This is a genomic window from Desulfosediminicola sp. (assembly GCF_048381775.1).
Lineage (GTDB): Bacteria > Desulfobacterota > Desulfobulbia > Desulfobulbales > Desulfocapsaceae > Desulfopila > Desulfopila ganghwensis.
In genome coordinates this window covers 115343-230685 of the sequence record NZ_JBLXGE010000004.1, presented here as the reverse complement: position 1 = coordinate 230685, position 115343 = coordinate 115343, and the positions used below count along the sequence as shown (strand labels likewise).

The 115343-nt window shown below is 47.8% G+C and carries 93 protein-coding genes, 3 pseudogenes and 1 riboswitch (1 of these 97 cut by a window edge); of the genes and pseudogenes, 55 read left to right on the top strand and 41 right to left on the bottom strand.

Annotation, left to right across the window (positions count from 1 at the left end; all coding sequences use genetic code 11):
* From coxB to ACN5NT_RS08610, 7 genes are all read right to left on the bottom strand, one after another.
* On the bottom strand, positions 1-567 hold the 5' portion of the coding sequence (gene coxB, locus ACN5NT_RS08640) for a cytochrome c oxidase subunit II (protein ID WP_419175161.1). Its footprint begins 30 nt before the window's first position; only the first 567 of its 597 coding nucleotides appear in the window; it begins with the start codon at positions 565-567; the stop codon falls past the left edge of the window.
* 12 nt (positions 568-579) lie between these two features.
* Positions 580-870: a cytochrome C oxidase subunit IV family protein gene (locus ACN5NT_RS08635; RefSeq protein WP_419175160.1), complete on the bottom strand. Its 291-nt coding sequence runs from the start codon at positions 868-870 to the stop codon at positions 580-582.
* A gap of 27 nt (positions 871-897) precedes the next feature.
* Entirely contained in the window at positions 898-1494 is a 597-nt protein-coding gene (locus ACN5NT_RS08630) for a cytochrome c oxidase subunit 3 family protein (RefSeq protein WP_419175159.1), read from the bottom strand.
* A gap of 17 nt (positions 1495-1511) precedes the next feature.
* Positions 1512-3161, bottom strand: coding sequence for a cytochrome c oxidase subunit I (locus ACN5NT_RS08625; protein ID WP_419175158.1), 1650 nt, complete (start codon positions 3159-3161; stop codon positions 1512-1514).
* 36 nt (positions 3162-3197) lie between these two features.
* Positions 3198-4016, bottom strand: a complete 819-nt coding sequence (locus ACN5NT_RS08620) for an SCO family protein (protein WP_419175157.1) — start codon at positions 4014-4016, stop codon at positions 3198-3200.
* Between the two features lie 19 nt (positions 4017-4035).
* Positions 4036-4575, bottom strand: coding sequence for a DOMON domain-containing protein (locus ACN5NT_RS08615; protein ID WP_419175156.1), 540 nt, complete (start codon positions 4573-4575; stop codon positions 4036-4038).
* 315 nt (positions 4576-4890) lie between these two features.
* Positions 4891-6012, bottom strand: coding sequence for an NAD(P)/FAD-dependent oxidoreductase (locus ACN5NT_RS08610; protein ID WP_419175155.1), 1122 nt, complete (start codon positions 6010-6012; stop codon positions 4891-4893).
* A 310-nt stretch (positions 6013-6322) separates the two neighbouring features.
* Here ACN5NT_RS08610 and ACN5NT_RS08605 point away from each other — a divergent pair, with 310 nt between their 5' ends.
* Positions 6323-6697, top strand: coding sequence for a desulfoferrodoxin (locus ACN5NT_RS08605; RefSeq protein WP_419175154.1), 375 nt, complete (start codon positions 6323-6325; stop codon positions 6695-6697).
* 244 nt (positions 6698-6941) lie between these two features.
* Complete coding sequence (locus ACN5NT_RS08600) at positions 6942-8324, top strand: class II fumarate hydratase (RefSeq protein ID WP_419175153.1); 1383 nt, start codon at positions 6942-6944, stop codon at positions 8322-8324.
* Positions 8325-8330: 6 nt separating this feature from the next.
* Here the strand turns inward: ACN5NT_RS08600 and ACN5NT_RS08595 are convergent, their stop codons facing one another.
* The 3 genes from ACN5NT_RS08595 to ACN5NT_RS08585 all read right to left on the bottom strand — a co-directional run bounded on the left by ACN5NT_RS08595 (position 8331) and on the right by ACN5NT_RS08585 (position 12686).
* On the bottom strand, positions 8331-10625 hold the full coding sequence (locus ACN5NT_RS08595) for a glycosyltransferase (RefSeq protein ID WP_419175152.1): 2295 nt from the start codon (positions 10623-10625) through the stop codon (positions 8331-8333).
* Between the two features lie 302 nt (positions 10626-10927).
* Positions 10928-11635, bottom strand: coding sequence for an N-acyl homoserine lactonase family protein (locus ACN5NT_RS08590; RefSeq protein ID WP_136795941.1), 708 nt, complete (start codon positions 11633-11635; stop codon positions 10928-10930).
* A gap of 139 nt (positions 11636-11774) precedes the next feature.
* Positions 11775-12686: a PfkB family carbohydrate kinase gene (locus tag ACN5NT_RS08585; RefSeq protein ID WP_419175151.1), complete on the bottom strand. Its 912-nt coding sequence runs from the start codon at positions 12684-12686 to the stop codon at positions 11775-11777.
* 214 nt (positions 12687-12900) lie between these two features.
* Between ACN5NT_RS08585 and ACN5NT_RS08580 the strand changes: the two genes are divergently transcribed.
* The 6 genes from ACN5NT_RS08580 (at position 12901) to ACN5NT_RS08555 (ending at position 20238) form a co-directional block, all read left to right on the top strand.
* Positions 12901-14235: a multiheme c-type cytochrome gene (locus ACN5NT_RS08580; RefSeq protein ID WP_136795943.1), complete on the top strand. Its 1335-nt coding sequence runs from the start codon at positions 12901-12903 to the stop codon at positions 14233-14235.
* Between the two features lie 189 nt (positions 14236-14424).
* On the top strand, positions 14425-14880 hold the full coding sequence (locus ACN5NT_RS08575) for an Lrp/AsnC family transcriptional regulator (protein WP_176360048.1): 456 nt from the start codon (positions 14425-14427) through the stop codon (positions 14878-14880).
* A 43-nt stretch (positions 14881-14923) separates the two neighbouring features.
* The gene (locus ACN5NT_RS08570; RefSeq protein WP_419175150.1) at positions 14924-16183 is read left to right on the top strand and encodes a diaminopimelate decarboxylase; all 1260 of its coding nucleotides are present in this window, start codon (positions 14924-14926) and stop codon (positions 16181-16183) included.
* Between the two features lie 268 nt (positions 16184-16451).
* Entirely contained in the window at positions 16452-18143 is a 1692-nt protein-coding gene (locus tag ACN5NT_RS08565) for a L,D-transpeptidase family protein (protein ID WP_419175149.1), read from the top strand.
* A gap of 38 nt (positions 18144-18181) precedes the next feature.
* Positions 18182-18739 (top strand): YcbK family protein, encoded by a 558-nt coding sequence (locus tag ACN5NT_RS08560; protein ID WP_419175148.1) that lies wholly within the window; start codon positions 18182-18184, stop codon positions 18737-18739.
* A 38-nt stretch (positions 18740-18777) separates the two neighbouring features.
* Entirely contained in the window at positions 18778-20238 is a 1461-nt protein-coding gene (locus tag ACN5NT_RS08555; RefSeq protein WP_419175147.1) for an exodeoxyribonuclease III, read from the top strand.
* A gap of 173 nt (positions 20239-20411) precedes the next feature.
* Here ACN5NT_RS08555 and mutY read toward each other — a convergent pair whose 3' ends face one another.
* Positions 20412-21524: an A/G-specific adenine glycosylase gene (mutY, locus tag ACN5NT_RS08550; RefSeq protein WP_419175146.1), complete on the bottom strand. Its 1113-nt coding sequence runs from the start codon at positions 21522-21524 to the stop codon at positions 20412-20414.
* A gap of 950 nt (positions 21525-22474) precedes the next feature.
* On the opposite strand from mutY, the gene ACN5NT_RS08545 reads away from it, so the two are divergent.
* From ACN5NT_RS08545 to ACN5NT_RS08510, 8 genes are all read left to right on the top strand, one after another.
* Positions 22475-24637, top strand: a complete 2163-nt coding sequence (locus tag ACN5NT_RS08545) for a methyl-accepting chemotaxis protein (protein ID WP_419175145.1) — start codon at positions 22475-22477, stop codon at positions 24635-24637.
* A 73-nt stretch (positions 24638-24710) separates the two neighbouring features.
* Positions 24711-25880, top strand: a complete 1170-nt coding sequence (locus ACN5NT_RS08540; RefSeq protein WP_419175144.1) for an ABC transporter substrate-binding protein — start codon at positions 24711-24713, stop codon at positions 25878-25880.
* Between the two features lie 347 nt (positions 25881-26227).
* Positions 26228-27397, top strand: a complete 1170-nt coding sequence (locus tag ACN5NT_RS08535) for an ABC transporter substrate-binding protein (RefSeq protein ID WP_419175143.1) — start codon at positions 26228-26230, stop codon at positions 27395-27397.
* A 192-nt stretch (positions 27398-27589) separates the two neighbouring features.
* The gene (locus ACN5NT_RS08530; protein WP_419175142.1) at positions 27590-29437 is read left to right on the top strand and encodes a response regulator; all 1848 of its coding nucleotides are present in this window, start codon (positions 27590-27592) and stop codon (positions 29435-29437) included.
* Positions 29438-29476: 39 nt separating this feature from the next.
* Entirely contained in the window at positions 29477-30031 is a 555-nt protein-coding gene (locus tag ACN5NT_RS08525) for a chemotaxis protein CheW (RefSeq protein ID WP_136795953.1), read from the top strand.
* Positions 30032-30117: 86 nt separating this feature from the next.
* Positions 30118-34173, top strand: coding sequence for an Hpt domain-containing protein (locus ACN5NT_RS08520; protein WP_419175141.1), 4056 nt, complete (start codon positions 30118-30120; stop codon positions 34171-34173).
* Positions 34174-34205: 32 nt separating this feature from the next.
* Positions 34206-34694 (top strand): hypothetical protein, encoded by a 489-nt coding sequence (locus ACN5NT_RS08515; protein WP_419175140.1) that lies wholly within the window; start codon positions 34206-34208, stop codon positions 34692-34694.
* A gap of 188 nt (positions 34695-34882) precedes the next feature.
* Positions 34883-35248, top strand: coding sequence for a response regulator (locus ACN5NT_RS08510; protein ID WP_136795956.1), 366 nt, complete (start codon positions 34883-34885; stop codon positions 35246-35248).
* Positions 35249-35410: 162 nt separating this feature from the next.
* On the opposite strand, the gene ACN5NT_RS08505 is transcribed toward ACN5NT_RS08510, so the two are convergent.
* Positions 35411-36478, bottom strand: coding sequence for an iron-containing alcohol dehydrogenase family protein (locus tag ACN5NT_RS08505; protein ID WP_136795957.1), 1068 nt, complete (start codon positions 36476-36478; stop codon positions 35411-35413).
* Between the two features lie 326 nt (positions 36479-36804).
* Between ACN5NT_RS08505 and ACN5NT_RS08500 the strand changes: the two genes are divergently transcribed.
* Positions 36805-38118, top strand: coding sequence for a hypothetical protein (locus ACN5NT_RS08500; protein ID WP_419175139.1), 1314 nt, complete (start codon positions 36805-36807; stop codon positions 38116-38118).
* A gap of 20 nt (positions 38119-38138) precedes the next feature.
* Here ACN5NT_RS08500 and ACN5NT_RS08495 read toward each other — a convergent pair whose 3' ends face one another.
* Positions 38139-39836: a bifunctional sulfate adenylyltransferase/adenylylsulfate kinase gene (locus ACN5NT_RS08495; protein ID WP_419175138.1), complete on the bottom strand. Its 1698-nt coding sequence runs from the start codon at positions 39834-39836 to the stop codon at positions 38139-38141.
* 375 nt (positions 39837-40211) lie between these two features.
* On the opposite strand from ACN5NT_RS08495, the gene hgcA reads away from it, so the two are divergent.
* Both hgcA and hgcB read left to right on the top strand, forming a co-directional pair.
* On the top strand, positions 40212-41384 hold the full coding sequence (gene hgcA, locus ACN5NT_RS08490) for a mercury methylation corrinoid protein HgcA (RefSeq protein WP_419175137.1): 1173 nt from the start codon (positions 40212-40214) through the stop codon (positions 41382-41384).
* A gap of 28 nt (positions 41385-41412) precedes the next feature.
* On the top strand, positions 41413-41706 hold the full coding sequence (gene hgcB, locus ACN5NT_RS08485; RefSeq protein WP_136795961.1) for a mercury methylation ferredoxin HgcB: 294 nt from the start codon (positions 41413-41415) through the stop codon (positions 41704-41706).
* A gap of 25 nt (positions 41707-41731) precedes the next feature.
* On the opposite strand, the gene ACN5NT_RS08480 is transcribed toward hgcB, so the two are convergent.
* Complete coding sequence (locus ACN5NT_RS08480) at positions 41732-42568, bottom strand: alpha/beta hydrolase (protein WP_419175136.1); 837 nt, start codon at positions 42566-42568, stop codon at positions 41732-41734.
* A gap of 214 nt (positions 42569-42782) precedes the next feature.
* On the opposite strand from ACN5NT_RS08480, the gene ACN5NT_RS08475 reads away from it, so the two are divergent.
* From ACN5NT_RS08475 to ACN5NT_RS08415, 13 genes are all read left to right on the top strand, one after another.
* On the top strand, positions 42783-43175 hold the full coding sequence (locus ACN5NT_RS08475; RefSeq protein WP_136795963.1) for a YkgJ family cysteine cluster protein: 393 nt from the start codon (positions 42783-42785) through the stop codon (positions 43173-43175).
* Positions 43176-43253: 78 nt separating this feature from the next.
* Positions 43254-43424 (top strand): hypothetical protein, encoded by a 171-nt coding sequence (locus tag ACN5NT_RS08470; RefSeq protein ID WP_153305537.1) that lies wholly within the window; start codon positions 43254-43256, stop codon positions 43422-43424.
* Positions 43425-43474: 50 nt separating this feature from the next.
* Positions 43475-43975, top strand: coding sequence for a signal peptidase II (locus tag ACN5NT_RS08465; protein WP_419175135.1), 501 nt, complete (start codon positions 43475-43477; stop codon positions 43973-43975).
* Positions 43976-44077: 102 nt separating this feature from the next.
* The gene (locus tag ACN5NT_RS08460; RefSeq protein ID WP_136795965.1) at positions 44078-44524 is read left to right on the top strand and encodes a superoxide dismutase [Ni]; all 447 of its coding nucleotides are present in this window, start codon (positions 44078-44080) and stop codon (positions 44522-44524) included.
* Between the two features lie 22 nt (positions 44525-44546).
* Entirely contained in the window at positions 44547-45764 is a 1218-nt protein-coding gene (locus ACN5NT_RS08455) for a PQQ-dependent sugar dehydrogenase (protein WP_419175134.1), read from the top strand.
* Positions 45765-45944: 180 nt separating this feature from the next.
* Positions 45945-48050, top strand: a complete 2106-nt coding sequence (ovoA, locus tag ACN5NT_RS08450) for a 5-histidylcysteine sulfoxide synthase (RefSeq protein WP_419175133.1) — start codon at positions 45945-45947, stop codon at positions 48048-48050.
* 423 nt (positions 48051-48473) lie between these two features.
* A complete protein-coding gene (locus tag ACN5NT_RS08445; protein WP_419175132.1) occupies positions 48474-49481 on the top strand; it encodes an asparaginase in 1008 nt (335 codons plus the stop codon).
* Positions 49482-49731: 250 nt separating this feature from the next.
* The gene (locus ACN5NT_RS08440) at positions 49732-50538 is read left to right on the top strand and encodes a (Fe-S)-binding protein (protein ID WP_419175131.1); all 807 of its coding nucleotides are present in this window, start codon (positions 49732-49734) and stop codon (positions 50536-50538) included.
* Positions 50535-51980: a LutB/LldF family L-lactate oxidation iron-sulfur protein gene (locus tag ACN5NT_RS08435; protein ID WP_419175130.1), complete on the top strand. Its 1446-nt coding sequence runs from the start codon at positions 50535-50537 to the stop codon at positions 51978-51980. The genes ACN5NT_RS08440 and ACN5NT_RS08435 overlap by 4 nt, the downstream gene beginning before the upstream one ends.
* Positions 51977-52726 (top strand): LutC/YkgG family protein, encoded by a 750-nt coding sequence (locus tag ACN5NT_RS08430; protein ID WP_419175129.1) that lies wholly within the window; start codon positions 51977-51979, stop codon positions 52724-52726. The genes ACN5NT_RS08435 and ACN5NT_RS08430 overlap by 4 nt, the downstream gene beginning before the upstream one ends.
* 323 nt (positions 52727-53049) lie before the next feature.
* Complete coding sequence (locus ACN5NT_RS08425) at positions 53050-53991, top strand: cation diffusion facilitator family transporter (protein ID WP_419175128.1); 942 nt, start codon at positions 53050-53052, stop codon at positions 53989-53991.
* A gap of 398 nt (positions 53992-54389) precedes the next feature.
* Positions 54390-54980, top strand: a complete 591-nt coding sequence (locus ACN5NT_RS08420) for a rhodanese-like domain-containing protein (protein ID WP_419175127.1) — start codon at positions 54390-54392, stop codon at positions 54978-54980.
* A 72-nt stretch (positions 54981-55052) separates the two neighbouring features.
* Entirely contained in the window at positions 55053-55751 is a 699-nt protein-coding gene (locus ACN5NT_RS08415) for a rhodanese-like domain-containing protein (RefSeq protein WP_419175126.1), read from the top strand.
* A gap of 125 nt (positions 55752-55876) precedes the next feature.
* Here ACN5NT_RS08415 and folD read toward each other — a convergent pair whose 3' ends face one another.
* Positions 55877-56770, bottom strand: a complete 894-nt coding sequence (folD, locus tag ACN5NT_RS08410; protein ID WP_136795974.1) for a bifunctional methylenetetrahydrofolate dehydrogenase/methenyltetrahydrofolate cyclohydrolase FolD — start codon at positions 56768-56770, stop codon at positions 55877-55879.
* Between the two features lie 117 nt (positions 56771-56887).
* A complete protein-coding gene (locus tag ACN5NT_RS08405; protein ID WP_136795975.1) occupies positions 56888-58663 on the bottom strand; it encodes a formate--tetrahydrofolate ligase in 1776 nt (591 codons plus the stop codon).
* A gap of 606 nt (positions 58664-59269) precedes the next feature.
* Between ACN5NT_RS08405 and ACN5NT_RS08400 the strand changes: the two genes are divergently transcribed.
* Together ACN5NT_RS08400 and ACN5NT_RS08395 are read left to right on the top strand one after the other, a co-directional pair.
* Positions 59270-59464: a CooT family nickel-binding protein gene (locus ACN5NT_RS08400; protein WP_136795976.1), complete on the top strand. Its 195-nt coding sequence runs from the start codon at positions 59270-59272 to the stop codon at positions 59462-59464.
* 193 nt (positions 59465-59657) lie between these two features.
* Complete coding sequence (locus ACN5NT_RS08395; protein ID WP_419175125.1) at positions 59658-59909, top strand: hypothetical protein; 252 nt, start codon at positions 59658-59660, stop codon at positions 59907-59909.
* Positions 59910-60034: 125 nt separating this feature from the next.
* Here ACN5NT_RS08395 and ACN5NT_RS08390 read toward each other — a convergent pair whose 3' ends face one another.
* The 4 genes from ACN5NT_RS08390 to ACN5NT_RS08375 form a co-directional block, all read right to left on the bottom strand.
* Positions 60035-60967: a methylenetetrahydrofolate reductase gene (locus tag ACN5NT_RS08390; RefSeq protein ID WP_136795978.1), complete on the bottom strand. Its 933-nt coding sequence runs from the start codon at positions 60965-60967 to the stop codon at positions 60035-60037.
* A gap of 2 nt (positions 60968-60969) precedes the next feature.
* Positions 60970-61632, bottom strand: a complete 663-nt coding sequence (locus ACN5NT_RS08385; protein WP_419175124.1) for a methylenetetrahydrofolate reductase C-terminal domain-containing protein — start codon at positions 61630-61632, stop codon at positions 60970-60972.
* A gap of 103 nt (positions 61633-61735) precedes the next feature.
* Positions 61736-62209, bottom strand: a complete 474-nt coding sequence (locus tag ACN5NT_RS08380) for a hydrogenase iron-sulfur subunit (RefSeq protein WP_419175258.1) — start codon at positions 62207-62209, stop codon at positions 61736-61738.
* A gap of 81 nt (positions 62210-62290) precedes the next feature.
* Positions 62291-65326 (bottom strand): FAD-dependent oxidoreductase, encoded by a 3036-nt coding sequence (locus tag ACN5NT_RS08375; RefSeq protein ID WP_419175123.1) that lies wholly within the window; start codon positions 65324-65326, stop codon positions 62291-62293.
* Positions 65327-65913: 587 nt separating this feature from the next.
* Here ACN5NT_RS08375 and ACN5NT_RS08370 point away from each other — a divergent pair.
* Positions 65914-67422: a response regulator gene (locus tag ACN5NT_RS08370; protein ID WP_419175122.1), complete on the top strand. Its 1509-nt coding sequence runs from the start codon at positions 65914-65916 to the stop codon at positions 67420-67422.
* 6 nt (positions 67423-67428) lie between these two features.
* Here ACN5NT_RS08370 and ACN5NT_RS08365 read toward each other — a convergent pair whose 3' ends face one another.
* The 5 genes from ACN5NT_RS08365 to ACN5NT_RS08345 all read right to left on the bottom strand — a co-directional run bounded on the left by ACN5NT_RS08365 (position 67429) and on the right by ACN5NT_RS08345 (position 71619).
* The gene (locus ACN5NT_RS08365; RefSeq protein ID WP_419175121.1) at positions 67429-68226 is read right to left on the bottom strand and encodes a DUF3786 domain-containing protein; all 798 of its coding nucleotides are present in this window, start codon (positions 68224-68226) and stop codon (positions 67429-67431) included.
* A 78-nt stretch (positions 68227-68304) separates the two neighbouring features.
* Positions 68305-68688 (bottom strand): VOC family protein, encoded by a 384-nt coding sequence (locus ACN5NT_RS08360; RefSeq protein ID WP_419175120.1) that lies wholly within the window; start codon positions 68686-68688, stop codon positions 68305-68307.
* A gap of 317 nt (positions 68689-69005) precedes the next feature.
* The gene (locus ACN5NT_RS08355; RefSeq protein WP_419175119.1) at positions 69006-70292 is read right to left on the bottom strand and encodes a citrate synthase; all 1287 of its coding nucleotides are present in this window, start codon (positions 70290-70292) and stop codon (positions 69006-69008) included.
* A gap of 218 nt (positions 70293-70510) precedes the next feature.
* Complete coding sequence (gene dfsP / locus ACN5NT_RS08350; protein WP_419175118.1) at positions 70511-71218, bottom strand: DUF166 family (seleno)protein DfsP; 708 nt, start codon at positions 71216-71218, stop codon at positions 70511-70513.
* An 11-nt stretch (positions 71219-71229) separates the two neighbouring features.
* Complete coding sequence (locus ACN5NT_RS08345; protein WP_419175117.1) at positions 71230-71619, bottom strand: hypothetical protein; 390 nt, start codon at positions 71617-71619, stop codon at positions 71230-71232.
* A gap of 741 nt (positions 71620-72360) precedes the next feature.
* Between ACN5NT_RS08345 and ACN5NT_RS08340 the strand changes: the two genes are divergently transcribed.
* From ACN5NT_RS08340 to fdhF, 9 genes are all read left to right on the top strand, one after another.
* Positions 72361-73677 (top strand): (Fe-S)-binding protein, encoded by a 1317-nt coding sequence (locus tag ACN5NT_RS08340; RefSeq protein WP_419175116.1) that lies wholly within the window; start codon positions 72361-72363, stop codon positions 73675-73677.
* Between the two features lie 116 nt (positions 73678-73793).
* Positions 73794-74918 (top strand): (Fe-S)-binding protein, encoded by a 1125-nt coding sequence (locus tag ACN5NT_RS08335; protein ID WP_136795987.1) that lies wholly within the window; start codon positions 73794-73796, stop codon positions 74916-74918.
* Position 74919: 1 nt separating this feature from the next.
* Positions 74920-77973, top strand: coding sequence for an FAD-dependent oxidoreductase (locus ACN5NT_RS08330; protein WP_419175115.1), 3054 nt, complete (start codon positions 74920-74922; stop codon positions 77971-77973).
* A 21-nt stretch (positions 77974-77994) separates the two neighbouring features.
* Complete coding sequence (locus ACN5NT_RS08325) at positions 77995-78414, top strand: hydrogenase iron-sulfur subunit (protein WP_176360047.1); 420 nt, start codon at positions 77995-77997, stop codon at positions 78412-78414.
* A gap of 196 nt (positions 78415-78610) precedes the next feature.
* A complete protein-coding gene (locus tag ACN5NT_RS08320) occupies positions 78611-80143 on the top strand; it encodes a 4Fe-4S binding protein (protein ID WP_419175114.1) in 1533 nt (510 codons plus the stop codon).
* A 17-nt stretch (positions 80144-80160) separates the two neighbouring features.
* Positions 80161-81834, top strand: a complete 1674-nt coding sequence (locus ACN5NT_RS08315; protein WP_136795993.1) for a CoB--CoM heterodisulfide reductase iron-sulfur subunit A family protein — start codon at positions 80161-80163, stop codon at positions 81832-81834.
* A 153-nt stretch (positions 81835-81987) separates the two neighbouring features.
* The gene (locus ACN5NT_RS08310) at positions 81988-82443 is read left to right on the top strand and encodes a hydrogenase iron-sulfur subunit (protein ID WP_267313990.1); all 456 of its coding nucleotides are present in this window, start codon (positions 81988-81990) and stop codon (positions 82441-82443) included.
* A gap of 4 nt (positions 82444-82447) precedes the next feature.
* Positions 82448-83239: a 4Fe-4S binding protein gene (locus ACN5NT_RS08305; RefSeq protein ID WP_419175113.1), complete on the top strand. Its 792-nt coding sequence runs from the start codon at positions 82448-82450 to the stop codon at positions 83237-83239.
* An 81-nt stretch (positions 83240-83320) separates the two neighbouring features.
* Positions 83321-85360: a formate dehydrogenase subunit alpha gene (gene fdhF / locus ACN5NT_RS08300; protein WP_136795997.1), complete on the top strand. Its 2040-nt coding sequence runs from the start codon at positions 83321-83323 to the stop codon at positions 85358-85360.
* A 161-nt stretch (positions 85361-85521) separates the two neighbouring features.
* Here the strand turns inward: fdhF and gshAB are convergent, their stop codons facing one another.
* The 11 genes and pseudogenes from gshAB to ACN5NT_RS08245 all read right to left on the bottom strand — a co-directional run bounded on the left by gshAB (position 85522) and on the right by ACN5NT_RS08245 (position 96601).
* The gene (gshAB, locus tag ACN5NT_RS08295) at positions 85522-87789 is read right to left on the bottom strand and encodes a bifunctional glutamate--cysteine ligase GshA/glutathione synthetase GshB (RefSeq protein ID WP_419175112.1); all 2268 of its coding nucleotides are present in this window, start codon (positions 87787-87789) and stop codon (positions 85522-85524) included.
* Positions 87790-87820: 31 nt separating this feature from the next.
* Positions 87821-89173, bottom strand: coding sequence for an MATE family efflux transporter (locus tag ACN5NT_RS08290; RefSeq protein WP_419175111.1), 1353 nt, complete (start codon positions 89171-89173; stop codon positions 87821-87823).
* A 530-nt stretch (positions 89174-89703) separates the two neighbouring features.
* On the bottom strand, positions 89704-90075 hold the full coding sequence (locus tag ACN5NT_RS08285; protein WP_419175110.1) for a multicopper oxidase domain-containing protein: 372 nt from the start codon (positions 90073-90075) through the stop codon (positions 89704-89706).
* A gap of 63 nt (positions 90076-90138) precedes the next feature.
* Positions 90139-90237: riboswitch (cyclic di-GMP riboswitch) on the bottom strand.
* 411 nt (positions 90238-90648) lie between these two features.
* A pseudogene (locus ACN5NT_RS08280) lies at positions 90649-90906 on the bottom strand (DUF504 domain-containing protein).
* A gap of 107 nt (positions 90907-91013) precedes the next feature.
* Positions 91014-91160 (bottom strand): transposase, encoded by a 147-nt coding sequence (locus ACN5NT_RS08275; protein WP_419175257.1) that lies wholly within the window; start codon positions 91158-91160, stop codon positions 91014-91016.
* A complete protein-coding gene (locus ACN5NT_RS08270; RefSeq protein ID WP_419175109.1) occupies positions 91157-91417 on the bottom strand; it encodes a transposase in 261 nt (86 codons plus the stop codon). The genes ACN5NT_RS08275 and ACN5NT_RS08270 overlap by 4 nt, the downstream gene beginning before the upstream one ends.
* Positions 91418-91536: 119 nt before the next feature.
* Positions 91537-91770 (bottom strand): annotated as a pseudogene (locus ACN5NT_RS08265) (transposase); the annotation flags it as partial.
* 226 nt (positions 91771-91996) lie between these two features.
* The gene (locus ACN5NT_RS08260; protein ID WP_419175108.1) at positions 91997-92518 is read right to left on the bottom strand and encodes a hypothetical protein; all 522 of its coding nucleotides are present in this window, start codon (positions 92516-92518) and stop codon (positions 91997-91999) included.
* Between the two features lie 1305 nt (positions 92519-93823).
* Entirely contained in the window at positions 93824-94459 is a 636-nt protein-coding gene (locus ACN5NT_RS08255; protein WP_419175107.1) for a class I SAM-dependent methyltransferase, read from the bottom strand.
* 100 nt (positions 94460-94559) lie between these two features.
* Positions 94560-94952 (bottom strand): hypothetical protein, encoded by a 393-nt coding sequence (locus ACN5NT_RS08250; protein ID WP_419175106.1) that lies wholly within the window; start codon positions 94950-94952, stop codon positions 94560-94562.
* A gap of 1208 nt (positions 94953-96160) precedes the next feature.
* The gene (locus ACN5NT_RS08245; protein WP_419175105.1) at positions 96161-96601 is read right to left on the bottom strand and encodes an energy transducer TonB; all 441 of its coding nucleotides are present in this window, start codon (positions 96599-96601) and stop codon (positions 96161-96163) included.
* A gap of 1528 nt (positions 96602-98129) precedes the next feature.
* Here ACN5NT_RS08245 and ACN5NT_RS08240 point away from each other — a divergent pair.
* The 10 genes and pseudogenes from ACN5NT_RS08240 (at position 98130) to ACN5NT_RS08195 (ending at position 110266) form a co-directional block, all read left to right on the top strand.
* The gene (locus tag ACN5NT_RS08240) at positions 98130-99005 is read left to right on the top strand and encodes a hypothetical protein (RefSeq protein WP_419175104.1); all 876 of its coding nucleotides are present in this window, start codon (positions 98130-98132) and stop codon (positions 99003-99005) included.
* Positions 99006-99022: 17 nt separating this feature from the next.
* Positions 99023-100651 (top strand): ATP-binding protein, encoded by a 1629-nt coding sequence (locus ACN5NT_RS08235; RefSeq protein ID WP_419175103.1) that lies wholly within the window; start codon positions 99023-99025, stop codon positions 100649-100651.
* On the top strand, positions 100623-101186 hold the full coding sequence (locus ACN5NT_RS08230; protein ID WP_136797820.1) for a 4Fe-4S dicluster domain-containing protein: 564 nt from the start codon (positions 100623-100625) through the stop codon (positions 101184-101186). Before ACN5NT_RS08235 ends, ACN5NT_RS08230 begins: the two co-directional genes overlap by 29 nt.
* Positions 101183-102085 (top strand): CoB--CoM heterodisulfide reductase iron-sulfur subunit B family protein, encoded by a 903-nt coding sequence (locus tag ACN5NT_RS08225; RefSeq protein WP_419175102.1) that lies wholly within the window; start codon positions 101183-101185, stop codon positions 102083-102085. The genes ACN5NT_RS08230 and ACN5NT_RS08225 overlap by 4 nt, the downstream gene beginning before the upstream one ends.
* Positions 102086-102198: 113 nt before the next feature.
* Positions 102199-105675 (top strand): annotated as a pseudogene (locus tag ACN5NT_RS08220) (4Fe-4S binding protein); the annotation flags it as partial.
* A 134-nt stretch (positions 105676-105809) separates the two neighbouring features.
* The gene (locus tag ACN5NT_RS08215; RefSeq protein ID WP_419175101.1) at positions 105810-106322 is read left to right on the top strand and encodes a hydrogenase iron-sulfur subunit; all 513 of its coding nucleotides are present in this window, start codon (positions 105810-105812) and stop codon (positions 106320-106322) included.
* 3 nt (positions 106323-106325) lie between these two features.
* On the top strand, positions 106326-106994 hold the full coding sequence (locus tag ACN5NT_RS08210; RefSeq protein WP_136797824.1) for a methylenetetrahydrofolate reductase C-terminal domain-containing protein: 669 nt from the start codon (positions 106326-106328) through the stop codon (positions 106992-106994).
* Positions 106991-107917 (top strand): methylenetetrahydrofolate reductase, encoded by a 927-nt coding sequence (locus ACN5NT_RS08205; RefSeq protein WP_136797825.1) that lies wholly within the window; start codon positions 106991-106993, stop codon positions 107915-107917. The genes ACN5NT_RS08210 and ACN5NT_RS08205 overlap by 4 nt, the downstream gene beginning before the upstream one ends.
* 232 nt (positions 107918-108149) lie before the next feature.
* Positions 108150-108536 carry a response regulator gene (locus ACN5NT_RS08200; protein WP_136797826.1) on the top strand — a complete coding sequence of 129 codons (387 nt, stop codon included), beginning with the start codon at positions 108150-108152 and terminating at the stop codon, positions 108534-108536.
* A gap of 215 nt (positions 108537-108751) precedes the next feature.
* A complete protein-coding gene (locus ACN5NT_RS08195; protein ID WP_419175100.1) occupies positions 108752-110266 on the top strand; it encodes a response regulator in 1515 nt (504 codons plus the stop codon).
* Between the two features lie 47 nt (positions 110267-110313).
* Here the strand turns inward: ACN5NT_RS08195 and ACN5NT_RS08190 are convergent, their stop codons facing one another.
* From ACN5NT_RS08190 to ACN5NT_RS08180, 3 genes are all read right to left on the bottom strand, one after another.
* On the bottom strand, positions 110314-110850 hold the full coding sequence (locus ACN5NT_RS08190; RefSeq protein WP_167495784.1) for a DUF2062 domain-containing protein: 537 nt from the start codon (positions 110848-110850) through the stop codon (positions 110314-110316).
* A gap of 157 nt (positions 110851-111007) precedes the next feature.
* Positions 111008-111796 carry a deoxyribonuclease V gene (gene nfi / locus ACN5NT_RS08185; RefSeq protein ID WP_419175099.1) on the bottom strand — a complete coding sequence of 263 codons (789 nt, stop codon included), beginning with the start codon at positions 111794-111796 and terminating at the stop codon, positions 111008-111010.
* 310 nt (positions 111797-112106) lie between these two features.
* On the bottom strand, positions 112107-112253 hold the full coding sequence (locus ACN5NT_RS08180; RefSeq protein WP_419175098.1) for a hypothetical protein: 147 nt from the start codon (positions 112251-112253) through the stop codon (positions 112107-112109).
* 285 nt (positions 112254-112538) lie between these two features.
* On the opposite strand from ACN5NT_RS08180, the gene ACN5NT_RS08175 reads away from it, so the two are divergent.
* Complete coding sequence (locus ACN5NT_RS08175) at positions 112539-114221, top strand: AMP-binding protein (protein WP_136797829.1); 1683 nt, start codon at positions 112539-112541, stop codon at positions 114219-114221.
* Between the two features lie 25 nt (positions 114222-114246).
* Here the strand turns inward: ACN5NT_RS08175 and ACN5NT_RS08170 are convergent, their stop codons facing one another.
* Both ACN5NT_RS08170 and ACN5NT_RS08165 read right to left on the bottom strand, forming a co-directional pair.
* On the bottom strand, positions 114247-114723 hold the full coding sequence (locus ACN5NT_RS08170; protein WP_419175097.1) for a hypothetical protein: 477 nt from the start codon (positions 114721-114723) through the stop codon (positions 114247-114249).
* 168 nt (positions 114724-114891) lie between these two features.
* Positions 114892-115224 (bottom strand): cupin domain-containing protein, encoded by a 333-nt coding sequence (locus tag ACN5NT_RS08165; protein ID WP_167495785.1) that lies wholly within the window; start codon positions 115222-115224, stop codon positions 114892-114894.
* Positions 115225-115343: the final 119 nt, after the last annotated feature.

The following is a 115343-nucleotide window of genomic DNA, read 5'->3' as shown; positions in this document are numbered from 1 at the left end:
ATACTCTTCTTCGGGAACTATCTTCAACTTTGCCACCATGGCCGAATGTTCCGTGCCACAATATTCAGTACAGAGAATATCATACTCACCAAGAACATCCGCATTGAACCAGACATAGTTCTCCATGCCCTTCACAGCATCCACCTTGACACGAAATGCCGGGATATAAAAACTATGGAGAACATCTATTGAAGTTATATTCAACTTAATGGGTTGTCCCAGGGGGACAACCAGGATGTTTTCCGTTTCTTTGTCATTTTCATATAGAAAAATCCAGGAATATTGCTGTCCAAGCACTTCTATTTCGATTGCGTTCTCTGGAACAGCACGCAATCCAATGTAGGATTGCCAGCCGATATAAAACATCGAGAGGGCTATAAAGGTTGGAATCACAGTCCAGGCAATTTCCAAAGGTACGTTGTCTCGTATATCTTGCGGCACCGGATGTATACTCCGCCGATAGCGTATAACAAAGTAGATCATCGTCGCGGTTATACCAACCAGCATGACTGCTGAAATACCAAGAATGTACCAGAGTGCCTGGTCAACACCTTTTCCCGGAATCATAATGGTCTCCACTTAATATCTGAACGCCACATCCCAAAAAGTGAACGTTATCATTATAGCTAAAAAAATAACCGCGCTAACAAAAGACCAGATTATGACCGGCCCTTCATATTTAAGGTGCATGAAAAAGAGCAGCACCAGAGTTGCTTTGGTGGAGGCAATGCCAATTGCCACAGGCACGTTGAAAAAACCGAGATCAATGTATGAGACCCAGATGGTCACCAGCGTGAGCACTAACAGACAACCCAGAACCGCGGCCAGCTTGCCATAACTCAGAATATGGTGTGTTCCATGCTCACCCATTACACTCCTCCATATCGTTGCCTTCCTTTACAGCACCAGATAAAACAACGGGAAAACAAAAATCCAGATCAGATCGACAAGATGCCAGTACAGACCAGAGTTATCGAGCATGGCTATTCGCTGGGGGGTAATGATATCTTTTGCAACCATCACCAAACTGATGGCAAGCAGCACCATACCGATTATCACATGCAGTCCATGCAGGCCGGTTATTACGTAATAGAGTCCGAAGAAAATATTTATCCCCGGTTCCCCTTCTACCAATTTTTCCGAATTCGGGTAAATACCATGGTGGAATTTGGCGCCCCATTCAAAATACTTGTTCACAAGAAAGATGAACCCGCAAAAAAGAGAAAAGGAAAGCAGGCCAATAGTGAGTTTTTTTCTACCAAGCTGCAGAGCGGTAATGGATGACGCCACCGTAAAACTTGAAATCAGCAGGACGATAGTATTGGCAGAACCAAAGAGACGATTCAATTCCTTACCACCTTCCACGAAAAATTCCGGATAGCGGTAAAAGTAGACTGCGTAGAGCACAAACAAGCCACCGAAAAGGATGATCTCAGAGTAGAGAAAGATCCACATGCCCACCTTTATTCCAGTAGTATCGTATCTGGTTGACATGACCTCTCCTTGTTTGTTTAATCTGCTGCGCTTTCAGGTCCAGGTGCGTCCTCTTCCCGCTTGAGGATCTCACTAAAATCGTACGGGTAGGACTTTACCCTCGGTTTATCGACAAAATTCAACAGTGGTGGTGGCGATGGTACCGACCATTCGAGGGTTGGGCCACCCCACGGGTCTGCTGGAGCAGGAACCCGCTTTCTAAAACTGATTATCAGGTTATAGAGCATGAGGGCAAAACCGAATACCATCACATAGCCACCGATCCCCGCCACAAAATTTCCGCCCTCGTATTGAGGCAGATAGTCATAGTAGCGGCGCGGCATTCCCTGCAACCCAAGAACCAACATGGGCATATAGTGGAACATGAAACCTACACAGGCGAAGGTCATGCCGATATACGCTTTTTTAAAGTCATACATAATGCCGAACATCTTTGGCCACCAGTAATGCAATGCTGCATAAAAGGCGAAGCCGGTTCCGCCAAACATCACAAAGTGAAAATGAGCCACTACGAAGTAGGTATCATGGACATGGATGTCCGGACCGGCAGCACCAAGCACCAACCCGGTCAGTCCGCCCACACTGAAGAGATAGATGAACATCAGCGACATCAACAGCGGCGGACTCATCTCAATCGCCCCCTTATACATGGTGGACACCCAGGAAAACACTTTAACCGCCGAAGGGACCGCCACCAGGAACGTGAGCAGGGAAAAGACAAAGACTGAGACATCACTCATGCCGCTGGTGTACATATGGTGGGCCCAAACCAATGACCCGGCAATCGCGATGGCCATTGAAGAACCGGCAATCGCCTTATAGCCGAATATCGCCTTTCTTGAAAAAACCGGGATTATCTCCGAGATCACTCCCATGCCCGGCAGAATCATGATATAGACCGCAGGGTGGGAATACATCCAGAACAGATGCTGATACAGGATAGGGTCTCCACCCTTATCCGGCTCAAATAATCCTACGCCGAGGAGTCGCTCTATTACCACCAGCACCAGGGTAATGGAGATCACCGGCGTAGCCAGGATCTGCACCCAGGCTGTGGCATACAGCGACCAGGTAAAGAGTGGAATCTGCATCCAGCCCATGGCCTTATCCCGCATTCGGTGCACGGTTGTCACGAAGTTCAGACCGGTGAGCATGGAAGACATGCCGAGAATAAAGGCAGCGCTCACCGTAAGTGTGACGTTTCGCTCAGTAGATACGCTGAATGGTACATAGAAGGTCCAGCCTGTATCGGCAAACCCCTGCCCGGTAAAGAGCGACAATACCGCCAGCACTCCGCCAAACATATACAGATACCAGGAAAAGAGGTTGAGCCTGGGAAAAAACACATCGTCTGTCCCGATCTGGATTGGCAGAAAAAAATTACCGAAGATCGCTGGAATTGCCGGAATGATGAAGAGAAAAATCATAATGACACCATGCAGGGTAAACATGGCGTTATACATATCCGCGTCCATCAGGGTTTTCCCCTGGGACATCAATTCTGTCCGTATCAACAGCCCGACAATCATGGCCAATGAGAACCAGAACAGCACCGCCCACATATACATCAGCCCCAATCTTTTATGGTCGTGGGTCAAAAGCCAGGCTTTGATGCCGGTAAGATGAGATGGTGAAGGGGTTTCGAAAAATGATGCTACTTGAGTCATGGTTGCACACCAAGGTTGCAATTCTGGGAATACCGTTTACCTCGCCCGTCCTCCGCCGCGCCTTCGTTTTTTACGGTAATAGATGGAAACGCCTACGAGAACTACCGCAAAAAATATCAGGACCGCCACTTTCACGTTCTGATAAATCGCTCTCTTGCCGCTGGTGTCATAATTAAAACAAAATTCCAGAAACCGACGTACCGAGAGGATGGGAATACCCTCCCGGGCACTAGATATTGCAATATCTATGTCGCCGGAAATAAATGAGCCATACACATAACGGATAATTTTACCGTCCGCTGCCACAGCAATCATCGCCGAAGGATGCACAAAAGTTTCATCATCTATGCGCTTGAACCTGAATCCCAGCGAATCTGTAACACGCTTAATCTCTTCAGCTGAGCCGGTGAGGAAAGACCACTCCTCAGCCGGAAAACCATCAAAGGTAAGCTTGAGGTAATTCCGCTTCGCCTGCGACGCTATCTCTGGTGTTTCCGTATGACTGAAGCTGAGGGCAATAGCTTTATAGTCATCACCGGGATCAAAACTCAGGCGATTCATGGCCACAGCCATATTTGCCAGGTTTACGCTGCAGGAACTCGGGCAGTAAAAGTAAATCGGCAGGATCAGTGTTGGCCGATCTATAATTTCTCCGAGCGTTACTTCCTTTCCGTGCTCATCTAAAAATTTTGCATCGAGCGGGATGTATTCTCCACGCTTTTCCGTAACCCATTCACGATTGATGTCACGGGGAAGCTCGCTGACTTCATCCTGCTCTGCTGTCGCTGCCGCTACAAACGGCAGCGACAGCAGCTGCAGGATAACAGCAAGGTATAGTACACCTGAACGGACCATAGCAAGAAGTATCGAAAGACTACTTCACCTCACCGCTACCGAGGTTAACGGTCATAACTTCACGATACTTATGCTTGGCTCTGAAGCTATCGCGTCCTCCTCCATACGCCAGGAGCAACAAGGTATCTGCGTTGGGATCTATAACCCCGTCTTTCTCGTCACCTGAGTTCAGCGGGATGACGAACTCGATGGTGGTCATGCCTCCTTCCTCAGTACCGCCGACTACCTTTACGTTTTCGGTGCCGCCCACCTTGTCATCAGCCTTGTGGCCTGTGGCGGTAACTCCGAACTCATCGACAATCGTTACCTTGCCATCTTTGACGTAACCAAGAACGTAATTGGCATCTTTCATTTTAGCTGAAGGATTGAACCCTACCCCAACCCAGCCTTCAGTCTTGGCACTCACCTGCCCGGCAAGATTGTCACCATCAATTTTCCATGAAAAGGATATGTTTTTTGCCTCAACAGTGTGATCGTATTCCGCAGCTACAGCTTGCGAACCAAAAATGACAGCTAAAGACATTCCTGCTATTAAGATGTTCCATAAGCGGTTGCGCATCAGAATTCCTCCTTTTCTACTATCAAAGATGTATAATTCTTTTACCTTTAACGTTCGGTCAAACTGGCGAAAAAGTCAAACATAATCCTATCTTCATGAGGTTAGCCAATAGTCCCGGGCTCTCCATGCAGCCTACCTCATCGTGCCCCCTGACAAATAGATAAGTCGAGCTTATGGGACGTTCCGGCAACAGCTGCTATTTTCGTTATGTCAAAAAACACCTGATTATCTCTAAAACACTACAAGACACTGCTAGGAGCATGCAAGACACTGCAGCATAATTGTCAGTTCCTTCACGCGATAAGCCATAAATCATCAGCTGAATCGACGGATAAACTTACGATCGATATAGTCCTTAATTCGAAATGCCAGGCTGCCTTTTATGAATAGTGCCCGTTTCTGCAAGACCCCATACCCCTTACCAAGATTGAAGATCAGCATATAATCGCCACCGGGAGAGAATTCCCTCAATGGTTTATCCTCCAGGCTCGCCAGCAGGTTATGGTACAATATTGGATTTTGGCGAACAGCATAAACGCCAACCTTATCAAGGGGTGAAGGTTCAAAATAGATACAATCGCCACCACCAAATATTTCCGGATGTTCCGGCGATTGCAGATATGAATTGACCAACAGGCCACCTGCAGGCCCTGTTTTCAAGCCGGATTCATCGAAAACTGCGGAAGGTTTCACTCCCTGTGCATACAGAACCATATCCTGTTCAAATTCGTTACCAAGACAACTCACCACCGCTCCGGGCTTGATACGTACCACAGGCTCACGTAAACGTATTGTAACGCCCTGATTTTGAAGATACTCACGACAAACTTTCTGAACCTTTTCTGAAAACTTCGTCATAAACCCGCCACGACAAAAGACAGTCACTTCCGGCTTTTGCAAACTGTATCGTTCTGCTGCTTGCATCAGGTTTCCGGAAATTTCTGCAGCCGATGGGCCACCTCCTATCACGACTATTTTCAGGGCTTTATCTTTACCGTTTCTGCCGAAATAGTCTCGTGCTGCCAGCAAACTCTCGATGGGTTTCGAACTAAATATACCCTCTATTCTATCAGATTCAGACTCGAACTCCCGAATAACCGTGCTGCCAAGGTTGCATGACAAAACATCATAGGAAACAGTTTGGCCCGATTGTAAATGCACTATTTTGTGGTCAGGGTCAATTCGAACAACACTGTCTGAGAGAAAAAGGCCTCCCCGCTCTTCGACCGTCTGCTGACTCTTGAAGGAAATCTGCTCCGGATGATAGCTACCACCCAGCATTCCCGGCCCCATCCCAGAGTAATAATGAATTGGTGACGGTCCGATTACGGTTACCCTGTGACCGCGTTCAGTGATTGTCCGAATGTTTTTAAGGGTAACCATATGAGCATGGCCCGCCCCTGCAAGTACTAAGTGCTTCCCATTTTCATTCATCATGCACTCCGTACAACAGTTATCTCTTTCATTCGAGATGCAGTTCCAAAAATACAGCATCATTTCAGGCAGGAATACTGCCAGAATAGCACAATCCTTCAGAGGCGAAAAGTATGCTTTCAGAGTAGGTTACACTGAATATTTGATACAAGCGCCTGTTTTTTATAATACCTCAACGTCACTGATATTCAGGGACTTTTGAAGTGCTCGCCCGATTTGCCAAGAATACAATTGGACACCTCAGCCACTTTCTGTATACTTTATGGTGTTGCGTAGTTATCAAAGATTTCTCTCTTAATTGGAGGACTATATCATGCCTGAAAGACTCGAAGTGTACAAATGTGATTTATGTGGAAATATTGTGGAAATGCTTAATGGCGGCGGTTCCAATCTGGTTTGTTGTGGTCAGGACATGGACCTGATGACCGAAAACACCACCGATGCAGCTGTTGAGAAGCATGTTCCAGCTCTTGAGAAAAAAACTGATGGCTGGCAGGTAAACGTCGGTTCTGTCGATCATCCAATGACTGATGCCCATTTCATCGAGTGGATTGAACTGATTGACAATGGCACTGTTTACCGGGAATTCCTCGCACCTGGCGACAAACCTGCAGCATTCTTCCCTGTTCAGGCAGATGAGGTTACCGTACGCGCCTACTGCAATCTCCATGGGCTCTGGAAAGCGTAGTCACCACCATCCCACAGGCCAATCAGTCACCACCGATTAAAGGTGGCATGCCGAAAGCCATAACCACCGGCGTGCCACCTTTTTATTGTGATTTCATAGCAATGAAATCTACCATCTATTGACACTACTCCTCCTCCTCAATAGTTTGATATCATGTATCAGGCTACAAAATTCTGGTGATGCATATGCGACGCAGATCACCAACGTATCAACACGTGAATGCGCTACAACAGGAGGGCATCATATGAACGACAGCGGAAAACGTACAGAGCGTGACAGTATGGGTCCTGTAGAAATAGCCGAAGATGCTCTCTACGGGCCCCAGACCCAGCGGGCCATAAATAATTTCACAATTTCCTCTCTGGTCATGCCCTGGCAGTTCCTGTCAACCGTAATCCTTGTTAAAAAAATCGCAGCCATTACCAACATGGAACTTGGCCTGCTTGATCAGGATCAGGGGCACGCAATCGTCAATAGTTGTCTCAAGCTCCTCAAAGGTGGATTACGCGATCACTTTCCCGTTCCAATCTATCAGACCGGGTCCGGCACCAGTACCAACATGAATGTGAATGAAGTCATCGCCCGCCTGGCCACTCTTGAAGGGGCCGAAATAGATGCCAACGACCATGTCAACCTCGGGCAATCGAGCAACGATGTCATTCCAACCGCCATCCATGTCTCCACAGCCGTCGGTATTACTTCACAATTGATACCCGCACTGGATACATTGATCGAAACCATCAGAGTACGTGGCAGAGAACACCATGACGTGGTGAAAACCGGCAGAACCCACCTGATGGACGCCCTGCCGATTCGCCTGCAAGCCGAATTCGAGGCCTGGGCCATCCAACTGGAAGAGTGCTGTGAGCGTTTCAACGATGGACTCGCCAGAATTACCAGACTCCCGCTTGGCGGCACAGCCATCGGCAGCGGTGTAAACTGCCATCCGGATTTCAAGGCAATTGCAATCTCAAAACTGTCCCAGGAGACCGGCGTGGAATTCAGCTCCGCTGCATCAGCCTACAAGGGATTAAGCAGCATGGACAGCGCAGTTGAAATTTCAGGCCATTGCAAAACCACGGCAACCTGTCTGTTCAAGATCGCCAACGATTTAAGATTGATGAATTCCGGACCTCTCTCCGGAATAGGCGAAATCCAGCTCCCCGCATTGCAACCAGGTTCATCCATCATGCCCGCCAAGGTCAACCCGGTCATTCCTGAAGCGGTATGCATGGCGGCGGCTCAGGTTATTGGTTATGACACCGCTATAACTATCTGCTCACAATCTGGTAATTTTCAACTCAATACCATGATGCCCCTTATAGGAGCAAACCTTCTTGGTGCGATAGAGCTGATATCGGGAAGCTGTCATTGCCTGGCTGATAAAGCGATCAGAGACATGACAATTGATACAGAGCGAGCCAGTGCAGCTTTAGAAAAAAACCCGATTTTGGTCACAGCGCTCAACCCGGAGATAGGTTATCTTCGTGCCGCCGAGCTCGCCAAGCTCGCGGTGAAAGAGGGACGAACCATACTGGAAGTCGCCAGGGATCATACTGATCTGCCGGAAGAACTCCTGCAGGAATTATTGAATCCGGAAAACATGGCGGACGGAGGTAAAAAATAGAAACTGCTACAACACCATCAAATGCAACCCCGCACCATAAATAAGCAGCATCATGCAGACTGTAGGCCACCAGCAGCGCCGAAGAATTGCTGTTACGCGCTCTTTTTCAACCGAAGTTGAGTCAAGCTGCTCTCTACCACGACTCACCGGCTCGCTGTCACCACCAGACAGGCCTACAGATCCTGGGTGTTGTGAAAGTTCCGAAGTACCATAATCCCCCCTGAATGCCATCAGGGCAGCGATTGTCGGCATCAATCCCCCCCAGACTAAACCCCAGGCACAGAGAATGTTTTTTTCAAACAGACCAGGGACAAGAAACAACAAAAACGGCACTCCAAAAAATGCTATCAGGAATAACCTGTGACGGTCTGCACGCTCTCCTTCCAGGCGCTGCTCTCGAATACCAGCTTTCAAAAACAACCAAGCCCAGACAACGCCCGCCGCAAGTACTGTCGGCGTAAGCAAGATGACCGGCAGCAACCACGCACTGCTGAGCACGCCCCCCAATAACGATTCCACCCACACGGGTCCGCTGTAGACCTCTCTGGTCGAAACATCTACAGCCAACCTCCCCCCCTTAATGATAATAGCTGGCAGAAATGTCAGCAGCATCGCCGCCAGGCCCAAATACGGCTCAGTTAGGGATAGCAGCAACTTCCCTCTTGTAATTGAGTAGCACAGATAAACCAACACTCCAGCGATCATCACGCTCAGCCGCACATCAAGCTGCAATCCCGCGCCAATAATAATGCCCGCCAAAATCCAGGCGTTCCTGGCCCCGGTTACAATCGCCCGGTAAATCAGATAGAGAGCCGCACACCAGATAAGTGTGAGAACTGCTTCATTGGTTACAAAGAAACCGGCTGCAAAAAAGAACGGTACTATGGAAAACAGCAAAACAAGAGCAAACGCAACCTGCCGATCATACATATCCCTGGCCAGACTGAAGATAAAACCGAGGGTCATGAGCCACAACAACCAAACGCCCAACCGAAATCCAAGAAGCAATTCAGGGAAATTCGGCATTCCAAGAGCACCTAACAACGCTGGTGCAGGGAGAAGTGCTGCAGGTGCATCGACTTGAACCTGTGTAATCAGTTGGTAATAGTATTGCTCTTCGGGTAATAACTCCATACCGCCGATATACGCCAGTCGCAACAGCATAAGGTAGAATACAACGCCCAGTCCGTAGTAGGTCCTGAGTTGTCTCCCACTAATTCTTCGCTTTTTTAGGGAATGTACCCAGAAAATTATTCCTGAATAAGCACCCAAGAAACTCAGCAGGCCAAAATAAAATACAAATGCTGTGGTAAGTTCTCCATTTATTCTCAACGAAGTCGCAACAACCCCGCTCCGCAAAAAGAGTGTCAGCAAACAGACACAAGCCGTGCCGATAAAATACCAGTTAAGCAGTCCGGAGACCTCGCGAATATCATTTCGGGCAAGAGTTTTTACACCGAGCACACCTCCCAGGGCGGCGGCCGGGAGAAAACTGAGACAATGGGCCCACCCCGCCGCTATGCCATAATGCAAAAAAGCCGTAAAGAGTGCGCTATCGGTTACTACTACAGTAAGAAATACCGGAAAAAGCCATTTAAACCCACCCGGTAACAGGCTGATGCCGACCAGCATTGCCAACTGCTTAATATAGTCCGTCACCACCCCTGTGCTCAGTTTGGATTGTCCCCAACGCCTGTCACTGAATGCTATGGGAACTTCATGTACTCTCACGTCATCCTCCGCCGTTGCCAGTAACTCCAAACCAATCTTAAAGCCACATACCTCGTCCTCAATTTTTGCAAGGCGCTCCCGCCGCACGGCGATAAAACCAGACAGCGGATCTTTAATATGCGTAAACATCCTTGCCGGTAAGGTCGCAAGTCTGGATATAATTTTTCTTTTGACCGGCCAGTCGGGAGTTGACCCGCCCCGCACATACCTGCTGCCAACAACCATATCCGCCCTGCCACTCATTAACGGCTCAAGTAGACCAGGTATAACTTCGGGAGGGTGACTCAAATCTGCATCCATCACAATCAGGAAATCATGCTTTGCTGCCCTGGCCCCGGAGATGACCGCGGCAGCCAATCCTTTCCCCTGCTCATTTTCAACCAACCTCACTTCAGCCTTATTCTGCCAGAGCTCAATGACCTCTCTGGTCATGTCTACAGAAGCCCCATCGGAGAAAACAATCTCAAAAGCAAAATCATATGGCGCAAGTGCGGTATGAATCCGCTCCAATAGGGGATCTATATTCTCGGCTTCATTAAGCGTCGGGATAATTATGGAAACACCTTCCATAGAAGCACCAACGTAAAGTATTCGGTTTAAAGATGGAAATACTTGGATTACATCAAATGAACTATCTGTTTTCAATAGTAAAAAACGCGAACATCGCGAATCTGCACAGAGGGAAATTGGGGAGATTCACCAACACCTCCCCCGTACCTGATATCCTATCACGCTTATCTGGATGTTTGACAACAAATTCAGAGAGTGGGCAACAATTATTGAATGTCAGGCACCGAAATAGGCATCGGCGTTGTCGCCAAAAAGCCACGATGCCCGACATGGTAGTTGAACAACTTGCTATTACTACATATTCAGGATATCTTTTTCAGGCTTAGCTCATGCATCGGTAGAATGGTTGCCGCTATCGCCTTAATCCTCTGAATAGAATCCCAGGCTTCCACCGCATTGAGGTGTACACCAGGGCATACTGCCGGACCATTATCAGGAAAGTTTTGGTTATTACAGCAAAATCCCGTTATCACAGCATCACCAACCGCAGTAGAGATACGGACTGAAAGACAGCCGACAGTGTGACCCGGTGAGAATATCACAGTGATTCCCGGGACGATCTCCTGCCCATCCACCGCATCCTGAAATTCTGTATTTTCAATAAAGTATTCATCGTAACGATGGTCGAGTGGATGGGGAGATTTACAAAACGCAACCTCGTCCGGATGAGCGTAGAACGTCGCTTTGGTAAAGAGTGCATTATTGCCGCAATGGTCATCGTGAAGATGAGTATTGATGACTATGTCGATATCATCAACAGACAATCCCTCGGCTTTAAGACAGTCGGCGAGCGTTTCAGGAGTCAGGCCGGTTTCTTCAGTAAAACCTGCCGGAGGGAAGAGTTCGTTTTCATCCAGACCTGTATCCACCAGAATATTATGTCCATTGCCCTGCACCAGAAATGCCCATATGGGCAACCATATACGCTTTCCATACCCTTGCTGGTAGGTCATGATTCCCTGATCAGGATTACGCACACCTGTCAACAGAGGGGTTATCGAATAGGTCATCTCTCATCCTCGTTCATTCGTAATTACTGACAGCTCTCTCAGTCATTGCCTGTTCGCAGGCAAAGCCCGATGTGGAGCACGATACGCTATCATCATACAGCCACTCAATTTTCCCTCAAGAAATTTTTTTGACCGGCAATCAGTCGAGTTTCCCCTTTTCATGAATCCATTGGCGTGTTCCACGGTACCTGCAGGATAGCGTCGCTACCCTGGATGCACTGGCCAGCGCCTGGTAGAAATCACCATCACCAAGGTAATGGCAAAATGCCCCGTGAAGTATATCTCCTGCGCCTAGGGTATCAACGACCTCTGTTTCAATAATCGCTATCTCCATATACTTCTCCTGCCATACCTTAATGGCAGCATCTCCGCCTGAGACAGCAATATTGGGTATGCCAATACATTTCAGATAGGCAACCACTGACTCAGTATCGCCACAGCCTGGAGGATAAAAATCACCCGAGCAGATGGCATAATCAATATACGGCAGAATATCACGCAGTCCTTCTTTCCAGCTACCACCATCCAGGACCGTTTTCAGACCAAGGGATTTCGCTCGTCGAACACAGGCCAGAGCAGCTTCATGATAATGCCCGTCGAGCATCAACAGATCCGCACCCGCCAGCAGTTGCGAATAGTCCTGGTTAGCGAGCAACCGGCTCGAGTCGGGGCGGGTATAGACAACACAGCGATCACCGTTCGATTCATCAACTATAATCGAGGAGACTATCGGCAAATCTTCCGGCCTCGCGGTATGGTCGATAACTTCAACCCCATGGTCCTCTAAGTCCTGACGGGCCAGACCTGCTAGCGGCTGCTGTCCCAGTCCGGTAACGAGTATTGCCTCAGCACCTAAAGCTGAGCAGGTCACCGCTGCGTTTGCAGCAGGCCCGCCGGCAAAAAAGAGTTGGGTATCCGCCCGTACCTTTTCGTTACTGGATGGATATCTTTTCAGGTAATGAATTATATCAAGGGTAGTCAGTCCCAAAAATACACATTTCATTATGTCGTTGCCCCCCTTTTCCCGGTTCTTCTGTTGTACTGAACCCACACCATACTCATGTTACAGCCGTGGTTCGCGATACTGCTTTATGCTGGTATCACCTCATCAATTCATTTACAATTTACACAATGCAGTCAATAGAGTCAGGATACATACCTCAATTTATCCAGAAATTTCAGCAATGCCTGCAACGCATTCCAGGTTCTCTTTCGACCATGCCCGCTCCATTTTACTTTAATCCATAAATTTGATGGAGGTATAGATGAGAAAGCTGATTAACACCTGTTTCGTTACAGCCGCTGCACTGTGTTTTGGTTTTGTTTCACTGGGCTTTGCGCAGGAGGAGACAGACTGTGTAAGCTGCCATGCAAAAGACAACCCCGGTCTTTACCAACAATGGCTCAATTCAAAACATGGCAAGAATGACATAGGTTGTCTTGATTGCCATGGTGCTGCAAAGGATGACCAGGACGGTTTTGAGCACAACGGGGCTGTTGTTGCCACGATGGTCACTCCCCATGACTGTGGCCGGTGTCATGAAGAGCAAATGGAGCAGGCAACCAAATCCCACCACGCCAAAGCCGGTGAAATACTGGAGTCTTCCGACGCATATCTGGCGCATGTTGCAGGCGGTCATCCCATCGCCATTGTCGGCTGTGAATCATGTCATGGCGCCAAGGTAATTGTAGATGAATCACTTTCCAATAAACTCTCCCCCTTAACCTGGCCCAATTCAGGGATTGGCAGAATCAACCCTGACGGTTCTAAGGGAAGTTGCAACGCCTGTCATTCACGCCACTCCTTTTCCGCTGCCCAGGCGCGCCAACCGGAAAACTGCGGTAAATGCCATCTGGGACCGGATCACCCGCAAAAAGAAATCTTTGAAGAATCAAAACATGGTATCGCCTACTATTCATTCAAAGATACCATGAACCTGGATAATGATACCTGGATTGTTGGTCAGGATTATTACCAGGCACCAAGCTGCTCAACCTGCCACATGTCCGCAACCTTCAGCCAACCTGCAACCCATGATGTCGGCGACAGAATTTCATGGACCCTGAGACCACCTGTCTCTACAAAACTCGATAACTGGCAGGAACGTCGGACAGCGATGGAAAACGTCTGCCTTAATTGCCACCAGCAAACCTTTATTGACGGCCATTACTATCAGTACGATGCGCTGGTGATGCTCTACAACGAAAAATTCGCCAAGCCCGCCGGGGCAATCATGAAAATGATACAGGAGAAAAACGTCCTGAAAAGAACTGCCTCATTTGCAAATGATATTGAGTGGGAATATTGGGAACTGTGGCATCATGAGGGGCGCCGGGCACGAATGGGTACAGCAATGATGGGTCCCGACTATGCCTGGTGGCATGGTATTTATGACGTGGCGCACAACTTTTACTTTAAATTCATACCAGAGGCACTCCGTTATAATGACCCTGAGATCACGGCTTATATCCAAAACATGCTGGAAAACGACCCCATGCACACCTGGTTGATCGAAGATACCAAAACCCTGAAAGGGAAAATCAAGAGTGGTGAATTGCAAAAAATCTATGCACCATATTTTATAGAAAAAGACAAATAAGCCATTCAAGCATTTACTCCACCCATACTCTACGTCAGGAGGCAGCGAATTCAGGTTCGATGCCTCCTTTTTCATGTTAGCCCCCATCCATCTCCATAATAATTCTCACCTCATGCCACAATAGAGAATTTTATTCTTGACCGACACGCCATTAGAGAATATTGTTCTCCAAAATGGAGGGTGATTCATATGATTGACGACAAGAGCCTTGAGATTCTGAAAATCCTGCAGGAGAAGGCACGTATTCCGAATGTGGAAGTATCCCGACAGGTCGGTCTGGCGCCATCAGCTGTACTTGAACGAATACGCAAATTAGAAAAGAACGGAATAATTGATGGCTACGAAGTCCGGCTCAATCCTGAACAGTTCGATAAGGGCCAGATTGCCTTCATTCAAATTCAAACCAACTGCGGCGGGGAAGAATTTGACCTGATTGGTGAACACCTTTCTCAGCTGCCTGAGATTCAGGAAGTGCACTACACCACCGGTGACGATGGTTACTTTGTAAAGGTACGGGTCAAGGATAGCCGTGAATTGGGTGAGTTGCTCCGCACCAGGATCACCACTCTTTCGGGTGTTGCAGCGACACGGACAATCACAGTGATGCACACGGTTAAAGAAACTTCAAAAATCCCTATATGTTAACATAGTTCGGCAATACACAGTTTATTCAACAGGAGTCTGCACCATGCCAATATCCACATCTTTTAAGAGCAGGCTGTTTCCGGTATTGGAAAACATCTGCGACCATTTCGGCACACCATTTCATATCTACGATGAACAGGGAATTCGTGAAACCTGCGCCGACCTGAAACGGGCCTTCGCAGGAATCGATGAGTTTCGTCAATATTACGCAGTAAAAGCGCTGCCCAACCCCTCCATTCTCAAAATTATGCAGGATGAGGGCTTTGGTTTTGATTGTTCCTCAACCACTGAATTAATGCTGAGCCGTCAACTTGGTGCCAAGGGGGCGGATATCATGTTTACCTCAAATAATACCAGCCAGGAAGAGTTTCAACTCGCAGAGCAGGAAGGCGGCTGTATTCTCAACCTCGATGATATTTCTCTGGTCGATAAGGTGCCGAACATGCCTGAGCTGATCTGCTTCAGGTATAATCCAGGCACTCGCAGAACCGGCAACGATATAATAGGCAATCCGACCGAAGCAAAATATGGTGTCAGCCACGACCAGATTATCGATGCCTACAGGCAGGCCATGGCCCGGGGTGCAACACGCTTTGGTCTTCACACCATGCTCGCTTCCAATGAGTTGAACTATTCCTATATGGTTCAAACTGCTGAAATGCTTCTGGAGTTGGTTGAAGACATTTCTGCCGAACTTGGCATCACTTTTGAGTTCATCAATATTGGTGGTGGCTTGGGAATCCCCTACCGCCCAGACCAGGACAAATTTGATCTGGATGGCATGGGTCGTGAGATTACGACGGTATTCCAGGATTTCAAAAACAAGAATGGCTATATGCCGGCGCTATGTATGGAAAGCGGTCGTTTTATGACAGGCCCCCACGGGGTACTGGTGGTTCGGGCAATCAACCGCAAAGATATCTATCACACCTATATCGGAGTTGATACCTGCATGAGCGCCCTGATGCGACCTGCACTCTATGGCGCATATCACCATATTGATGTTCTTGGCAAGGATGAGAGTGGTGAGATGGAAACCGTGGATGTGGTCGGCTCCTTATGTGAAAACAACGACAAGTTCGCAATTCAGAGAAAACTCCCTGCTATCCAGGACGGCGATATTCTGATCATCCACGACACTGGTGCACACGGCCATGCCATGGGCTTTAATTATAATGGTAAACTCCGCCCGAAAGAGCTCATGTTGACAGTCAAAGGGACTGCCGAACTTATCCGTCGCGAAGAACGGCCTGAAGACTACTTTGCGACCCTCGACTTCACCACCGACAGCCTTTCCCTATAAGCCACTCGGCTTATAGTTACAGCGCCCTGCCCCGCATCAGGGCGCAATTTTCCTCATCCGTAGTACAAATTATCTCCATAGAACAATCAGATATTTTTTTTCAACCTGCAACTATTACATTTAGCAGAGTTTATGTTTAATCTGTATTTGTAATGCCCACAGTGAAATTGCATAATTAATATATTCGTACGAGAAAAGTCTTCTTCCCAGTCAGGATTGCTCCAGTCAGCAGTTCTTACCAAATGCAATTTAAAGCAAGCAGGATTCTATGAGTATTTCAGGACTCAAAAGCAAATCCACAACTCTTTGCTGGTTCACGCAAACCCTCCTCTGTATCTCTCTGTTATGTCTTCTAGTCTCGCCGGCAGTCAGCCACTCCGCTGCGTCTGAACAACAGATAGCTTTAGAACTGCAAAAACATCTCGGATGCCAGCCTATAGACCTGGTACAGCTCGAAAATAACACGCCATTACTGGCCTCTAAAGACATTTGTCTGGCCATAATTTATACAAAGTATGACTCCACCCCCCTTTGGGTCAGCTCAAAAGGACCATCGTACAAAGCCAGGATAATTTTTGAATATCTTCAGGACTCCGAAAAACACGGTCTCAACCCCCTGATTTACCAGGTAGGTGAAATCAGGCAGTTATGGAATTCAAAAAATGCCACTGACCTGGCAAAGCTCGACACTCTCCTCACCTACAATCTTGTTCATTATATACACGACATAAGTTACGGTCAGCTCAGCCCCAGTGTCACCAATCCTCAACTCTTTCCTGAAGCTGGGTATCGTGATTTCAATCCGGTTTTCGCCATTCAACAGGTACGATTTGCTAATAATATCAAAGACTATCTCGAACAACTTCCTCCGCAGCATGTTCATTACACCAGCCTGAAGAACGCCCTTGAGAAGTATCGTATCATTGCCCTTCAGGGTGGGTGGCCATACCTGCCTGAAGGATTAAAAATTTTTCCGGGTAATAGAGACACACGTGTTGCGATTGTGCGTGAACGCCTTAAAATGACAGGGGAACTTGCTCAAGAATCCAACCCACCCGACCCGTACCGTTATGATCTGGAGCTGAGAGACGCTGTGATTAAATTTCAACTCCGGAACGGTCTTAAACCAGACGGGGTTATCGGCATCAATACCAGAGGCGCGCTTAATGTCACCGTTGATGAACGTATCAAAACCATACGAATCAACCTCGCTCGCTGGCGCTGGCAATCGCACGATCTCGGCTCAAAATATGTATTGGTGAATATTGCCGGTTATAATTTAAAAGCATATCGTGACATGGGCCAGGAACAGGCTCTGGATATTCGGGTGGTCGTTGGAAAAGAGCGACACCAGACCCCGGTTTTCAGTAATATTATCCGACAGATTGATATTAACCCCTACTGGACCATTCCAACCAGTATTGCCAAGAATGAGGAACTGCCAAAGCTGAGGAAAGACCCTGGTTCTCTCAAACAGCGAAATATTCGCCTCTACTCCAGTTGGAATGGTAACGCCAGGGAACTGGACTCAACTTCGATTGACTGGAATTCGGTAAGCCCCGGCCAGATGGCAGGTTACAGGCTACGCCAGGACCCCGGTCCCAAAAATCCTCTGGGAAGAATCAAGTTTCTCTTTCCAAACCGGTATGATGTCTACCTGCACGACACCTCATCTCCGCAACTGTTTAACTACACGAACAGAGATTTCAGCCATGGTTGTATCCGCGTGAGCGACCCCCGGGCCCTTGCCTATTTTCTCCTGGAAGATCAACATGGTGACTGGAATACCGAGAGAATCGATACCGCCTATGACAGTAATTCCCGTAAGGTTATTCAGCTGTCCAGACCTATCCCCGTACACATCACGTATCAAACAAGCTGGGTTGACAAAGATGGTACAATCCATTTTAATGTAGACGTTTATTCTCGCGACAAAAAACTCGCTAATGCGCTGTTTTAGTTCTACATTATCACGTTTTTTACCATATTCAACACCAGATGATACCACCACAACCCGATGCGCAGCTGTGCAGGCGCAGGTTCATTGCCACAGCTGCGAAACTTACCATATGTGCCGGACTTGCGAGGCCTCTCAATCTGCATGCAGTGCCGGTCCCTTCTCATAAACTTAAATTTTATCATATACATACCAGAGAAAAATTCGAGCTCTCAGACCCTTTTCTCGACGCCCAGGAAGATCGTAAACAGGATCTCAACAGCTTCCTGCGTGATTTTCGCACCGGTGAAGTGCATCCGATAGATTTCCGACTCATGAAAGTTCTTGCCAATATCCAGGAAAAAACCGGGAGTAACGGAACCTACGAAGTAATCGGTGGATATCGCTCAGGAGCAACCAATGAACAACTTCGAGCCAACAGCAACGGAGTTGCCTTAAAAAGTTTGCACCTGGTTGGTCAGGCAATCGACTTACGACTTACCGATCTTCCAACCAGAGATTTGAGAGATGTGGCTATTTCGCTACGGGCAGGTGGGGTCGGTTATTACCCTGATTCAAATTTTGTCCATATTGATACCGGCAGAATCAGGTATTGGTAAATCTATAAAAGTATAGCCAGAGCGCTTGATCGCAATTCATGAAATCAGAAATCGACATAACATCTTTTCTTCACATCGTGGCTGACTATGTACGCGATAAACAGGTCCCCGTCGTCGATCTGATAGCAGTTCAAACCCGCGATCCATTCAAGGTGCTGGTGGCGACGATCCTCTCAGCCCGAACCAAGGATGAGACCACTGCCAAGGCCGCAAGCCGTCTCTTCAAAAAAGCCGAGACACCCGAAGCACTCGCAAAACTTTCTGTAGAAGAACTTGAAAAGCTCATTCACCCTGTGGGCTTTTTCAGAAACAAAGCCAAATACCTGGCTCAATTGCCGCAAAGCCTCAAACAATTTGGCGATAAAGTACCGGATACCATTGAAGACCTGATTCAGTTGCCGGGGGTTGGCAGAAAGACAGCCAACCTGGTCAGAAGTGTTGCATTTGCAAAGCCCGCAATCTGCGTTGACACCCATGTTCACAGAATCATGAATATCTGGTGTTATGTAGATACCGACACACCATTAAAGACCGAGATGGCATTACGGGCAAAGCTGCCGGAAAAACATTGGATCACGGTAAATTCTATCCTGGTTGCCTTCGGACAGTCACTGTGTAAGCCGGTTCGGCCACATTGCGACATATGCCCCCTGCAAGGCGCTTGTCCGCAAAATGGTGTTACGCCAAGGTCAGTAAAAGCCAGTTCCAAGCGCACAGAAAAACACAATGGCCAACCGCTTAAACTGATCTCCTGGAATGTTAATGGAATACGAGCTGTGGAAAAGAAGGGTTTTGCCGAAATAGTGGCAGATCTCGATGCAGATATTCTCGCTCTCCAGGAAACCAAGGCGCACCCCGACCAACTCTCAGATAAACTCAAAGATATTGATGGGTATACTTCTTATTGGCACAGTGCTGAAAAAAAAGGGTATTCCGGAGTGGCAGTCTACACCAGACAAGAGCCTCTCAAGGTTATTGAAGGCTTGGGAATTGAAGAGTTCGACCGTGAAGGCCGGGTTCTTACCCTTGAGTTTGACAGCTACTATCTCACCAATATCTATTTCCCCAATGCTGGAGAAGGATTAAAGCGCCTGGAGTTCAAGATAGCCTTTAACCATGCCCTGCTCGCTTTTACCGACAACCTGAAAAAGCAAAAGCATGTCGTACTCTGCGGGGACTTCAATGTGGCACACAAGCCCATTGACCTGAAGAACCCTGCCTCCAACACCCAAAACGCCGGCTTCACCCAGGACGAACGTGATTGGATGGACAGCTTTATTGAAGCTGGTTACCTGGACACCTTCAGGATGTTCAATCAGGATCCTGAGCAATACACCTGGTGGAGTTACCGCTTTAACGCCAGGGCAAAGAACATAGGCTGGCGCATCGACTACTTCTGTGTCGATTCAGCTGGTGCCACACGCGTGCAAAACGCTGAGATACTGCCGGAGATTTTGGGCTCAGACCACTGCCCGGTGGTCCTTCACTGGGCTTCGTAACATCTGGTCTCACAATCGTAGCTTGTTGTATTGCTGTTCTATCGCCGAATGAGCCTGGCCCGGATTCATCTGCCACCCCGACCAGGGCGATTTGGCAATCACTCCCTTTTAGCCGACCGGATACCACGCCCTCTCTCAGGGTAAAACCAGCACATGCAGATCACAATTTCAGGCTAGTTTTTCACGATTTCAGAGCAAGGATCAACAAGAATCTCGGGACAGGAACCATTCAGATATTCCAGCAGCTTGCGATGCCCCGCCGGGAAACCAAAATCACTGAGTTCTTCCGGAAAAACCCACCGATACTGTTGCGCTGCGGTCAGCTGTAAAGGTTGCAGGGTATCTGAAATCATTCGGCAGCCGTAACAGTGCAGCACAACCTTGTACTTGGTGTAAAAGTGGGTCAAAGTGGTGATTTTTGAGCAAACCGTAACCTTAAAGCCTGTCTCTTCCCGGTACTCCCGCACCACCGCTTCATCCGGAGACTCACCAGGCTCTACACCGCCTCCGGGAAACTCCCAGAGCCCTCCCCAAATATCATCAGCCAGACGTTGCTGAATAAATAATCTGCCGTCTTTATTCAGAACACCTGTTGCCATCTCTATGAGAATCTTTTTTTCAACTGCCACCTTGACCGGACGCTCATTAACTGTACCCTGCCTCCTTGCACGACACAACTCAGCTACCGGACAGATGTTGCATCGAGGGTTACGAGGCAGACAAATCAAACCGCCCAAATCCATCAGCGCCTGGTTATATAGTCTTGCCTTACCTTTCGGTAAAAGTTCCCAGGCCTTTTGCTCAATATCCTTTTTTACTGCTCCACTTTTTATATTTCCTTCTATATCAAAAAGGCGGGCAAAAACTCTCAGTACATTAGCATCCACCACCGGAATATCAACGTTCCCGGCGATACTGCTTATTGCAGCTGCGGTGTATGGTCCTATCCCTGGCAGCGTAAGGAGTGTCTCCGTGTCACAAGGAATATCCCCACCAAATTCAGCATGAACAATCTTTGCCGTGGCATGCAGGTTTCTGGCTCTGGCATAGTAACCGAGCCCTTCCCAGAGTTTCATGATTTCCTGCTCTTCTGCCCTGGCCACAGCGGCAACATCGGGAAATCGAGCGATCCATCTGGTGAAATAGCCCACGCCACGCTCCATTTGGGTCTGCTGCAGCATTATCTCTGAAATCCAGACATGATACGGATTGTAACTTTTCCTCCAGGGAAGGGGTCTGGAGCAGTTCTTGAACCAATCCAGGAGATTTTCAGCAATATGTTTCATGAGATTCTATATACGACAACCGTCAGTGAATATTCAAATTTCGTCTCCAGCTTTACCGGAGCGGTTAATTACAAAGTAAAAATATAACCAGTCTTTCTTTCATCACTTCATGAAAATGTGATGTTTTCCCATCTTTTCCAGCCATCGTCAAGACAGAAGCGTGGGGTTTCCTTATCAGGGACCAGAACTCATACATTCAAAGAAAAAATCTGATTCCCCATTAATTTTTTGGCGTGAAAATGTGAGGAAAAAAACGTGAGGTGCAGGCCTGGCTTATTGGTAACTGTTTTGTCTAATGTACTGAATTATTTTATTTTATTGGAGAATATCTCTTTGGCGTTACGCTCTTACCCTGCCCCCCTGTCCCCAACTCTTCACTGTGTGAAGCTGAACTTGACTGATCCGCAGATCGAAAAAGAAAGACTCAGCTCGCCCCTGTTTTTCACCTTAGGGGTACGGATCTGTCCTGATCTTGCCAAATTTCATTTTCAATATGAGATAATCGATCAGTATCTACTGAGTGATCCCTCGCCACACCGACATATGTCGAAAATCTCTTTTATAAATAAGGAGTACGGCCATAAACAAGGCTAGACAAACAATATCAATTCATTTACTATGATTTTCAATTTTACGTTGTTAAACAAGGGACATACAGCATAAAGCCGGCCTCTCCTGACTATCTTTAATAGCCATTATTTCATGTAACATATTCAATACATGAGATTTTTTAATTTGCGCAAATTGGTCGGTCAAGGAGGTTAAAATTACACGGTGTTGCTGGGGGGGAGACGGGTTATTGAAATCTTTAAAGATTCTCTATAAAGATTCCAGGCTTCTGTTATCCGAACGACACAGGTAGTAAAAAGTATGTCCCAGTTCGTTTTTTCTGAAAAAGTTGTCTGAAAAGGTAGTCCGAAAAGGGCTGAATCTGGATTTATGGAGGAGTGATGGAAAGCAAAAGTAAAGGGGCTGAAGCAAAAAGTACTCTTTTTTCACGACTGGCAAGCAGCTTTAGCATTCGCAGTAAGCTTATGCTTGCATTTTTCGTAATGATTTTACTTACTCTTTCAGTAAGTGCGATTACCCTGGTTTCCCAGACCATCGCCAACAAGACCATTGATGACCTTGTTAATATTCACGGTACAATCGCGCGACTGAGTCTTGAAACAGAGAAGCATCTGCGAATGATGCAAAGCTACGAAAAAGACTTCCTCATCAAATACAAATCTATCGGTATCCAGGAAGCCAAGGATACATACCTCAGCCCATTTACCGACCACGGTGGTCAGTCCTACCAGACCATCTATCAGATCCAACAGCTGGCGACCAGCCAGGCCGATATCGATACCGCCCAGACCGCGATGCAGTCGATCAACGAATATCTCAGTGCCTTTATCGGTACAGTGAACATTCTTGAACTGCGTGCGGATCCGGAGTTTGGTGAGCTTATCAAACTCGAGGAAAGTGCAGCTGCCTTACACGCGACAGTTGAAACTCTCGACTCAATGGCGCTCTCCAACGCCTATTTCCAGCTCCAGAACACTCTCAAAGATTACCTGATGACCCCTACCCGCGATGTCGCAGTTGGAGTCATTTTCGAGCGCGATAATTTTTTGGAAACAATTTCAAGCCTGCCTTTTTCTGATCATGAGCAGGGTCGCCTCATCCAAAAAACCGAAGAATTCACCAAATGGTTTACAGAGGTAGCAAATACCGATGAGGTAATTACTGCCAGGATCGAGACCTATGAAAAAGCAGCTCAGAATGCTGAACCGATTATTGCATCCTTTCTCAAGAACGCAGTTCGCAATGAGGCTTCTGCTCGTACGCAGATGGAAGAGTCTACCAAGCTCACCCAGCAACTCGTAATTGCTGTGGGTGGAATCGCGATTATGATCGGTATTTTTATCGCTATTCGACTCTCCCGTGGTCTCACCAGTCAGATCAGCCATATCGTAGCCCTCTTCGAGCAAATCGGTAAAGGAAACTACGATGCACGTACCGAGGTTGTAAGTAACGACGAACTTGGTTCCATGGCCACAACGCTGAATGCCATGCTCGATAATGTTACGGTTCTTATCCAGAGTCAGACTGAGCGCGATGCAATCCAGAACTCGATCATGAAGCTGCTTGAGGAGATCAGCTCCCTTACCGAGGGTGACCTTACCGCACGTGCTGAGGTTACCGAGGATATGACCGGCGCTATTGCCGACTCCTTTAACGCTATGACCGATCAGCTCTCCGACATTATTCGAAAGGTTAAAGAAGCCACTGAGTCCGTAGATGATACCTCTGAAGAGGTTTCCAAGCAGACCATGACCCTTGCTAATAGAAATATCGAGCAGACCCAAAAGGTGAATCAAGCGATTGAAGCTATTGAGCAAATGGCAAACTCCATTAAAGACGTATCTGAAAACGCACAGCTGTCAGCAAACGTATCAGAGGCTTCAAGACTCAACGCCCGTGAAGGTGCGGAAGCAGTACAGAGAACCAATGACGCGATGAACGAAATTCGTGAAGAAATTAACGAGACTGCACGCTCCATTAAACGTCTCGGCGAAAGTTCCATGGAAATCGGTAACGTTATTCAGATCATCAACGACATTGCCGACCGCACATCCATCCTTGCTCTGAATGCTTCAATCCAGGCTGCAATGGCTGGTGACGCGGGTCACGGCTTTGCCGTAGTTGCAGACGAGGTCCAGCGACTTGCAGAAAGTTCCGGTAACTCTACCAAGCAGATCGAGGCGCTTGTTAAGAACATTCAGGCGGAAATTAAAAACGTTAGTACCCGCATGGATGAGAGTATCAGTAAAGTTGTTCAGGGTTCCCAGCTTGCTGACGGGGCCCATGCCAAGCTTCAGGAAATTGAGCAGGTATCCAACCAGCTTGCCGATCTGATTGAGTCCATTACCGTAGCAGCCACAAAACAGGTACAGGTTTCTGAGGAAATTACTGTAACAATGCAGGAAGTTGGTGAAGTAAGTACTGAATCCTCCAGATCTTCCCAGGAAACTGCAACCTCAATGGACATTTTGAGTCGCACCGCTCACGATCTGCGTGCCTCTGTTGAAATGTTCAAGGTTACCGACACAGTAACGGCTGCCTAGTTCCCACCTGACTGTCTGCAATGATAAATGCCCGGCTACCTCTGTTGCCGGGCACCAAACTATGGTGTTCCAGATGACTCGATTATTTCGCATTTTCTTGCTCGGCTCACTCGTTCTGGTTGTTTTATGCCAAAACGTCAATGGTGCCGACGGTACCATTCGCATTGGCTTCAATATTCCACTTGTCGGCATGTTCAGCATGGTTGGCAATCATGCAAAGGATGCAGCCGAACTTGTTCGTAAAGATCTCATTGCCCAAGGTGGGCTTAGGGTAGGTGATAAAATTTACGATGTAGAATTTCTCTACGGCAATAACAATTCAAACCCCGTAAAAGCATCTGCTCTCACAGTAGAACACATCACTAAAGACAGCGTACTGGCCATGATCGGTCCCTTGAGTTCCAGGCAGGCGATCCCCGTTGCTGAAATGGCCAATTCGTTTTCAACCACTGTCATCAGCCCCTGGTCAACTTCACCTGTAACTACCAAGGACAAACCGTTCTCTTTTAGAAGCTGCTTCATATACACAGAACAAGGGCCTGTTCTCACACAGTATACTGCCAAAGAATATGGTGCGACACGTGCTGCGGTTCTATACGATATACTCAGTGCCTACCCGAGAGGTATGGCTTCATCCTTTAAAGCTGCATTTGAGAAGGTGAACGGAACAGGCTCAGTCGTCGCCTTTGAGGAGTTCAGGACTGAGGACAAAGATTTCCGCCCCCAACTTGAGCGAATCAGGTTGTCCGGTGCCCAGGTTCTTTTCACTCCGCAGCATTACAATGAAGTCCCACTCATAGTGCGTCAAGCCAAGGAAGTAGGCCTGGATATCCCCATTGTAGGCAGTAATTCATGGGCCGGGGGAGATCTTGTCGGAGAGTGCGGTAGTGAATGCGACGGCCTCATTTTCACAGGAAACTATGCACCTGGCGGAGCAACCGGCATCAACAAGACATTCGTGGAATCATATTCAAAAGCGTATGGCAAGAACCCAGATGAGCCAGCAGCCCTTACCTGGGACGCAGTCAGAGCTCTGTTGAAAGCAATTCAGAATACAGGTGAATTAACCGGCAACCTGCTCCAAGACCGCAAGGCTGTTAATACTTCACTCGCTCAGTTAAAAAACTTTGACGGTGCTTCCGGCATGATGAGCTTCAATGCCAGCGGGACCCCCAAGAAGTGCACAATTATTGTCAAGATCGTTGATGGTCTTTTCACTTTCAACGATTCTGTCTGCCCATAATTCAACCAGGCTTTACCGCAATCGATTCAACTGTGTGAAAACACTTGGGGCTTTTATAGCTCAACTTAAACTTAGTGGGTAATCAATTTATAATATTGTTTTTTTTACCAATAGCACATTGCACAATCTTTTTTACAGATGTCTCAAGTCATTGCATGCTGTTCACTTGAGACATCTGCAAAACCTGCATATGTCCATAAGGCACTAAGTTGTCTTAGTTGATTTCGGCACTTGTCGATTTTCAAAACAGATATCTAATCCTTTGGAAATTTTAAAAAATCAGTTTGTTGAAAGATAATTTACCTGATACCACGAGTATCTCGGTTGATAGCTTAACGGAGTATTCAATGACCCAAATCAAGACCTTCCTCCTCTTCTATGGCGTTGCGTTTCTTATGCTCTGCCCCCAGGCAATAGCCGCTGACGGTACGATACGTATTGGTTTTAACTTTCCTTTGGCCGGTGGACTTGAATTAGCTGCCAAACATGGACAGAATGCAGCTGAACTTCTTCTGAAAGATATCAAGGCATCAGGCGGGCTTAAGGTCGGTGATAAAGTCTATGATGTCGAATATATTTACGGCAACAACGATGCTGACCCAACCAAGGCAGCCAATCTCGTCATTGAGCAGGTCTCAAAGCACAACGTTCTTGCCATGATCGGGCCCTTAAGCAGTAAACAGGCAGTCCCTGTAGGGCAAATGGCAAATGCTTTCTCCACGGTCGTCATCAGCCCCTGGTCCACTGTTCCCAAAACCACTGAGAAAATGCCTTTCTCTTTCAGAAGCTGCTTTGTCTACACTGACCAGACACCTATTCTCACCAAATTTGCCGATCAGGAATACGGGGCGAAGAAGGGTGCCGTGCTTTTTAATGCCACCAATATCTATTCCAGCGGCATGGCAAAAGCGTTTATAAAAGATTTTGAAGAGTACCATGGTCCAGGAGCCGTGGTGGCAAATGAGCAATTCAGGAATGGAGACACTGATTTCCGTGCACAGATCAAAAACATTCTTCTTTCAGGTGCCGAAGTACTGTTCCTTCCACAGCAATACTATGAAGTTCCCACGGTTGTTGAACAGATGATCGAACTCGGCCTTGATATCCCGATCCTTGGCACAGAAGGATATGCAACCGATGAACTCCTGGAACGTTGCGGGGCAAACTGTAACGGCGTTGTCTTTACCAGCAATTATCTGCCCGGCAATGCTCAAGGAATTAACAAAACATTCGTTGAGCAATACAGCAAAGCATATGACCTGGTTCCTGATGAACCTGCAGCGCTCACCTGGGATGCCATGCGTGCATTATTTAAAGCAATTAAAGATACTGGTGGCTTAACCGGCAATCTTATTGATGACCGTGTTGCGGTTCAACGTCAATTGGCCAAGCTCCGCAACTTTGAAGGGGCCACCGGCATGATGAGTTTCAACGCCAGCGGTAACCCTGATAAGTGTATCGTTGTCGGCAAAATTGTAGATGAAAAATTTACAACCCATGATTCAGTGTGTCCTTAGACAGATATGCGGAGCTGCCGTTGCTACGATTCTGAGCTGAAGCAGCGCCATGGTTCCTGTTTATCCAACTTGTAGCTGTAACGGTAACAGACGGCTTGTGACTTCCGCTCACCTGTTAAACACTGAACAATTGCACAGGCAACGGTTAAATAGCATATGAAAATAATTTAGATTCAAGGTGCTCCGATTCATATGTCAAAAATAGTTCACAGTTCAACAGATCTGAACAATACTATTCTCGATCACATCCAGTCTGCCCGCAGAAAGGGAAGCAGCCTTGATCTGCACATCAACAGCGGGAACAGGCAGGGAATTGTTCAGATACGTAGCGGTCAACTCCTTTCTGCCACAACGGGAAAACTCAACGGAAACGGTGCTGTGCTTACCCTGGTAAGTCTCGAAAACACCACTATTGCTATCGACGAGCAATCAGCACCAGTACCAAAGAACATCTCTCTTTCGCTGGAGCAGATTCTCCATTACACGTCCAGTTTGCAAACTCAATCGCAAAAGCAGATACCCGTCGACGAGGAGAAATACCTCGAAGATGCTCTGCTCCTTTTCTTCCAGTTCAAAAACAAACAAGCTGCGGAGCTTCTGTTACGTATTCTGCGCCAAAATAGGTTTTACTACCCCGCATGGCTCTGGCAATCACGCCTTCTCACCAGGGATGATTACATCATAAAGGCACTTGATGAGGCCTACCGATGGGGGAACGACGATAGAGATGTCTGGCGGGAATCTCGGAAGATGAGGCCTCAGCTGGAAGATATTCCGGAAAGTGTTAAACGTTGCGTATTCTGCTGGTCGCTTCTGGATGAGGGCACGACCTGTGGTCACTGTAAAGCATCTCTTATAGTTACAGGACAACCGCTGGCATCCGATATCAAGCAGGAAGAAATACAGCAGTCTCTTGTCTATTACCACCGTGCCCTGGAGAAAGATCCTGAAAATGCGCGTATCGCTTATACGCTCTCACTTGGCTCTTTCAACCTCAAGCAGTACGAAAAAGCACTCCCATTGATGAGGGACGCAGTCAGGCTCTCACCCCAATCCACACTCTACCGTAAGAGCCTTTCTCTCCTCCTGACTCTGGCTAAAGCCAACGACAGAAACCCCGAACCCGAAGCCAGGAAGGCCCCCCGTCATCAGAGCAGCCAGGCCACAGTGATGATGGTCGAAGATAGCAAGACTTCGCGCAAAGTTCTATCAATGCTCTTTGAACGTCTTGGCTATAGGATAGTTGAGGCCGAAAATGGTGCAGAGGCCATGGCTAAGGCACAGTCTGCCTCTATTGACCTTATACTTCTGGACCTCATGCTGCCAGATATCAACGGTCACGAGTTATTACCAAAGCTCAGACAACTCAAAGGCATGAAAAATATTCCGGTTATCATGCTCACGGGCAGGCAGGATTCCACTGACCGCCTGCTCGGTATTCAATCCGGAGCAAGTGAGTATGTCACTAAACCGTTTGACCCCAAAAAGCTTACGGAGCTTGTTCAGCAATATATCAAAAAGACGAGGGACCCGAACAAGGCCCCACTCCCCTCACTCACTACCAACACTTTGAAAGCAGATCAGCCCACGGCACCGGCTACTGGAATTTCAAAACAGCAAACGGGTGAAAGCCAGAAAAGGGGAACCCCTGTCATTTCGCCGGCATCCGTAAAAAATAGCCAGAAATCCATTTTTGTTATCGAGGACAGTCAAACCTCACGTAAGGTTATCTCGATGATACTCGGCAGAAATGGTTACCACATCCACGAGGCGACAACTGGCCAGGAGGCACTTGAGCTTGCTCCGAATATTCAACCGGATCTTATCCTCCTGGATGTCATGCTGCCCGATACGACTGGCTATAATATTTTACCGCAACTTAAAGAAATGCCCCATATCAAGGACCTGCCAGTCGTTATGTTGACCGGTAAAACGGCCCCGTCTGATCGCATGAAAGGGATGCTCGCAGGCTCCAACGAATATCTGACCAAGCCTTTCAACCCCCAGAAGCTTTTATCTGTAATCAGGGGATATCTGTAAATGAACCGAGCTACCCAGAGCCAATACTATTAGCCTGATATGAAATCACTTAATCAAATCATCAGTTCAATCGACGAGCAACTTGCCCAGGTGCAGGATTTTGATGCCAGCCCCGCTTCCAATCTCATGTTTGGAGAGCAGGAAAAGATGCGCAGATACGTCCTGGTACAAATCGGTATTGAAAAACTCGCTATCCCCATCGATGGACTTTCTGAAATAAGTCATATGCCCGTGGTATTACCGCTCCCGAGCCTTCAAAACTGGATCTATGGCATCGCCAATCGTCGCGGTGAAATCGTTTCGGTAATAGATCTGAACAAATTGCTCATTCCGGAAAGAGAACCTGCCCCGCTTGGTGCCAAGCTTGGTGTTCTTTTTAATGAAAAGCATAAAGTCGGGATCAGTATCGATCAAGTCATAGCAACCATTTCCCGACCTGAATCAGATTGTGTAATCAGCAGTGAGTCACAAATAACCCAGACCTATCCTGAGGTTTTCAACAAGGGACTCCAGGTGGAAAACAGTACATATCAGATTTTGTCCCCGGATTCATTTCTGGCACTTGAAAATCTGCACGATTACCAATTGTCCTGATGATGAAATTTCAACAACAGCAGTACCCAGGCGGTTTGCAGAGCATACCCTGCTTCCCGGATTTTCATGTCGTTAAGGAGATGTAGATGCGACACCTATCACAACCAAAACTGGCGAACATATTCTTTAGGGAAGTCGGCGGCTATATACCCAAGATCGACCTTGCTATTTCGACCTTACGCCTCACGGCCGATGATAAAATGGCACTTGGTGAAGTCTATCGTTATTTTCACAATATTAAAGGGGCTGCATCTCAGGTCTCCCACAAAGGTTTGAGCAGTTCTGCCGGCATCTGTGAGATGTTGCTCGGAGAACTCATCGCCGACAATCGTACTCCAATCGGCCACCAGTTGGATTTTCTTTCACTGGTAAACCAGAATATTGGTGAATTTTGTGAGCTCCCTGAAAAATCCGAAGCGGCCGAGGAATCCCTTTTTTCAAATACACTTTCCTTTTTCAAGACGCTTATGCACAAAATCGGGCCGGAGAATCCTATTTCCCTTTCAACCAATATGCTGAATCTGATGCAGGACCTTGATTCCCGAACAGCATCGGCACCAGCATTTGCCCCAGACATGAGTGCCCCTCATTTTCTTACAACCGAATCCAAAGGTCATCTTGATTGCCTGCTCTCACTTCGCTCTGTTGTCCCTCTTCTGAAAGAACTTGCCGAATATTCACCTGAAAGCACACCATTTCATACTGTTTCCCTTCCACCAATGATCAGGGCTGTAAAAACCCTCACAGGTCTTACCGCATCTGCCGGCTTGAAAGGTCATCATTCATTGTTGTCACAATTCCTGATGATCTTGATAAAGCTTGAAAAATCGCCGGAACTCAACAGCAACTCAACTCCGGAGTTACTTCAGGAGTTCCTTTCATATCTTGATCTCGTATTCTCCATGCCCCCGGGAGATGGTGAAGAGGCTGCTAGAAAGGTTCAGGCACATCTCGAGTCCCTTTGCAATCTGCTTGTTCAGCGCTCTGTTGCAGCTGAACCATCTGCGGATTTTCAGTTACCGGAGGATGTTACGGATGTTATCAGCGAAAACCATGACAGGTCTGTACCACTTGAAGCTCCCGGTGATACTTTAGCCTCGAACCCAACCTCTTCAGATTTCAATTCTGGCGCTATCCCGCAGGTGTCGAACGAGATACCTGAATCGACGATCACTGAAGAAACAACCTCGCCCTCTTCCATCGAGGATGAACTGCTCGAGATTTTCAAGTCTGAATGTGATGAGCATCTCCAGGTGTTTGAGGAGATACTGAATCAACTCAACACAATCATTGATGATGTTCTACCTGTTTCAGAGCCAATACGCGAACAACTCGCCCTGTTGAGTAGAGCTGCGCATACCCTGAAGGGTGCCGCAGCAATGACAGGTTTTGACTCCATCTCAAAATGTGCTGCCAGCCTCGAATGTTATCTTGAGTGGTTGCGTGATGACTCAGGAACAATTTCACCAGCCGATATAACACTCATAGTTGAAGGCTCTGATGCTATCACGATTTTGACCAAAACAGATGGCACTACGAACATTCCTGACCTTTCTGCTATAAATGCGAAGATCGAAGCGATTATGGCCCGTACTGATGTGCCGGTCGTTTCACAGGGTAGCTGGACACTTGAACAACCAGCGGACGCAGAATTTCTATTGGAGATCAATGAAAGTGACATACTGCTTGATATCTCATCAGCTGAAGATGAACCTTTCGCTGCAGCGATAGACCAGGACGGGTTTTTCGCAAACAAGAATGAAACAGATGACACATCATCTTTTACTCAGCAACTTGACCCCGAGTTACTGGCAATATTTCAAAGCGAGTGCGACGAACATCTGCAAACCATTGCTGCCGCATTGAACTCGCTCGCTGCTTCGATTATTGAAACGACTCCTGTTACAGCTACCATTCGTGAGTCTTTAGGTTCGGTTCGACGGGCAGTTCACACCTTGAAAGGTGCTGCGGCAATGACCGGTTTCGACCAACTCGCTTCATGCTCCCATTGTCTTGAGGACCTTCTCGACTGGCTGCATGACAGTGCGCCGCATATTGACCCGCTGGATCTCGTCATTGTCTCAGAAGCAATTGATGTCATAGAGTCAATCTCTTTGTTTGAAAAAGCCTCTACCACCACAGATATCGATGAACTGATCAATGGCGTACGCGGCCACCTCCACAAAAGATCAATGACAGAAGTCGCGGTCGAAGCTGAGAGCAAAGAAGAAGTACAACCGGAACCTGTCGTCCAATCTGCAATCATTCAAGATGCTGTCGTTGAACAAACAGGGACTACAGCCATACCAGGCGACAGTGGTAACATACGGGTTAAGCTTGCCGATCTTGACGAGTTGGTCAATGTAGAAGGCGAGTTGGTTGTAACACGAGGAACTGTTGAGAAACTTCTGGATAAATACTCTCAATCGCTCAGCGAACTTAACACAGTAAAAGATACCCTTCGCAGAAAATCCCAGGAACTTGAAGTGGGATTCGAAGCTCAATCCCTTTATGGTTTCGGTTCCGGCGCCACCCCGCAGGAAACAGACTTTTCCGGAGGCAGTACAGAGCTCTCCGAATTTGATCCTATTGAACTCGATCGTTATTCACAACTGAACCTCATCATCCGTTCTTTGAATGAGATTTCCATTGATATTAATGCGATCTACACCGAAATGACTGCGCTTGGCGCCAACCTGCAGGGTCAGGTAGCAAAGCAACAGCTGGCCATGAGTGTAATGCAGGAAAAACTGATGCGAATCAGGATGACTCCCCTGTCATCGATTTCCAGAATGCTGCATAGAACTGTCCGGCAAACTGCTGCCAGACTTGGCAAAAATGTCCGACTCGCTATCACCGGTGACGATGTCTACATGGATCGCTTTATCTGGTCACGTACTATCGATCCATTCTCTCATATTCTCCGTAACTGCATTGACCACGGCATAGAAAGTTCTGACATCAGGACACAACAGGGTAAGTCACCTTCCGGTCAGATTACCTTTCATGCCAGCCAGCGTGGTCGCTTCGTCGTACTTAAAATCAGTGATGACGGCCAGGGTATAAACACTGGACGTCTTCGTGATAAGCTCATTGAAGAACAGTTAATCAGCGCCGACGACAGGCTTAGCGAAACAGAACTGCTGCCATACCTGTTCAAGCCCAGTGTCACCACCCGTGATGATGTCAGCGAAACCTCCGGCCGCGGTGTTGGTCTTGATGTCGTCCTGAAGAATCTTCAGGACCTGCGCGGTTCAGTGCAGATACACAACTCGCCCGGTAAAGGAGTTACTTTCGAACTCAGAATTCCCATAACCCTCTCTGTTAACAGGGCTATTATATTCGAACTGAGCCAGCGAAAGTTCGCCGTTCCTATTCATGATATCGTCGAAGTACGAAAATTTGCCGCAGCTGAAATTATCGAAGGCGATAAAGTTCAGTGGAACGATCAGGTAATTCCTCTTATTAATCTCAGCAATAGCCTTCGGCTTCCATCCACGCAACTTGTTAATGAGAATATTCTGACCTTGATCGTTGAAACGTCGCAATACCAATTCAGTGCGGTACAGATCGAGGCTATAGAAGAGCAACGCGAGATCGTCATTAAGGATCTTGGTTCCCATTTACGTTATGTCCCCGGCATCAATGGCGTGACACTTACAGGTGAAGGTACTATCATCCCGATCCTTAATCTCCACGAGCTTGCCGTTAAGGTGGATTTTCAGCCACAGTCAAGCCCTGAGAAAAACGATATTATCGATAACAGAGAACCGCTCAAGGTACTTGTTGTTGATGACTCGATCAGTGTCCGCTATACCATTACCCGCCTTGTGAAAGGCCAATCGTGGTCCTCATTCCAGGCCGTTGACGGTATTGACGCCCTGGAAACCCTGGAGAATCTTATTCCCGACGTAATCGTTCTTGATATTGAAATGCCACGAATGAATGGCTTTGAGTTTATGGCAATTATCCGCAATGATGAGCGATATAAGGCCATCCCTGTTGTTATGTTGACCTCAAGGGCATCGGAAAAACATCAGAACAAAGCAAAGGAACTCGGAGTAAACCATTATATGGTGAAACCATTCCAGGAAGAAGACTTCATCCAGCTCGTCAGCAGTATGGACTCAAGCCGGGCCTGAAAACGTTTAACAATTGAATCAGTTGAGCACCCATGATAACAGCACAGCAGAAAGAACCAGAGATTGGCTTGATTAAGGCAAATGTCCCCTCCATCGAAGGTTGGGACATCAACTGGTTAATCAGCCGGGGTCAGATCGAATATATACTCCACGATATAGCTCTACTCCCGGCTGACGACAAATATCCGGATTTGCAAAGAGCGCAATATCAGGACGATGCCCTACTGGTTATAAGTCTTGAAAAGTATTTCCACCTTGGGATGTTAGCTTCATCACAACCATATAAATTCGTGGTGACGCGAGCACCAGGTATTGATGGAAAAGCTCGGCGAGTCATTCTTCGCACCGCCAATCCACTGCGAGTCCGAAAGTTGAACTTCAACGCGTCACAAGCAACAGACACCGGCTTACCCAAAAACAGCCAGGATCTGCTCGGCGCATTCGCCCTGCCGGATAACCAACTGGTTCTGATTCCGGATATTGCCAAAATTCATGATCGCCTGCTGGTCAGTCAGGACTGATACACCAATGAGCATAATGAAGATTGCCAAAGAATGTAGATTGTAGTGGAAAGATTTGATAAATATACATAAATTAGCTTGCACATTGTAGCACAGCTTCTGTTATAGAGTAAATAAAGCGTGTCTTGAAAAGACCGGAAATGTGGGAATATTTCCCATTCACCTAGATTTAGAGTGGAACACGAATAATGAGCGACAAAGTTATCCTGATTGTTGAAGACAGCCCTACCGACCTTCATATCGCAGAAAACCTCTGTACCGCAAACGGCTACAAGGTTCTCAGCACCGATGAAGGCGAAAAAGCTATAGAAATCGCGAGTGAAAACAAACCAGATCTTATCCTTCTGGACGTTATTCTCCCGAAACAGAACGGTTTTGAAATCTGCAGGCAGCTCAAAAACAATGAGGCTACCAAGGACATCAAAGTCATAATGGTAACCAGCAAGTCACAGCCAAGTGATAAATTCTGGGGAATGAAACAAGGTGCAGATGAATATGTCTTCAAGCCCTACGAAGAAGTATCACTGCTAACCGCTATTGAGCAGCACATCTAAGTTTAAGCTACCAATTTTCAATGCAAAAACCCATCAGCTTTTTCTCTGCAATCAACTCTCTTTGAAAAAGCTGATGGAATGTTTGAATAAAAAAGCCCTGTGAGAAATTCACAGGGCTTTTTTATTGAGATATGAATCAGCCTCAGCAATGCCGGTAGGTGATTACATCTTTTTATAGAGTTCCAGAGTTCGCTCAGGTGTCATGATATTCTGCCAATCTGGCCCGAGACAATTCTCCCACAGGGGTACAAGGCCCAGGGCGGTTCTTACCATTTTGTCCAGCGATGCATCATCCATGTTGGCGGTAAGATTTCTTGGCAAAGTGATGGAATGTTTCGCCATCATCCTGCGGAACTCCTCTACCCCCTTTGGATAAATTTCATCCAGGTAATCAAAGGTGATACAACAGCCGATGCCGTGATGGATGCCGAGCACGTAAGAAAGACCATATGACAAGGCGTGACAGGCACCTACCTGGGAGTACGCGATACTCATTCCCCCGAAGTAGGAGGCCATCATCAATTTGTCGTCTTTGTCGGCATGGTCTTCCAGAAATACCTGCCGACAGAGATCAATTGATTTCTCGCCATATGATTTGCTGAACTCATTTAAAAAAGTTCCCTCCAGGGATTCAACATCATGGATATAACAATCCATGCCTGTGTAGAACCACTGATCTTTAGGTACACCAGCGAGCAATTCGGGATCGAGAATTATCTGGTCAAACAGTGTGTAATCAGAATTGATTCCCAGCTTTTTATCCGGGCCGGTCAAAATTGTGGTTCTGGATATTTCCGCACCGGTTCCTGCTAGGGTGGGAATTGCCACGTGATATACAGCAGGATTCTGAATCAGATCCCAGCCCTGATAGTCAGCGGCTGAACCTGGGTTGTTGAGCATAAGAGAGACCGCTTTGGCGATATCCATTGCGCTGCCGCCGCCAATACCGATTATGCCATCAGGCTTCACTTCACTGTACTCTTTGACTTTTGCAACAAGTGCATCAATGTAGCTGGTCTTTGGTTCGTCGTCTACGTTCACTCGCAACAACAGGTCATTCCCCTCCATGGGCAAGCGAGCTTCAAGAGGTGCATCCTTGAACACATCGTCAATAACAAACACCACATAGGAATCAGGGTTTACACGCTTTTCCTTGAGAACATCACCAAGCTGGTTGAATGATCCTCGACCAAACATTATTTTAGGTACTATACTGAAGTTTCTGTACATTTTTTTCCCATTTCATCTATGAATTGTAAAACCAGGCTGCTACAATAGCTGTGCCGGCCTCGTTTAAGGCGATCTATTTTTACAGACAGTCATTGCCAAAACACCCCGCAATCTCTAATAATTGCCAGGCAGCCTGATCTATTATCCGGGTCATGAAGAAACCCTGACCAGTGCTCAGGTAACAAATATATTGGCAAAATTCAACAAAGAATTCATCTTAATGCAGGTAGGACGAGCAGTTAACCAAAAAGCAAAACCTACCAACCGGTGTGACAAATACATCACATACCAGGAATTTCCTTCTATAATAACACCAGAACGCTCATATGTCAGTTATCAACGAACACAGTGTATTCACTTCCCTGCGCCAGCACGGCCCACTTGCAGTGGAAGAAACCGTCAACCTCATGAAACCATTTTCAAAACGCACTCGGGCTTGGGTAAAACAACTTTCCTCAAACCGTAATAACGTGACCAAATACCGTGCCTTGCGTAGTCAGATATTTGAGTTTCTCGAAATTTCCAGCTTCAAGGAAATTGAAGGGATATTTAACAATAAAGAACTTCGAGTCGAACTCAGTCAAAGGGCATACGGACGATTAGGAAATATGTTCGGCATGCAGGGAACCAACAACGAGATAGAGTCCCGTGTTAACGAATATTCACGTACAGCGGACGCTGTGATAAACAGCCTGAGAAACAAAGTCTTCAAGCCGTACGCCTCCCATATCGAAACAACCAACGAGATAGAGGTTATTAATGACCCAATCGAATTGCTGTTGATTATTTTTAATGATCGATATCACAAAAAAGCGCGATTCGAAGCCCGGCGTAAGTTGCAACTGATGAACCTGGCAGCATCCATTCATCAGCGCGAAAACGAAACAGGGATAGAGGATAAATTCTCTTCATTTCTCTCTTTTTTGAACGATTACGTCTGGAGTCCAAAACTCAAAATCGGTGAACACGATCCGGTTTATCTCCTCTCCCATCACGATAAGAAAGATTTCCGCTGCACAGAAGTTGAAGTCATTGAACGTAAAGAAGCTGCCGACGTACAATTCGAAGATGGGATGAAACTGACACTCTTGAAGAGAAGAAGCTTTGAAGTTGATGGCAGGGAATACCCCATTTATGTCTCAATCCGAAAAAAACCTCCTGAAGCAAAAGTACTGAAGCTGTTACGGAAAAATGAGAAAAACCCAGCTGCTGCAGTGGACGATGAGTTGGGTCTCATGGCCGTACTGAACTCAATGGCTGATGTTAAAATATTTCAAAACCATCTCACCCGAAGCGCTTCACGGGCTGATTCCTTCATGGTACTCGAAGATATTTCAGATACCTTGAGTGGCGCGGAAAAATATGCCGCCACCAACACTGGTTCGTCAAGCAAAACCCCGATGCTCAAATTTTTTGCCAAACTGGGTGGTATGCGCGTGGAATTCATCATCCATACCAATCGTACCTGGCTGAACTACATGTATCAGCGGGATGTGGCTCACGACGAGTATGAAGTCCGGCGCATTTTCGACTCCGGTGTTGCCGAACTGCTTTTTCCGGACGACATATTCTATCTGAACCACCAGGCAATACGTAACGATATGCTGAAACTGTTTCGCAAGCAGATCGAACAGATCTGAAAGCCTTTAAAACGGATCTATTACGCTATATAGCCCTGCTTCTGCAGATAGAGCAATATCTCCTGCACTGCCTCCATCGGCGTGACAGTGGAGGTGTCGATGGTCAACTCCGGATTTGAAGGCGGTATATACGGATCGGTAATACCCGTCACGCCCTTGACCTTGCCTGCACGTGCCTTGGCGTACAGCCCTTTACGGTCTCTGCTCTCACAAACCTCGAGCGGAGTGGAGACATACACCTCAATGTAGCCGCCGTACTGCGAAATCAATTCACGGTTAGCCTGCCGTGACTCCTCGTAGGGGGCGATGGGGGCACAGAGAGCAACCCCTCCATTCTTGGTAATCTCACTGGCTACGAAACCGATTCTAGTGATGTTGAGATTTCTATGTTCCTTGGAAAAATTCAGCTCTGATGAAAGATTTGTCCTCACGATGTCGCCATCAAGCAAAGTCACCGGCCGGTCACACATCTCCATAAACTTCACCAGCAAGACCTTGGCGATGGTCGATTTACCCGAACCGGAAAATCCACTCATGAATATGGTGAAGCCCTGCTTCGATTTTGGTGGAAAAGATCGACGCAACTCATCGACGATCTCCGGATAGGAAAACCACTCAGGGATACTTTCCCCCTGCTCCAGGCGGAGTCGTAACTCCCTGGAGGTTATAGTTGCGACCTCTTCCTCATCAACCTCATCGAGGAGAACATACTTTTTCTCCTCCTGATGATAGCCCATCTCCCTTTTGGGGACCATTTCAATTCCGGTCTCGGCCGCAAATTCCGCAACCAGTTTCTGGGCCTCACCAGAAGTGTAGAAACGCTCACCCCTGCCCAGACCTTTGAATGGATCTGCATGATCTTCCGCCACCATGAAGTGACTGCAGCCAAAATTCTTTCTCATGATCGCCTGCCAGAGCGCCTCCCGGGGACCCGCCTTTCTGGTCGCAAAAGGAGTCAGGCCGAGCTGGATCATGTGAGACGGGAACTGTTTAGTGAAGGCCTCGTAACAACGGATCTGGGTGTAATAATCAAGGTTACCAGGATGACTCAGATCTGCTACCGGCTGAAGAAAAATCGCAGTACCTGCCTCACGGGCGGCCTCCATCACCATTTCCCGGTGAGCGCAATGCAGATATTCATCAGCGTGAAAGCCAAGCACCCGGCGCCAGCCATTCATGGTAAAGCGACGCACAGTCTCTGACGGAGCCAACCGCAACTGTTGAAAGTCATAGTGAATCGGTAAACTCACGCCCTCCAGATCCCCCCCGACATAATATTCACCGACCCTATCGTACAGCTGCATGACACCGGGGTGAATTGCAGGGTCATCGGTCCCGTACACCGCCTTTGCTTCTTTCTTCTTATCTGCTTTCCAGAGATCGGTAACAGTCAGAATCGCCAGCAGGAACCCTTCCTGATCATTCAGCGCTACCCTGTCTCCGATTGTCAACCTCTCTGCTGTCTGCTCATTTACGTCAAGGCAGATAGGCATGGGCCATACCGTCCCATCCGGCAGGCGCATGGTATCCACAACAGACTCATATACGTCCTTGTCCATATAGCCGGTCAGAGGATAAAATCCCCTGTTGAGTAATAATTCGAGATCACAAAGCTGTCTGCCGTTAAGATCTATGGCTGTGCAACTCAGCGCCTCATGACGCAACGTTTCAACTCGCCTGAAATGAACAATCAGACTTTCAGAGTAGAATTCTCTCACGACAATTCCTTTATATGGTTGTATTGAAAAGGCGTAACACGGATGGCATTTCCTACGCCGGATTTATAATTTAGATACAGGACACACCGCCTTTACTCACTTAGGCAGCTTACACACGGTGCTGTTTCAGTGGTTGAGTATCTTTATACCAGCAATGGAATTAATTGCAATTATTGTCGATTATCTGTTGGCACCCAATATCTTCAATCTGAATTACGGACCAACAGTCACTATCATAAAATTTGCCTTTTGATTATATAAGGAGCACCTGATTTCAACAAACTTGACAGAAAGATTGATGCTTTTTACTTTCAGGAACTATATTTTCAGAAATAACAAAGATCACTTTTTTAGCCGCAACCGGAGAATAGACCAGTGCGAAGCGAACCACAGCAGTTCATAACCCCCATTCAGGACATTCCTATCCAGCCACCTCCCGAAATCGACTCGGGTCCCTGCTGAGGCCCGGAAACTGATCCCCGGGCAGGGGAACATGAAAAAGCAGGGTATACCATCGACCCTTTCGTACAGGGGTTTATCCAGACAGCTAGAGGTAGTGTCCCGCAGTTAAAAAGTGAACTCTCGGGCCGGGATCATCTCGGCACCATAGGAGTGCGAACAGGCATTCTCAGAAACAATTACAAGGTGACACCGGGGTTGTACGCAGTAGGCTCACCTTCCGCTGATTCACCGGTGGTTGTTACCGCCAACTATAAGCTCACCTTTGATATTGCCCGCAGAAATCTGAAGGTTATCGACGTCTGGTTGTTGGTTATCGATACCCGGGGCATAAATGTCTGGTGTGCTGCCGGCAAGGGGACCTTCAGTACTGCCGAAATAGCATATCAGGTAAAGCATTCCGACCTTGCCAAAGTTGTCAACCATCGCACTCTCATACTTCCCCAACTCTCTGCGACCGGTGTAGACTGCCTGAAACTGAAAAGTGGATGCGGGTTTCGCGGCGTGTTTGGTCCTGTTCGCTTATCTGATCTTCCAGAGTTCATAGCAAATCAACTGCAGGCAGATGACAGGATGCGATCTGTGACTTTCACCCTGAAAGAACGGGCAGAACTTGTTCCAGTTGAAGTTTTCCTGAGTATTAAACCTCTGGTATTGATGCTTCTGGTGATGTTGCCGATATCCGGTATTGGCCCGGAATTTTTTTCAACAAACCAAGCTATTAGTCGTATCATTCCTTTTCTTTTGGCTACTCTTATGGGAATTTTTGCGGGGGCTGTCGTAACGCCTCTCTTACTCAGGGCCCTTCCTTTCAGGCAATTCTGGTTAAAAGGTGCTTTCACGTCACTCATTTCTGCATTGCTGTTCTCAATGTGGTCTATTCCAATTGCAGGAAGTCATGATACCTTAGCCCTCGCATCCTGGATGCTTGCCACTGGCTCTTTTCTCGCCATGAACTTTACCGGGTCAACCCCCTACACGTCTCTTTCCGGTGTAGAATTTGAAATGCGTCGGGGGTTACCGCTGCAGATAGCTTTGGCAACAATTGCCTTGGTTCTCTGGCTGGTCTCCCCGTTTATCAGGGGTTAGTTGAACCTCGACAACAGGATTTACAATCATGAAAGAATTCCGTTACCTCGAAAATGTAGCTGAACTCACACTCGATGTTGATACATGTATTGGTTGCGGCATGTGTGTCACAACATGTCCCCATCGGATATTTACCCTGAAAGGTAAAAAAGCAGAAATTGTTGATTTCGGGGCCTGCATGGAATGTGGTGCCTGTGCCCTGAATTGCCCAGTGAATGCCATCCATGTCAATCCCGATGACAAATGCGGCTGCGCAACCCTTATCATCAAGAGCTGGATTGCAAAATATACAGGGAAAACCCTTGGAGGGGGATGCTGCTAGGTGTTAAAACAGAAATATCTTCTTTTTACTCTCCCCTGATTAGAAACTCCTCCAGCAGCTTGGTCAGTTTCTGCCATGATCGCTCACCGACTGACTTTTCGTCAATTATCAGATGACGAAAGTAAAGATCCCGGTGAGTCGTTTTTTTCTTTGGGAGTTCAGCCAATTTCCACCTATTCAGCTCCCTTCGTTCTATCAGTTTCTTCGTGCACCGATAGCTGATCAGTTCATCATTGGGCCGCATGATAATCAGGGTTGGATAATTCACCACCGAGAACTGTCTCTCCTCTGCAGAGCGAAACTCCCTCTCCAAGTCAAAAAGTGCCTGGTATGCAGCACCGGTGGTCCCTCTTGTATTTGCCACATATTCCTTCGGAGAACGTGAAGCCAAAAAAGACACCACCCTGGTCATTGGAAGTGCCAGGCGGGTATATAATTTCAAGGCCAATGCCGGAGCCAGCAACACCTGTCGCTCAAAACAGGGTTCGCTTTTCTGAAGTTGCGCCACCATCCCCAGAAGTCCCCCCAGAGAATAGCCAACCAGATAGACGGGTAGCCCGGGAATTTGTTCCGCCATGAATTCAACTGCGGAATTGAACTGTTCGAGCCACTCCCGGGCACTCACATCCATCATGTCCTCAAAGTTTAACCCTCGATGGCCCTTCAGCTCAAGCCGGTAAACTGCTAATCCCAATCTGTTGAGAAAGACGATCATCTCCCGCCAGCTTATGGGATTCATATTAAGACCATGAGCCAGCAGCACCCCTCCCCGACACTGATCTTTTTCTACACTAAACCAGTACCCGGAATCGACCTGCCGGACTGACGATAACGAACGTACCCACAAATGAGACTGATCCATTTTGAACATAGCTGATCGGCACAAACGGATGAATGATTCTGATTTCCCGTGAAACTTAAAAAAACGGACAGGAGTGAGGTATCAGGTGACAGGCGTATTGCCGCCCCCATGAAACTCCATGATCGCCAACAGTAGCTGGCAATTTCATCGAGACTGTGCTACGTTCGCTATCTTTTTTCCCCAGACCAATATCTGCCCTAAGAGGAGGAAAAGAATGGCAACACAGCCCACATTACTCGACGAACCAAAAACCTGGATAAAGTATACACCCAAACTTTGTTATGACTGTAACGCGAGTTGTTGCAAGCTGCCCGTTGAGGTCAAGGCCAAAGACCTCATTCGCATGGAAGTCATGGACGAATTTGAGCTTGGAGAAAACCCAAAAAATATAGCCAAGCGTCTTAAAAAACAAGGTATCGTCGAGCATTTCTATCCCAAAAAGGAGTTATACACGCTCAGTCGAATGGCAAACGGTGATTGCCTCTACCTCGATAAAAAGACCCGACGCTGCAGCATTTACGAACAGCGGCCGGACACATGCAGAAACCACCCCCAGATAGGCCCCCGCTCCGGATTCTGTGCCTTCGCCAGAAAAACTGATTGCTAACTTTACCGGAACTGCGTACCCTGTTCGTTCACAAAAAACTGAACGCAATTTTGCAATGCAATAACGTTGAGGTATACGATGACCAAGCAAACAACAGAACCCCAAGAAGACCTGGAAGTATCCGCAGAGGAATTAGACCAGCTTGATGCTAAGCTCGCGCAAATTGATACGCTCTACAGGAGTCGTTGTATTACTCCCCGCACCGGCAACAATGTCACTGTCCGGGAAATAGAGAAAAGCGACAAATAAACACTTTCAGAAGATCCAGGCTTCCACCTCCAGAGGTGACTCAAATACCAATGCGCAAGGCTGTTTTGCTGAGTGGCGGAATTTTACCTTTTGTTCTGGCGGTAGTAGTAGATCAGGTCAGTAAAGGATACGCCCGGAACACCCTCCCGGGACTTCCACCATTTACCGCTCCAGGTGGAGTTATCCGTTTTGACTATGTAGAGAATTCTGCAGGTTTTCTGGGTTTTCTTCTGGCGGTTCCTGAGCCCTTGCGGGGGATTGTTCTCACGGTTGGTGTAGGACTGCTGCTACTTGCCTTCACCGTCATTGTCCTCCGCTACCAGCAGAGGCTCTCAATCGCCCAAATCACCGTAGCATCACTCATACTCGCGGGTGGCACAAGCAATCTGATCGACCGCCTGATCAACAATGGTGGTGTAATTGACTTCATTGCCATAACGCTCGGTCCGTTCAGCACCGGTATTTTCAATCTGGCTGATATCTATATTCTAGGCGGTGGTTTCTATCTCGGATATTCACTCGCTCGCCTCCTGCCACCCGCTCACCCATAAGATTTTTCCGGGCCCACCCTTTTTGCTCTTGCCCAGATCGGTTCCTGACATATTTTGTAAGCATCAGAATCTCACAGATACCCAATTTCAAAGGAGTTCGTCATGAAAAGACTATTTCTTCAGTTGGCTGTCATTTCTCTCTTCCTATTCGCTACCGCTTCAACCTCTTTCTCTCACTGTGAAATACCATGCGGCATCTATGATGATGAAGTACGCATTACCCTGATAGGTGAACATATAACCACCATCGAAAAGTCTATGGCCAAAATCGAAGAAATCAAAATGGCGGAGAAACAGGATCACAACCAGCTAGTTCGCTGGGTGATGAATAAAGAAGAACACGCTAATCAGCTTCAACATATCGTAACTCAGTACTTTATGACCCAAAGGCTTAAAGTCGGCACAGAAAATTATGCCGAGCAATTAAGTATTCTTCACCAAATGCTGATTGCAGCCATGAAAAGCAAACAAACCACTGATACTAAGTACACTACTGAACTGAGAGAGCTTCTTTCACGGTTTGATACACTCTATTTCAAACCTCATTAAAACCTCATCCACAAGTGATGTGATGTTGAAGCACACCCCCCGGGACAGCGAACTGCAGCATCAACAAGTGTATTGTCTTCTGTCACGACAAGATATTGCAACCAGGGCGATGTATCTCAGATCACGATTACGTGAAATGGCAATTGCCTTTGCAGGAACCACGGCAATTATCATCATCGCGATCCTGTTTACAACACAGCCGGGTTTTGCTGAAGAAAGGTTCCGGCTCGAGCAGGTTGCTGACAGACTCGATATTATCTGGGGTATTGATTTCATTTCGGAAAATCTAATGATTTTCACAGAAAAATCAGGCTCGGTTTCACTGCTTGACTTACAGTCCCGGGAGATTACAAAAATTTCGCAAGCACCGGATGTTTTTGCATCAGGCCAGGGAGGATTGCTGGATTTAGCAGTCTCGCCTGACTTTCAGGACACAAAAGAGATTTTTTTTACGTACAGCAAGCGCGTAGAACGTAACGGGGTAACCGTCCTTGCCAAAGCCCGTTTTCAAGACAATTCTCTTATCCTGTGGCAGGACATACTCGTCACCAATTCAGGTACCAGTACCAGTCGCCACTACGGCAGCAGAATTGCTTTTGATCAGTCCGGCCATCTTTTCTTCACTGTGGGTGACCGGGGCGAAAGGCCCAATGCCCAGAATCTCTCTAATCATGCCGGCTCTGTACTTCGCCTTAAATTAGACGGCAGTATACCGGACAGTAACCCGTTTATTGATACTCCGGAGGCTCTTCCCGAAATATACAGTTATGGTCATCGGAACCCGCAGGGCATCGCTTTCGATGCTGAAACCAGTCGTCTCTGGCTCATCGAACATGGCCCCAGGGGAGGAGATGAGATCAACCTGATTGAAGCTGGAAAAAACTATGGCTGGCCCATAGTTTCTCATGGGCAGGAGTATTACGCGCCAATCCCTGTAGGTGAGGCCAGGGAAAAGCAGGGAATGGAGCCTCCTGTCAAGGTATACATCCCCTCCATTGCTCCAGGCAGTCTGATTATCTACTCCGGCAAGGCCTTCCCAAAATGGCGAGGCAATCTCTTTGCTGGTGCTTTAAAACTTCGTCACCTCAATCGGGTTACAATGAATGCGCAAGGCGAGGCAGTCTTGGAAGAGCGATTATTTGAATCACTACACGAAAGGATTCGTGACGTTGCAGAATCTCCAGCCGGACTCATCTATTTCTCAACGGATAGTGGTAAAATCTTTCGGATTAGCCCATAATTATCTCGTTACTCTTCATTTTCTTCTCTGGTTTGACATTGCCCCGCCCCGCCCTCTACAATTGGGCGTAAGATTATCGTATAATTTTACGCTAACACGCATTTATTATGAAAAAACCTGGCAAAAGCACTGTAGAGATCTCAACGCTATCCGAAGCATCTTAATCTCCAGGGAGGCGTCATGGATATTCGCAACACCAGAACCACAATACTTAATGAGGGTACAACAGAAGTCAAACGAGAGGAGATTCGTGACTACTTTCACGCGACCTACACTATCGATGAAAAGCTCTATGACAGTCTTGCCAGAGACGAAGCATTTTACCTCAGGGCGGAACCGTTACGGCACCCACTGATCTTTTACCTTGGACATACTGCCGTTTTTTACATCAATAAACTGCTTATAGCCAAACTCATAGACCATCGTATCAACCCTCGCTTTGAGTCAATGTTCGCTATCGGCGTTGATGAAATGAGTTGGGATGACCTGGACGATTCTCACTACGACTGGCCTACAGTCGATGAAGTGAAGGCGTACCGGGCAAAGGTGAGAGATGAAGTCGACCTGCTGATTCAGGAACTGCCGCTTTCCCTGCCGATCACCTGGGATACCCCATTCTGGGCTGTGATGATGGGAATTGAACATCAACGAATTCACCTCGAGACCTCATCAGTCATCATTCGCCGCATGCCGATTGAGGAGGTTCAGCAACTTCCGCTCTGGGAGATCTGTCATCAGTCTGGTCCTGCTCCGGATAATAGGTTGCTTCATGTTCCGGGAGGCAAGGTGCGCCTTGGAAAAGACAAGAATCACCCTTTGTATGGCTGGGACAACGAGTTTGGCCGCCACGAGGCAGAAGTTCGTGATTTTATGGCATCGCGTTTTCTCGTCTCAAACCTTGAATACAAGGATTTTGTCGATCAGGAAGGCTACACCAAAGATGAATACTGGACCGAGGAAGGCAGACGCTGGTTGCATTTTTCCCAGGCCAGCCATCCGCTGTTCTGGGTTCCGCGGGGTGAAGAGTTTCTTTTTCGTACCATGACTCAGATCATAGAAATGCCATGGAGCTGGCCGGTTGAGGTAAATTACCTGGAGGCCAAAGCCTTCTGTAACTGGAAGAGCAGGCAGACCGGCACTACCATCAGGCTGCCATCAGAGGATGAATGGTATCGCCTGCGCGATATTCATGCAATTGCAGATCAACCTTACTGGAAAGAGGCCCCCGGCAACATCAATCTGGAACACTTCGCCTCGTCTTGCCCGGTCGACCATTTCAGATTTGGTGACTTTTATGACATTATTGGCAACGTCTGGCAGTGGACTGAAACACCGATATCCGGCTTCGAAGGTTTCGAAGTTCACCCATATTACGATGATTTTTCAACCCCGACCTTCGATACCCAGCATAACCTGATCAAGGGCGGTTCCTGGATCTCCACCGGTAATTCAGCCACCCGCGACAGCCGATATGCCTTTCGACGTCATTTCTTCCAGCATGCAGGCCTCCGTTATGTGGAAACCGATCAGCCCCTGCCTGAACCAGAGGCAACGTATGAGAGCGACCAGGCTGTATCCCAGTACTGCGAACTTCATTTCGGTTCCTCCTACTTTGGTGTAGAACCTTTTCCGATACAGTGCGCCAGGATCTGTCTTGAATATATGCAGGGGCGCTCGATGAAAAAAGCGCTTGAACTCGGATGCTCCGTCGGCAGAGCGACCTTTGAACTTGCCAGATCATTTGATAAGGTACAGGGCCTCGACTTTTCTGCCCGCTTTATTCGTATTGCCTCTCAACTGCAGGAGAAAGGATATGCCCGATACGAACTCTGCGAAGAAGGTGAAATCGTCTCTTTTCACGAGCACCATCTCAGCGAATTCAATCTGGACGAAACACGTCATAAGGTCGAGTTTCACCAGGCAGATGCCGCCAATCTCAAGCCGGAATTTACAGGTTACAACCTTATCTTTGCCGGCAACCTCATCGACCGGATGGTAAACCCGAAACGTTTTCTCACCACCATCCATCAACGACTCGAAACAGGGGGACTGCTTATTATTACCTCGCCATACACCTGGCTTAAACAGTTCACCAAAAAGGATCAGTGGGTTGGCGGTTATCGCAAGGACGGAGAGCCATACTCAACCGTTGAGGCCCTTGGCGATATACTTGCTCCTCATTTCAAGATGATCGACTCAGCACGGGATGTGGAGATGGTGATCAGAGAAACGAGACGAAAATTCCAGCATACCATTTGTCAGCTGACTGTTTGGGAGAAAAACTGAAGGGAGCAGCTTTACAGGTAAGCAACTGCTCGATCTGTGAGTTCATATAATTTAAGCCGGAGGGGTTATTGCCTCCGGCTTTTTTCCGTCTGAAATGTATTCATATCTTCTTTACCTTGTTCAGACTTTCCGCTAACATCCTCCCAGCCGTCTCAGCGATGGAACATCCTCATTCCGTTTTTTGACTCTCCCTGATCTTCAATTTGAAAAGAAGAGAAGATAGACGCGAGGTGTGTCCGATCAGCACGTGACTTTACCCTGGAATCATTATGCATCAATTTGTAGAGAAGTTTTTTGGGGCTTTATACTGTTTACCACTATCACCCTGCTCGCAACGCCTCACTCCCTCAAGCTGAGCTTTTATGGTAATCAGATTCCGGTTCTTCATTAACATCATCCACCTTAATTTCTCAGGAGAGACCAATGTCAGAGCAGCTTGTTGAAGTACAACGCGGCGATATCGTAGAGTGTATTCATCGTGGTGATATAGCGGTTACCGATAGTTCCGGTACACTGCTGGCCTCGGTCGGTAATCCTCAGAAAAGCACCTATTTTCGTTCAGCCGCCAAACCTCTGCAGGCCATGAATGTTTTTCTCTCGGGTGCCCATGAGAAATATAAGCTCAGCCCTGCAGAAGTTGCTGTAATCTGCTCCTCACACTATGCCGAACCATTCCATCTAAAGGCTGTGACATCAATTCTTGCCAAAGCCGGTCTTACCGAACAACATGTTCTGGGCGGCGTTGTCACCTCCCTCAATCCACAATATGCGTTACAGCTTGCAAGAGAAAATGTCAGACTCACCTCGCTATTCAGTGACTGTTCAGGTAAGCATGCCGGCATGCTCGCCACCTGTGTGCTGCAGAATTATCCTCTGGAGAACTACCTTTCAGCCGATCATCCCGTCCAGAAAGAAATCCTTCAGGTCATAGCTGAGATGTGCGACACAGATCCATCTGATATAGCTATAGGTATTGATGGCTGCAGTGCTCCGGTCCACGCCCTGCCACTGAGCAATATGGCAACCGGGTTTGCCCGGCTTGCCAACAGCAGTTCGCTACCTTTGCCATACAAAAATGCGGCAGACAGCATCTTCAGCGCCATGAATGAACAACCTGAAATGGTCGCAGGAACAGGCGGTTTCTGTACCGAACTCATCCGTAAAACCAATGGCAAACTGGTCGGGAAAATCGGCGCGGAAGGAGTGTACTGTGTCGGTGTCAAAGATAAAAACCTAGGTATCGCCATAAAGGTTGAGAGCGGCAATATGGCGATGTTGCCCCCCATTGCGGTTGCCGTTCTCGAACAGCTTGATCTTCTTTCAGGTGAAGAACTGCTCCGTCTGGGATCATACCGCAGAGTAGATAACGTTAATGATATTAAAACCATTGTTGGTCACATTTCTCCGGTCTTTTCTCTCAATCTGAGTTGATTCTCTCCGAGGATATGAAACTGATGATGTATATCTGCATAAACCATCTTCCGTATTCAGGATGAGCCAATCGACGGAATGTGTTGACGTTTTCCTCCTATTATGGAATCTGAAAGGAGATACATTCTAAACCCTGCCCTGATAACGTAAGGAATAGAGTCAAAGATCCTGCCAAAGAATAATGCAATTACCCGTCAGGGTCTCAACCCGAATATCTCATGTGAAAATCGGGACACTAATCCGATCCGGAATGCCCAAAGCACTCCGGTTAAGATTCACCTTTTCCGCACCCCTTAAAATGTCTGATAAGCCCGTAGTCTCGTTATTTGTCCAATGCCTTGTGGACTCGATGTATCCCGATGTTGGAGATGCCATGGTTTCCATATTTGACACACTCAGGATTCCTGTTGATTTCCCTGAAAAGCAGACTTGCTGTGGCCAGCCAGCTTTCAACGCAGGGTATCGCAAAGAAGCGGCCGCAGCAGCAGAGCGTTTTATAGAACTATTCGAATCTGCTGAAGTTATTGTCTGCCCTTCAGGGTCTTGTGTACATATGGTCAGGCACCATTACCCCGAGTTGTTTAAAGACAATCCTGTAATGCTTGCAAAAGCAAAAGCTGTTGGTGCTAAGACATTTGAGTTCAGCCAATACCTCATCGATGAACTTGCAGTTTCCACCCTTGGTGCCTATTTCCCCCACAAAGTTACCTACCACGACTCCTGCCACCTGAGTCGCGGTCTCAAAATAAACCAGCAACCCAGAAAATTGCTCAACAGTGTCGTTGGCCTTGAGTTCGTCGAAATGAAGGACAGTGATAATTGCTGCGGATTTGGCGGCACTTTCTCCGTCAATTACCCCGAAATTTCCACGGCCATTGTAGATGAGAAAATCGATAACATCCTTGCCAGCGGTGCTGATATCGTAACAGGCTGCGATATCAGTTGCCTGATGAATATTCAAGGTAGATTGAGCAGGCGTGGAGAAGACATCAAGGTTATGCATATCGCGGAAATTTTAGCACAAGGTCAAGGCCATCACCTGGGAGAAGACAAATGAAAAAGTCTCAATCATACTCCCGCAAAGCCGAAGCTGGTATTGCCAATGAAACCCTGCAAAGCGGTCTCAAGATGATTCAGGGCAGATTCGGTAAAGGTGCTATGGAATACTGGGACAACATGGTAGATGCAGATCAGCGCAAGCGCGCCAAATCAAGACGCATGCAGACCCTGGAACACCTTGATATCGTCCTTACCGAACTCTCCGAAAATATCAGAAAACGAGGGGGCAACGTTTACTTCGCCGCCACGGCAGAAGATGCCGTTCGATACACTCTGGAAGTAGCCAGAGAAAACAAGGTGAAAAGGATCGTAAAAGGTAAATCCATGACCACTGTTGAAGTGGGCATTGATCCGGCCCTTGAAAAGGCAGGTATCGAGGTAGTCGAAACTGATCTTGGTGAATACATTGTCCAACTCGCTGAAGATACCCCTTCTCACATCATTGCGCCCTGTATTCACATGGACCGCAAACAGATAGGAGAACTGTTTACCGACAAACTCGGTATTGATTATACAGAAAATCCACCGGAGCTTACCCAGGCAGCGCGCACCGCCCTGCGGGAAAAGTTGCTCACCGCCGATATGGGCCTTACCGGCTGCAATATAGCTTGTGCTGAAACAGGCCATGTCTCTCTGGTATCAAATGAGGGCAATATTCGTATGGCCACCACCATGCCCCGGGTACATGTGGCCTTCATGGGAATGGAGAGGGTTGCTGCGAACCTTCAGGAACATCAGGATCTCCTGCAGCTTCTTACCAGAGGGGCGGCGCTTCAGAAAATTTCAACCTATGTCAGTTTCACCGGCGGTGTTTCAGATGACGATAATCCGGACGGTCCTGAACACTTTCATCTGGTAATCATTGACAATGGCCGCTCAAAGATACTTGCCGACCCTGAGTTTCGCGAAGTGCTTGCCTGTATCCGCTGTGGTGCCTGCCTGAACATTTGCCCGGTGTATGGCAAAATAGGTGGCCACGCTTACAGCTCTGCCTATTGTGGACCGATCGGTGCGGTGGTTACCCCTCTTTTGCATGGAATAAACAAGCATGCAGACCTCTGCAAAGGTGAGACCCTCTGTGGGGCCTGCAAAGACGTTTGCCCGGTGGAAAATGATCTGCCCAAAATGCTCAGCACCTTGCGATACAAACTTGCCTACGGAGATGAAAAGTGGCAGGTAACCCCGAAAAGCCGCATGGAGAGGATTGGCTTCCGGCTTTGGAAAACAACCATAAAAAACAGAACGCTTTATAATATCTCACTGAAAATTGCCAGATGGTACACCAAGCGGAAGACAGGCAGTAATGGCATGGTTTCCTCAATGCCGTTTCTTGGCGGCAAGTGGACCAGAGGCAGAGATCTGCCCCCTATTGCAGCAGAGACATTTTCAGAGCGCTGGAAAAAAACACATAAGAAATCACGAAGCGGGAGTCAGACATGAGCAATTATCACAGTCAATCGGATAACGAACTACGCTTTCTGTCAACCGTCAGACAAGCCGTGGCTCCCGACTCTGACATGCCCCGTGACAAACGGGCCTATCCCGAAATATTCGCCTACACCGATGACAGGCAGCTTGTGGACACAGTCGAGAACCGCACCGATCTCGACCAGCAGGGCCTTGCCAGTGCTTTCATGGATAACGCAGACCCTCAGAGTCTCAGCGTCTATTGCATTAAAAATCTTGATGAAGCTGCTGACATTATCGTTAATATCGCCAGAAACCGTGTGCCGGAATTCAGTAATAACCGCCATATTATTCAACATGCGCATAAGGATATCAGTGGCCTCAAGTTGTGGGAGAGGTTCTCTGAAGACCCTATCACTGTACATACCACCTACCGTGAAGATTCTGAGCTGCGAGACAAAACCATAGCCTCCTTTATCGGTATTACCGTTGCCGACTGGGGAATTGCCGACAGCGCCACCCTGGTGCAATGCACCAGACCTGGTATGCCCCAGTCTACATCTCTGGTACCATCCATCCATATCGGTTTTGTCCGAAGAAGCCGTATACTAGCAAACCTCAGCGAGGCATACGCCATGATGCGTCGCGATTCCGCGCTCAATTCATGGTGCTTTATTTCAGGGCCTTCAAAAACTGCCGATATCGAGGCACATATGGTTTATGGCGCACACGGTCCAAAAGAAATGCATATTTGTATTTTGGAAGATACCAAGAAGTGAATTCCGCCGTGCTGCAGAAAAAAGAAGTCACTCATCTGAATTTCTCATGAGCATTGGGACAAGACAGATAACGCAGGGGTTGTTGTCGGATTAGAGTACGAAAATTGATTTCCCGGTTTTCAGACAATGCTCTCCCGGGGGCCATTGAAGGAGATACGCGTAGACCTCCAATGTCCCCGGCCGCAGCCCATGTGATACTCTATTTGCAACTATTTTGACTCCCCAATAGCCCAATATTGGCTTGCAGCAAAAAGTTATAGACCTGATACCGCCCGAACAAAAGATCATCTGGGGCTTAACACCCCAGGGATTAACTTTTTATAATGAAAAACACCTCACAAAAAAAAATCTTCGCAGCAAAACTCTCGATAACCACCGCAATCAGTCTGGCACTGATGAAATTTGTCGTTGGTCTGGTTACCGGATCGATGGCGGTTCTCTCATCCGCTATCGACTCCATGCTCGACATTCTCATGTCCGGGGTGAATTTTCTGGCTATTCGCCAGGCTGAACAACCTGCCGATACATCCCACGCCTATGGACATGGTAAGTTCGAAACCATGGCTGCACTTGTCCAGTCCCTTATAATCGGCGGGTCCGGAGTGTGGATCATTATTGAATCTTTGCGCCGACTGATTGTCGGAGCAGAGCCATCCAAGGTCGGTAACGGCATGGTGGTGCTGATTATATCCGTTATTGTGTCATTTTTTATCAGCAGATACCTGGTAAAAGTCGGTGAAGAAACAGACTCAGCCGCACTTAAAGCCGACTCCCTGCATTTCTCCATGGATGTTTATACCAATCTGGCACTCACCGCAGGCCTGGTACTCATCTACTTTTTCCATATAAACTGGCTCGACTCCCTGCTCTCATTACTTGTTGGCGCCTACATTCTTTTTGAAGCAATCAAGTTGGCGCGGCGTGCTTTAGATGATGTCCTCGACGCCCAACTACCCGAAGAGACCAGGAATAAAATCTATAAAGTTATAGAGGAACATGGTGGCCACATGTACGACTGCCATAACCTGCGAACACGAAAATCCGGTTCAAAAAAAATGATCGATTTCCATCTCACGGTCTGTAGACAACTCAGCGTTGAAGAATCTCACAATATCACTGAAATTCTTGAACAGGAAATCGAGCAAGAACTGAAGAATTCTGATATCACCATACATGTTGAACCTTGCAGGAACGAAGTTTGCCCCGAAACCCCTCACATCTGCAAGGCAGGCGTCATTCACTCAGCAACCGACGTTCACCATTAATATGTGCCAACAAACGGTAGTGATTCTCTCCTTCTATAAGCAAATCTGGTGAGTGATTTCAGTTATCTGGGTTATTTCATCAAGTTCTTAATCTGAACCTGTCACCTTCCCTGACAAACCCATCCCGACAAAAGAACCAACCCATACCACAACGTAGCCATATTGCTCACTTTTATTCAACTGTTTTGTGATTTAACTAAACATTTAATTGCTTAAGCTAAGTAAGGTGTAGTATAGTCGGGAGTCATACGTTCATATGCAGAATATGACTATTTAATGCTCTTTGCTTTTGTCTAGGAATGGCTCCCGGGGTTCAAGCTTATCCCCGGAACCATTTGTATTACCTGCAGGTCTAATGGGTAGGATTGCAGGGATATATTACCAATGAGGAGGAAAAGATGGTTTACAGAGGTTTTTTTCAGGCAGCTCTAGGTTCCCTAGCGGCAACCTGCCTGCTGCTGCCTACTGCAGGTTTTGCACAGGACGCGAAACCTAAAGTTCTCAAACCGTGTATGCAATGTCACAAAGGCGACAGCGCTGATACCATTCGCGGTAAGCTCGGAAGTGTCTCCATGAAAGCTGAGACCTTGAAAGTAAGTACAGGTAAATCTACCTGGCTGGTGTCTTTTGATGAAGATACCGCACTCAAGGGCGCAGAGGCGATCAACAAGATCGGCAAAGACAAAGAGGTAAAAGTAAAATTCGAAGAAGATGCTGGTGTTCTCTACGCTACTTCCGTAAGTGTTAAGCAGCCTGCCAAGCTCGCTGAGAAAGACATTATACGGCTTGAAGCTCTGGCGCCTCTGGTTGCCAAAGGACCGGAAGCAGGTAATTTCACTATTGTAGATGCCCGCCCTGGTAAACTCTTCGTTACCGGTCATATACCAGGCGCTCTCTCCATCTACGATGCTCAGTTTGAGAAGAATATCGCCAAGCTCCCCAAGAATAAGGAAAACCTGCTTGTATTCTATTGTGGAGGGCCCACCTGACGCCTCAGTCCTTCTTCTGCCCGGCGGGCAGAAAAACTCGGTTACACTAACGTAAAAGTATTTATCGATGGTATGCCTGCATGGAAGAAAGCGAAAAATCCGCTTGTTGCTTCCACCAAATACCTCGATGTAATGGCTAAATTCAAAAACTCTGTGGTTGTCGTTGATACCCGTGAGCAGAGTGCTGTTGAAAAAGGTCATATCGAAGGTGCTGTCGCAATCGCCGCAGATAAGCTTGCTTCCATGAAAGATGCTTTCCCTGCTAAAAAGGATGCACCCATCGTTATCGTAGCGCCGGATTACCAGGCAGGGCTTGCAAGTTTCGATATCATTCGTGGCTGGGGTTACAAAAATACCTCGGTACTCAAAGGTGGCATCGCTGCAGCTGAAAAAGCGGGGCTTGCAATCGCTAAGGGCGCTACCGCCACAGAGATTGCTTATGTTCCCAAGCCAATTCCTGGTGCCATGAGTGCAGCAAAATTCAATGAACTCCTTGCTCAAAATGCTGCTGACACCATGATCATCGACGTTCGCACCGAAGATGAAGCAGAGAGCGGTATGATCACCGGCGCGATTAATATTCCGACCGATGAGATCAGTGACAATCTTGCTGATATCCCCAAAGGCAAGAAAATCGTTACGTACTGCTCTACCGGTATCCGCGCAGAGATGGCATACCTGACCTTGAAGGATAATGGCTACAAAGTCAACTTCCTGAAAGCTGACACTGCATTCAACGATGATGGCACTTTCAAGGTAACTGAGAACTAATTTCCCCCTGTTCCTTATCATAAAAGAGAAAAGGCCATGACCGTAAATCGGTCATGGCCTTTTCTTTTACTGTAAACGAAAGCTGCTCAGGTGAAGCTCAAGCAACAATCAGGCGGGCAAGTTACTTACCTGGACATCCATGCCTTTGCAGAACGTACAGTGTTCTTCATCAGCATAGCGATAGTCATCGGCCCTACTCCACCAGGTACCGGGGTGATCTTTCCGGCGATCTCACGAGCTTTATCGTAATCAACGTCACCACGCAGAATAGCTTTTCCGGTCTCTTCGTTCATACCGACACGGTTTACACCAACGTCAATGACGGTGGCGCCGGGCTTAATCCACTCCGGCTTGACCAGGTTCGGAACTCCGGCTGCAACGATCAGGATATCAGCACGCTTACAATGAGCAGCCAGATCCTGAGTGCGGGTATGAACGATGGTCACTGTGGAGTTTGCACCCACACCTTTCTGCGCCATCATCATGGCAATCGGCTTACCTACGATATTGGAACGACCCACGACAACAACCTCGGCGCCGGAAGTCTCGGTTCCTGAACGTACAATCATCTCCTGAATACCGGCCGGGGTACACGGAGGGAACAGTACCTCGTCGCCACCAATCATCAGGCGACCAACGTTTACTGGATGGAAACCATCAACGTCCTTGTCAGGATTGATGGCATTCAGCACCTTCTTGTCATCAATATGCTTTGGCAGCGGCAACTGCACCAGGATGCCGTGAATGTCGGAATCATTGTTATACTTATCGATCAGAGCTAACAGGTCTGCCTCGGAAATATCCTCGGGCTGATTATCCTGTACTTCATGAAAACCAAGGCTTTCTGCGGTTCGTACTTTCAGGGTAACGTAGCTGATAGAAGCCGGATTCTCACCAACAAGAATAGTAACCAGCCCTGGAACTTTGCCATACTTCTCTTTCAGTTCTGCAACCTCATCCTTAAGCTCTGCCAGTATTGCCTTACGTATATCGGTACCGCTGATAATTTCTGCTGTCATGGAAATATCTCCTTTTGAATGCATCTGGAAACACTCTACGGCTAGGTGCCTGCAAGTGCCTCTCTGCAAACACAAAAGCCCGTCCTGGTAAGCAGGACGGGCCATGGTCAGTAACCTTTAGAATACGCCTTTTACTTTACCAGTCTCGACGTCTACGTCAACCCGTCTGAATGCCGGGTTCGAGCCTGTTCCCGGCATCAGGCTGATAGCGCCGGCAACCGGGACGATGAATCCGGCACCACCATAGGTGAGCACCTCACGGATGGAGAGACGCCATCCTTTAGGACAGCCTTTGAGGGCTGGATTGTCAGAGAGTGACAGGTGAGTCTTAACCATACACAGACCAAGATTGGCCAGCTCAGGATCTGCCTGGATTCTGTCAATAGCTGCATCGGCAGCTGCAGAGTAGTCAACACCGTCAGCACCGTAAACTTCTTTCGCGACCTTCTCGATACGATCCTTGATCGGCTCATCAAGCTCATAGAGGAACTTGAACTCTGTCTGCTCTTCACACGCCTCAATAACCGCATCGGCAAATTCGAGAGCACCTTCACCACCATGCTCCCAATGACGGGACAGGGCAACCTTGGCACCTGCAGCCTCGGCCAGCTCACGAACCTTGGCGATCTCCGCGTCGGTATCGGTATAGAAGGCGTTAATACAGACAACCGGGCTGATACCAGCTTTACGCACGGTATTAATGTGGTGTATCAGGTTGGTACATCCTTTGGCAACCCAGTCAACGTTCTCGGTCAGGTACTCTTCCGGCATTGCTTTACCCGGAACAGGTACAGGAGCGCCACCATGACACTTCAGAGCACGGATAGTGGCAACAACAACAGCGCAATCAGGTACCAACTGACTGAAACGGCACTTGAGGTTCCAGAATTTTTCAAAACCGATATCAGCACCGAAACCAGACTCGGTTACATGATAATCAGCAAGCTTCAGACCAACACGGTCAGCGATGATGGAACTCTGGCCGATGGCGATATTGGCAAAAGGACCGGCGTGAACAATAACCGGTTGACCTTCCAGGGTCTGCATGAGGGAAGGATTGAGAGCATCAACCATCCAGGCTGTCATGGCACCTGCAACTTCCAGATCACCGGTGGTAACCGGCTTGCCTTTCTTGGTGTAGGCAACAACGATCTTACCCATGCGCTCGCGCATGTCTTTCAGATCCTTGGATACTGAAAGAATAGCCATAACTTCTGAAGAAACGGCAATACCGAACTTGGATTTCATCATGAAGCCGTCGGACTTGCCGTTAACGCCATCGATACCGATAATGATATTTCTCAGTGCCTGGCAGCAATAGTCCATTACCCAACCCATCTCTACTTTGGTCGGGTCGATATCGAGACGCTTCATGCCGGAGAGACGCTCGAGTTGCTCGTCGGTGTAGTTTCTTTCATGCTGCAAACGGGAGGTGAGAGCAACCATCGCCAGGTTATGGGCATTCATGATTGCGTTGATGTCACCAGTAAATCCCAGCGAGAACGGGGTCAGGGGAATGCACTGGGCGAGACCACCACCAGCTGCAGAACCCTTGATATTCATGGTTGGGCCGCCGGAAGGCTGACGAATCGCAGCGCAGACGTTCTTCCCTCTCTTACCAAGCCCCTGAACAAGGCCCATGGAAGAGGTTGATTTACCTTCTCCAAGCGGAGTGGGTGTGATAGCGGTAACATCGATGTACTTTCCGTTAGGCTTGTCTTTCAGACGTGCAAGCACTCTCTGAAAGTCAATTTTGCCGATGTAGTGACCCTGAGGCAACAGCTCTTCTTTGGTAAGCCCCAGTTTTTCACCAATCTGATAGATCGTCAGCATCCGTGTTTCCGCCTCTTCGGCGATTTCCCAGTCCTGGTGTTTGGTTGGATCTAATGTCATAACGATTCCTTTTGATTCAGGTGAAGGTGGTAGGTGACACGGTATCAGGATGAAACCGCCCCCCCGGTTAAGACTACATACTAGAACTGCATACCGGTTACAAAATTTATTCCCTCAATATTGTCGATAACCTACTCTAAAATATTGCTCTCTTGCAAGTTGTTTTGACACAAATGAGTCACCATTACTCAATTCCACACACGGGGCTAGCCATGCACTCCTAATCAACTAATATTTCACAAATTAAATCGATTTCAATCATCCCCTCCGACCGACAATTCGACTCCATCGCCGTGTTTACGCACAACGCTACGCACAACTCGCACAGATGATCCTTCTGATTGTTATGCAGTCATTTGATAAACAAGCACAAATTAAAACAAGAAAAAACATTATATCAGCTAAACTGACAATCATTGCCACTACCGAGAATATAGTTCATCCAGTCCACCTCCGCTGCCTCTTAATTTTGATTTGCGAAATCAGCCGCTCAACGGAAATGGTCATTGACGGAGCACCAGCCAGTACGTTATTACTTCGTTATAGATGTAAGGTTCAACAATGACAGTTATTTCATAACAAACACTTTCGCAGGAAGAGGCAAATATGTGTGAAATACGAGTAGTAATGGACCATGACGGTGCAGAGGAGCTGATGATGGAAAATGTCACCAAGCTCGATGTTCTCGAAGACGCACTGGTCATCACCTCACTCTTTGAGGGGACCAAAGAGATTCCCGGTGCATCCGTTCGCAGCATCGACTTTCTGGCCGGCAAGGTGTACGTGCAAAAACCTACCTGACAGGCGTGCTTTCAGCCAAATCTTCACTTACGATTCGGCCGGGCTAACGAGAAATTCGGGATGACCGGGCGCCTCAACATTACGAACAACGTGCACAAAAACAATGGGATAACCTGCAGGCTACAGTTACAGGCCAACATTTGCCAACTACAGGAAAAATGCGGTATTAACGTTCCAAATACTGGAGACATTTATGGAAAGTAAAGACAAATTGCGAGTACTCCTGCAACACTGGATTGATCATAACAAAGGCCATGCCGAAGAATTTGAGAAATGGCGTAAAACTGCAGGTGAAGAAGGCATGTCCTCCATCGCTGATAACATTGCTGACGCCATCAAATGTATGAACGAGGCCAATATCTCGCTCAACAAGGCGCTGGAAGAGGCCGGCGGCCCAGCCGAGGAAAGTGGTCACCACCATCACCATCATCACCACCATCACTGATACCTCTGCCTTTTCTGATCATCCGGTAACGGACAAATCAAACTTCTTGAGAACAGCCGGGAGAGTGGTAATCCCCTCAGGCTGTTCTCATTCTTCTGATACCATCCCACTGTAAATCACAAGAGTCAATCAACCTCCGGTCTTGGATAAAGACCTGCACTCTCAATTATTTCCGGCACTTTCTCTTCCCATTCGATAGCCATAACGTGAAAGCCAGCTACCCCTTTCACTTCTTTCAACCTCTGGATCTGCTCAATTGCTATATTTATTCCCTCCTGGGCCTGCTGCTTTTTTTCAACCCCCGCCAACCTGTCGATGAGTTCATCGGGCACATCCATTCCCGGCACGGCACGCTTCATGTACTTTGCCATACCCACTGAGCGCATCGGTGTAATTCCAGCCATTATATTGACTTTTCCATCCAGACCTCGATCCCGCACCTCTTCCATCCACTTCTCGAAGCGATCCATATTGTAAATACATTGAGTCTGAATAAATTCAGCACCTGCCGCAATTTTTTTAGCGAGCCTTGGCACCCGTATCATAAACGGATCACCAAAAGGGTTGGCGGCGGCACCCGCATAAAACCTCGGGGGCACCTTTATTTCATCACCACTCAGGAATTTCCCCTCCTCCCGCATGTGCCGCACGGTTTGCAGCAATTGCATAGAGTCCAGATCAAAAACATTCTGTGCCTGGCGGTGGTCACCAAAGCTTTGATGGTCACCGGAAAGGCAGAGCACATTATTTATACCAAACGAGGCAGCACCCAGAAGATCACTCTGCAGGGCAATCCTGTTTCTGTCCCTGGTTACCATCTGCAAAACGGGTTCAATCCCTTCATTTTTCAGATGAATACAAGCTGCCAGGCTGCAAATTCTGGTTACCGAGGTCTGGTTATCAGTGATATTTACCGCGTCTACATGATTCTTGATGAGCCGTCCTTTCTCAATAATATGGGTTGGATCACTTGATCTCGGAGGACCACACTCACTGGTGACCGCAAGATGACCACTTTTGAAGATCTTCTCGAGTTTGCTTTCTGTTTTTAATTCCACAATTAGAAGTCCTCCAGTTTAAATGATCTCGGCCCCCCCGCCCTATCCCTGGACCAATCCTTGAGGCTACTGAGCTTTTCGTAGTTTTCCATCTTCCCCATTGCGTCCAGGCGATCTATTATCAGTTGCCAGGCACAATCAACCTCTCTGGAAATCTCACATTTGCCATTTGCAGATCCACCACAAGGCCCATTCAGAACCCGCTTGGCGCAACGACTTATCGGACAGACGCCGCCGGTTGCCCCCAAAACACAATCACCGCACCCCTGACACTTTTCAGTGAAGATTCCTGGCGCGATTACATCTCCCAGGAAGGTAGTATTCAACGCCGGATACACAGGAGTCTTCGGGTACTTGGTAGCCACAAACTGCACCCCGATACCACATGCCAGACTCAGCACAGCCTCTGAGTTTTGCAGCAGACCCTCAGCTTTTTCAAAAAATTCATGTTCGCATTGTCGCTCTATACCGCTATCGACAAACTGTATCTCCAGCTCTTCCCTTGTTGCTTTCATCCTCAATAAAGAGGCAAGGATTTCGGCTTCTTTATTCCCACCCTGATGGCATACGGCCACACAGGTATTGCAGCCAAAGACTGTGACATTTTTATGTTGCCGAACCATCTCCCAGATTTCTTCCAAAGGTTTCTGCTCACCAACTATCATAACTATTCCGCTCCCTGGTCAATACAGCGTTCCATGTCCTCGTAATCTGCCCACGTGCTTTAAGACTCGTACAACAAGCCAGGCAGCCGGATAAACGCACGCGTCAGGCTGACCGCTCTTCAGGTTGCTCCATCTGCCGGGCAGCCTTTTTCTTTTTTACAATGGCCCTCCAGATCGGTGATGGACCTAATACCTTTATCTTTTTAGTAAATTCAGCACATATCTCTGCCCATCTCGGCCCCATCGCAGCCGAAAGATTATAAAATTCCAACCGCTCCGGATCTATACCGACCGATTCCAGCAGACCATGTAGTCTATGAACTCGTTTTTTCGCGTTAATGTTTCCTTCCAGGAAATGGCATTGGCCCTCAAGTCAGCCAGCCACGAAAACACCATCCACTCCTCTTTCAAACGCCCGTAATACATAAGAATGATCAAGTTTTCCCGTACAGGGCAGCCGCACGATCTTGACATTATACGGATAAGAAAGACGCATAACACCAGCCAGATCCGCAGCCGCAAATGCGCAATAATGACATGCAAACGCTATTATATTGGGTTGCCAGTCTGCAGGCACGTCCTGCACTTTCGGCTCCGGTCCGCCCCGGACCTCTTCTTTCCCCTCGTCATTTGCCATACTTTCTCCTTAGGGTTATCCTCAAACAATTTCCGTTGCCGCATCGATCATGGCCTTTATCTGATCATCTCTGAAAAAGTTGACCTGAAAGGCTTTAGCAGGACAAATGCCGGCGCATATGCCGCAACCGGTACATTTGACTTCGTTATGACTAATCCTGCCCTCTTCATCAATATAGGGTGAACCAAACGGGCAGGCCCGGAAACAGGCCAGGCAGGACATACAGATATCCCTGTTATGTTTGGAAACGATACCTGACACCGACAACTGCTCATGGGAGAGCAAAGCCCCTGCTTTGCCAGCCCCTGCCAGAGCCTGGGAGATAGTTTCTTCGAGATTTTTAGGCGCATGGGCGAGCCCCGCCAGAAAATAGCCCTCACTCGGAAAATCCACCGGGCGAAGCTTGACGTGGGCTTCGAGAAAAAATCTGTCGAGATTACAGGTAAGTTTGAATTTCTTTGAAAGATCCTCAATATCGGGTTGCGGCCTGAGACCCGTGGAAAGCACCAGGTAATCGGCTTCCACCATCATTTCCCTATGCAGCACCTTGCTCTCAAAGCGCACTTTGCACTTTTCGCCATCAATCTCAACCTGCGGCTTATCTTCCGGCAGATAGAGGAAAAAAAGTACACCGAGATCACGGGCTTTTTTGTAATAATCCTCTTTTAAGCCATAAGCACGCATATCCCGGTACAGCACTACCACCTGGGCACCAGAAGCCTTTTCTTTTATGGCGATGGCGTTCTTCAGCGCATCCTGGCAACAAACTCTTGAACAGTAGTTATCAGGTTCTTCACGGGACCCGACGCACTGAATCATCACATACGTCTGATCATTACCGGGTTGCCGCTCGTCCAGCAGATCTTCCAGCTCTCGCTGGGTTATAACCCGTTCGGAATTTGCATATTCGTACTGGTCTGGAATATATTCCTGACCACCAGTGGTGATCAGGATCGCCCCATGGTCAATTGTCGTGCCATTGGTCAGCCTGGTAACGAAATTACCCACGAAACCATCAGTATTATCCACCGTTGTGCCCATATGCAGGGTAACTCGCTCCTCCGCCTGAACCTGCGATATCAAATCGCTTACAAAAGCCTGCACATCGTCGCCCTCAAGGGTTCTGCGCACATTGACGGCAAGCCCGCCAAGTTCTTCTTCACGCTCAACCAGATGCACCCCATAGCCCTGACGCGATAACGACAGGGCCGCGGTCATTCCAGCCACACCGCCACCGAGGACCAAACCATAATGGGTTACCCCCACCGAGTTCTGCTGGACAGGTTCCAGCAGACGGGCTTTGGCGATATTCATTTTCACGATATCGAGTGCCTTTTCGGTTGCATGCTCCTTGTCATCCATATGGCACCAGGAGCATTGTTCACGGATATCGGCCAGCTCAAAAAGGAATTTATTGAGCCCTACTTCACGAATAGTATCCATGAAAAGCGGCGAGTGCGTGCGCGGTGTGCAGGAGGCAATAAGTACCCTGTTGAGACTCTTCTCCCTGATAATATCTTTTACTTTGGCCTGACCATCCGGAGCACAGGCATAAATGATCGTTTCGCTATGCACCACATTCTGCTCTTTAGCAGACTCCTCTGCCACATGCTGCACATCCACCGTTCCGGCAATATTGACACCACAGTGACAGACGAACACTCCCACTCTCGGTTCATCTCCTGTAACATCAATTTCGTCCGGCAGAACGACCTCTTCAACCTGGGTACCTCGACTCTCACCCAGAAGTGCCATGGCGTTGGCCGCCGAACCGCTGCCCTGGACCACCGTCTCTGGTATATCCTTTGGCCCCTGATAGGTTCCGGCCACGAAGATACCCTTCCTGCTGGTCTCAACCGGATGGAGTTTCGAAGTCTCCGCAAAACCATATTTATCTGTCTTTATGCCGAAAATATCAGCAAACTCGGCAGCCTCGTCGTGGGGCTCAAAGCCCATGGAAAGTACCACCATATCAAACTGTTCATTGACCAGGTTACCTTCATCATCGACATGGTGGATATACAGATTTTTTGTCTCAGGATCTTCAATCACCTCGGATACCATCGCCCGCTTGTAATGCACGCCGGAGTCCTTTTTGGCCTTATCGATAAACTTATCGAAGTCCTTGCCGAATGCCCGAAGCTCCATATAAAAGACAGTCTGCTCGACTTCAGGATCATGTTCTTTGGCAATCACACACTGCTTGGCCGCATACATACAACAGACTGATGAACACCATGGATTCGCGTTATTTTCATTGCGCGAGCCCACACACTGAATCCAGGCAATCTTTTTGGGTGCCACATTGTCGCTTGGCCGCTCAACGTGCCCTCCACATGGGCCCGAGGCCGAAAGCAATCGCTCAAACTGGATGGCGGTAACCACATTTTCATGCTTACCAAAACCAAACTCCTGGCGTATAGCAGGGTTATACGTTTTCAACCCGGGAGTAAGAATTATGGAGCCGACATTGATCTCATATTCTTTGTCTGTATCTTCGAAATTGATGGCGTCTGCATCGCAGGCCTTTTCACATTTTTTGCAGACCCCTTTATTCAGGTAGAGGCAGTGGGCGCTGTCTATTGCCCGCGTATTGGGAACAGCCTGGGGGAAGAGCGCATAGATCGCCCGCCTGTTGTCCAGTCCCTGATTGAAATAGTCAGGCACACGGCTTGGACACTTGGCCTCACAGGCACCACAGCCGGTACATTTTTCCGCATCGACATAACGAGCTTTTTCGTGGATGGTGACTGTAAAATTCCCCTCCTCACCAGTCACCCCTGCTACCTTGGCAAGGGTATGCATCTTGATATTCGGGTGACGACTGCTCTCAACCATGCGAGGCGAGATCATGCACATAGCACAGTCCCCGGTGGGGAAGGTCTTATCCAGTCTGGACATGGTGCCGCCAATGGAAGGTTCATCATTGATCATGTGAACCAAGAGGCCGCTATTGGCTAGATCGAGAGATGCCTGCATCCCTCCTATGCCGGAACCTACTACGAGAACTGAACCTACTTTTTGCTTCCGATCCTGCCCGGGGGTAATCCTTATCAAGGCAAGGCCCTCCTTAAGCGCGATCCCGGCAGTTCGCAGATGCTGGTTATTCTGTTTCTACCAGCATCTGCTGCGGGTATTTATCAGAATACAACGGTGAGACCTAAAAGCTCTAAACCTCACCAGCCAGAAGCAATATAACCCATATAATTGGTTATGATAAATATTTTTTATTGAGGAACTCATTTACTTACAATTTGTGCCGGATTGGTTGTATTCAACTTCAATATTACAGTTCGTTGTTATACCCTCGAGTACTGAAAGGACTGCTGCCCCATGACCTGAATGGCTGGAAATTGCATATGAGTTTTTTGAACTCGCCTTTTTTCAGTTGTCTGAAAGAATGACTGGTTCGCAGTCGTGGACACGCCCTTTCGAACCACTTGCCGGTCAGGCACGGTTGCGCTATTTTCACCTCATTACCACTTGCCAACCATGTACGGGAAAAATCTATTCCAAAAGAGTAAATGCTGTATTACCATGCCTGGTGCAGCCGCTCCGACTTACTGCTGCCTAATATTGGTATTAACAGCACAATTCCAGGTGAAACTTTTTCAGGTACCTGATGGTTAACCACGGGGGTTCGCATGGCCCAGACACCGCCCACAGTTCTACAAGCTTCTGCCGAGACTCTTCTCTGTCCCAATATTCTTGTTGTAGATGACGAACCACGAATACGTGAAGCATGTTCACTGATTCTGCAAACCATGGGGTTCGAGGTTCAAGCCGCTGCTGATGGAGCAGAGGGGCTTAAGCTAATTGAAGATCATCACTTTGATATCCTGCTGCTGGATCTGGTCATGCCGAATATGTCCGGGTTTGAACTCCTTTCACGAGTCCGTGATATCGATCCCGACACGGTTGTCATTGTCATAACCGGTTATGCAACGCTGGAACATTCCATTGAGGCAATGAAAAAAGGGGCTTTTGACTTTATCCCCAAACCATTTACGCCCGATCAGCTCAAAGCGGTCGTTACCAAGTCTCTTCGCTACACCCACGCCCTGCAGGATATCGCCACCAACAAGTCACGCATGCGGGTCATGGTTAATAAGCTACATGATGGTGTACTGATCACAGACATGGAAAAACGGGTGGTGCTCGCCAACCCCTCTTTCAAAAAAATGATCGGTGCCCGGGACGGCTCACTGATAGGTAATAAAATTGGCGACAAATTCCCAAACAAACTGCTCCTTGAGACCATCGAATCTGCCCTCTCCACCCCTGCAAGTGAAAGCGGTGAACATGAGATCAATACTGAACTCATTGTCAATTCCGGCAACGGGGAGCCTGATAAAATATTGAGCCTCCACTGCTCACCGTATCGTGGTCGTTCAGAGCAGAATCTTGGTACTATCACCCTGCTCCACGACATCACCGCTGCCAAACAGATCGAACAGATGAAATCCGATTTTGTCTCCATGGTCTCCCATGAAATCCGCAGCCCGATCAACTCGGTGTTGATGCAATTAAGCGTCATTATGGACGGTCTGGCCGGAGAGGTTACTGATAAACAACAGGAAATTCTAGAACGAGCTTCTGGAAAGATCAAAAATCTCGACAAACTCGTCACCGATCTGCTCGATCTTTCCAGAATCGAATCAGGCCTGATCAGCTATGAATATGAGGATGTTGACCTTACCGCTCTCCTGCAGGACCAGGTTTCTTTCCATAGCCCTCGAGCCGACGCCAAAAAAATTGCCATTGAACTGCAACTGGAAAGCACGCTCCCGGTAATAACTGCGGTGCCACGCCACATGGAAGAAATCTTCACCAATCTCCTGACCAATGCCATCAAATACTCACCTGAAAATACAACAATAACAGTGCAGGCAAAGGCTGACAACAGCCAGGTATATATTCAGATCAAGGATTCAGGTTATGGTATTCCGGCGGAAGATATCGACCATATATTCGATAGGTTCTACAGGGTAAAAGACCAGCAGACCCGCACCATACATGGAACGGGCCTTGGTCTGGCCATTGTAAAATCAATCGTCGATTCCCTGAATGGAAAGATATCTGTTGAGAGTAGTTACGGGAGAGGAACTGCATTCTCAATAATGCTTCCCTGTAACGATACATACAGTAAATGATGATCCTTACATCTTGAACCCATGTCGTTCAGCCAGCTTTTCAAACATTGTAGTCAGGCCTGTACAAATCGAATAAATGCCGTCATTACCCAGATTGTCATTCACCGTTTCATCAAAAAAGATATTGAGGCTTGACTCAAGGCCATCCTCGGGCAACCAGTAACTTATCATCACCGGCACCTTGGGCAGCGGCATCAACACCACTGAAATATCAGCCTCAAACTGGTTCTCAACCTCACTCCCCTGGAATACCTCCACCATATCCCTGAAAAGATCAGGATAGGCATCAGCAACTTTTCGCAGATCTGCCTCTGCGCGCTGCTGAAAGAGGCCGTAACGCTCCCTGCCACCGTCTACTTCACGGTAGGTAATCCAGTTCCCGGTGGGCTCAAGCCCTTTTCCATGCAGGATATAACTGAGAAACGGCCCGGTAACCCAGTTGGTGATGTGGATATCTGATGAGAACCGCCCCTCCCTGTTGACCCTGAATTCTTTACCCATCACCCTGGCGGAAATCCAGCCATTTTTCAGGGTTGCCCCGGAACGCTCCGCCGCTGAGGAAAAATCCAGTGTGGCCAGTTGGGATGTCATCTCCTCTAAATAATCTTCTGCTGCTTCGGCCCCATCATTTCCCGGGGATCTGAAACGCTCCTTGATATCCTTTTCCAGAGTGGGGCAGGCATCAATTGATTTTCTGCCGGTGAAGACCGCACCGGCAAAAGCAAGGCAGGTCTTGTCCCCACATTTGCCGCAGTTGGATTTATCGAGAAGCGTGAAAATCTGCATTGCATTTTGGCCAGGCATCAAATCTCTCCTTGAAACGCTCTAAAAAAACTTTACTTCAATTGCCGGGGCGGTAATTTCCACCAGCCGCCATTTCAGCTATTCTTCTGATATTTTCAAACCTTCCGGGCTAAAATCAGACCAGACAGCCAGCTCATTGCCGCTTGGCTCAGTAAAGTGAAAACGCCGCCCCCCGGGAAATGAAAAAATCGGCCGCACCACCCTGCCACCTGCTCCGACAACCTTCTCCCTGATTGCTTCAAGATCTTCACTATACAATATTATCAAGGCAGAGCCGGTTTGCACCATCGCTGCAATGTCAGCCCGGTAAAAGCCCCCATTTATCCCCTGGTCAAAGAAACAGGTGTACTCTTCACCGTAATCGGTAAAGGTCCAGCCAAAAGCTTCATTAAAGAATTTTTTGGTTGCTTTCAGGTTTATTGCCGGAAATTCAACATAACTGATCTTGTTATTTTCAGCCATTCTCTCTCCTTTTGACTTGTGACCCCATTCCACAAAGAAAACATGGCGCGGTTCGTCCAGAATTCAACTGACACGTGAGCTACATTCTATCCCATTTTTTTGTTGTCGATCCTGAAATGTTTCATCAGGCTTCCTGAAAAATCCACTTCTAAAAGCTTTCCATACCTAGATTTAAGTGTTGTACCATCGCCTGGTTACCAGGCTGCTGAGTTGAACACTCCTCTCCATGCGAACAAGGGGAGAGCATCGTGCAATGCTCTCCCCTTGACTATAATAATTTTCCAGAAAAAATGAGAAGAATTCCGTCAGTTATCACCTTACCTTTCTTCAATCGGCTTGTAGCTGCGGGTATTGGATCCCGTGTAGATTTGTCTTGGCCGTGAAATCCTTTGCTTATGTGCATGGAGTTCATGCCAGTTGGCAATCCAGCCCGGCATACGGCCAATGGCAAACATTACCGGGTACATGTTCAGCGGAATTCCAATTGCTCTCAACAGGATACCTGAATAGAAATCGACATTCGGGTAGAGATTTCGCTCCTTGAAATAATCATCCTGCAGAGTTTTCTCCTCAAGCTCACGGGCGATATCAAGGAGCGGGTCCTCCATGTTGAGTTCATGCAGTACCTCATCCACAGCCTTTTTCAGGATCAGCGAGCGGGGATCAAAATTCTTATACACCCTGTGACCAAAACCCATCAGTCTGAAGGTGTTGTTTTTGGCTTTCGCCATTTTGATATAATCGGTAAGCGGCCGCCCAGATTCCTTGATTTCCTCAAGCATCTGGATGACAGCTGAATTTGCGCCACCGTGCAGCGGCCCCCAAAGGGCACAGACACCGGCGGATACGGAACTGAACAGATTGGCGCGTGAACTGCCGACCACCCGAACGGTTGAGGTGGAACAGTTCTGCTCGTGGTCGGCATGAAGCACCAGAAACAGATTTAAAGCCTTCTCCACTACCGGCGATGGTATATATTCCTGATACGGTTCCGAAAACATCATGTGCAGGAAATTGGAACAGTAGCTGAAATTCGGGTTCGGATGATTGAATGGCTTGCCGACCGCCATCCTGTACGCCCAGGCGGCTATGGTTCGCACTTTCGAAAGCAGCAGCGCGGCAGTGCGGTCAAAGCCGGCACCTTTGGTATGAACATCAAGCACTTCAGGATGAAAGCAGGAAACCATGTTCAGCATGGCCGACAGAATAGCCATCGGCGGAGCATCCGAAGGCAAGCCCTCGAAATGGTGCTTCAGATTCGTATGCAGCGGCGCATGCTCTCTCAGCGAATTTGAAAAACCTCGTAATTCATCCGCCGAGGGCAGTTCGCCATACAAGATCAGATACGCGGTTTCCACAAAGGTGGCTTTTTCGGCAAGTTCCTCTATCGGATAACCACGATAACGAAGTATACCCTTGGCGCCATCCACAAAAGTGATATCTGAAAAACAGGACCCGGTATTTCCGAACCCCTGATCCATAGTGATGTAACCCGTTTCCTTTCTCAGGTTGGTTATATCAATACAGCGCTCGTCCTCAGTACCGGTGAACAGATCAAATTCAAACTTCTTCCCATCTAAACTCAGGATGGCCTTATCGCTCATAACGTCCCCCATGCTTTAAAGTAGGGTAATGAAAATGTCTCGTGTTTATAAGTACCTCTTTTATTTGATAATGATTTCCAGTCAAAAATCAACACCTATATTCGTAACAGAATCCTCTCGCCCAGGTAGCATCGTTTCCGGGTATACTCTTTTCGGCCAATGATCACAGACGGGAATGAGACTACTTGCAACAATCTGTACTCTATCATTGTACGATATCAGCCATCGGTTCCTGATGAAAGTTTTGTTAAAGCCCTTTCTAACGCGTCGCCAATAGCTTTGGCGTGTACTTTACCGGCAAAATGCACCGGACTCTTACCATAAATCGGATCCCAGCCGGCAGGATTAGCCGAACAGAAGAACTGGGACTCAATGCCCATCTTACGGGCAGCATCATCTATTGGTGTGCCAATCAATCGCAGGGCCGCTTCCCAGGTCGCAGCGCAGGACGCGCCACGTACCACATGAACCTCCGCTATTTTGTCATCCTCAACTTCCACTTCGTATTCAGGTGCACCGAAACGATCGCCATATTCGCCCAGACCATCCTGCCTGGGAAGGCCACATCAGGTGGGAGGTGTAAGCACCCATTTTGATACCAGCTTCTTTCCTGAAGAGATAACCGGGATATTTTGCTGGTGACAGATCGCCACAAGGTCATGGGACAGGTCTTCGTGCTTGAGAAAATCGAGCACAAGGTCGGCATCGATCACCCCTGGCAGGTAGTCACGCCCATCATCTATCACCGGCGGCAACGATTCATCGATCGAGATGACTTCCAGCTCTATGCTCTCTTTGGCATATTTCCTGATGCCGGCAATTTTTCTTTCTCCACTGCCGTGTTGCTGAAAAACTGTTATCTTTTGTTGTTTCCGGCCATCTATTCCAGCCCCTACCCTGTCAACCTCGCCCACTTTGTCCTCCATATCGTTATCAATCAGATGTCAAGACGGACCCAACGGGTACAATACCGATTGGTGGTCTCTAGCATTTTTTTGCGATTCAACTGTGCATGGATAACTACCTGAAACTCACCATCAGGATCTCGACAAATCACCATGCCCGAATCAAGTTTTTCCAACATGTCGCCTTGTGATACCGAGATTACACCCCCTACTGACACAATATCAAGCTCATCATCCTGATACTGGTAATACGCCATTTGTGCCATGGCGTGAAACTCATGTTTGATATTGGCTACCTCACCAACCGACATGGTTTTGATATATCCGGGTTCCTCCATGGCTTTCTCCGGAACCAGGATAACACTGCTGCATTCCCGAACATCGTTTGAATCGAATGTTACTTGAATAAAATCTTTACCCATTTATCCTCACCATACTTTTATTGCAGGCCTCCACAACAAGCTTTTACGCATCAAAAGATTCAGAAGTTTATTATACGTCCTTTCATTGTGTTTTCATCATTTTCTTTGCAAAACCGAACGATCATGGGACATAGAAGTTACTCAATCACCAGCATATCTTGCAATTCTCTTTCAGCTGATGATCATGATATCGCTGCGTTGTTAGATTTACGGGCCAACTCCCGAGACAATATCTTCCAACATGTGAGAATTCGCTCACAAAGCATTCCCCCTTCCCGATCGATTACAAAATACCATCTCGAAATGGCCGGAACGAATCTCATCATTTTTTTGACGTGTGCCACCCATAAACAGAATTGAAAAATAGTGTTTCAATCCAAATAGGTTGCCGCACCATTCATGACCATTTCATGCAGCCATACTACGCTTTGCACTGCACAATAACGAACAATTTGCACAATCGTGCAGCGGGATTTCCCGTCACCACCTGTGCCTTCATTAACCATTTCAAACCGGGGGGTTAAGGACCATACACAGCTCAGAGTTTCCCTCCTCGATCATTTATCTAAAATGCTTTGAAAAAAGTTGCTAACAAGGGTCAAATGAGCTAGTCTGCGGAGTGTTCCAATTGAGTATTTGAGGCGGTCCCCAACCGGAACCGCACCCATATATGGCACCTGAATTATTACCAAAGCCCGGCTTATCACCCTTATAAATATCCATTTAGAAGGAATTCAGATTATGGCTGACACGGCAATAAAGATTAAAGGAAAAGCCGAAAGTTCTTTTTTGGACGACATCAAGAAGCTGTTGCCCGACGGCAACCTCAGCCTATGTCTCACCTGTGGACTCTGTTCCTCGGGTTGTCCTGCCTCCGGTCTCGAGGGCATGGACCCCAGAAAGTTCTTACGAATGCTGGTACTCGGCATGGACGAAGAAGTGCTGAAGTCCGACTGGCCGTGGATGTGTACCATGTGTCAACGCTGCGTTTATGTATGCCCTATGCAGATTGACATTCCCCAGATGATTTTCAACATTCGGGCATTACGCCCTCGCGACGAGCGTCCCAAAGGTATCCGGGGTTCATGCGACGTTGCGGTTAAAAGCGAATCCAAAACCGCAATGGGAACACCCACTGAAGATTTCATCTTCGTGGTCAACGATGTACTTGAAGAGTACCGTGAGTCCCAGCCTGAATTTGCCGACATGGAAGCCCCTATAGATAAGGAGGGTGCCGAATTTTTCCTGAACCAGAACTCCAGAGAGCCGATGACCGAGCCGGACGAAATGGTCCCGCTCTGGAAGATTCTCCATCTGGCCGGAGCGAACTGGACCTACAGCTCCACTGCCTGGGGCGGCGAAAACTACTGTCTGTTCCTTGCCGACAATGAAAACTGGGAACATATCGTCAGGGCCAAGGCCGAGAGGGCGGACGCCTTAAGGTGCAAGACGTATCTCAATACCGAGTGAGGTCACGTGACCTTCGCAGTCCGGGCCGGACTGAAAAAATTCAACATCGACCATAACTTCGACGTAAAAAACATCTACGAATATTACGGCAAGTGGATCAGGGAAGGCAAGCTCAAGCCCAACTCAGACTGGAACAAGGAACTCGGCATCAAGTTCACTATTCAGGACCCCTGCCAGATCGTTCGTAAAAGTTATGGTGACGCTATAGCCGAAGAATTCCGCTATGCCATCAAGGCGGTCGTTGGTGAAGAAAACGTTGTCGAGATGTATCCCAACAAGTCGAATAACTATTGCTGCGGCGGCGGTGGTGGTTTCCTCCAGTCCGGGTTCAAGGACCAGAGACTCGAATATGGCCGCATCAAAGACGAGCAGATTAAGGCTACAGGCGCGCAATACTGCATCGCCGGCTGCCATAACTGCCATGCCCAGATCCATGAACTCTCCCACCATTTCGGCGGGAATTACGGAGTCGTACACTTCTGGACATTGCTAGCTCTCTCACTGGGCATTCTTGGTCCTAATGAGCGTGCCTATCTTGAAGACGATTTGAGGGATGTCAACGTGTTCCACCCGGAAACCGCATTTTAGGGTGGAACCCAAAGAGCAGAATAGAACCTTCAGGAGGTTGTCTTCAGGCGCTACCAGGCCATCCTGAAGTTTTGCAGCTAACCGTAGAACTTATCACAACATAACTAGGTTTTAGTATGCAACTCACGAAACAGCAGATCGACTATTGCATGGAGTGCGGGGTATGTACAGGTAGTTGCCCGGTCAGCTACGACCTCCCCGGTTTCTCGCCAAGGCAAATGATAAAAAGAACCCTGGTGGAGCCAGACGGAGATATACTGAAGTCGAAAGATATCTGGGCATGTCTGAGTTGTTCGCGTTGTAGCGACCGCTGTCCGGTGGGGATCGACTTCCCTGAATTTATCAGAACCTACCGCGAAAAAGCCATAGCAGCCGGCAACCTTCCCCGCGAAAGCCACCACGGCGTGTTCCAGACCCTCACTACTCTGCAGTCCGGCGACCTCAAGCAAAATCGCATAAGCTGGGCCGAAGAGAGCGGCAAAATTCAGGAGAAAGGCGATTACTTTTTCTTCGTTGGTTGCCTGCCCTATCAGGATGTTGTTTTCAAATACCTCGATCTGCAGATGATCGATAGCGCCAAATCCATCCTGAAAGTTCTGAACAAAATGGGAATTGAGCCGGTTGTCAGCAATAATGAACGTTGCTGTGGCCACGACGCCTTCTGGAGTGGTAACGAGCAACTCTTTGCCAAACTCGCTAAAAAGAATGTGGAGACTATCAAGGCCTCCGGCGCGAAAACGGTTATCTTCTCCTGCCCTGAAGGATATTCAATCTTCATGGAAAGCTACCCGGCCATTGTCGGCGAACTCCCCTTCGAGATCATTCACATCTCTGAATTTTTAGCCAGGGAACTGCCCAAAGCCGATGTCTCCTTCAACCCTTCCGGTAATGGCTCCGTAACGTACCACGATCCATGCCGCCTCGGACGCAGAGCAGGCATATATGAAGAACCACGCAGCCTGCTCGGCCTCATCCCTGACTCCGATCTCAGAGAGATGGAAAACAACAGGGAGAATGCCGTCTGCTGCGGAACCACAGCCTGGATGGAGTGTTCTTCATGCTCCAAAACCATGCAGATAAAACGACTGCAGGAGGCCGAGAGAGCAGGTGCCGGCACCATTATCACCGCCTGTCCAAAGTGCCAGATACATCTCTCCTGCGCGAAATCGAATACGGATATCGATGTAGAGGTAAAGGATCTTTACTCCTACCTTTCAGAGAACATAGAATTGGAGAAATGAGATGAGCTCAACAAATCCTCAGAATGTTCAAGGCTCTGTAGTCGTTGTCGGCAGCGGTATCGCCGGAATGCAGACAGCTCTCGACCTCGCGGATTCAGGTTTTTATGTATATCTGGTAGAAAAATCCGCCTCCATTGGCGGGGTAATGGCTCAGCTGGACAAGACCTTCCCCACCAATGACTGTGCGATGTGAGTAATCTCACCGAAACTGGTCGAGGTCGGCCGGCACCTGAACATAGAGCTTAAAACCTTATCTGAAATCACCTCCCTCAAAGGCGAAGCAGGGAACTTTGAGGTGGAACTTGTCGAACACCCCCGTTACGTGGATATGGACAAGTGTATCGCCTGTGGAGAGTGCGCGGTAAAATGTCCCAAGAAAGTCAGCGACCCCTTTAACGCAGATTTAGCCAAGAGAAAGGCGATCTACGTCGATAACCCACAGGCTGTACCACTTAAATATGCCATCGACGCTGACACCTGTATTTATTTCAAGAAAGGCAAGTGCGGATTTTGCGCCAAGGTCTGCCCAACCGGAGCCGTAGATTTCGATCAGAAAGAGATCACTACAGTTCTCAACGTCGGCTCTGTAATCCTGGCACCAGGCTTTGCCGCATTCGACCCCTCCGATCTTGACAACTATCAGTACAGCAACTATGCCAACGTCATCACATCCATGGAGATGGAGCGTATCCTCAGTGCCACCGGCCCATACCAGGGGCATCTGGTTCGCCCTTCAGATGGTGAGGAACCCAAGAAAATCGCCTGGCTGCAGTGTATAGGCTCACGGGACATCAATCGCTGTGATCATGGCTACTGTTCTTCAGTCTGCTGCATGTACGCTGTAAAAGAAGCGGTTATCGCCAAAGAACATGCGCCGAATGACCTGGACACCGCCATATTCTACATGGATATGCGGACCTACGGCAAAGATTTCGAAGCCTATTACGATCGTGCCCGTGAAGAACAGGGGGTGCGCTTCGTCAGAACCAGAGTCCACTCCATCGTCGAGGACCGAGAGACTAAAAGCCTGCAGCTTCGCTACGTCGATGATGCCGGTACCACCCATGAAGAAGTATTCGACATGGTAGTGCTCTCCGTCGGCATGGAGACCCCAAAAGAGGTCATCGACCTGGCCGGCACACTCGATATCAAACTGAACTCCGACAACTTTGCCGCAACCGACTGTTTTTCCCCGGTCAAAACGTCACGCCAGGGAGTGTACGTCTGCGGCGCCTTTCAGGAGCCCAAGGATATTCCCTACTCCGTTATGGAGGCGAGCGCAGCCGCCTGCTGGGCCGAGGCTGATCTGGCCAAAGCGCGTGGTGCTCTCACCAAAACCAAGGAGTACCCGGCAGAAAAGGATATCACCACCGAGGAAGCGAAAATCGGTGTATTTGTCTGTAATTGCGGCACCAACATCGGCGGTATAGTCGATGTGCCTGCAGTGGCCGAGATGGCCAGGAGCCTGCCCGGAGTCAGCTACGTTGAAGAAAATCTCTTCACCTGCAGTCAGGACAGCCAGATGAAGATCAAAGAGGTGATAGAAAAAGAAGGGCTCAACCGGGTCGTCGTCGCCGCCTGTACTCCCAGAACCCATGAAGAACTCTTTCAGGAAACCATGCGTGATGCCGGCCTGAACAAGTACCTGTTCGAGATGGCCAACATCCGCAACCAATGCTCCTGGGTTCACAGCGACGACAAAGAAGCCGCAACGCAGAAAGCCAAAGACCTGGTTCGCATGTCTGTAGCCCGAACCAGACTCATCACTTCCTTGAGCCAACCCACAATCGGTGTTGATCGAAGCGCTCTTGTTATCGGCGGCGGCATTGCCGGTATGACTTCTGCACTGGGCCTTGCCGACCAGGGCTTTCAGGTACATCTGGTCGAAGAGCAAAAAGAGCTTGGCGGTAACGCCAGGGTCCTCGGTAAAACCTGGCAAGGCGAATCGATTCAGGAAAAGCTGGCCGATATGGTCAAAGGAATTGAAGATCATCCTGGCGTAACTGTCCATCCTGAAACCACGATTAAATCCGCTTCCGGCTTTATCGGCAACTTTGAAACCACTATAAACCAGAACGGTACAGAGCAACAACTCAACCACGGCGCGGTTATCATAGCCACAGGTGCCGTCGAGAGCGTACCGACCGAATATCTCTATGGTCAGGACGACCGCGTCATGACCCATCTGGATCTTGATCGTGCTCTGGGTGAAGGTGGCAATGATACAATCGCCAAAGCTGGCTCTATCGCCTTTATACAGTGCGTAGGTTCGCGCGAAACCGGGCACCCCTACTGTTCAAAGGTGTGCTGCACCCATTCCATAAAGTCTGCGATCAATTTCAAAGATACCAACCCGGACCGTGATGTCTTTGTCATGTACCGGGATATACGTACCTACGGCCGACGAGAGACATTGTACAAAGAAGCGAGGGAAAAAGGCGTCATTTTTATCCGCTACGATCTGGACGGTAAACCCAGGGTGGCTGCCACCGATGACGGACTTGCCATCACCGTTAAAGATCACGTGATAGGGCTTGATATTGAACTTGGAGTCGACCTGCTGGTTCTCGCTGCTGCCATTGAACCTCGTAACAACGAACCACTGGCCCAGATGTTCAAGCTCTCCTGCAACAGTGATAACTTCTTTAATGAGGCCCATGCCAAGCTGCGCCCGGTAGAGTTCGCCACCGCTGGTATCTTTTTAGCAGGCATGGCCCACTATCCGAAGCCAATAGAGGAATCCATCGCCCAGGCGGCCGCAGCCGCATCTCGTGCAGCGGTGACTCTCTCTAAAGACAGTTTAACCGTTGAAGGCGTGGTCTCCTATGTACAGGAATTCATGTGCCGCGGTTGTGGCGAATGCGAGACAGCCTGCCCGTTCAATGCGATCAGCGTCATTGAAAACGCAGATGGAGTTAAAGTCGCAAATGTTCAGGAAGCCCTCTGTAAAGGTTGCGGCATGTGCGCCGTTGCCTGCCCCACCGGAGCCGCCTCTGTACGCCACTTTGGCGATGAAGAAGTTCTGACTATGGTTGAAACGGCGTTTGACAGATAACCACATTGTAAGGAAGAAAAAATGTCCGTGGAATTTACACCGAATATACTGGTCTTTGCCTGTAACTGGTGCGCCTATTCGGCGGCGGATCTGGCCGGTGTCAGCCGGTTTCAGTATCCCCCTACCCTCAGGATCGTACGCGTGATGTGTTCAGGAAGGATTAATCCGAACTTCATCCTCGAAGGCTTTAAAAATGGTGCCGACGGCGTCCTTGTGGCTGGCTGACACATCGGTGACTGCCATTACCTGGACGGTAATGTAAAAGCGGAGAAAATGTTCGGATCAGCAAAACAGCTTGCCGAAATACTCGGTATCGACCCAAGGCGGGTACGACTCGAATGGATCTCTTCAGCCGAAGGAACCAAGTTCGCCGAGGTCGCTACAAAGTTCTCGCAAGAAATCGAGTCCCTTGGGCCTCTGGCAATAGAAGAAGCAGCATAGAGCCGCAGGAGTCCACGGGTGGGGAATTGATGTCTTTCACCATTCAGGCAGGAGATTTTTCGAGACTCCAAACCGTTTAGCAGAATTAGCGGAGCCATACACAATATATTGCGAGCAGTTATTTTGCTCGATAATGAAGAGTTGGGAAAAAGAGCTTAATACAACAGGCTCCTACCCATAATACAGGAGGTCGATAGTGAACAAGGACATGCTTGTTATTGGTGGCGGTATCGCAGGCATACAGTCATCATTGGATCTGGCCGAAATGGGCTTCAAGGTTTACCTTGTCGAAACCCTGCCAAGTATCGGCGGGAAAATGGCCCAGCTCGACAAGACCTTCCCTACCAATGACTGCGCCATCTGAATCCTCTCGCCTAAGATGCTGGATGTCGGTCGACATCCCAATGTAGAGTTGATGGCATACAGTGACGTTGAAGAAGTTTCCGGCAGCGCTGGCTGCTTCAAGGTCAAGGTGCGTAAGAAAGCCCGCTACGTCGACGCCGACAAGTGTACCGGCTGCGGAGCCTGCACCGAGAAATGCCCGACAGATGTACCTGATCTTTATAATGAGAAGCACTCCACCAGAAAGGCAATCTACAGCTGGTTTGCCCAGGGTATTCCCTCCACCCACGCCATAGATACCGACCACTGTCGTGTCTTCAATGGCAAAAAGTGCGGAATCTGCCAGAAAAAATGTGAAGCAAACGCGATTGATTTTGAGCAGAAAGATGAGGTTGTAACACTCGATATCGGCGCAATTATCAGCTCAGTCGGATACGACATTTTCGACCCTTCGCAAATCCCGGAATACAGGTATCGTGATCTGCCCAACGTGATAACAGCCATGGAGTTCGAGCGTTTCTTGAGCGCCAGCGGACCGACCCACGGACATTTGGATCGCCCGTCAGATATCGCTGTAACCAACAAAATCGCTGAACTTGAAAAACTCGAAGGCCGCGGTGCCAGGGGCTTGACTCGTTTCGAAGACAAGCACGGCAAAAGCTCTGCCGATTTTTACGCTGAATATCAGCAAAACGGTTCAGGCGGAGATGACAATCTTGACCAGTGGGCAGCTAAATATATTGAGCATCAGGCCCTGACAGCCGAACTGAAAGACTTGCAAGAACGTGCTGCAAACTTTACCACAGCCAAGAAACTCGCCTTCATCCAGTGCGTAGGCTCACGCGACCTTCGCTTCTATCCCTTCTGCTCCGGCTATTGCTGCATGCACTCTATTAAAGAGGCAATTATCGCCCATGAGCACGACAATGATACTACCTCTGTGATCTTCGGCATGGATATACGGGCGGTCGGTAAGGGATTTGAAGAGTACAAAGTACGCGGCAGTAATAATTCGAACATCACCTATAAGCGCAGCCGTGTAGCAGAGATTGTCAGAGGTGCCAACGACAATCCTGTACTTGTCTACGAAGACACCCAGGAACAGAAAGTCAAGCGTGAGGAATTCGACATGGTTGTCCTGGCCACTGCCTGTGCGCCTACCAGTGGCATGAAAGATCTGGCCGGTATACTCGATATCGAACTCAACAAGTTCGGCTTTTTCAAAACCAGCCGTAACAGCCCGCTTGATACCACCAAAGAAGGTATTTTTGTCTGCGGCTGTGCCCATTCGCCAATGGATATCCCTGAATCGGTAGCTCAGGCATCAAGCGCTGCCTCTCGCGCCGTGCAGGCTGTAACTACGGAAAAACTCCTCAAGGTATCTTGATAAAGGTATACATCGACATGGATAAGAAGAGTACAAACAAAAAAGAGAGTTTGCGGGTCGGGGTATTTATCTGCGATTGCGGATCCAACATCGCCGGACATCTCGACTGCACATCGGTAACCGAATATGCAGCGACTCTTCCCGGTGTGGTTTATACCAAGGAAAACCTCTACACTTGCTCAGAGTCCGGCATTGTCGAAATTCAAAAGGCAATTAAGGACCATGAACTGAACCGGGTCGTGGTTGCTTCCTGCTCACCCCGAACACACCACCCGTTGTTTTCCTCCTCTTGTGAGGAAGCCGGTATGAATCCATATCTCTTCGAGATGGTCAACATTCGTGATCAATGCTCCTGGGTACATATGGGCCAACGTGATATCGCCACCAGCAAAGCCAAGGATCTGGTGCGAATGGGTGTGGCGAAAAGTACCACCCTCGAACCTCAAGACGATATCGAGTCTGATCTGAACCGTAAAGTACTCATAATCGGCGGAGGTATTGCTGGATTATCTGCCTCAGAGGCATTGGCAGGAATGGGTCTTGAGGTCGTGCTGGTGGAAAAGCAGGAGAGATTTGGAGGGTTGATGAACGACCTTCACCTGCTTGACGATGGAGAATCATCTGAGGCCACCATCGGTGCCCTCGCTGAAAAAGTAACAGCAATTCCTGCAGTCACCTCATACACCAGCGCGACCATCGAGAAAATCGAAGGTTACATCGGAAATTACTCTGTTGCCATAAATAGTGGTAATGGCCCGGTAGAAGCCACTGTTGGTTGTATTGTTGTGGCCACCGGGGCCGTACCGCTTATCGAGAATGGTCTTCTGGGCCATAACGGCGATAATGTGATTACCCAGTATGAACTGGAACAAAGACTCAAAAAGGACAGCTTCAACGCGACCTCTATTGTCATGATCCAGTGTGCAGGCAGCAGAAATGAAGAGCGTGAATATTGCTCCCGCATCTGCTGCCTCACCGCGGTTAAAAACGCCATGCACATCAAACGGCAATACCCCCTTGCCAATGTTCATGTACTCTACCGCGATATGCAGATGTACGGCGACGTGAAAGAACAGATGCTCTGGGATGCCAGGGGTATGGGAATACATTTCCACGTGTTTGACGGTCAGTCCATTCCAGAGGTTTCAGGAGACAAGGTTACCTTCGATCAGGCCGTTCTCGGTACCCCGAAAGAGATTAAATCTGATCTGGTTGTCCTTTCAACCCCGCTTATTGCCAGAGAAGATTCTACCGATGTCGCCAGCCTGATGCGCGTGCCGACCGATAAAAACGGCTTCTTTTTAGAAGCCCATGCAAAACTTCGCCCCTTAGACTTTGCCGCTGACGGCATCTTTGTCTGCGGCAGCGCCCGTTATCCGGCAACCTCTGTGGAGGCGAGGACCCAGGGACTCGGTGTTGCTTCCAGGGTGGGAGCTATCCTCTTTAAGGATAAATTGGTAAAAAGCGCAATTGTGGCTGAGATCTCAGAAGAAACCTGTGTCGGTTGTATGGGCTGTATAAGTGTCTGCCCTTATGACGCGATTACCTTTAACAGCAAAACAGCCATCTGTGAAGTGACAGAGATTCTCTGTAAAGGTTGTGGCAACTGCGCCTCAACCTGCCCTTCTCACAGCGCTGTGTTACGGGGGTATCGGCCTGAACAGTTACTGGCACAGATACGAGCAATTTAATGTAGATCCCGGAAATGTGTTTGCATTCAACCCATTGGATACACCTTTGTTAATGCACTAACCCGGATTTCTGATGACCATTGTGGTAATTAGTACGAACACAATCTCAATAAGAAATGCGAGATAACCACTCACGAAAAAAGGAACCAACAAATGAGTAACGATATTTTCGAACCGAAAATTGTTTGCTTTTTATGTACTTGGTGAGCATACGCCGCTGCTGACCTGGCTGGGGTCAGTCGATTGCAGTACCCGGCAAATGTTCGTACCGTCCGGGTTATGTGCAGTGGAAGCGTGTCTCCGCACCATATACTTCTTGCTTTTCAAAAGGGAGTAGACGGTGTCTTTGTCGGCGGATGACACCTCGGCGAATGCAATTACCTGTATGGTAATTATTCCACCAAGAAACGAGTATCAGTTCTGCAGGAAGTCATGAATTTCAGCGGCATCGATCAGCGCCGACTGAAAGCGAGCTGGATCTCCTCTGCAGAAGCACCTGAACTTGTCCATGAATTCAACACCTTCATTGAAGAATTGCGCGAACTTGGCCCTTCACCTCTGAAAAAAGATTATCGAGGTGATGTGGTTGAAGCCATTGCGGAAGGGTGAGGATATGATTGAAGCTATTAAGGATAAAGTTAAAGAGTTGCTGGACTCCGGCGAGATCAAGGGCTTTCTCGGGCTCGCTCGAAAAAACGGCCATATCGCGCCGCATCTCTACCAGAATATCGACGAGCTTGAAATGCTCGACCTGGGAAACAGAAATGGAGCCGGAGATGCCAGATATCCTTTAACTAAATATCTGACGAACATTCACAAGGCCTACCCCGAAGATACTTTTGGTATCCTCGTCAGGGGTTGTGACGACAGGGCACTGACCACACTTTACACCTGGAATCAACTGCGTCCCGACAAGGTTGTCACCGTCGGTATCCCCTGCCCCCAGGAGTTGGCCGATGCATGTGAATGCGCAACGCCTTTTCCTGCCGAAATTGTTGCAGGAGAAGCAGCAGAAGGTCGCGAGTCCACATCGGTGAATGAGATCGAGAATCTGGTGCTCACAGATCGGTTCTCTTTCTGGATGGATGAATTTGTTAAATGCATCAAGTGTTACGGCTGCTCGAACGTCTGCCCGATGTGTTTCTGCAATGACTGCAGTCTCAAGTGTGATGAACTGGTAAAAAGTGGCCAATTGCCACCTGAAATTCCGGTCTTTCACCACACCAGAGCCATGCACATGGTCGGCAGGTGTATAGATTGCGGTCTCTGCGAAGAGGCCTGTCCGTCTAATATACCGCTGAGGACGCTGTACAAGAAGGTGAACAGTATCCTGGATCAGCAGTTCGATTTTCAAACAGGTACGCGGCGCGGACAGAGATCACCGCTCAACATGATCGACAAGTAGTAGCTGAAAGTTACTAAATATTGCTGAATTCAACGTGCGGTATCAGGGCACGAGAAGAGACACGAAGAGTAAGGAGCGATTATGGATTACAGGACAGTGCTGACAACGTGCACATACTGTGGCTGTGGCTGTAACTTTTTCCTGGAAGTGCTTGATGGTGATCCAATTGGCACTATCCCTTGTAAAACGAGCCCCGTCAATCAGGGTAAACTCTGCATCAAGGGATGGAATGTACATGAGTTTGTCCGAAACGATAAACGGCTTACCGCACCTCTGGTTCGAAAAAACGGCAAACTTGAAGAAGTAAGCTGGGATGAAGCTCTTGATTTCGCGGCTACCAGGCTGAAAGAGATTAAAGAAGCCAACGGCCCGGACAGTATAGGCTTCCTCACCTCCGCCAAGGTCACCAACGAAGAGAACTATCTGTTGCAGAAATTCGCCAGAGCTGCCATCGGCACCAATAGCGTCGATCACTGCGCACGACTCTGACACTCCTCCACCGTGGCAGGTCTTGCCGCATCTTTCGGTAGTGGAGCGATGACTAACTCAATGGAAGAACTGGAGCACTCCGATTGTATTTTCATTATCGGCTCCAACACCTCTGTAGCACATCCACTGGTCGCTACCCGGATTTTCAGGGCCAAGAAAAATGGCGCCAAAGTCATTGTCTTAGACCCGCGCAAGGTACACATTTCTGAAATTGCAGATGTTTACGCCAGTCAGAAGATGGGAACCGATGTGGCCTTGCTCAATGGTATCATGCACGTCATTCTCAAAAACAACTGGCATGATCAAAGCTATATCGACGACCAGACCGAAGAATTTGAGGCCTGCAAAAAGGTAATCGAATCCTTCACCGAAGAGATGGCCGCTGAAATTTGCGGCATCGATGCCGAGACCATCCGGCAGATTGCAGAGTATTACGGAACAGCGAAAACAGCTTCAATAGTGTACTGCATGGGTATCACCCAGCACACTACCGGCGTGGACAACGTCAAGTCTTTGGCCAACCTTGCCATGCTCACCGGTAATCTCGGCAAAGAATCCTGCGGTGTCAATCCACTCCGTGGCCAGAACAACGTTCAGGGTGCCTGTGATATGGGCGGCCTGCCGAACGTCTTTACGGCATACCAACCAGTAACCAGCCCTGAAGCCAGAGAAAAATTTGCCAAGGCCTGGAATGTTGACCAGATGCCGGACAAGATTGGTCTCACAATTCCGGCGATGCTGGAAGGTTTGGAAGATGGTTCGGTCAAGTCACTCTATATCATGGGCGAAAACCCTGTGGTCAGTGATCCGGATGTCAATCATGTCAAAAAGGCCTTTGATAAATGTGAGCTGATGATAGTCCAGGACATTTTCCTGACTGCCACCGCTGAAATGGCAGATGTGGTTCTGCCAGGTGTCTCCTTTGCCGAAAAAGATGGCACCTTCTCCAACACCGAACGTCGCGTAACCCGCGTTCGCCAGGCTGTTGAACCACGAGGCGAGGCTCGTCAGGATTGGCAGATCATCCAGGATCTCTCAACCAGGTTCGGCTACACAATGGATTACGCCAACCCGGAAGAGATCTTCAGTGAGATGACCACCCTCACTCCATCTTATGGCGGCATTAGTTATGAGAGGCTTGAAGGTGAAGGACTGCAGTGGCCATGCCCTACTCCAGATCACCCAGGCACCAGATACCTGCATAAAGGCAAGATCGCCCGCGGCAAAGGCTTGTTCCACGGCATTGACTTCAAGCCACCTGCCGAAATCGTTGACGATGAATACCCTTTCTGGTTCTCAACAGGCCGTGTCTTTGCACATTATCACACTGGCACCATGACCAGAAACTCGCCGACTCTTGATGCTGAAATTAAGGAGGGTTTTCTCGAGATAAGTCAGAATGATGCGTTGAAACTCAATGTTAAGGATGGTGATACCGTCACTGTTTCTTCAAGGCGCGGCAGTGTCGATATCAGGGCTGAGATCACCAAACGAGTGGAAGACGGCTCAGTTTTTATGCCTTTCCACTTTATTGAAAGTTGCGCCAATATCCTGACCAACCCTGCACATGATCCGATTTGTAAGATTCCTGAATTGAAGGTTTGTGCCGTGAACGTTGAGAAGGCAGCGTAACCAAAACAACAATAAAACGTATCTTTCCAAGGGATTAGAACAGGCGATCATGTCCTGTTCTAATCCCATTTTTTATGCCATGCTGCCGATTATCAGCCATCTGCTCCCCAGATAGTTGGTGGCTGCCCCCCGCTAACCTTGGAGGCCATTTCGGACACTCTTCACTCATAGCCTAAGGCATCTAAAATTTTAGCATCGAGTCGACGGTTCTTGCCTTGGTAAGGGTGACAGTGAATGTGGATAGCTGGATTAAAATTCATCTCAATAATGGCGTAGTTCTCTTGCCTTGCTTCCTGGGTAATATCCAGAATCATCATATCCAGCCCGGTGATTCTTACCTTCAGAGCCTGTGCAGCCTTGATAGCAATTTCCTTATATGTTTCATGAATATCTTCCGTGAAATCGAGACTATCTCCGCCAGTGCTGATGTTGGAGTTTTCCCTCAAAAATACTTTTTTTCCCGCGTCAGGTATGGATTCAAAATTCAATCCCTGTGCTTGAAGAAAGATTTCTTCCGCCTCACCGGTCGCTATTTTTTCAAGTGGTGTTGTGTAGCCTTTCCCTCTGAGTGGATCCTGATTTTTACGTTCCACCAACCCTCTGATAGTTGATTTGCCGTCACCTGTAACATTGGCTGGGACACGGTGGAGAATCCCTACCACCTGATCGTTGATGATAAAGAACCTATACTCCTTTCCTTTGATAAACTCTTCAATGAGTATGGTACGGTCTTCAGCAAAGGCAAACTCGATCGCTCTCCGAAATATTTTTTCGTCGTTATTTTCTTTTATAATGCTAATTCCCAGGCCAAAATTGGTGGATTTCGGCTTAATGACGATTGCTTTATCTTTAAAAAGTTCAAAATCTGATTGAGCATCATTTCCCCTCTGGTACTCCTCCCCTTCCGGAGTTCGGATGCCTGCCCGATCAAGCACCTTTTTCGTCATCACCTTATTTTCCATCAGAAGGATAGAGACATAATTATCCAGGGAGGTCCGTGTCGCCTGCATCACGTACTCGATGTGGTCGCCTTGAGCGAGCTTTATGAAATTCTCCTGCCGATCCATCACCTCGATCTCAATACCCCGAAGAATTGCTTCCCGCATAATCAACTGGGTGGACAACTCCAAATCTTCAAAGCCATGAAAATTATAATTTTTTCTCTTACTGTCCTGCAGATCCTGCCTTGCCCTGTTGATATGCCACTCAACAAAATCCGCCCCTTTTAATGCCTCTTTCAGCCTGTGTGGAATTCGTGTTTCTGGATTAAACACGTTCTCTTCCAATTGCTCCAGGCCCGGGAGATAGGGTTCCGGCAAAATGCTCCTCACATACTGTACAATCTGTTCATATACCTTTCGGATTGCCTGTTCCAGCGGGATCTCGTTTTGCTCATCATCAATGATAGTTGCACTGTCTGAATAGCCATAGCAGGCCACAACATCCTGATTGGTCTGCGACCTGAGCTGCTTTTCGTAGTCAAAGAGTTCTTTCTCTGGTAAGAGCAAAGCGTAAACCATATATATATGGACCAACTGAGCGTGGGCGTGACTCAGCCCCGTCTTTTCAAAGGGATTTATATCAAGCAATCGTACTTCCAGATAATCCACATGGCTGCTGCCTGGAAAACTCTTCAAGCGGATGGTAGCATAGTTTTCCCTCTCCGAAATGATGTCACCCGCTTCTATGTGCTCCTGCAGGGATCGCTTATACGCTTCATAGCTATCGTAATTCAAGTTAAGCAGCCTGGTATTGCGATAACCTATGATTGAATTCCGTATAGACGTTGCCTTCCCGAGGCAATCCCGGTTCTGCTCTCCGAAGCTTTCATGAAGATCGGGGCTCGTGCCAAGCATAGCCACCAGAAACCAGCGATGTCTTTTAAAATTCCGTAGTGTTCGCAGGTAAATTGCATCCTTGAACTCACTATAAGAGATTTCATCAGGACTCATTTTCTGATAGATCAGCTTTAATGTTTTTTCGGCAAATGAGAAATTGTAATGAATTCCTGAAATGAGCTGCTTTTTCTTCCCATACTGTTCGGCAAGATATTTGCGGTATACATTATGATCCTGAGCCTTATCCCCGAACTCTGCTATTGGAATATCCTCATCTTCCGGCAATATAGGAGGCGCACTCTGGGGCCAGAGCAGTTCATCTTCTAAATTCGTCGCGACAATATCATGAAGAGTTTCGAGAAAACCTAATGCATCAGACAGACAGGGCAGCGGCGGTGTGATCATCTCAACCTGGCTTTCGCTGAAGTCGGTGGTGATGTAAGGATGATTCAATTTATCTCCAAACACAGAAGGATGAGGAGTCAACGCCAACTGGCCGTTGGGCTTTACCCTGACATTTTCCTTTTCAAATCCGAAATCAGCATCAAACAATCTTTCAGAAGCGGCTTGTTTCAAGGCTTGATCTAACATGTAGTGTTTTGGTGTCATGATGTTTTATTTATCAGTGGTCTGGTCTACGGAGGAGAAGCTCTTCCAGAGGAATATATTTATCCTTTATCTTATGATAAGCCAGGGTGATAAAGGCACAACGTAATAGGGTGCTGATAAGGATGGTATACCAGATGCCGTCAAGCCCCAGTGAGTCGATACTGGAAAGCCATAAAGCCAAAGGGACGCGAATTGTGGTAAAGATGACATTGATGAGTGACGGAATTTTAGTTTTACCTATCCCGTTCATCACACCGGATGTCACCATTTCGACACACATAAAACACTGTGACAGACCTATAATTTTTAGATAACTCGCGCCCATTATTAAAACGTCAGGGTCATCAACAAACCACCGCACCATCGATTCTGCAAATATAAGAAAGATCGTGGTCATTGTCCCGCCGATGATCAGGGCAATACCAATGCCGATACGATATCCTTCGCGAACCCGGTCCATTGCACTGCTACCAAAATTCTGACCGGTAAACGATACAATAGCACCGGTCATACCACCCATGGTCATAAAGGTCATGGCCTCAAGCTGCAGGCCGATTTTCTGGGCCGCGATGGCATCACTTCCCCAATTGGCAACAATTCTGGCAATGACGATACCGACCAGGGTAAATAAAATGCGCTGTGTGGATGGCGGAAATCCTATCCGGCAAATTGCACCGATTTCACGAAGGTTGATTTTCCCAAAATGTATCGGCCCGATGAAAGGGACCCCACATTTAACCCAGAATAACGAGGCGCTTACCACCTGTGCTATTACCGTCGCTAAAGCCGCCCCTTTTACTCCCAGCCCAAATCCAAAAATGAGGATGGGATCAAGGATGATATTCAACACCACACCGGTCAGTGTGATAAGAAAAGGTATTTTCGAATTGCCGCGCCCGTGGCTTATGCTGTTAAAGAGCTGGGCGGAAAAATGAAAAACCAACCCTATTGAGACAACTTGCAGGTAGTCATGCGCCAGTGATTCCGTAACCAAATCATTAAGGCGGAAAAACCCGATAAACTGCTTGTGGAACAACAATACGATGATGGTCAGCAACACGGTGGCAACTAAGGTTCCCGTAAGTGCATTGAATGCGATGGATTCCGCCCGTTGCTCATTTTTTTGACCAATGGCATGGGAAACCCTGATGGTCGTGCCCACCAGCAGGATGGAGATAATTGCCCATGCTAGATGGAGAAGAAAGCCAGATGTTCCAAGAGCGGCAACCGCCTCGCTACCAAGCCTTCCCACCCAGAGCATGTCTGTAAAATTGTAGGCAAACTGTAAAAATGCAGCGCCGATAATCGGTAAAGCCAGGGTGATGATGTTTCTTGCAATCGGTCCTGTCGTTAAATCTCTATTCATAATGGTGTCTGACTAAACTCGTTTTGAGTGCTGATCTGCTGTATCTAGACAAATACGTAACCAACAGCAGCTCAAAGACTGGGAAAAGGGTTTTAATTTTGCCAACTAAACCCTAAACAGACCGCCATTATTTTTGGTTAATCAATCATGCCATCAACACAATCAGCGCCCATCAAATAGATAGGTTAACATCTCCTCCAGCGCCGATAACCATACCTGGTTTGCATATTCGCTTTCTACCCGCTGGGTTCTCTGACTACAACGTGATTTCAACTATAATCATTCAATATTTCTGCAAAACCTTTTGCCAGAATTTCTTTTCAGTCTATATAATTTTTCTATGAATCGATTATGGCTGGCGAGTATTAATCATCACTCACCTAAAACGAGGAAAACGAGGGGTTTCAAAATTTTGTGTCAGCTGATGAAAACTGATATAGTCGACGACGCAAGGGAATTGTCAGTGGTGAAATGAGGGCCGAAGCTCCAGCTATCGGAGCCCCTGCAAGAGTGGGGTATTTCCTGATGAGTTATGGAGCTTCCTCGGCATCCTCAAGGCCTACGGCAAAGGGGCGCATCATTTCATTCTCTTCATGTTCGACGATGTGACAATGCCAGACATACAGGCCTTCGATATCAAACAGGGCCTTGATCCTGGTAATTTCCCCTGGATAGGCGATAACCGTGTCCTTGAAACCGCTCTCCCATGGCTGCACGCTACCGTTAGGGCTTGGATCTCCATTAAAAAGGGTCCTGCCAACCACCTCAAATCGCACCAGATGCAGATGGATCGGATGAGCGTCAGCTGTAAAGTTGTAGATCTCCCATACCTCTGTATCATAGGGATCCGGATTTTCGGTGACATAAACCATCGCCTCATCACCGCTTTCAAGCGGGACCACCTTCTCAACACCAGCAGAGCTGTCGGTCCATTTAAGGGGAACCTTCCAGGGGTAAAATTGCCATTGGGCAGCTCGGCCATCTTCTTATTCCGGGAAAAGCCTCGGACAAAAGGACCCTTCGCTTTCCGCCCCAGCCTCACGACTGGTTCGGCTTTTTCTGGAGCAAACTAACATCGAATACACGCTGTATCACAAAACCAGCATGGGTAAGATCATTATGACTGAGTGGCACTTTAAGCCAAGGTGTCGCCATTAAATTACAGCACAAAAATAGTCACATAACGATATTGTTTTGATACAGCTACTGAACAAAACTCAACTTTTGCATCTCTTTTTGTAGTTCATTTTTTCACCAGGCGATCCCAAGTTCTATCTTTGCCCCCAGAAGCTGCCATTGGGCACCCAGGTTCATTCAGCCAGGTATCAGCCCCCGTGAGCAATTTTAATAAGAGTCTGTCCCAGTGGTGCTAGTTTCAAGCAATCAGGCAATCAATCATGGCCTGACTGCCCCCTTTTAAACGGACTCTCTCAAGAAGTATCAATCATTTATCAAGGGGTAACCTTGCTTTATCCTTAAACAATGGGCCGCTCCCAAATAAGTTCGTCATCCTTATAAACTTGCCTGATTCGGTGGAGAGGTATCATGTGCAATTCGGTTGAATCATCTACCACTTAGAGAAAGAAGTGGTTGCTCGACTCAAAGCAGACCTGTTTTATAGGAACAATTACTATCTTTGCTTCTATTCGGTCGTAATAACCAATCTTAAAGTCATGTTTGGCGTATTGAGTATCCCAGCGTATACGAGCCAACAGTTTGTGGATCGGTATCATTTTCGCTTCTCCTGTTCCTGTTTCAGGAAAGGCAATGTTTCTGGGTTAACATCAAAGAACACTTAGCGTAGCTGGAATCAACAAGGGACAGACTGAACTTCCCAGTTTTAACGGAGTTTTAGAAGGTTGTCCTGATTCGGAAACGCGCCCTTGGTCATAGTCAGCTTGCGAAGCTGACTATGCACCACTTCCATGGTATTTGTGGTATAGATGATCCGTCGTGTCTCTTCCAGGTATTTGAAGTATTGGCTCAGTCTTTGCCAAATGTTACGCTACGATCTGATAACAAGAGGATAATTGCCGTCCCACTTCTCCTCCAGGTTATCAAGCCCCACCTCAGCAACATCTTTGGTTCCTGCCTGGTCTGGTAGGCCCACTTCAGGTCAGCCAGGAACTCTTTATGATTCCTGGAGGGAGCATGTTTGAGTGAGTTGCGGATTTGATGGACGATCCTGAGCTGCACTTCCGTTTCTGGGAAGATCTCCTCTATTGCCTCGGGGAAGCCTTTCAACCATCTATGCAAACGATAAGAATATTATTGACTCCCCCCAGGTTCGAGAGATCGGCGAGCACCTACAGCCAGAAATTGGTTCCCTCATTCTCAGAGATGTACAAACCAGGTACATCCTTTTAACCTTCGAGGGTAACACCCAGGATAATGTAAACAGTCTCAAGTGGTCTGCCTTGCCAAGGTTTTACTGTAGCTATGGATCCTGCGCTGAACATTCCGGTTACAACGCCAATGCCGTACATTTTCTTAATATGGGATGAGATGTCCTTGTAGCTCATGCCGAGGCCATACAACGCGAGAATTTTCTGCTGCACTTCATCGCAGATGGTGGTTTGATTTTTCTTCACCATCTGGGGGGAGAAACTACATCCCGGTCTCTGGGAATGTTCAGATCAAAGCTGCAATTCAACGATTTTATGTTCTTTCTTCTTTTACCGTTTTTCCGGTTTCCTGTTACTTTCTGGCCATAATGGAAGTCCATCTCAGTTTCAGGAGCGGCTTCAGCAAGTTGCTTGATTAAGGGGTAAGAATTTAGATTTTCAGGTAATAATTGATGATTATTGCATTGATCGGATACAGTCAGTCTAGGATTTCCTGTTTTTCCGTATTCTGCTGGACTAGCGGAGTTTCCTTACAATCTTTAAAGAACACATTACATGGTAACTGGAAACTCAATTTGGCGTTCATAATGCTTTTTGCTTCCATCCCCTCAATAACTTTACAATTGATTGATTTAACTGTGTCACGTACCGTTACAGTTGCCGAACTGCAGCCCAGTACTAAAACAGCATCATACTGTTTTGCTTCTTTTAATAATTTCTTGCGTGTTCCCAAAGACCACATACACATAAACCACTGGTGATAAAAAGTGCAGCCAAATACCTTCGATTTCACACCATTTTCTGTTAGCAGGGCCTGGATCGTGTTAAGATATTGTTCGAAAGGTTGAGACTTGAACAAACTCTTGAATAATTCCATAAAAGGCTTCTTCTCTCGTACAGCAATGGTTGCTGCAGGACACATTCTACAAGGAACGATTAGGGCAGAACGTAATCCTTTAACTTCAGGAATGAAATCCGTATCTTCGAAATGAATTGGCATTTACAGTCCCTCCTATTGCTGACTTTTTTGACTAAAAGTAAACAAAAGAAATATCAGGCGCATACCATTAGTTAATAGTTCCGTATACTTCCTCGTTTATACATAGTTGCGCTTGAGACGACCGAGTTCATCTTGGATTCTCAGCTCCTCCTCATGGGAATATCCAAGCATCTTATGCCTGTAGTATCCCCTCAGATTCCCTCACCAATCTCTTCTGGGGATTTTTTTTCTCGGCGAAGCTGGATGAAACCATTACCCATTTAGCTGATCTCCATCTATATGCGGCATATGGTCTTTCGCAATTATACTCATAGATGAACGCATTCAGCTTTCTATGCTGTGCTCGTAAATTAAAGCCGGATGGTCTGGTCGCTCCGCCTTTTAAGTCCCTGTGAATCCTTTCATAACGCCCATTCTGTTCAAATTTGGCCTAAGTCTTAATAAATTATATCTAAACAAAACTCTAAGAGCCAGACCGATAAACTGTGATTCATTGTATGGCCTGAAACGCGACAAAGGGAGTTCCATTATGATTTTGTTTAGGCAGACCAAATTCCCGGAATACCATTATAAAATTCTTGCTGGGTCGGCTCAAGCCGCTCCCCATACATACCTTTCGCACTAAACACAAAACGACTATATGAGTCTGCTATGGTGAGAGGATGACAGGGATCATCGTTGCCCATTTTGAACATCCCCTAAAAATCAGCACACCACACGTCATTGCAGTTTTTAGGGTCAAAAATCAGGCAAACGGTTTTAATTTTCGTCCTCTTATTTTGTTTACTATCTGATCCTTACCTTTAATCTCCTGTTAAAGGTCGATTGCACGGAATTTCTTTTTACAGGAGTCTTTCGCAGTATTTGTCCAAATAGTATCTCAACCCCATCGAGTTTCTTAAGGCAAAAAACAACTTATTTATTGTTCTATTTCGGTAGGAGTTTGTCTAGGATGATTAGATGGTTTGCGGAATTTCTAGAGTACCCCGACAAGACCTTTTTTTGAAAAGGTTCTATGTAGTAATAGCCTGTCGGTATTGAAACATTAAACTCTCAGCAGAGTTCGGAGAAGTTGAAATTGCCTGACATCCACTCGATGATAGATTCTAGCTTAACATCCATCATCGTTGTTTCCTTCCAGGGCATGTTTTCCTCCTTTTTGTAGTGGAGAAAAACTTACCAGAAAGTGTAAACGATGTTATGACATTGTACCCTTTCTATTGATAACTTGGAGTTCACCGGCTAGCTTCAGCGATTCCAGCGGAAAGCAGTGGAGCGATGGAGAAACGTTTTGTTATGTTGATTTTATATTTTAGTATCTAGCAAGGTGTAAACACCTCCGACCATGATGTGTTTTTCTTGTATTTTGGTCTTCTTGTCGATGTATTCTGTTATACCAGTTGCCGGTTTGGCTCCAACGATTAGAGCCTTAAAGTGTGTGTATAAATTTGCAAGAGGATAGTACCATTTTCCTTTTAGCGGAATAGAGTCAAGAATGAGCAACTGTCCATCAGGCTTTAGAATAGACAAAGCTTTATCTATTGCTTTTTGGTAGTTTGGTATTGCTGTAAGAGACAGACAGAAAATTACACAATCGGCTTTATTGACAGGTGAATACTGATACATGTCCATGCACTCGAAATTGACATTATTCCACCCATTCTTGGATTTATGAGTGTTTGCCAGTTCTATCATCTGGTCTGAAAAGTCTATACCAATTATTTGTGATGAAGGGTCTAATTTGTGTAGCAAACTTGGTACCACAGATCCAGGGCCACATCCAAGTTCTACCACTGTTGCTCCAGTTGGAACTCTGAGTCGTGCCGCTACTTCTCTATAAAGCTTTTTAGCTTGTCCAAGGCTCAAAATGAATGCAACGATATCATAAATAGAAGAAACAACATTATATTTGTTTTTATTTGATGCTTGACGTATATCCATTCTTGTATCTCCTATATTCGAATTCCGATTCACATAAACATAACGTGGAGATAACCGGCGCGTGTCACCGCGTCCGTGTTTATTGTCTGGTTATGTTGATTTATATATTATTAACACCAGTTTTACATGCAAGTTTTTTAGCTTCTAAATAGATACCATCATTGTCATCGAATGAAAATTCGATTTCGGCCATTTCTCCATCAAAGTATCTTCTGATTTCTTTATCAAAATCGATTGTAATTATTGTGGTGTTGTGCCAATTGTATTGAGTGTTAACTGCTTTTAGGTTTTGTGTTGTATAGCCCATTGGAATGCCGGCTATCATTTCCGCTACCGAAAACAAATGAATATTTGAGAATTCAATAGTTTGTACTGAAGGATTGATCGTAAATGACAAATCCTTACAAATGAATGAAAATCTAGTCATTTCACTTGCGTTAGATTTTGAGCTAATAAGCAGTATTAATACTATAAAAATTATATATTTTCTCATTGAAATATTTTGCCCTAAATCTGTTTTAAAACATAACGTGAAGTTGAAGGGCGCACGGTTTTTAGCGCGTCCTTTTCAAACGGTTTGTTAAATATTTTTCAATCTATAATGATAATTTATTCTTAAATTATTATTTTAGACCCAAGCTAGAGTTTATTTAATGTACAGTGCTTTTTCTTGTTTCAAAAAACCATTCATCTCAATTATTTCTAATATTTATTAGAGTAAATAATTGCATTTACATTAGCTTGCAACCATTGTTGTCTTTGACAACTTTAATGTGATCACCAACTTTGACATTATACTTTTCGTTCAAAATTACTATCTGAACATCTTTGTTTGTTTGTATATGTACTTTAGAACCACGAAACATTACAAAGGTTTTAATATATTGACTATAAGGCTCAACTTTAACAACCTCACCTTGCATGTATATTTTTTTACTATAATGCACTGAGAAAGTTCCAACAATTATGAAAACCAGAACCAGAAGCGATAAACTTAAATTAATCTTTAAATATTTATTTTTTACACTAGCAATTTTTTATTCATTTTCTGTTATCAGTTTTATATTGTTTGCTGAGCGTTACTCTTCATCTGTCACCAAAAAAAATATAGAGATATAATTCTTAAATATTTAACGTGGAATTGAGGAGCGTGTGCCTTTTACGCGCCCCTCTCAAATGATTTGTTAAATTTTAATTACATTTTTCAAACAATATTTAAGTGTGTCTCTGCTTTTGGGAGAAAATATAATGAACGTCTAACAACCAACACCTTAGATACCATAGTAGAACAGTTAAGCTCAAGCATAAGGCAATTTCAAAATTAGTTGTGACTACCCATATAACAAACAACATTATTGAACAGCCAATTAACCAAATAAGACCTTCAATCATTAACGGTCGGTAACTAAAGTTTGCCCAATATTTTTTCAGTTCCTCTTGAGAACCATATTTTTCGTATATCAATTCCTCTCTTAACAACATCATTAGTAAGGGAACAGAAAGAAGCAATAATGTCACTATAATTTCTAGGGCAATTATCATTATTATGAATTAAGACAATTCTATAGTTATTAAAATTTAACGTTAAGTTGAGGGGCGCCAAAAGCTCTACGAATGATTTTGGCAACTAGTATTTATTTATGATTAATTTCGAAATTAATAAATTGCCGGACCTTTTTGGTGTCCTTCTCTAACAACGGGTTAACCTTCATTTCTATTTATTGTCGTAAAGCTTAGACCAATTTGAAAGCACTTTCGTTCAAATTCTTTTGGCATTTTCGGGAGTGATTTTGTTTTTCTAATTGCCTTGACAATACATTCATTAAACTCATCATTTTTAGATCTAGATTCGAATGCCATTTTCTCAACACTTCCATTTTCTGATACTTGTACAATAATTATACTTTCCAACCCATGACTATTTAGGTAAACTGGTATTTGCCAGTTTCCATGTACAATTTCTCTTATTTTATCGTAATATTCAATTTCGCATCCATCTTCAGCATGCTCGCCATTACTATTTAAAAGCAAACAATTATCATCTAATTCGTTCAATTCTACGAATGGCGCATTATTTATATGGTTAGTACAACCGACTAAACCTAAAATAAGTAAACATATAAATTTATAATAGATTGTCATTTTCATATGGTTAAAGTGGAGTTGAGGGGCGCGCGCTTTTTGCGCGTCCCTCTCTAACGAGTTGTTAGCGACTATTTATTATTGCAATTGCTCAATGACTATCGGAATAATTATTTTATTAACTAATAGCATTAACAATAGCAATAGTGCGATTATTAAACATCCTGGCCCATTTACATAAAGCTCTTTTAAAAAAGTGATAGGATGAAAAACATATTGATAGAACAGCAATGACACATTCTTTTGTTTAAATTTCTTTCGCCACACCAAATAACTGGCAATGCTCATTCCACCTATTATTATTGTTGCGTTAATAAAAAATTCTACAGGAATGTCAATATTGGCCACCTCATTTTATAATCATGCTACTCCAATTGTATGCGCTAACGTGTAATATAGGAGTACTCCCTTTTTGCGGAGTTTTCCCATTTTTAGCCTCACAACAAGTACCACAACGGGTAGCTACCCGTTGTGGTACTTGTTTGATTTTTTGATGAGCAGTTTTCCTGTATCTTATAGATATTTCATAGGAAATTACCACAACAAAGGTGGAAACTCTACTCTTTTGTTGCCTGGTAACAGGTTGTGAACAAACTCCTATTATGCGCAAATAACCTAAATATACCCATACGGGTATAATACGTAATTCTGATAAATTATTGAAAACGCTTTCCCACAGTTCTGTACAGCGAAAACCTCCGAACTCTTTGTAAATTAACGCGCAATTCTTACTTATTTCCCAAATATCCATTAAGCAATCTGGAGAGGGGTGGAGAAGTCTTTGATCTGAGTCTAGATGAGCAGGCCGTTACGAGTTTATTGTGAGATGAAAATGGTCAAAATCAGTTCATAAAGGTTCCCAATAGGCTTATTTTGCATGATAGTATTCTCCGCGACCAGCGTTGCCCGATTAGCAGACCAGAAGTAATGGTGATGCTGTTTTTTATAAATTTCGCATATGTTTTGTATAAATATTTATTATTCAAAGATTTCAATTCACTACCGGACCAATAGCACTTCCCTCCAATAAACATCTTCTCAATTCAGCCAGCCTTTCTACGACCAGTAGATATTCCCAGATCCCCTTAAATTACAATACTTCTTCAACAGACTTATCGGTTCATCCCTTATCATTCCGGATATAAATCACTTTTAGCAGCACACCTACTGCCCATTTGACATTCATAAAATCCCCATGTATATCTGAAATACACACAGCGGTGGTGAATAAAGGTAGAGGAAAGTGCCTCGCCTCTTGTTCACCAGAGGCGAGTGTAGACAGGTCTCTTCGTATCGCCAGACGATATGGAGGAGCAGTTATTCGATCTCACCCTACCTGTCCCCTACACTGCCCACGAGTACTGCTCTACTCTACCGCTGTCCACTGCCAGCTTTCTGCACAATTCATCTTGCCCGTGCCTGCTTCCTATAATCATGCAAATTGATGCACGACGCGCCACTTGCTGCGCCATCGTGTGTGTAATTTAAAAAGAATTCGCACATTGCAATTCTGCATACAGGAGGCACCATGCACGATTTTCAAGGACGTTCCCAGGAATCTCCATTTCGCGTCATTGCCGAACTCGATCCCCCCAAAGGAGCTAACCTCGAATCATTTCTCGATTTTGCCCTGCAAATACGCGGGCGTGTCGATTCAATTCGAATTACCGACTGTGAAAATGCCATCATGCGCATGTCGCCCATTGCTCCGTGCCTTACTCTTTCCGACATCGGTTTTACACCTCAGATGGTCATCAACGGTCGTGACCGAAACCGTATCTCCTTCCAGGCCGATCTACTCGCGGCAGCTGCTTTAGGTGTAAAAGAAGTAGTGTTACAGGTTGGCCACGATACCTCAGAGGGTGACCAGCCTATGGCCAAGTCCAGCGGCGATCTCGACATGCCTGCCATGATAAAATGTGCAACTTCGCTCACCAGAGGGCGCGACCTTGCCGGCGAAGAACTGGACGGATCAACTGCCTATGAGGTAGGGGTTTCCCTGGAATTATCTGACGATGCTGCAGTCAATCGGAAACTTGCCGAATCGTTCCCGGCTATGGCCGACCAGGGTGTTCGCTCGGTAACATTAGGCCCCACCTACGATCTGAACATCCTCGAGTTGTTCGTGCCCGCAGCGGAACAGAACAATATCCGCCTCTATACCTCCATAATGTTTCTCAAGTCGGTTGTAATGATTCGCTATCTCAACAATCTCCCGGGTGTCCCTTCGGTTCCCCAGGAGTACTTAAAGAAGATGATGGATGCCCCGGTCAAAAGGAATGCCGGCATGCACATAGCCGCAGAGTTGTATCGTGAGCTTCAGACCATGAGCGATGGAACTGTTCTGGTTGCCATTGGCCTTGGCGAACGACTACCAGAGTTCCTCACTATGATCGGACGATAAACCTGGAGATAGAAGCGATGGCCAATCATCTACCTCTTCAGTTCAGTATCAGTGCCGGTGACTACTTCGATACCGAACCGTACGCACACCAGATCCTGGAAGAGACCCCCAACGGGGTGATGGTTGTGAGTACCGACCATAAAATCATCTATACTAATCCGGCAGCCAGCAGATTTCTTGAGACCCCATATACCGAGCTGGCTGGACGCCATCTCAGAGACATCTTTACCGGTGAGAACAGGACACTGATTGATCTTTTCCAAAGCTTTTTCACCTCACGCCCTACAAGCCGTAAGTCGCGGTTTAGAAAAGAAATAACTATTGGCAGCCATGACAATGAAACTGAGGATGAGCGGCGGGTACTTGATATCGTATTTGTCTATCCTGCCTCTGCTCCTGATTATTACATTCTCTACCTGATCGACATTTCCCATCTTAAAAGTCTTGAGCGTGAGTTACGCCGCAGAAATGTCTTCTTCCATAACCTGATCGACTCCTCGGTGGATGGCATCATCGCAGCCGATATGAGGGGCAAGATCATCCTCTTCAACGAAGGTGCGCAATCACTGCTTGGTTACAGTGAAGAAGAAACCCGCAACGGTTTCCATGTCACCCAGATCTACAATGAAGGTGTGGCCTATGAAGTCATTGCCCGTATGCGAAGCGAAGAATATGGCGGCAAAGGCAAGCTCCGTAACCAGGAGTTGACCGTCAGACACAAAAATGGCGAAAGCATTCCCGTAAATTTTTCCGGCGGCATAATCTATGACAATGATCAGGAAATCGCCACCTGCGGCATCTTCACAGACCTGCGTGCCATGCAGAAGATCGAGGAAGACCTCGAAAACACCCATCAGATGCTGATGCAGTCTGAAAAAATGGCAGGTCTTGGCCGCCTTGCTGCAGGGGTCGCCCACGAAATCAATAATCCCATGTCCGGTATTATGCTCTATGCCAACATGGTGCTCGAGGATCTGGGGCAGGATCACCCCCTGCAGCAAGACCTGGAGACCATTATCCGCGAAGCAGAACGCTGCAAGGTCATTGTAGCTGATCTATTGGAATTCAGTCACCAGACCAGTTACGAGATGGACCGCCTCAACCTCAACGAGGTGGTTACCAAGACACTGGGGGTACTTAAAAACCAGCCATCCTTTCATAACATCGAAATCGTCCTCAACCTGGCACAGGATCTCTGTCCGATATTCGGCAACGCTATCCGCCTTAACCAGGTTGTGATGAATATCATGGTAAACAGTGCCCAGGCCATGGAGTACGGCGGCACCCTGACTATCACCACCCGCAACAGAGCCGGGCGTGAGTTGGCCGAACTACTGATCAAGGACAGTGGTCACGGCATCACGCCCGATCAGCAGAAGAGAATTTTCGACCCCTTCTTTACCACCAAAAAACCTGGAGAAGGTACGGGCCTCGGCCTTTCGGTTTCTTACGCCATTGTCAAGGAACACCAGGGCACCATACGTGTTATAGAATCTTCTCCTTCAGGCACCACGTTTTCTTTACGATTTCCGGCAGTACAGGACACAGGGAAAAGCATTACCGGACAAGAGCCTGATACTGAACACAATACAGAGCAAACCTCGACTGGAGAAAACCATGCAAAACAGCCCCATTTCACCAGCTAAGGGAAGCAGAAAGCTCCTGAAAAAACTGAGCTCCCGCGATATCGACGTACAGACCTGTTATCAATGTAACCGTTGCTCTGCCGGGTGCCCGGTGGCGGATTACTTTGACCTGCAGCCAATGGAGATCGTGCGACTTGCCTCATACGGCATGGAAGACCAGCTTCTTGCCAGCAGCACCATCTGGCTTTGCGCCTCCTGTGATACCTGCGCAACCCGTTGCCCGAATGACATTGATATTACGGCCCTGATGGATGTGCTGCGGGAACTTGCTCTCAGAAAAGACATCCCGCCAGCCGTCCCTCAGGTTCCCGCCTTCCATGCCTCTTTTCTTGAGTCGGTCAGGCGCTGGGGCCGCACCTATGAAATCGGTATGATTGGTGCCTACAAATTACGTTCAGGGGATTATGCAGGGGATATGAAGCTTGGCATTTCCATGCTGGCCAAAGGAAAACTGAGCCTGCTCCCCCATTCCATCGAAGGTAAACCTGAAATTCGCGAAATCTTTGCGGGCAAAGGAAAGGAGTATGAGCGATGAAAATGACATACTACCCGGGCTGCTCGCTACAGGGCACAGCCAGGGACTACAACGACACCATCTTGGAAGTTTGCCAGACGATCGGCGTTGAGTTGAACGAGATAGAAGACTGGAACTGTTGCGGTGCCTCCTCCGCCCATATGACCAATCATGAAGTCGCCATGCGTCTTTCTATCCGCAACCTCCTGCTCGCTGCAAAATCTTCGGATAACGTTCTGATCCCCTGCTCTGCCTGCTACCAGAGACTAAAGGCAGCCGATAAAGCCTTACGCGAAGATCCGGAATACTGGGATGTAACCGACTATAACCCGGACTTCAAACTGGTCCATATCTCGAGTTTTCTGGCTGAGCCTGAAATACTTGAACTCATCGCCGATAAAGTAATTCAACCGGTCGGCAAAATGAAAGTTGCCTGTTATTACGGCTGTCTGTCACTCAGGCCACCTCATATAACCGATGCGCCCAATCATGAAATGCCCACCACGCTTGAGAACATAGTTACGGCAATCGGCGCAGATCCTGTCTCATGGTCACATAAAACAGAGTGCTGCTCCGGCAGTCTTACCATGACCAGACCCGATATTGCAGGCAAGCTGGTTGGTGAGATTGTTGAAGCCGCCCGCCGTGGAGGAGCGACAGCCATGGTAACGGACTGCCCCATGTGTCAGGCCAATGTGGAAAGCAGGCAGGAGCTCCCACCGGGAACATCAATGGTTGTCTATTATGCAACTGAACTGATCGCCGCAGCCCTGACCGGCTCGTACCCTGAAAAACAGCAGAAGGTGCATCTGGTACCTGCCCACGCCCTGCAAGCCCATATGGAACGTTCTGCTCACAATGCAGGGACAGCCACAGGGAGTACGACAGAGACTACATCTCAAAAGGAGGAATCAGCATGACTCCTGATCTCTTCAATCCCGGTTTAAAAACAGGATCAAGCACAGAATCCGGCACAGAGACCACAACGCTCCCCACCGGTGCCGTGCTTGTTATCGGCGGTGGTATCAGCGGCATGCAGTCGGCCCTCGACCTGGCCAACAGCGGCTACAAGGTCTACATGGTCGAAAAATCCCCGGCCATTGGCGGTAAAATGGCCCAGCTCGATAAGACCTTCCCAACCAATGACTGCTCGATGTGCATCGTTTCACCCAAACTGGTTGAAGTGGGCAAACATCGAAATATAGAGCTGTTAACCCATAGCGAACTCAGCTCGCTGGATGGCGAACAGGGCAACTTCAAAGCTATCGTCACCAGCCGCGCCCGCTATGTTGACACCAACAGCTGCACAGGTTGCGGGCTCTGTGAATATACCTGTCCGGTAACTCACCGCTCCGATTTTCCGGAGTTTGAAGAAAAAGACGGAAAACGCAAACCTCTCAGAGCCAAAGAAAAGAAGGTCATTACCGGCTCCCTGCCGCCACGTCCAACGAAGATTCAGCCCTGGACCTTTACTGTCGATACAGACAAATGCGGCAAATGCGGCCTGTGCAAGAAAGCCTGCCTGCAAGCTGCTATCAACTGGCAGAAAGGTGAAAAAGCTGTGATAGATCAGGCGTTGTGTACAGCCTGCGGTGCCTGTTATTCAGCCTGCCCCGCCAAGTTTGATGCAATTGAGATCACCAACGCCCTGGATCTCGAACAAAGTCTTGGTGCCGCTCTGGTTACCCGTTCTGCCGAAATCAAGAAAGAGTTTTCAGAAATGGCACCGGAGCAGTGCATCCGTTGCGGTCTCTGCAGCCTGATGTGCAAGGAGGTTATGGGTATAGGCGCCCTGAAGCTTGATAAGAACGGTATCGAGGCTGGCACGGATATCTGCCAGATGTGCGGGGCCTGTATCTCGGTATGCCCTGTAGATTTTCTTGCGATGGACAAACTCAGCAACCGCACCGCCGCGCCCTTGCTCGATGAGTTCAATGAACGGCTCAATAGCAGAAAACCCGTCAACATTTTCTATCCGCAAGCTGTTCCAAGGGTGCCGGTGATAGATGAAACCAGCTGTGTACAGCTCAATACCGGCAATTGCGGCATCTGCCAATCCGTCTGCGGAGTTGGAGCCATAAGGTATGAAGATGTGGTCACAGAGACCGAGATCGAAGTCGGCTCAGTGATTTTCTCGCCGGGGTTTGAGGTGAGTGATCCCAAGCTACGTGCGGAATTCGGTTACGGTATCTATAAAAACGTTCTCACCTCAATCGAGTTTGAACGGCTGCTCTCCGCCTCCGGCCCCACCTCCGGCGAGGTTGTACGGCCGGGCGACAACAGCCACCCGAAGAAGATAGCCTGGATTCAATGCGTCGGATCACGCGATCAAAGCTGCAACCGGGAATACTGCTCATCAGTCTGCTGTATGTATGCCACCAAAGAGGCGTACATCGCACGCGAGCATGACAAGGCCATCGAACCAACTATTTTCTATATCGATATGCGTTCGTTCGGCAAGAATTTCGACAACTACATCGAACGTGCCAAGAACAATAAGGTGCGATATGTGCGGGCCATGGTGAGTCGCGCCTACGAAGATCCGCAGACCGGTGATCTGGAGTTGCGTTATACCGATGAAAACGGCCAACGTCAGCGTGAGACCTTTGACATGGTGGTGCTCTCAGTGGGTATCCAGGTCAAAAAGGAGAGCTGGATACTGGCCGAAAAACTGCAGATCGAAATGGATAAATATGGTTTCGCGAGTACCAGCTCATTCGCACCACTCACCACTTCCCGCCCCGGTATTTTTGCAAGCGGAGCTTTCAACGGCCCTAAAGATATCCCAGAGACTGTTATCGAAGCATCCGGTGCGGCCCAGGCTGCCTCCGCACCGTTATCTAGCGCCAGAAACAGCCTTATTAGCAGGGAAACGCTGCCAGAAGAAAAAACTATTGCAGACGATGCGCTTCGAATTGGCGTATTTATCTGCCACTGTGGAGCCAATATCGCCTCTGTTGTCAACGTGGAAGAGGTGATGAACTATGCCTCCACCCTGCCCGGCGTCGTCTACGTCGATAAACCGCTCTACACCTGCTCCCAGGATACCCAGGAGCGCATGCGTGAAATCATAGAAGAACATAACCTCAATCGCATAGTTGTTTCGGCCTGCTCGCCTACCACCCATGAGCCTTTATTCATGTCCACCATCCGGGCGGCAGGCCTGAACAAATATTATTTCGACATGGCAAATATCCGCGACCAATGCAGTTGGGTTCACCCGCTGGAGCCTGAAAAAGCCACGGAAAAAGCCAAACAGCTCACCAGGATGGCCGTGGCCAACGCTTCTGCCGCCGAAGCATTGCAGGAGATTGAATTCCCGGTGGACACCCGCCTGCTTATCATCGGCGGCGGACTGGCCGGTATGAACGCCGCCCTGGAAGCGGCCAACCAGGGGTGTTCGGTCTATCTGCTGGAAAAGGAGGCTGTATTGGGCGGCAACCTTAACAGGCTGCGCCGCACCACCGACGGTCTTGATGTGCAGAATTACCTGAACACTCTCGTCCATCAGGTGGAGCAGGATGAGCGCATCAAGGTCTACACCAGCTCCGAGGTGGTGGAGCATTCCGGCTTTGTCGGCTCGTTTGAAACTGAGATCATCACCCCATCCGGCACCCCCAGAGTGCTCAAGCATGGGGCTATCCTCCTCGCCACAGGTGGCCACGAGAACCGGCCGAAGCTCTATGGTCTCGGTGAGGCCAAACGAGTTATCACCCAGAGTGAATTCGAACAACTCATTGAAGAAAACCCAAAGGGCGTTGCAGGCTGCAACAGCGTGGTGATGATCCAGTGCGCAGGCTCCAGAGATGCGGAGCATCAGGACTACTGCTCGCGGGTCTGCTGCAATCAGGCGGTCAAGAACAGCCTGAGTTTAAAAGAACTCAATCAGGACTGCCGGGTGGATATCCTCTATCGTGACATGAGGACCTACGGCCTTGGAGAGCTGAATTACCTGAAGGCGCGTGAACTCGGGGTCAATTTCATCCGTTACCAGCCTGAGCAGAATATGCCGGAAGTATTACCAACAGAAAAGGCAGTCAACATCACTATCCATGATCCATCCATCCGGGCCGACGTTACTCTTTCAGCTGATCTGCTGGTGCTTTCCACAGGCATTACGCCAGGCAATACGGAAGAACTCTCTTCAATGCTTCGTTGCACCCGAAACAGTAACGGTTTCTTCATCGAGGCACATGCAAAACTCAGACCGGTGGATCTGCCCAGCGAAGGGCTCTTCATGGCCGGCACCGCCCATGGCCCGAAAAACATTCCGGAAACTATCTCACAGGCCCAGGCTGCTGTGGCCAGGGCCCTGACAATACTCTCGAGGGACAAGCTCACTCTCTCTGCGGTTGTCTCCAAGGTAGATCCTGTCAACTGTGCGGTATGCCTTACCTGTGTGCGGGCCTGCCCGTATGGTGTGCCGGTCATCAATGAAGAACATACCGCCGAGATCAACCCGGCGCTGTGCCAGGGTTGTGGAATTTGCGTTGCCGAATGCCCGGCCAAGACCATCTACCTTGGTCGCTATAACGATCAGAATATCTTTGCAAAGGTTAACTCGGGCAGTACACAAGCCGTTCAACCAGACGAATCACAAAATATATCAACCGAAAGTTCACAAACTGTCGAGGAGGTACCAGCATGACGAGCGATCAATCTGTGAAGATCATCGCCTTTGCCTGCCGCCATTGAGCGTACTCAGCCGCGGACCTGGCAGGTTCGGAAAGAAGGCAATACCCGCCATCTGTCTCCATCGTCATGTTGCCCTGCACCGGCAGGATAGAGGAGGCGCTGATGCTGCAGGCGTTCGAGGGAGGGGCGGATGGTGTAATGGTAGTCGGCTGTCTCGAGGGCGACTGCCATTACATCTCCGGTAACCTGAGAGCAAAAGCGAGGGTGAACCGGGTAGCCACGATATTACAGGATATCGGCATCGGTGAAGAGCGTATACGAATGTACAACTTAAGCGCCGGTGAAGGTGCGAAATTTGCTGCCTATGCGAATGAATTCGCAGAACATATCGAACAACTCGGCTTCAGCCGGGTAAATATCGCACGAAACCCGGACCTTGAATCAACACCTGAGTCTAAAACAACAGAAGCAGAAGAGGGCCAATCGGCAAAAGAGCCGGAACCGGTCTCTGAGGAGGCATAGCCAATGATCACCGGAACACCAAAACCAATCCAAGAAGTGCTGGAGATGCTTGAGCCTTACAGCCGTGTGGTTGTGGCCGGCTGCTTTGGTTGCGTCACTGTCTGTCGGGTAGGCGGAGAAAAGGAAGTACAGGTTCTCTCCTCCTCGCTACGACTCGCAAGAGAGGCAAAGGGCAACAAACTGGAGATAAAAGAAGTGTGCCTCGAGCGGCAATGCGACCCCGAATACCTCGATCAACTTCGTCCCTATGTAGCCGATTACGATGCGGTACTCTCCATCGCCTGCGGTGCAGGCATCCAGTTTGTTGCAGAGAAATATCCTACAACTCCTGTCCTGCCTGGGATCAACACCGGTTTTCTCGGAGTGGCTGAGAGGCAGGGAGAGTGGGCCGAGCGTTGCCAGGGCTGCGGAGACTGTGTACTGCACCTCACCGGCGGTATCTGCCCGGTAAGCCGCTGCGCCAAATCACTGTTTCATGGCCCATGCGGAGGCTCTGCCAAGGGCATCTGTGAGGTTTCCCCGGATGTTGCCTGCGGCTGGCAATTGATCATTGACCGGCTTAAAGCGCTCAACCAGATGGACAATTATGGCAAACTCATCCCCTACAAAGGCTGGAGCACTTCGCGTGACGGTGGCCCACGCCGCATTATACGGGAGGATATGACATTATGAAATCGGGAAGCAACCTGGAAAAAGTAATGAATGCGGGCCATTTCGCCGTCACTGCGGAGTGCGGGCCTCCCCGCGGTGCAGATGCCGATATCGTTCGCAAAAAAGCCGCTTTTGTTAAAGGCAATGTCGATGCCTGTAACGTCACCGATAACCAGACCTCTGTGGTTCGAATGAGCTCTCTTGCCGGGTGCTTGCTGGTGAAAGAATCCGGCACAGAACCGCTGATTCAGATGGTGGTGCGCGACAGAAACCGCATCGCCCTGCAATCCGACCTCCTGGGGGCCGCCGCCATGGGTGTTCGCAATTTGCTTTGCCTCTCCGGCGATCATCAGAAATTCGGCGACGATCCCCAGGCTAAGAACGTCTTCGATATTGACTCGATCCAGCTGATCGACATGGTCAGGCGAATGCGTGATGATGGAATCTTTCCCTCCGGCAAGAAGCTTGAGGGCAAACCGGAATTCTTTATCGGCTGTGCGGTTAATCCCTTTGCCGACCCCTATGAAATCAGGGTGCCCAGATTTAAGCTGAAAGTTCAGGCCGGAGCCGATTTTGTGCAGACCCAGTGCATCTATAATATGGATAAGTTCAAACAGTACATGGAAGATGCGAAAAAAGAGGGCCTGCATGAGAGTTGCAAGATACTGGCCGGTGTCACTCCACTCAAGTCGGCAGGCATGGCCAAATTCATGAAAAAATTTGTGGCCGGCATGGACATCCCCGATGAGGTCATCAAACGCATCGGCGACGAGCCCAAGGAGAAACAAGCGGAAAAGGGTATCGAGATGTGTGTCGAGCAGATTCAGGAGTTAAAAGAAATTGAGGGAATCGCAGGCGTTCATGTGATGGCCATCGAATGGGAGGAAAAACTGGAAAAAATCATTGGAGATGCGGGGCTGTTGCCCCGCCCCATAGTCGCCTGAGAGTGTACCGGAGAAAGCCCTTTTGCTCCAGTTCTGCGTTATTGATTGGAAATCAATGCTCGCAATATTCAGTATGTGGCTCCGCTTAATTCCCAATCAACGCCTTGACCTGCAGCAAAATGCCGATTCTCCGGCAAACTCTTTAAGCAAAAGCTGGTTGAACAGACCCGGGGACAGTCGGTTCACACAGCAATAAGCAAAAAAAACAGTTCCACTCTTCAGGGAGAACATTATGGCTGAGAAAAAAACTGTACTGCTGGTTGATGACGATCCTGATTTCGTAGAAGCTGTGAAAGTGATCGTGGAAAGCGGCGGCTACAACGTGCAGGTCGCCTACGACGGTAAAGAGGGAATAGAGGCGGTCAAGACCGCAAGGCCTGACATCATCGTACTGGATGTGATGATGCCGGTTATGGACGGCCATGCAGCCTGTGCAGCTCTTAAAAGCAACCCGGAAACCCAGGATATTCCAATAATTTTGTTGACTGCGGTTGCAGATCGGGTCACCACTTCCAAGTATTCGCATCGCGATATGCTGGAGAGTGAGGCTGAGGATTATATGCCGAAGCCGGTTGATCCGCCGGAGCTGCTCAGTTTGATTCGCCGCTGGTTAGTATAATCAGTCCATCGAGCATCATCTTCTTCAGTGTTTCGGTGTTAAGCATAGTACAACTATAGCTTAACACCGAAAACTTCGAATTTGACGCCACCTGAACTGATTACCAATCCACTCATTGTAGGTAAACATATAAAAGCTTTGTCCTGGGCAGATAATGTTTCAGCATCTACACCAGGCATGTCGTTTATAAGCACTATTACCAACTGCGGAGAGTCATGGCAGAGATGCGTGTTCTGATAATTGATGATGAAGAAGTGATCCGTGAAGGTGTGCAGCGGGCACTCTCGAACCGGGGGTATGTAATCGCCAAGGCTGAGAATGGCGAGGCTGGTATTGAGATGATCCGTGATCAGGGTTTTGATATCGTGCTGCTCGATCTGATGATGCCCGGTATCGACGGTTTTGGTGTGCTTGAATGGGTGAAAGAACATCAGCCGCAGATAGAAGTTATAGTCATCACCGGCTTTGCCACCGTCTCCAAGGCGGTGTCAGCCATGAAACAGGGGGCCTTTGATTTTGTCGGTAAGCCCTTCACACCTGACTATATTCGCATAGTGGTGAGTCGTGCCGCAGATAAAATCAAACTCGAACGGGAAACCCATCGCCTTCGTGAAGAACATACACTGAACATCGCGACCATTCAGAACGAACAGAGCAGATTGAAGACAGTCTTTGGCTGCATGGCCGAGGCGGTGGTCATTACCGATAACACTGGGGTGGTTGTCCATCACAACCCCGCCGCCATAAAGATTCTCGAAATCCAGACCGACCCGGTAGTCGGTAAGGATATCGCCCAGTCCATCCTCGACACAAATGCCGTGGAAATGGTTCACCAGGCAATGGCCAAACAGGTGGTAGTGACCAGGGAGTTTCAGCCCGGCACCATTTCCCGAAAATACCTCAGGGCCCATTGCGCTCCCGTAACCTCTGAGAGCGGCAGAGTCATCGGCTCAGTCACCGCTTTTGAGGATATTTCCACACATAAGCAAATAGACCGCATGAAGTCGGACTTCGTGGCCATGGTTGCCCACGAGCTGAAATCACCTCTCGCCTCGGTGGAGCAGATGATTTACGCATTGCAGGTCGGCTGCAAATATGAATCAGGCCAAGCTTGTTCGACCATGCATAAACGAATAACCGTGCGCACCCGGGATCTGCTGCGGATGATCGACAACCTGCTGAATTTGTCAAAAATGGAAAACGGCACCGTAGAGTTCAACCTTGAACCTGTCCGTGGCCATGAAGTTCTCGACCACATTCTCGATGTGGTTCGGGAGCAGGCGGAAAACAAGGAAATAACCATCGCCTACATGCCCAGCGATGAAGACTGGTGGTTCAATGTCGATTATGACCATATCCGCACCGCTTTTATGAATATCATCTCCAACGCCCTGAAATACACACCCCAAGGTGGCCGGGTAGAGATCGCCACCACGGTGATTGGCGGTTTTGCCAACTTATCTGTTCAGGATTCGGGAATCGGGATCAGCGACGAAGACCTGCCCCACATATTTGACAGGTTTTTCAGAGTGAAAGGCAAAGCCACCAGGCACATCACCGGCTCTGGTCTGGGGTTATCCCTGGTAAAAGAGGTTGTCGAAGCACACCAGGGTTATATTGATGTACACTCAGAACTTGGTGAAGGAACCTGCTTTACCCTGAGTTTTCCGATAACGGAGCCAGTCAAGGCAACGCCGGAGCATGTTGCTGCCGAGGCACAACCAGGTTAGCCCAAAAATCAGCAAGCCGTGTCTAATCGAGAAATATTTGAATTAATTCACTTATTCCTCAACACCATTCGATTGGCTCTTTTCATCACCAGCCAGCGACAAATAGCCAACGAGAGCACATAGGCAAAAAACGCCGCGACAAGCCCCGCAATCACGCTGCCTACCATCAATGGTACAATTATATCCCCCGAAAGTTGGCGAATCAGCCGCCACTGCTCCACGATATCAAGGGAGCCGATATCGAGTAACTGCGCAGCAATGCCGGTAAAAGAGCGGTACACTTCCTTCACTGGAGGCCCGGCGAAAAAAAGTTTTCCCACCATGTAATTGAAGGTGTACAAGGGGGCCATGGTCGCCGGATTGGAAATCCAGATAGCCAATATAGAGGCGGGCCGATTGCAGTTCAGCAAGGTGGCAAGAAAAATCACAATTACCATCTGAATGCCTACTGTAGGGGTAAACGCAACGAATGTCCCTAATGCGAAACCTCCGGCAATAGCCTTTGGAGAGCGTCTCAGCCTGACCAGCCAGCGGAAAACCGGTCTGAAAGGAATAATAATCCGCTTCTTATCCTTTTGCTCCAAACTTCCCTCAACCTGTAAAGATATCTATAGATTCAACTCGTACTGACTACACCGCCTGTACACTAATCATAGTTTGGCGAAGTACCAATACCAGAAACAGCCATGTCTATGCGAACAACCTTGCAGCTATCAGAATCATCTGATTTCACAACACGTATTACAAGTAGAAACCATTACCCTGTTGATGCTGGCCCTGAGTTCGGCTTCTCGTATTAAATAGAGAAAGAGCATGAGCAGATCGTGTGGTCTCAGGCAACTTATACTTGGTTACGCATTTCAACACGACCTTTATTGCTGTTTCAAGAGAAATTTTATGTCCAGGGCTGACGTAAATCGGTTTCACTCCCCTCCTGGTTCGGACCACCGCACCAATGACTTCATCGCCGTCTCTAAGCTCGACCAGACTCCCCTTCTCTTCACCAACCTCTTCATGACTGCCGCAAAGACGGCTTTTACCAACCCCCAATGCAGGAATACCCGTGATACAGCCCAGGTGACAGGCTATACCAAATCGCCGTGGGTGCGCTATCCCCTGGCCGTCACATAAGAAGATATCGGGCCACACGGAAAGATGTTCAAGCGCTTTCAAAACAACAGGTAATTCACGAAACGAGAGCAGACCAGGGACATAGGGAAAGGTAAGCTCGCTTTCAGCCACAGCACTCTCCACCAAGGTCAGATCATCGTAGCGCAACACCGCAACAGCAGCCCGCCCACGATTGCTGGCCTTATCAAATCCTACATCTACACCGGCCACCAGCTCGATTGTATCAAACTGATCCTTAACAATGACCTGCTGTTGCAGTTCACGCTGGAGACGTACTGCTTCTTTAGGGGAAATAGCGGTTGAATCAAAATGCCATTGCGTCTTTTTCATGATCAATTGCTCAAAAAAAAGGGCAGTCAGCATTTCTACCCGACCGCACCAGATATTTGAATATTTCATCACCTCTCACTCAGTGTGAGGGTACCAGAGTTGTACATTGTACTGTTCATTATCAATTTGAAAATGGGAACTTATCGCCAATTTGCCATCCTCGTCAATCACAATATTGGCAGTAAAATTGCCACCACCTGAATCATTGAGTTCGCATATCAGCTCTTTACCTGATGGAGCTGTAAGCAGCATCTTCCCAGCCAGAGTGGTGAGTTTCTTTTCAGCTTTTTAAAAGGTGGCCATTACCTGGTGGGTAATGCCATCCGGATCACCCGTGTTCATACCGACCATGGACGTTACCTGAAACTCCGCCTGCATATCAATCCAGGGTCGCGATATGTATGCAGGTGCCACCCTGATTTGCTCCGAACGTCATCCCCTCTTCTGCAAAAGCTCCACTCCCCCACGGAACAACTGCCAGAAATACGATTATCAACAGTACATATACGTTGTTCATGATTCCCATTTTCACTATTCACCTTTCCCATGGAGATGAACCATCCGGATATGCCAATAATTTACTATGTTCCATTCAATAATAGATGACTGTACTGTGGTTGTCCACCAAAGGGTCATACCCGAATTTCCCTTGAGCGTTGTGTCAATTTTACAATCTGATTCCCCCTGAAACTCAGCTTTTAGTTGTTACCAATCCTCTCCCAGCTTGAGCATTTCCTTTAAAGCACCTAAAATTTACATATATTCCGTTAACAAATCATATTCTGCCAACATTTTAAGGGAGCGCAATCCCATGAAAATCCACCAGTCCTATGTTCACGGTGCCAGCCATACGCCTCTTCTTGGTGAAACCTTGGGGGAAAATTTTGATAACACAGTCAGGAAGTTCCCCGATAATGAAGCGCTGGTAGTGCGTCATCAGCAAATACGCTGGACCTATAGTGAGCTCCAGGAAAAAGTGAACAAATTTACGGCCGGATTGCTGGCTCTTGGACTTAAGCCGGGCGACAGGATTGGTATATGGTCACCGAACAATAGCGAGTGGGTGATAAGTCAGCTTGCCACTGCTAAAATCGGTCTGATTCTGGTGAATATAAATCCGGCTTATCGACTGGCAGAGCTAGAATACGCCTTGAATGCGGTGGAGGCCAGGGCGCTTATCTATGCCAATTCATTTCGCACCAGCAATTACTGCGCAATGCTCCATGAAATAGCACCGGAAATTGATGATTGCAGGCCCGGAGCCTTGATGACGCACCGGTTACCGCACCTGAAAATCCTGATCCAGATCGGGGGGCAGCCCCAGAGAGGAGTTTTTGATTTTTTAGAAATCCCCTGGCTGGCCGACAACAATTCAGCTGCCAAAGTCAAACAGGTACAACAAAGCCTGCAGTTTGATTCACCAATCAACATCCAGTTTACCAGCGGCACCACCGGCTCGCCCAAAGGGGCAACCCTCTCACATTTCAACATCCTAAACAACGCCTACTTTATTGGTGAGGCTATGAAACTCACCGAGAAAGACCGCCTCTGCATCCCCGTGCCGCTCTATCACTGTTTCGGCATGGTTCTCGGCAATCTCGCCTGCATAACGCACGGTTCAACAATGGTCTTTCCTGCAGAAGGTTTTGAGCCACTGGCGGTGCTAGAGACGATCTCCGAAGAGCGATGCACTGCTCTTCATGGCGTGCCTACGATGTTCATCGCCGAACTTGATCATCCACGTTTTCACGAGTTCAAACTCGACAGTCTCCGCACCGGCATCATGGCAGGTGCTCCCTGCCCGACTGAAATAATGAAACGGGTGATCTCAAAGATGCACATGTCTGAAATAACAATTGCCTACGGTATGACAGAGACAAGCCCGGTAAGCTTTCAGAGCGGCACCAACGAACCTCTGGAGAAAAGAGTGAAAACAGTGGGGCGTGTTCACCCCCATGTGGAGGCAAAGATTATAGACCAGTCAGGAAGAACTGTGCCTCCAGGTACCAAAGGTGAGTTACTGACACGGGGCTATATTGTGATGCAGGGATACTGGAACGATGAAGAGCGAACCAGAAAAGCTATAGACAACGCAGGCTGGATGCACACCGGGGATTTGGCCATACTCGATGAAGAAGGATATTGCTCGATTGTCGGCAGGTTAACGGATATGGTCATTCGAGGAGGTGAAAACATCTATCCCAGAGAAATAGAAGAACTCCTGTACAGTTACCATAAAATCAAAGACGTTCAAGTGTTTGGAGTACCGGACAGCAAATTCGGAGAAGAACTGTGTGCCTGGATTATCCTGCATGAAGATGAAACTGCCGATGAAGAGGAGATACATGAATTCTGCAAGGACAAGATCTCACATTTCAAAATCCCACGCTATATCCGTTTTGTTGATGAATACCCCATGACCGTGACAGGCAAGATTCAAAAATTCATCATGCGCAAAGAAATGGTTGCCGAACTGCAAAACACCACAACCTGAAACAGCCGTTTCCCTTTTGCCCGAATCACCCTGTTTTCGTGTGATATATTTTCAGGTAATCTTTAAAGTCAGTGTCGGCAAGTTCTGCGGCGATTACAGTTTTGGCTAATTCAGCATCAATAACAAGATTGGTTATCTCGATACTGTTGGTGTCTATGCTTCCACCATCACAATGTCCAAGGGCGGTCCACCCAAGTACCTGATTCATCCTGTCCTGAATGAGATAGCGTTTCTCGAGTGCTTTTTCACCATCAAGGCCGTTCAGACCATATTCGATCATCACCAGCCATTCTGGCTCAAGCTCCCTGAACCCTTGCCGTTGCAGTGATTCGATTTCTTTTTTCACCTTTTTTTCGGCTTTCGAAAAGAATGAGTCCTTCACAAACCTGGTCATCCCTTTTGTGCCAAGTTCTCCCCAATGAACTATCTGACTGCCATCATCGTGCTGCCATGTCTCCCAGTACTCTCGCAGCTCTTCAGTGAGCCTGTACAACTTGATCATAGCCTTTCCTCAAAATTAAATTTGCCCTTAATTTTCAATACATCTGGCACATTACCACACATTTCTGGTAATTCACATTTTTTCTATGCCTGGGCCCAAAAAGGAAAGTGTTACTTCGAGGTGACGGGACTGGGATCGGCTGGATCCACTCGTGTTGCATCCAGTAGGTCATTCGGTAAAGTAGCTATCATCAGGACGTATATTGGTTTTCACCATCACTGCTTCCAGAAATTCACTGGTGGAATTATTCATAAAGGTATGATTCTGGTATGGTTTGACGACAACGGACGTGCCAGGGAAAATACTGATCTCCCGACCATCAAGCAGCGCCCTGCCCTCTCCGGAAGTAAAATGAAAAAACTCTGTGGTGTACTTATGATAATGCTCTAACTTACCGCTACGGAATCGGATAAGAGACACCTCTGTCCCTTCTTGCCTCAAGGTTTTGTCAGCCGCCTGCAAACAAGTGGCATAACCATTTTTTTCTACCCACTCGTTCATATTCTCCCTTTCCTGCATGCTCATTGATTCGGTTATATGCAGTAATACAATTAGACTACGGTATTACAAACTCCAGCATCTTACCATAACAATTCTATACAGTTAAAGAGGTTACCATA

Bases quoted from the DNA above. Each gene is read 5' to 3' on its own strand.
- ACN5NT_RS08255 (WP_419175107.1), bottom strand. From the start codon at position 94,459: ATGGATATACGTCAAGCATCAAATAAAAACAAATATAATGTTGTTTCT.
- ACN5NT_RS08560 (WP_419175148.1), top strand. From the start codon at position 18,182: ATGATACCACCACAACCCGATGCGCAGCTGTGCAGGCGCAGGTTCATT.
- folD (WP_136795974.1), bottom strand. From the start codon at position 56,770: ATGACAGCAGAAATTATCAGCGGTACCGATATACGTAAGGCAATACTG.
- ACN5NT_RS08180 (WP_419175098.1), bottom strand. From the start codon at position 112,253: ATGGGAATCATGAACAACGTATATGTACTGTTGATAATCGTATTTCTG.
- ACN5NT_RS08250 (WP_419175106.1), bottom strand. From the start codon at position 94,952: ATGAGAAAATATATAATTTTTATAGTATTAATACTGCTTATTAGCTCA.
- ACN5NT_RS08355 (WP_419175119.1), bottom strand. From the start codon at position 70,292: ATGAGCGATAAGGCCATCCTGAGTTTAGATGGGAAGAAGTTTGAATTT.
- ACN5NT_RS08515 (WP_419175140.1), top strand. From the start codon at position 34,206: ATGATAACAGCACAGCAGAAAGAACCAGAGATTGGCTTGATTAAGGCA.
- ACN5NT_RS08465 (WP_419175135.1), top strand. From the start codon at position 43,475: ATGCGCAAGGCTGTTTTGCTGAGTGGCGGAATTTTACCTTTTGTTCTG.
- ACN5NT_RS08400 (WP_136795976.1), top strand. From the start codon at position 59,270: ATGTGTGAAATACGAGTAGTAATGGACCATGACGGTGCAGAGGAGCTG.
- ACN5NT_RS08315 (WP_136795993.1), top strand. From the start codon at position 80,161: ATGGATAAGAAGAGTACAAACAAAAAAGAGAGTTTGCGGGTCGGGGTA.
- mutY (WP_419175146.1), bottom strand. From the start codon at position 21,524: ATGAAACATATTGCTGAAAATCTCCTGGATTGGTTCAAGAACTGCTCC.
- ACN5NT_RS08170 (WP_419175097.1), bottom strand. From the start codon at position 114,723: ATGATCAAGTTGTACAGGCTCACTGAAGAGCTGCGAGAGTACTGGGAG.
- ACN5NT_RS08565 (WP_419175149.1), top strand. From the start codon at position 16,452: ATGAGTATTTCAGGACTCAAAAGCAAATCCACAACTCTTTGCTGGTTC.
- ACN5NT_RS08620 (WP_419175157.1), bottom strand. From the start codon at position 4,016: ATGGTCCGTTCAGGTGTACTATACCTTGCTGTTATCCTGCAGCTGCTG.
- ACN5NT_RS08230 (WP_136797820.1), top strand. From the start codon at position 100,623: ATGCAAAACAGCCCCATTTCACCAGCTAAGGGAAGCAGAAAGCTCCTG.
- ACN5NT_RS08405 (WP_136795975.1), bottom strand. From the start codon at position 58,663: ATGACATTAGATCCAACCAAACACCAGGACTGGGAAATCGCCGAAGAG.
- ACN5NT_RS08225 (WP_419175102.1), top strand. From the start codon at position 101,183: ATGAAAATGACATACTACCCGGGCTGCTCGCTACAGGGCACAGCCAGG.
- gshAB (WP_419175112.1), bottom strand. From the start codon at position 87,789: ATGTTAGATCAAGCCTTGAAACAAGCCGCTTCTGAAAGATTGTTTGAT.
- ACN5NT_RS08195 (WP_419175100.1), top strand. From the start codon at position 108,752: ATGGCAGAGATGCGTGTTCTGATAATTGATGATGAAGAAGTGATCCGT.
- ACN5NT_RS08435 (WP_419175130.1), top strand. From the start codon at position 50,535: ATGAAAAAGTCTCAATCATACTCCCGCAAAGCCGAAGCTGGTATTGCC.
- ACN5NT_RS08610 (WP_419175155.1), bottom strand. From the start codon at position 6,012: ATGATGAATGAAAATGGGAAGCACTTAGTACTTGCAGGGGCGGGCCAT.
- ACN5NT_RS08175 (WP_136797829.1), top strand. From the start codon at position 112,539: ATGAAAATCCACCAGTCCTATGTTCACGGTGCCAGCCATACGCCTCTT.
- ACN5NT_RS08200 (WP_136797826.1), top strand. From the start codon at position 108,150: ATGGCTGAGAAAAAAACTGTACTGCTGGTTGATGACGATCCTGATTTC.
- ACN5NT_RS08415 (WP_419175126.1), top strand. From the start codon at position 55,053: ATGCCTGCATGGAAGAAAGCGAAAAATCCGCTTGTTGCTTCCACCAAA.
- ACN5NT_RS08165 (WP_167495785.1), bottom strand. From the start codon at position 115,224: ATGAACGAGTGGGTAGAAAAAAATGGTTATGCCACTTGTTTGCAGGCG.
- ACN5NT_RS08475 (WP_136795963.1), top strand. From the start codon at position 42,783: ATGGCAACACAGCCCACATTACTCGACGAACCAAAAACCTGGATAAAG.
- ACN5NT_RS08455 (WP_419175134.1), top strand. From the start codon at position 44,547: ATGTTGAAGCACACCCCCCGGGACAGCGAACTGCAGCATCAACAAGTG.
- ACN5NT_RS08575 (WP_176360048.1), top strand. From the start codon at position 14,425: ATGATTGACGACAAGAGCCTTGAGATTCTGAAAATCCTGCAGGAGAAG.
- ACN5NT_RS08500 (WP_419175139.1), top strand. From the start codon at position 36,805: ATGTCAGTTATCAACGAACACAGTGTATTCACTTCCCTGCGCCAGCAC.
- ACN5NT_RS08395 (WP_419175125.1), top strand. From the start codon at position 59,658: ATGGAAAGTAAAGACAAATTGCGAGTACTCCTGCAACACTGGATTGAT.
- ACN5NT_RS08540 (WP_419175144.1), top strand. From the start codon at position 24,711: ATGACTCGATTATTTCGCATTTTCTTGCTCGGCTCACTCGTTCTGGTT.
- ACN5NT_RS08570 (WP_419175150.1), top strand. From the start codon at position 14,924: ATGCCAATATCCACATCTTTTAAGAGCAGGCTGTTTCCGGTATTGGAA.
- ACN5NT_RS08365 (WP_419175121.1), bottom strand. From the start codon at position 68,226: ATGCCTGGCCAAAATGCAATGCAGATTTTCACGCTTCTCGATAAATCC.
- ACN5NT_RS08235 (WP_419175103.1), top strand. From the start codon at position 99,023: ATGGCCAATCATCTACCTCTTCAGTTCAGTATCAGTGCCGGTGACTAC.
- ACN5NT_RS08360 (WP_419175120.1), bottom strand. From the start codon at position 68,688: ATGGCTGAAAATAACAAGATCAGTTATGTTGAATTTCCGGCAATAAAC.
- ACN5NT_RS08370 (WP_419175122.1), top strand. From the start codon at position 65,914: ATGGCCCAGACACCGCCCACAGTTCTACAAGCTTCTGCCGAGACTCTT.
- ACN5NT_RS08530 (WP_419175142.1), top strand. From the start codon at position 27,590: ATGTCAAAAATAGTTCACAGTTCAACAGATCTGAACAATACTATTCTC.
- ACN5NT_RS08580 (WP_136795943.1), top strand. From the start codon at position 12,901: ATGAGAAAGCTGATTAACACCTGTTTCGTTACAGCCGCTGCACTGTGT.
- nfi (WP_419175099.1), bottom strand. From the start codon at position 111,796: ATGAAATATTCAAATATCTGGTGCGGTCGGGTAGAAATGCTGACTGCC.
- ACN5NT_RS08425 (WP_419175128.1), top strand. From the start codon at position 53,050: ATGAAAAACACCTCACAAAAAAAAATCTTCGCAGCAAAACTCTCGATA.
- ACN5NT_RS08470 (WP_153305537.1), top strand. From the start codon at position 43,254: ATGACCAAGCAAACAACAGAACCCCAAGAAGACCTGGAAGTATCCGCA.
- hgcB (WP_136795961.1), top strand. From the start codon at position 41,413: ATGAAAGAATTCCGTTACCTCGAAAATGTAGCTGAACTCACACTCGAT.
- ACN5NT_RS08245 (WP_419175105.1), bottom strand. From the start codon at position 96,601: ATGACAATCTATTATAAATTTATATGTTTACTTATTTTAGGTTTAGTC.
- ACN5NT_RS08545 (WP_419175145.1), top strand. From the start codon at position 22,475: ATGGAAAGCAAAAGTAAAGGGGCTGAAGCAAAAAGTACTCTTTTTTCA.
- ACN5NT_RS08605 (WP_419175154.1), top strand. From the start codon at position 6,323: ATGCCTGAAAGACTCGAAGTGTACAAATGTGATTTATGTGGAAATATT.
- ACN5NT_RS08590 (WP_136795941.1), bottom strand. From the start codon at position 11,635: ATGACCTATTCGATAACCCCTCTGTTGACAGGTGTGCGTAATCCTGAT.
- ACN5NT_RS08460 (WP_136795965.1), top strand. From the start codon at position 44,078: ATGAAAAGACTATTTCTTCAGTTGGCTGTCATTTCTCTCTTCCTATTC.
- ACN5NT_RS08630 (WP_419175159.1), bottom strand. From the start codon at position 1,494: ATGTCAACCAGATACGATACTACTGGAATAAAGGTGGGCATGTGGATC.
- ACN5NT_RS08600 (WP_419175153.1), top strand. From the start codon at position 6,942: ATGAACGACAGCGGAAAACGTACAGAGCGTGACAGTATGGGTCCTGTA.
- ACN5NT_RS08305 (WP_419175113.1), top strand. From the start codon at position 82,448: ATGATTGAAGCTATTAAGGATAAAGTTAAAGAGTTGCTGGACTCCGGC.
- ACN5NT_RS08595 (WP_419175152.1), bottom strand. From the start codon at position 10,625: ATGGAAGGTGTTTCCATAATTATCCCGACGCTTAATGAAGCCGAGAAT.
- ACN5NT_RS08635 (WP_419175160.1), bottom strand. From the start codon at position 870: ATGGGTGAGCATGGAACACACCATATTCTGAGTTATGGCAAGCTGGCC.
- ACN5NT_RS08535 (WP_419175143.1), top strand. From the start codon at position 26,228: ATGACCCAAATCAAGACCTTCCTCCTCTTCTATGGCGTTGCGTTTCTT.
- ACN5NT_RS08240 (WP_419175104.1), top strand. From the start codon at position 98,130: ATGCACGATTTTCAAGGACGTTCCCAGGAATCTCCATTTCGCGTCATT.
- ACN5NT_RS08440 (WP_419175131.1), top strand. From the start codon at position 49,732: ATGCCCAAAGCACTCCGGTTAAGATTCACCTTTTCCGCACCCCTTAAA.
- ACN5NT_RS08625 (WP_419175158.1), bottom strand. From the start codon at position 3,161: ATGACTCAAGTAGCATCATTTTTCGAAACCCCTTCACCATCTCATCTT.
- ACN5NT_RS08520 (WP_419175141.1), top strand. From the start codon at position 30,118: ATGCGACACCTATCACAACCAAAACTGGCGAACATATTCTTTAGGGAA.
- ACN5NT_RS08525 (WP_136795953.1), top strand. From the start codon at position 29,477: ATGAAATCACTTAATCAAATCATCAGTTCAATCGACGAGCAACTTGCC.
- ACN5NT_RS08420 (WP_419175127.1), top strand. From the start codon at position 54,390: ATGGTTTACAGAGGTTTTTTTCAGGCAGCTCTAGGTTCCCTAGCGGCA.
- ACN5NT_RS08205 (WP_136797825.1), top strand. From the start codon at position 106,991: ATGAAATCGGGAAGCAACCTGGAAAAAGTAATGAATGCGGGCCATTTC.
- ACN5NT_RS08505 (WP_136795957.1), bottom strand. From the start codon at position 36,478: ATGTACAGAAACTTCAGTATAGTACCTAAAATAATGTTTGGTCGAGGA.
- ACN5NT_RS08345 (WP_419175117.1), bottom strand. From the start codon at position 71,619: ATGGGTAAAGATTTTATTCAAGTAACATTCGATTCAAACGATGTTCGG.
- ovoA (WP_419175133.1), top strand. From the start codon at position 45,945: ATGGATATTCGCAACACCAGAACCACAATACTTAATGAGGGTACAACA.
- ACN5NT_RS08260 (WP_419175108.1), bottom strand. From the start codon at position 92,518: ATGCCAATTCATTTCGAAGATACGGATTTCATTCCTGAAGTTAAAGGA.
- ACN5NT_RS08445 (WP_419175132.1), top strand. From the start codon at position 48,474: ATGTCAGAGCAGCTTGTTGAAGTACAACGCGGCGATATCGTAGAGTGT.
- ACN5NT_RS08480 (WP_419175136.1), bottom strand. From the start codon at position 42,568: ATGGATCAGTCTCATTTGTGGGTACGTTCGTTATCGTCAGTCCGGCAG.
- ACN5NT_RS08385 (WP_419175124.1), bottom strand. From the start codon at position 61,632: ATGATAGTTGGTGAGCAGAAACCTTTGGAAGAAATCTGGGAGATGGTT.
- ACN5NT_RS08555 (WP_419175147.1), top strand. From the start codon at position 18,778: ATGAAATCAGAAATCGACATAACATCTTTTCTTCACATCGTGGCTGAC.
- ACN5NT_RS08290 (WP_419175111.1), bottom strand. From the start codon at position 89,173: ATGAATAGAGATTTAACGACAGGACCGATTGCAAGAAACATCATCACC.
- ACN5NT_RS08615 (WP_419175156.1), bottom strand. From the start codon at position 4,575: ATGCGCAACCGCTTATGGAACATCTTAATAGCAGGAATGTCTTTAGCT.
- ACN5NT_RS08335 (WP_136795987.1), top strand. From the start codon at position 73,794: ATGCAACTCACGAAACAGCAGATCGACTATTGCATGGAGTGCGGGGTA.
- ACN5NT_RS08210 (WP_136797824.1), top strand. From the start codon at position 106,326: ATGATCACCGGAACACCAAAACCAATCCAAGAAGTGCTGGAGATGCTT.
- ACN5NT_RS08510 (WP_136795956.1), top strand. From the start codon at position 34,883: ATGAGCGACAAAGTTATCCTGATTGTTGAAGACAGCCCTACCGACCTT.
- ACN5NT_RS08430 (WP_419175129.1), top strand. From the start codon at position 51,977: ATGAGCAATTATCACAGTCAATCGGATAACGAACTACGCTTTCTGTCA.